This window comes from Catenuloplanes niger (genome assembly GCF_031458255.1).
GTDB lineage: Bacteria > Actinomycetota > Actinomycetes > Mycobacteriales > Micromonosporaceae > Catenuloplanes > Catenuloplanes niger.
The window spans coordinates 2,582,131-2,697,473 of record NZ_JAVDYC010000001.1 but is presented as its reverse complement, the minus strand read 5'-3'; the positions used below and the strand labels follow the sequence as shown (position 1 = coordinate 2,697,473).

Genomic DNA, 115,343 nt, shown 5'->3' with positions numbered 1-115,343 from the left:
GAGCTCCGCGAGCTGCGCGCCGTTCGAGCGGACCTGGGCCGTCGAGACCGTGACGCGGTGCCGGGCGACCTCGTCCGCGTCGAACTCGGCGTAGAAGACCGGGAACAGCGCGCCGCCGGGCGTGAGCGTGGCCAGGAAGTCCCGGCTCGCCGGACCGCCCACGGTGTCCAGCACCACGTCCACGTCGCGCACCACGTCGGCCGCGCGGGTGGCGGTGTAGTCGATGACCTCGTCCGCGCCGAGCGACCGCAGGAACTCCCCGTGCCGGCCGGACGCGACCGCGATCACGCGCGCTCCCTTCCACTTCGCCAGCTGCACCGCGAAGTGGCCGACCCCGCCGGCCGCGCCGTTGACCAGCACGGTCGTGCCCGGGCCGAGCGGGACCGGCCGGTGCGGGTGCGCCTGGAACGGTGACGGGTGGTCGTGGCCGACGTCGATCAGGAACTGCCAGGCGGTCAGCCCGGCCATCGGTACGGCCGCGGCGTGCACGTGGTCGACGCCGGCCGGCTTACGGGCCAGGTCGGACACGGGCGCGGTGATGAACTCGGCGTAGCCGCCACCGGTGAAGCTCGGGAAGCGGACCATGCCGAAGACCTCGTCGCCGGGGGAGAAGCCGCCCGCCCCGCGCTCGACCACGCCGGACACGTCGGTGCCCGGCGTCATCGGCAACGCGAACGTGGACTCGGTCTCGCCCGGCATCGTCGTCATGCCGTCGCGCACGTACCAGTCCGGCGGGTTGATGCCGGCCGCGTGCACGCGAACCAGCACCTCGCCCGGCTTCGGCTCCGGCATCGGCGCGTCCTCGTACCGCAGCACCTCGGGGCCACCGTGTTCGTGCAGCCGGATCGCCTTCATCTGTCTCCTCTTTCCGTTCGCGGTGTACGCCTCCGAGTCAATCCGCGCCGCGATCGGCCGTCCAAGACCTGGTCCGCACACCCCCATACCGGAACCGCATGGCGGCGGTACGGTGGGACCGGTGAACGACCTGGAACTGCGGCTGGTGCGCTACTTCACCGTGGTGGCGGAGCATCTGAACTTCAGCCGGGCCGCCGCGGAGCTGCACCTGGCACAGCCGTCACTGAGCCGGCAGATCCAGCGGCTGGAGCACGACCTCGGCGTCCGCCTGCTGGACCGCACGCCGCACGGCAACCTGCTCACCGAGGCCGGCAAGGCGTTCCTGCCGAAGGCGCACGCGCTGCTGCGGGCCGCCGTCGACGCGACCGTGACCGCGCGCGCCCACGCGCCCACGCCCCGGCTCACCATCGGCTACGTCGAAGATCTGATCATCACGCCCGCGGTACGGGAACTGCGCCGTCGCCACCCCGAGGCCGAGGTCGGCACCCGTCACCTGGACTGCGACGAGATGTCGCTGCTCACCGACGGCCGGGTCGACGTGCTGGTCGCCCGCGCGCCGCTGCCGTTCGACGACGGCGAGATCCGGATCAGCCCGCTCTACGCGGAGGAGCGGGTCCTGCTCGTGCCGGACGACCACGACCTGGCCGGGCGCGCCTCGGTGACCATGGCCGACCTGGCCGGCCACGACCCGTTGCCCTGCCCGCTGACCGAGCCCGCGTACCGCTTGTTGGGCACCGGCCCGCTCCCGGCGGTGAAGGGTTTCCAGGACAAGCTCGAGCTGGTCGCAGCCGGTCAGGCGATCGCGGTGCTGCCGGTGAGCGACCGGCGCACCCTGCTCCGCCCGGGCCTGGCCACCGTGCCGATCCGGGACGCGCCGGCCAGCACGGTCGTCCTGGCCGCCCGCGCCGACGACCCGAACCCGTTGATCAGGGAGGCGCGCGAGTGCCTCAGCGGCCGGTGACGACGCGGCCGGTGTGCGGGCGGACCGGGACTCAGTCCACCTCGGCGGAGCCGTTGACGCGGAGTTTGCGGCGGGCGCGCTCGTAGAACGTGGTGCCGCCGAGGCGGACCACGTTCGCGGCGGCGCGGCGCGCGCGGACGCAGATCTGGTCGCCCGGCCGAAGCCGGCCGGAGATGATGCCGTCCACCTCGAGCGCCAGCTCGCCGCTGCTCGGCAGCAGGTCGAGGACGACCTCCTCGTCCGCGGAGAGGACCAGCGCGCGGTTGAAACTGGAGTGCGCGGACGACGGCACGACCAGGAAACCTTCGACGGTGGGGGAGACGATCGGGCCGCCGGCCGCGAAGCTGTACGCGGTCGAGCCGGTCGACGTGGCCACGATCACCGCGTCCGCCGCGTACCGCACGAACGGCGCGCCCTGCACCGAGATCGCCACGGCGGCCATCCCCTCACCGGGGACCCGGGCCAGCGCGATGTCGTTGAACGCGGTCACCTCCGCGCCGTTCGGCAGCAGCGTGGTGATCGCCATCCGGGACTCGACCGTGAAGTCGTGCCCGTCGATCCGGGACAGCGTCTCCGGCAGCTCCTCCACGTCGATCTCGGCCAGGAAGCCGAGCCGGCCCAGGTTCACGCCGAGCACCGGCGTGCTGCGCCCGGCCGACAGCCGCATGCTGCGCAGCATCGTGCCGTCGCCGCCCAGGCTGACCAACAGGTCAGACCGGTCGAGCAGCTCCACCTCACCGGCCGGGACCGCGCTGCAGTCGATGCGCGCGATCTCGTCCGGCAGGCCGAGCACGGTCACACCGCGCGCGCGTGCCCACTCGACGATCGTGTCTATCGCGATTTTCGAGTCCCGTTGCGGGTGAAGCACCAGCCCGACGGTGTGAACCATGCCCATGGCCACGATGGTATTTACTTCCGGATCGGTACGGCGTCGTAGGCCACCACCTCGTTGCGGGAGCCGGTCGCGGGCACGACGGCCTTCCACGTACCGGACGCGGTGGCCTTGACGTTCGCGCTGTAGGCGCCCTTGGCGTTCGTGGTCACGGTCGCCTTCCGGGTCCAGGCGGAGCTGCCGTCCGCCTTGAACCAGATCTGCACCTTCGTGTTCGCCCCGGCCTTGCCGTCCGTGCTGAACACGCCCTTCGCGGTGAGCTTCGCGCCCTTGCGGACCGGCTCCGGCGTGGCGTTGAGCGTCACGGACGCCGGGCGCTTGACCGTGTACGCGCCGGTCACCACGTTGGTGCGGAAGAACGCCAGGTCGGGGTCCTCCAGGCCGGTGCCGGTGACGTAGGCGCCGTACAGCTCCGTGCGGTACGTGCCGGCCGGGTCCTTGCCGCAGACCAGCAGGTCACCCTCCCAGGTGGTGCCGCCGGTGTTGGTCAGGACCGTGGCGTCGTAGATCGCGCCGTTGCGCCGGATGTCCACGCCGACCGCGGACGCGAGGACGTTCTCCGTCGGCAGCGGGCCGCTCAGCGTGGCGGTGATGTGCGCGCGGTTCGCGCACTTCTCGCCGGACCTCAGCGTGAACGCGGTCTTGCTGAACGTCACCGCCGTCACGCTGACGCTCGCCGGGTTCCAGTCCCAGGACGGCTCCTCCTCCTGGGCGAGGACCACACCGGCGGACGCGGCGGGTGCGGCGGCCGCGGCGGGCGCGACGATGCCGAGCGCGGGGGCGACGGCGACGGTGGCGGCCAGGAGCGGGGTGAGCACCCGGCGGCGGAGGTTCTGCATGCGGTTCGTCCCAAATTCTCGGTGGGTCTGTCGCCGAGAATTAGGCGGGTGGCCGGTTGCCGGACGGGTGCGGACACGGTGCGGCCCGGGTGCGTGAGAAAGCACCCGGGCCGCGTGGATTTCCTAAGCCGCGGTCGCCGCCGCCGTCGCCTCGGCCGGCCGCAGCGCGATCTCCAGCACGTCCGCCACGTCGGCGAGCGCGTGGATGGTCAGCTGCTGACGGATCTCGGCCGGCAGGTCGTCCAGGTCCGGCTCGTTGCGCGCCGGGATGATCACCTCGGTGAGCCCGGCCCGGTGCGCGGCGAGCAGCTTCTGCTTGACACCGCCGATCGGCAGCACCCGGCCGGCCAGCGTGACCTCGCCGGTCATGCCGACCTCGGGACGCACCGGACGGCCGGACGCCAGCGACGCGAGCGCGGTGACCATCGTGATACCCGCGCTCGGCCCGTCCTTCGGCACCGCGCCGGCCGGGACGTGCAGGTGCAGGCGCTTGCCGTCCAGCGGCGCGGCCCGGTCGTGCGACCGCAGGTAGGAGAGCGCAATCTGCGCCGACTCCTTCATCACGTCGCCGAGCTGACCGGTGAGCGTCAGCCCGCCCTCGCCCGGCATCGCGGTGGCCTCGATGAACAGCACGTCGCCACCGGCGCCGGTGACCGCGAGCCCGGTGGCCACGCCCGGCACCGCCGTGCGCTCCGCCGACTCGAAGAAGAACCGCGGCCGGCCGAGGAACTCCCGCACGTCGTCGATGTGCACCGGGCCGCCGCGCACCGCCACCTTGCGCAGCACCTTGGCCAGCGCGCGCTCCAGCTGCCGGACCCCGGCCTCCCGGGTGTACTCGACGGCGATCCTCGACAGGGCCGCGTCGGTGATCGTGACGTCGTCCGCCGTCAGGCCCGCCCGGTCGAGCTGCCGCGGCCACAGGTGGTCGCGGGCGATCGACACCTTCTCGCTCTCCGTGTAGCCGTCCAGCGCGACCAGCTCCATCCGGTCCAGCAGCGGGCCGGGGATGGTCTCCACCACGTTCGCGGTGGCGAGGAACAGCACGTCGGAGAGGTCCAGGTCGACCTCAAGGTAGTGGTCCCGGAACGTGTGGTTCTGCGCCGGGTCCAGCACCTCCAGCAGCGCGGCGGCCGGGTCGCCGGCGTACCCGGCGGAGATCTTGTCGATCTCGTCGAGCAGCACCACCGGGTTCATCGAACCGGCCTCGCGGATCGCGCGGACTATCCGGCCGGGCAGCGCGCCCACGTAGGTGCGCCGGTGCCCGCGGATCTCCGCCTCGTCCCGGATGCCACCGAGCGAGACCCGGACGAACTTCCGGCCGAGCGCCCGCGCGACGGACTCACCCAGCGAGGTCTTGCCGACACCGGGCGGGCCGGCCAGCGCGAGCACCGCGCCGGAGCCGCGGCCGCCGACCACGTGCAGCCCGCGGGCCGCGCGCCGGTTCCGTACCGCCAGGTATTCGAGAATGCGGTCCTTCACGTCGTCCAGACCCGCGTGGTCCGCGTCGAGCACGGCGCGTGCCTCGGTGAGGTCGGTGTTGTCGTCCGTGGTGACGTTCCACGGCATCTCCAGCACGGTGTCCAGCCAGGTGCGGATCCAGCCGGACTCCGGGGACGCGTCGCTGGCCCGCTCCAGGCGGCCGACCTCGCGCATCGCGGCCTCTCGGACCTTGTCCGGCAGGTCGGCCTTCTCGACCCGGTCGCGGTAGTCGCCCGCGCCCTCCGGCTCGTCCTCGCCCAGCTCCTTGCGGATCGCGGCGAGCTGCTGGCGGAGCAGGAAGTCGCGCTGGGTCTTCTCCAGGCCCTCGCGCACCTCGGAGTTGATCTTCTCGCTGACCTCCTCCTCGGCCTGGTGCTCCTTGATCCAGGTGACCAGCAGCTCCAGCCGGGCGGTCAGGTCGGTCTCGTCGAGCAGCCGGCGCTTCTGCTCCACCGACATCCACGGCGAGTACCCGGAGGAGTCGGCGATCTCGTGCAGGTCGGTCATCCGCTCGACCGCGTCGATCACCTGCCACGCGCCGCGCTTCTGCAGCTGCGCGCGGACCAGCGCCTTGTATTCACGGGCCAGCTCCCGGGTCCGCCCGGTCACCGGCGAGTCCTCGATCTCGGTGGACTCCACCCAGAGCGCCGCACCCGGCCCGGACACGCCGGAGCCGATGCGGGCGCGGTGCAGCCCACGGATCACGGCCACCGGCTCGCCACTCGGCAGCCGGCCGACCTGTTCGATCACGGCCACGGTGCCGACCGGGCCGTAGACGCCGTCGATCCTCGGAACGGCCAGCACGCGCTTGTCACCGCTGGTGCGGGCCGCGTCCACCGCGGCCTGGGTGGCGGAGTCGAGCTCCACCGGGGTAACCATGCGGGGGAGCAGTACGTCGTCGGTCAACGGCAGTACGGGAAGTGTGGCCATCGGACACCCCAATCTTGAGCCTGCCCGACTCAACCTCGCCCACCGTGTCCGTCTTCCCGCTAGTGACCCGCGACACGACGTTCGGCGGGCCCCGTGTTGCCGGTCCGGGTCCCTACAGTGGTAGGTCATGAGCACCCCGTCACCGCTGCGCCCGGTCGTCACCGCGGAGGAGCAGCTCTTCGCGCGCGGCCGCTGGGTCGTCCAGCCTGACCGAAGGCTCAGCCAGCTGGTCGCGCGCCGGCCGGAGGGCGTCAGCCCGAACCAGTGGAACACCGCGCTGCGCACCCGCTGCGACTTCGTCGTGCTCGACCCGGACACCCGGCTGCCGGTCTTCGCGGCCCAGTTCGCCGACCCGGCCGGCGTGGACGAGCGGCTCGACCGGATGCTCGCCGCCGTCTGCGGCGCGGTCGGCCTGGAGTGGGTGCGCGTCGTCTCGCCGATCCTCGGCGCCACCACGCAGGCCCGCCGGACCGTCGAGTACCTGCTGGACGCGCGCGCGTTCCGGGACGCCACCGCGTTCGACGACGCGGTGGAGCCGCCCGGCCCCGGGTTCCGCGACATCGTCGGCCGGCTCCCCGACGGCCGCGACGGCTTCGTGAACGATTTGAGCGCGCTGGCTCGCGCGGCCGCGGTGGACGCCTACGTCGGCCGTGACCTGGCCGACCCGATCATCCGGGGACTGCACGTCACCATGCCGGACGGCGTGGCGGAGGGCTGGGCGTGGGTCGAGCTCCCCGAGGGCCGTCACCTGCTCGAACGCGTCCAGATCGGGTCGCACGGCTTCGACTGCGGCGTCGCGCTGGACCGTCTCGCCGAGGACCTGGCCGCGCTCGCGGTCGGTGAACGGCTGAAGCGGCTGGACACCACGCCGCCGGTCTGGCTCAGCCGCGACGACCTGTGCCGCGCCTACGACCGGCTCCAGGCCCGGCACCCGGCGCTCACCTCACCGTTCTTCGTGCCGCTGTAACCCGGCCGGTGGGTTACGGGTGCGTCGTGTGGGCGTTGTCGCACAGTCTGGGCGACGCTCACCCAACGCCCGCTCATAGTTTCGTAGGGTGACCGTCTTCGACCTCTTTCCCCGCGTCTCGCCGCTTCAGCGGTATGAGTTGTCCATCACGCGGCTTCTCTCCAGCTTCGACGGCAACGCCGAGGTGGCGGTGAACGGGCGGGTGCCGGGCGTGCTCAGCGGATCACCACGCCAGATCGATCTGCTGGTCCGCGGCCGGGTGTTCGGCGCGGGCGTGACGGTGGCGGTGGAGTGCCGGCAGAGCCGGCGGGCGGCGGACCTGGGCGTGGTCGAGCGGTTCATCGGCAAGCTGCTGGACGTGGACGCGGACCGCGGCGTGCTCTACTCGCGGTCCGGTTTCACCCGGTGTGCCCGCGCGCGGGCCGCGGCGGCGCGCTGGCCCGCGGTGATGGCGGTGTCGCTGGGCGGCGGGCCACGGATCCCGCGACCGCGGCGGGCGGCGGATCCGCTGCCGCCGTTCGGCGTGGACGAGATCACGGAGGCGGACTTCGCGATGTTCCTCTGGCGCTGCGCCGCCGTCGGGGACTGATGACAACTTTTCTCCGGATTTAACGACAAAGACGCACAATTTGGGCGATGAGCCACACCCATTCGCCCGTACGCTCAAAGTTGTGCACCCAGCGGACGCGGAACTGCCGCCGGACCCGGACGAAGAGCCCGACACGCTCCGTCGCCTGACGCTCTTCGACTCCTCGATCAGCCGGCTGCTCGGTGGCTTCGAACCACCCGTCGAGGTCGGTTACAACCGTCGCGTCGAGGGCCGGCTCAGCCGATCGCTGCGCCGCGTCGACGTCCTGGTGCAGGGTCCCGTGCTGGGCGTGCGGGTGACCGCCGCGATCGAGTGCGTGCAGCGCCGGCGCCGGCCGGTGGACGTCGGCGCGGTCGACCGCTTCGTCGGCAAGCTGCTCGACATCGGCGCGGACCGCGGCGTGCTCTACTCCTGCACCGGCTTCACCGACCGGGCCCGGGCCCGCGCCGCGCACGCCCAGAGCCCACCCGTGATGGCCATCACGCTGGGTGACGGCCGGATGGTGCGCGACGGCCTGCCGCCGCACGACTCCACCGACGTCGACCAGGCCGACTTCGCGCTCTTCCTGCGTCTCGGCGGCACCGCGGACCTGTGGACGCCCTGACCGCACGATCGGGCTATGACGGACAACCGGGGCGACAACGGTACGAATGACGTTCATAGCGTCGACGGATGCCCCCCACCGACACTCAGCTCCAGCGGTACGAGCGGTCGCTGACCCGGCTGCTGGCCGCGTTCGACCACGCCCGGGTGGTCTACAACCGGCGGCACCACGGCCGGCTCAGCGGTGCGCCGCGGCACGTGCAGGTGATGATCCACGGGACGGTGGCCGGCCTGCCGGTCACGGTCGCGGTCGAGTGCCGCCAGCAGCACCGGCCGGTCGGGATCTCGTGCGTGGACCACTTCGTGGCGAAGCTGGCGGACGTGGGCGCGGACCGCGGCGTGCTCTACTCCTGCGCCGGCTTCACCGCCCCGGCCACCGACCGGGCCGCGCGCACGCACGATCCCGCGGTCCTCGCGATCTCGATCGGTGAGCCCGCCGCGCGGCCGGCGCCCCGGATACCCCGGCAGCGGCGCGGCGGCACCAGCGCGGACTACGCCCACTTCCTCCGCTACCCGAGCGCCTAGGCGCGTGCCGACGTGGACGGCCGGGCTGCGGCGCGGCCCGGGTGAGCTCAGACGGCCAGCTCCACCGCGGCCGCGATGCCGGGCGCGATCAGGCGCAGCTCGTCCAGCACCGCGGCCTCCTCGTCCGCCGGGACCTCGTCCAGCGCGGCGGACAGCAGCGGCATCGCGGCCGGGTCCCGGAACGTCTCGTACGCCACGGCCGCGGCCAGCGACCGGTCCCGCGCGCCGCGGTCCGCGCTGCGCGCCACGGCGAGCAGCGGGCACTGCGTCTCGTGCCCGGCGCGGCGCAGCCGGGACGACCACTCGAGCGCCCGCAGCACCGGCATCCGCGGCCCGAGCCAGGCCGCGAGCGCGAGCACGGTCCGGTCGCCGGGGAAACGCTGCCACAGGCCGTCGGCCAGCGGCTCGGCCAGCGAGACCGGCGCCTGACCGACCTCGTGGATCAGGGCGCGCAGCGCGGACGGCGGCACGTGCGCGGCGATCTCCGCGACGTCCGAACCGGCCTGGCGCAGGGTGTCGGCCATCCCGACGACCGGCATCGGGATCCGGCCGGCGCGCAGCTCCGCGCGCAGCCGCTCGGCCGCGTCCGCGGTGCGGCCGAGCCGGATCAGGCTGTGGATCTCGTACGACGTGAGCTGGCTGCGGGCGACCAGCACCGCGCCGTCGTCCTCGGCCAGTTCCGGCACGGCCGCGACCAGCTCGACCACCCGCTCGTCGTCGCCCGCGGCGTACCGGACGAGCACCTCCATGTGGTCCACGGTGACCTGCTTGGACGCGAGCGTGCGCAGCTCGTCCAGCGCGCGGGCCGCCTCGTCCACCCGGGACAGCGCGGTGCAGGCGCGGATCAGCGTGGTCAGCAGCTTGATCCGGACCGGGCGGCGGGTGTCGGTGTCCAGGCCGCGCCGGGCCGCGTCGATCGACTCCGCCAGGTTGCCGGACGAGAACTCGGCGCGGGCCAGGTTCGCCAGCGCGTCCGCGGCCAGCACCCGGTCCTCCACCGCGCGCAGCGCCAGCCGGCGGTTGCGCTCGGCCTTGTCCTTCGTGACGAACGTGGCGAACTGGTAGCCCGCGTGCCGCAGCTCCACCTCGCCGATCTCCGGTCCGGCGGCCGGGCCGCCGGTGATCCGGTCCACGGCCTGCTCGTGCAGCCGGCCGGCCAGCCGCACCGCGTCCCGCTGGAACAGCCGTGGGAAGACCACCACCTGGGTGCCGTTCGCGTACTCGTTGACCTGCCGCACCCGGTACGCGGCCGGGCCGCCGGGCCCGGACAGCCGGCGCCGCAGCGCGTCCGGGTCGCCCACCGCGGTCTCGTCCGCGTCGACCCAGAGCACCCAGCGCCCGGTGCAGTGCGCGATCGCCCGGTTGCGGGCGTCGCCGAAGTGCTCGTCCCAGAAGCCGTCGATCACCCGGGCGCCGTGCGCGCGCGCCACCGCGACCGTGTCGTCCAGCGAGCCGGTGTCGTAGACGACGACCTCGTCCACGAACGGGGTGACCGCGTCGATGCCGGCGCCGATCGTGGCCGACTCGTCCCGCACGATCATGCTGGCGGAGACGAGCAGCGGTGACTCGGTGACGACCCGCAGGCCGCAGCCGGCCGCACCGGTGTGTGCCACCAGCGCGTCGTCGACCAGCACGATCCGGCCCAGGTCGCGCAGTCGTTCCCAGGGCAGGTCCGGGGTCGGACCGCCGGCCGTGAGCAGCGCGGACCGCCGCAGCGCCACGCAGACCGGGCCGAGCCGGTCCACGTCGTAGCGCCGGCCGCGGTGCCGCTCGCGCCACTCCCGGGCCAGGTCGCGCAGTTGGCGTACCCCCGCCGGTGGTGGGATCTCGGCGCGTTGCGGGCCGATCGAGCCGATGCAGCGCGGGCCGGCCGCGACCACGGTCTCGTCGTCCAGCACCTCGCGGACCGCGTCCAGCCAGTGCCGGGGGAGGAGCATGTCGCCGTCGACGAGGAGCAGCAGGTCGCGCCCGGTCGCGGCGACGGCCTCGGCCCGGCCGCCGGGCACCGCGCGCACCCACGGCAGCGCCGCGACGACCCGGTCCAGGTCCGCGCGGCCGGCCGGCACCGCGCACACCACCTCGTCGCGCACGCCGAGCGCGGGCTTCAGCGCCTCCAGCGTGGCCTTCAGCTCCGCGGGGCTGCCGCCGCCGGTGACCACCACGTCGAGGGCTCCAGAGCTCATGTCTGAAATGTCGGCCGGTTCGCGCCGAGGCTGAGACCAATCGGCAACCCGGCTGCACCCCGCGTCCGCTACGCGCGCTCAGCGGCGGATGCCGGCCCGCCGGACGGACTTCGCGTGGTACATGGCCGCGTCGGCCACGCGCAGCAGCGCCTCCGCGGTCGGGTGCCCGTCCGTGGAGAGCGCGCTGCCGATGCTCGCGGAGACCCGGGCCGTCCCCTCGGCCAGCTCGAACGGGCGGGCCAGCGCGGCCCGGGCCCGTTCCGCGACCGCGGCCGCGCTGTTCGGCCCGTCGACGTCGTCCAGCAGCACCAGGAACTCGTCGCCGCCGAACCGCGCGGCCGTGTCCGTCTCGCGCAGCAGCGCCGTGATCCGCCCGGCCGTCTGCACCAGCAGCTGATCGCCGGCCGCGTGCCCGAGCGTGTCGTTCACCGCCTTGAAGCCGTCCAGGTCCAGGAAGAGCACCGCGAACGCGTACGCCGGCTCGCGTCGCGCCCGGTCCACCGCCTGCCGCAGCCGGTCCAGGAACAGGCCGCGGTTGGGCAGCCCGGTGAGGTGGTCGTAGAGCGCCGTCCGGCGCAGCCGTTCCTCCTGCTCGCGCAGTGAGCGCAGCATGAACTCCTGGTCCAGCGCGACCGCGAGCAGCGCGCCGGACTGGTTCATCGGCTCCCGGCCCGGCGGCGTCTTGTCCTGGATGCGCGCGACCGTGGCCAGCAGTCCCCAGTCGTGCGCGCTGCTGCGCACCGAGATCACGAAGACGATCTCACCGGTGTCCGGCCGCGCCGCGTCGAACAGCCCGGCCGGTGGGAAGTCCGCGACGTCGACCCGGCCGCCCGTGGTCCCGCAGTGGAACGCGCCGGAGATCTCCAGCGCGCCCCGGCGTTTCTCGCGGTGCTGCTCCGGGCGGGGATCGCGGCGCGGGCTGCCGTGCCAGAGGCCGAGGCAGCCGGCCGTGACCGGGAGGCGGCGCAGCCAGCCGAGCGCGCGCGGGTCCTGCTCGTCCGTGCGCAGCAGCTCCGTGCCGAGCTGGTACTGCGCGTTCAGCGTGTCCTGCAGGTAGCGGATGTCGCCGAACTGCGCGCGCGCCCGGTCCTGCGCCACCCGCAGCAGGATCCGGCGGGCCCGCTGCTCGGTCACCAGGCCGTGCAGCGCCTCGTCCAGCTCCGCGAGCGTCCAGCCGCGCAGCTCGGCGGCGAGCGCGGCCTCCGGCACGGCCGGGTCGGCGAGCCGGGCGGCGAGCGCGGTGTCGGGCGGCCGCGGCGCGGGCCGGTCACAGCCGCAGCTCTCCCGCGGCACGAAGACCGTCGGCACGAACGTGACGCCGTCGCCGCGGTCCAGCGCCGCGACCGCGGCCGCGCCGATCCGGCGCAGCGGCTGCGCCACGCTGGCCAGCGTGGGCTCGGTGTAGAGCGCGCCCGGGATGTCGTCGAAGCCGATCACCGCCTGCGCCTCCGGCACCCGGTGCCCGGCCGCGGTCAGCGTCTCCAGCACACCGATCGCGTTCCGGTCGGTGCCGCAGACCACGGCCGTGCACGGCAGCCCGGCCGCCAGCATCTCCGCCGCCGCGACCCGCCCGCCACGCTCGTGGTTGTCCGCCGCGGCGAAGAGCAGTTCGGGCAGGTCGTGGTCGGCGAGCGCGGCGAGGTAGCCGGCGTGCCGCTCGCGGATGTCCGGCACGTCCAGCGCGCCGGCGAACGCGATCCGGGTGTGCCCGTGCGCGATCAGGTGCGCGACCGCGTCCCGTACCCCCGAGCGGTTGTCCGGCAGCACCGCGTGCAGCGGCAGGGCCGTGGACCGGTGGCTGATCAGCACCACCGGTTTGCCGGTGGCGTGCAGCCGGGCCAGATGGCCGTCGTCGACCGCGCCGATCACCACGACGAACGCGTCCACGTGTGCCCAGCCGACCGGCGCGTCCCAGTCCGGGACGCCCTCGGAGTCGGCCCGCCGCGCGCCGGGCGCGAGCGTCTGCACGGCCAGCACCCGGCCGCCGCGCGCGGCGGCGGCCTCGGTCACGCCGGCGAGCAGGCCACCGTAGTAGTCGCCGCCGACGAACGGCGACAGCACCCCGATCGTCAGCCCGTTCACGAGATCAGCCTCTCAGAACCCGCGGGTACGGGTCCCGGCGTTCCGAAACGTTATCGCTGTCCTAAATGTGGGTCGAGGGCATGGACATCATCAGTTAAGAGTCTTAATAATTCTCCAACGGCCGCGGTGACCTGCACCGCCGCCGATGGAGGAGGCTGCCGTGAAACGGTCTCGATCTATCGCCCTGACCCTCGTCGCCCTGTGCGCGGCCGCCGCGTCGGCCGTGCTGTTCGCGCTCCCCGCATCGGCCGCGGCGGTCACCGCGACGTTCGCCAAGACCTCGGACTGGGGATCCGGCTGGGAGGGCAAGTACACGATCACCAACGGGACCGGGGCGGCGATCACGTCCTGGTCCGTGGCGTTCGACCTGCCGGCCGGCAGCACCATGGGCAGCTACTGGGACGCGCTGCTCACCTCCTCCGGACAGCGCTTCACGTTCACGAACCGGTCGTGGAACGGCACCGTGGCGCCGGGGGCGTCGGTGTCGTTCGGCTTCCTGGCCAACGGCGCGGGCACGCCGGTGAACTGCACGCTCAACGGCGCCTCCTGCGGCGGGGCGACACCGACCACCGGGCCGACGTCGGCCTCGCCGACCCCGAGCGCCACGTCCAGCCCGCGGCCGACATCCAGCCCGACGCCGTCCGCCTCGCCGTCTCCCTCGCCGTCGAACCCGAATCCCGGCACTCTGCCCAAACACGCGCTGATCGGATATCTGCACTCGAGCTTCCTGAACGGGTCCGGATATCTGCGGATGGCCGACGTACCGGCGGAGTGGGACATCATCAACCTCGCCTTCGGCGAGCCGACCACGGCCACCTCCGGCGACATCCGGTTCAGCCTCTGCCCGGTCGCGGAGTGCCCGAACGTGGAGTCCGAGGCCGAGTTCAAGGCCGCGATCCAGGCCAAGCGCGCCCAGGGCAAGAAGGTGCTGATCTCGATCGGCGGCCAGAACGGCCAGGTGCAGCTGACCACGACCGCGGCCCGTGACGCGTTCGTCACCTCGGTCGCCGCGATCATCGACCGGTACGGCCTGGACGGGCTGGACATCGACTTCGAGGGCCACTCGCTGTCGCTCAACACCGGCGACACCGACTTCCGGAACCCGACCACGCCCGCGATCGTCAACCTGATCTCCGCGGTGCGGGCGCTCAAGGCCCGGTATGGCGCGAACTTCGTGCTCACCATGGCCCCGGAGACGTTCTTCGTGCAGCTCGGCCACCAGTACTACGGCTCCGGCCCGTGGGGCGGCCAGGACCCGCGCTCCGGCGCGTACCTCCCGGTGATCCACGCCCTGCGCAACGACCTCACGGTGCTGCACGTGCAGGACTACAACTCCGGCCCGATCGTCGGCCTGGACGGCGCCTACCACACGATGGGCGGCGCGGACTTCCACATCGCGATGACCGACATGCTGCTGGCCGGCTTCCCGGTCGCGGGCAACCCGGCGAACGTGTTCCCGGCGCTGCGCGAGGACCAGGTCGCGTTCGGCGCGCCGTCGTCGGTCAGCGCCGGCAACGGATACGTGCCGCCGGCCGCGATCCAGGATGCGGTCAACTGCCTGGTCAAGGGCGTCTCGTGCGGGTCCTACACGCCGCGCAGCGGGACGAACCCGAACTTCCGCGGGCTGATGACCTGGTCCATCAACTGGGACCGCTTCTACTCCTGGGAGTTCCGGAACTCGCACGCGCCGTTCCTGCGGTCGCTGCCGTAACGCTCCGCCGGGCCGGGCCCGCACCCGGCCGGATCCAGGCGTCCCGCGTCCCGTTCCCGCGCGGGACGCCTGGATCGTCCGCTCAGCCCAGCGCCTGCTCCACATCGGCCCACAGGTCCTCGACGTGCTCGATGCCGACCGAGACCCGGATCGTCCCCGCGCCGATCCCGACCGCGGCCAGCTGCGCCTCGTCCAGCTGCCGGTGCGAGGTGCTGGCCGGATGCATCACCGTGGTCACCGTCCCGCCGAGCGACGGCGCGAGCCGGGCCAGTCGCAGCCGCTTGCTGAACGCGGTCCCGGCATCCCGCCCACCGGCCAGGTCGAACGCGAACGTCCCGCCGAACCCGCCGGTCAGCAGCCGCCGGGCCACCTCGTGCGTCGGATGCGTGGCCAGCCCCGGATAGTGCACCGCCGACACGGCCGGGTGCGCGGCCAGCCGCTCCGCGACCACGGCCGCGTTCGCACAGTGCCGCTCCACCCGCAGCGCCAGCGTGTGCAGCGACCGCGCCGTCAGCCACGCCGCGAACGGATCCGCCGCCACGCCGAACTCCACGTTGTGGTGCCAGACCCGCTCGTGCAGCGCCGGATCCGCGAACACCAGGATCCCGCCGACCACGTCGTGATGCCCGGCCAGATACTTCGTCACCGAGTGCAGCACCACGTCCGCGCCGTGCGCGATCGGCCGGCACAGCACCGGCGTCGCGAACGTGCTGTCCACCACCGTCACCACCCCCGCCGCCCGTGCGGCCGCGGTCAGCCGTGGCAGATCCGCCACGTACCCGGCCGGGTTGGAGATGGTCTCCAGGTAGAGGACCTTGGTGTCACCCGGCCGCAGCGCGTCGATGAGCGCGCCGGTGTCGTCCGCGTACTCGACGTCGACCCCGAACCGCTCCCGCAGATCCCGCAGTGCGGTGCCGGCCCCGCCGTAGAGCCGCCGCTGCGCCACCACGTGGTCGCCGCTCCGCAGCAGCGCCTGCAGCACCAGGTTGACGGCCCCCATCCCGGACGAGGTCGCGATCCCCGCCACCCCACCTTCCAGATCCGCCACCGCCGTCTCCAGCACCCGCACCGTCGGATTCGTCATCCGCGAGTACAGAAACGGCCCGTCCGGCCGCTGAAACGCCTCCGCCAGCACGTCCGGATCCTCGAACACCCAGGTCGACGCCGCATACAGCGGCGTCACGATCGGCTGGCTGCCGCCCACTTCCGGCAGCCGAGGATGCACAGCACGGGTCTCAGGTCTCATCCCCTGATCCTGCGCCGCCCGACCACCGTCGTCGCAGAGCCAATTCCGAACCGGTGGCCGCCGCCCGTTCACCCCGGCCCGGCTGTCTGACTGACTGACATCGCACCGCACGCGGGCTTCACCGCCGAGGCGTGTCGTTGTGCTTCGCCCGCCTCTTTCGCCGCGGTGTGTCCCCACCTTCGCCACCCTGCGCCCGTCGTTCGACCTGCAGCGCGAAGACGAACGTGGCCATCGATGCCAGCGCCGCGCTCGCGGCCAGCGCTTCGACCACGCTCGGCCACGGCAGTGACCCGGCCTCGGCGGTTGCGTAGATCAGTCCACCGGCCAGCGTGGTGAGGAGGACGGAATTCATGACCACCAGCGTGATCGGCAGCCCTTGCAACCGTCTCTTCTCGCGTACCTCCTCCCGCCGTATCCGGTGCGGATCCTCGGATCTCATGGCTCGTCCGATCGATGGTGCGGTGACCAGGATCCCCAGGGCGAACAGCAGCTTGCCGATGCCGGTGTGTATTTTTCGCACTTCGGCGGAGAGTTCCCGCCGATATCGTTCCTGAAGTCCTTCGGGGAGTGCCTTGACGGCCAGCCGGATGATGGCGAGTGCGGCGCGTTGAGCCCACCCGCCGAATTCGGCCACGAACAGTGACATGATCACTCCGGCGGCGATTCCGAGCAGTACCTCTACGTCCATGGCATCCTCCCTACGTCTTCGAGCTCAGTGCGAGCAGGAGTGAAACCTCCAGTGCGATCACCGATGAGAGGTGCGGCAGTCCGTAGGTCCATATGACTTTGCGCCATCTGCCACTCCGCGGCATTGCCGCCATGAATGAGACCAGCCAGAGGGTCAGAAGGAGGACGAGTCCGGCCGACATGATCGCCAGGAGGCTGTCGGCGACGTCCTCCGCCGGAAGTTGCTTCGACGCCAGATCGGACGCTGCCGTCAGTAGGTTGAACACCGAGGAGAGCAGGAGTTCCGGCCAGAAGACGAAGATCTCCATGCCGATCGGATCATTTCGGATTTTCGCGGTGAAGTATCTGATGAAGCAGCCGAGTGCGGCGGTGGCCACTGGAATAGCGACCATTCTGAAGAGATCGCTCGCCAAAACTTCCGTCAAGTCCGTCATCCTGCTTCATGAATACCCAGTATGACGCCCACGCTAGCAAGATCTAACCGGCGGATTCGTCGATCTTGAATGACTCATTCATCCGGGTGGGGCGTTCGGGCCTCGGTCGACCGGCCGCTCCGATAACGTTCGAGCGGACCGGCCGACTCGGCTCACGCCGCAGGATCATTCGATCCCGCATGCCAATCCTGATCCCGATGGAAGTTCCATAACGTGGGTGAATTGTATTCATGACGATTCTCATCCGATCGGATGAAGGTCATCACGACGGGTCGCTGCCGTGCCCCGTCGGCTCTCCGGCCGGGAGGCCGAGGCGGTGGCGTTGGGTGGGGACGTTGGCGAGGAGGTCGGCCTGGGCGCCGAACGGGTCCTCGGCGAGGCGGCGGCGCCAGTGGTCGGCCTCGGCGGCGAGGTCGGTGAGGCGGGCCGGGCCGAGGCCGGCCGGGCGGGTGCCGTCGTACAGGCGTGGGGTCACCATGCTGGTGATGGCGTCGAGCGTGGTCAGGGCGTCGTCGAAGCGCTCCAGGACGATCTCGGTGAGGGCCTGGGCGTGCAGCCGGTACGGGTCCGACGGGACGGCCCGGCAGTGTTCGACGTAGCCGGCGAGCGTGCCGTGCGCGGCGAAGTGCGGCATGGCCCGGGACCGGATCGCCTCGGCCAGGTGCTGCATGGCCGGCTCGGCGGTCTCGCGGGTGGCCGGCGTGGTGCGTGGGAGGCGCAGGTCGAGCGCGTCGTGGACGCGCCAGCCGGGGTGGCCGGCGGGCAGGTAGAGCGGGTGCAGGACGGCCTGGCCCTGGACGATCGCGCGGGCGATCAGGCCGACCGGTTCGGCGACGAGTTCCTCGTCGAAGACGAGCCACCGGCCGGGCAGGGACGGCAGGGCGTAGCGGACGACGGCCTCGCGCCAGACCGGACCGGGCCGGAGCTTGACCGGCCGGCCGCCGTCCGTCGCGGTCCACGGGATGCGCAGCGCGTCCAGCCACGGGGCGAACGGGCCGCCGGGGTCGTCCAGCAGGCGGGCCGGCCGGAGCGCGCGGCGCCGGGCCCGTCTCAGGCCGTCCGCGGGTACGCCGTAGAGGTCGGCGAGCGCGGCGATCGCCCCGGCGCCGTTGCGCGACTGCCCGCGCCGTTCGAACAGCGCGGGCGGCACGGCGGCCGGCACGTCCCGCAGCATCAGCGGTTCGGCGAAGCCGGAGCCGAAGCCGGGCGGCTGGATCCGCACGTGATGCACCCGCGAGACCGCGGCCGGCCGCCCGTCGAGCACGATCTGCTCCGCCCCGTCGGCGTCGTAGTCGTAGGCGATGAACGCCCGGACCGCGTGCGCCGACTCCGACAGCAGCCGCACGACCAGGTGGGCGAATTCGGGGCCGACGTCCGCGGTCGACAGCTCCAGGCGCCGCCAGTCGTGGTCCAGCGGTACGACGCGGGCGTAGAGCACGCCGGGACCGCCGGGGAGCGCGCCGGGGTGGTCCGTGCGGAGCACGCCGAGCGCGGCGTCCACGTCCGCACCCGGGCTGAGGTCCACCCAGGCCGCCGCCCTGTATGTCGACATCCTTCGCGCAGTCCCGTCCGCTCGACCGGACTGCATGGTAGTTCTCAGTGGTGGCGGCGGCGTCCGCGCATCCACATGACGGTGCCGGCCACCACGCCGACCACCACGAAACCGATCTTGAGGCCGGTCTTGCCGAGCAGCAGCGCACCGCCGCCGCGCAGCAGGACGCCGAGCCAGTGGTCGGCGGAGGTCAGGTCGTCCCAGGAGTGCCCGATGCCGGTGAGCCGCCAGCCGGCCCAGACCATGACGAGCGCGACGGTCAGCGTGACCGCGCCGGCCGCGACGAGCTTCCCGTTCCGCAGGACCGCACGTTCCTCGTTCATCAGCATGGTTCGAATCTATGGGCGGATCGGGTGTGATGAATCGCCCGTGCGGCGGGCGTCGGTCTCTATCGGAAGGTAGAGAGGTACGGTGCGGCCATGGCCGGGAACGTGACAGTGATCGTTTGCGGGGCGCCGCTCACCGTGCGTACGCCCGATCTGCTCAAGGCTCTGCTCGGCGACGGCTGGACGCCGATCCTGATCGGTACGCCCGCGTCGCGCGCGTGGCTGGACCCGGCCGCCGTGCACGACGTGCTGGGCGCGCCGCCGCAGTTCGACTTCCGGGCGCCGGACCAGCCGAAGCAGGGCGGCCCGCCGGACGCGGTGGTGGTCTGCCCGGCCACGTTCAACACGCTGAACAAGGCGGCGAGCGGTGCCGCGGACACGTACGCGCTGGCCCGGCTCTGCGAGGCGCTCGGCGAGGGGGTGCCGGTGGTGGCGGTGCCGACCGTGAACGAGAAGCTCTGGGGCCACCCGGCCTGGCGGCGCAACCTGGCGCTGCTGGAGTCGGCCGGCACCGTGCTGCTGGACGTGCACAACGGCCGGCCGGGCCCGCGACCGGTCGCGCCGGAGCTGGGCGGCGACCCGGGCGCGATCTTCGAGCCGGCCTGGGTGACCGAGGCGCTGCGCCCGTTCAGCCGAGCCTGACGTAGTCCTTCGCCAACTCCAGGAACGTGCGCGTCGCCGCGGTCGGCCGGCGCCGGGTGGCGGTGGCCAGCGACAGCGTCCACCACAGCTCCGCCCCCTCGATCGGCAGGCCTTTGACCCCAGGATCATCCGAGGGTACGGAGAACGCCGGCATGATCGAGACACCGAGCCCGTGCCGCACGTACTCGGGAGCGGTGCCGATCTCCACGACCTCCAGCGCGACGCGCCGTTGCAGGCCCGCGGCCGCGTAGGCACGGTCGACCACGACCCGGTTGCCGAAGCCGGCCGGCGAGTCGATGAACGGCCGCTCGGCCAGCCGCTCCAGCGTCACGCTCGGGCCGGGCCACGCGGCCGGGACGATCGCGAACATCCGTACCCGGGCCAGCGTGTGAATGTCGAGGCCGGTGCGCGCCCGGTCGATGTCGGACAGGAACGCCAGGTCGAACTCGCCGTCCAGCAGCGCCTGGGCCAGCCCGGCCGACCCGGTCGGCGCCGCCCGCATGCGCACGGTCACGCCCGGGTGGTCGGCCGTGAATCGCCCGAGCAGGCCGGGCAGGTCCAGGATGGTGACGGACGTCATGGCGCCGACGTGCACGGTGCCGCGCAGTCCGCCGCGCACGCGTGCCACCGCGTCCCGGGCGCCCTGCGCCGCGTCCAGCACCGCGCGCGCCTCGGGCAGCAGCGCCGCGCCCGCGTCGGTCAGCGCGATCCGCTGCGGCCCGCGCTCGAACAGCTCCGCCCGCAGGTGCTGCTCCAGCGCGCGGATGGTGGCGGAGACGCCGGACTGGACCACGTGCAGGCGCGCGGCCGCCCGGGTGAAGCTCAGCTCCTCCGCGACCGCCACGAAGTACTCGAGGTGACGTAGGTCCATCACGATTGATGATAGTGCCCAGCATGAACCATCGTTGGCGGCGATGGGCCCGGTGCAGAAGGCTGTGCAGCGTCACCTTTCCGATGTGAGGAGCTCATGATGTCCGCTCAGACGCTGCCGGCGCCCGCCACGGCGGCCCGGCGAGGTGTCGGCCACGGCACCGGTTTCTGGGTGGTCGCGGCCGCGTTCGGCGTCGCGATGGCCTTCACGGTCGTACCCACCCCGCTCTGGCCCCTCTACCAGCGCGAGGCCGGCTACTCGACGCTGATGGTCACGGTCGCCTACGCCGCGTACGCGGTCGGCGTCACGATCAGCCTGTTCCTCGCCGGTCACCTCTCCGACCGGCTCGGCCGCCGCCGCGTCCTGCTCCCGGCGCTGCTCGTCGAGATCGCCTCCGGCGTGCTGCTGCTCGCCTCGACCGCGTTCCCGGCCGTGCTGGCCGGCCGCGCGCTCAGCGGCGCCGCGGTCGGCATGATCACCGCGACCGCCACCGCGCACCTGGTCGAGCTGCACGCGGCCGCGCGGCCCGGCGCCGGCCGCGCGCTCGCCGAGCTGGTCGGCACGGCCGCGAACATGGGCGGCTTCGCGGTCGGCTCGCTGACCTCGGGACTGCTGGCCGAGTGGGCCGGCGCGCCGCTGCGTACCCCCTATGTGGTCTATCTGGTGTTGCTGGCCGTCGTCGCGGCCGGCGTCGCGCTGGTACCGGAGACGGTGGCCGCGACCTCGGCGCCCTACCGGCCGCAGCGCGTCGCCGTGCCCGCCGCCGCCCGTGGCCGCTACGCCACCGTGGCGATCGGTGCGTTCGCCGCCTTCGCCGTGCTGGGCCTGTTCGCGTCCGTCGCGCCCGGCTTCGTGGGCGGCACCATGGGACATCCGTCGCGCGCGCTGGCCGGGCTGGTCGCGTTCCTGTCGTTCGGCAGCGGGGTGACCGCGCAGCTGGTGTTCGCCCGGATGCCGGCCCGGCGCCAGGTGTTCGGCGGGCTCGTCGCGCTGAGCCTCGGCCTGATCGCCACCACGGCCGCGGTGTGGCTGCCCAGCCTGCCGCTGTTCCTGATCGGCGGCGTCACCGCCGGCGCCGGCGCGGGCCTGCTGTTCAAGGGCTCCATCGGTACGGTGTTCAGCATCTCCGAGCCGGCCACCCGCGGCGAGGCGCTGGCCGGGCTGTTCCTCGCCGGATACCTCGGCCTGTCCATCCCGATCCTCGGCTTCGGCTTCGCCACCGCGGCGGTGTCGACCGAGGTCGCGCTGGCCGGCTTCGCGACCGTGGTGGTCGCGCTGGCCGCGGTGGTCGGCATCCGGACTGTTCGCTGATCCGGCCCGGTGCGCTGATCCGGTCCGGTGTGCTGAGGCGGCCCGGTCCGCTGATCCGGCCCGGTGCGCGGTTTCGGCCGCGCACCGGGGCGACCGGTCAGCGGACGACCACGGTGCCCATCACCTTGTCCGCCAGGGTCTGGCGCTTCGTCGTCCACAGCGGCAGCAGGTAACCGAGGTAGAGGATCACGTCGTCGAGCACGTGCGCCAGGTCCCGCACGGCGGCCCGCACCGGGCCGATCGGCTGCCCGGTGTCCGCGCTCACCAGACGGATCCCGGTCAGCGCGCGACCCCAGCTCTGCCCGGTGCGCCCGGCGCGCCACCACCGGTTGTAGCCCCACACCGCGAACCCGAGACCGGCCAGACCGTAGTAGAGCGCCCGATTGCCGTCCAGCAGCCCACCGGCCAAAAAGAACGGCGCGGCGACGGCCGAGTCGACGAGATACGCGGCGGCGCGGGTGAACCAGCCGGAGAACGTCATGTCCACTCCCTTGCGACGACCGGCCACGGCGGCCGGAACACGGAAAGCGTCGCAGCGGACCGGCCCGCGCCGCGTCGGTGGAAAGTGCGGACGGCGGGTGCACGGAAGTCGTATCAGTCGGTTCCGCGCCAGCCCGCCGGGTCGACCCCGCCGGGGACCGAGGCCGCCGGGCCGTACGGCTCGCGGGTGAAGACGAACGTACCGACGTCCAGATGGGTGACCGCGCCGGACGCGTCCCGCTCGATCCGCATGCGTTCACCGTCGAAGTAGCCGCCCCGCCCGGTCCAGACGCCGTCCGGCCCGGGCCGCAACCGGGTCGCGCGGGTGCCGCCGCCGCGCAGCGCGGACAGCTCCAGGTGACCGTCCGCCGCCGGGCGCAGCAGGTACGGGTTCGGCCCCCAGTACCACGGGCCGGCCAGCGCGAGCAGCTCCGGATCGACCGACGGCAGCGGGCGCCACGGCTCCGGGATGCGCGGCTCCCGTTCCGCGACGATCCGGATCAGGTCGGCCGTGAGGACACCGACGTCCAGACCGGTGGTGACGTTGCCGAGCACGACCGCGCCGAGCCCCTCCGCCGGGTCGACCGCGACCGTGGACAGGAAACCGGGCAGCGACCCGGTGTGCCCGGTCAGCACCCGGCCGTCCGGTGCGCGCAGGATCTGCACGCCCAGCCCGTACTCGGGCGTCCGGGGTTCGCACATCTCCTCGACCGACTCCCGGCGCAGCACCCGTTCGTCACCGCCGCCGAGCAGGACCACGGCCAGCCGGGCCAGGTCCGCGGCGGTCGACCAGAGCTGCCCGGCCGCGGCCATCCGCCCGAGGTCCTCCGCCGGTTCCGGCAGCAGCACGTCGGCCCAGGGGTGCACGGCCCAGCCGCTCGCGTGCGGCGCGACCGGGTCCGGACCGGTGCGGTCCATGCCGAGCGGCGCCAGGATCTCGGCGCGCAGCACCTCCGCCCAGGACCCGCCGCGCAGCTTCTCGACCAGCGCGCCGAGCAGCGCGTACCCCGGATTGGAGTAGTGGAAGCGCCGCCCCGGCGGGAACACGTACGGCGTCTCCGGCAGCACGTCCGCCAGATCGGGCCGCAGCACCCCCGGCGTCCGCTCCCACCACGGCCCCGGCGGCTCCGCGGCCAGCCCCGCCGTGTGCCCCAGCAGCGCACCGACTGTCGCCCGGCCGGCCGGCGTACCCGGCAGGTGCGCCTCCAGCGGATCGTCCAGGTCGAGCCGGCCCTCGTCCCGCAGGCGCAGCACCAGCATCGCCGTCAACGTCTTGGTGATCGACCCGATCCGGTACTGCGTATCACCGTCCGGCACACCCCCACCCACGTCACCCCGGCCCTCGACCCACACCACCCGCCCGTCCCGCACCACGGCCGCCACCACCGACGGCGTACGCCCCCTGCTCTGCCCCACGGCGAGACGATGACGAAGAGCCCGCCGGGTATCGGCCAGAAGATCAGACATGCCACAAAGATATCGATCAACCGACACGACACACCGAACGTTCCCGCCCACCGCACCGCGGCGACCGCCTTCACGCGGCCGCCGGCCGCCCGAACTCTGGTCGCGTTCCGTCCGCCCCCTCGGACCAGCGGATCGCCTCGCCGGACACGCCGTGCACGAGGGCGCATTCGCGGTAGCGCACGGCTTCCCCGCGCGGGAAGACCCCGACCGCGTGGGCCGCTGGCACAGGCGAAGAGCACCTACCAGCACGCCACCAACGACCGCGACCGCGAGCTCGCCAACGACATGGACAAGCGCATCACCAGTGCAACCAACCCCAAGAAGCCCAACACCAGCAAGAAGAAGCCCAAGCCCCAGAGCTAGCGACACGCCAACGGCACGTTAATGGCACACAAGATCAACCAGGCCGGAACGTAAGCGAGCCACACCGTGGGGGTCCGGGGGCTCGGCCCCCGGGTTGCATGCGGAACGCCCTGGTCAACGCACTCCGTTGACACAGTGACCCGAAGTGGAGCGGACGACGGGAATCGAACCCGCGTAATCAGTTTGGAAGACTGAGGCTCTACCATTGAGCTACGTCCGCGTGCGCCGCGGATGGTTCGCGGTGCTGTCCTAGCGTACCCACTCGGGCTGATCTTCCCAAGCCGGTATCCGGCACGCCACACCGGAAGGTTCCGTACGCGAGGCCCGGCGAGCCGGGATGGGCTTCGGGCGCTTACACTCGAAGCGCCACGGGGTGTGGCGCAGCTTGGTAGCGCACTCGCTTTGGGAGCGAGGGGCCGTGGGTTCAAATCCCGCCACCCCGACGACAGGATGACGCGGGTTTCAAACCCGGGCGCGAGCGTGCCGCGACGACGGCCTAAACTCGCGAGAGCGACGGCGCGTAACGCCGGCGTGTCTGCAGACGAAACAGTGGCAGACCGCAGACAGAGCGCAGACGCCCAGGACAGCGGACACGCCGCACATCACCCAGATCCATCAAGGAGTACGCCTGTGAAGAGCACCGTCGAGACTCTGAGCCCGACTCGGGTGCGGCTCGCCATCGAGGTGCCGTTCGCCGAGCTCGAGCCGAGCCTGAAGAAGGCGTACCGGGAGATCGCGTCTCAGGTGCAGATCCCCGGCTTCCGCCGCGGCAAGATCCCGTCGGCCGTGATCGACCAGCGGGTCGGCCGGGAGACCGTGCTGAACGAGGCCGTCAACGAGGCGATCCCGGCGCAGCTGTTCGCGGCCGTGCAGGAGCACGACGTCAAGCTGCTCGGCCGGCCCGAGGTCAACGTGACGGAGTTCGCCGACAACGAGCCGCTGAAGTTCACGGCCGAGGTCGACGTGCGTCCGGAGCTGACGATCCCGGACCTGTCCGGCATCGAGGTCGAGGTCGACGAGCTGGTGATCGGTGACAGCGAGATCGACGAGCAGGTCAACAACCTGCGCGAGCGGTTCGCCACGCTGAAGACGGTCGAGCGGCCGGCGGCCGAGGGCGACTACGTGCAGCTCGACCTGACCGCGACGGTCGACGGTGTGGAGGTGCCGGGCGGTTCCGCGTCCAACATCTCCCACGAGGTCGGCTCCCAGCAGCTGCTCCCGGGTCTGGACGAGGTCCTGGTGGGCCTGTCCGCCGGTGAGTCCGCGACGTTCACCACGAAGCTGGTCGGCGGCGACTTCGCCGGGCAGGACGCGGAGGTCTCCACCACGGTCCGCACCGTGAAGGAGAAGGAGCTGCCGGAGCTCGACGACGACTTCGCCCAGCTGGCCAGCGAGTTCGACTCGCTGGAGGAGCTGAAGGGCGACGTCCGTGAGCGGGTCACCCGGGTCAAGAAGGTCGAGCAGATCTACGCGGCCCGGGACAAGGTGCTCGCGCAGATCGTCGAGGCGGCCGAGATCCCGGCGCCGGAGGGTGTCGTGAAGGACGCGGTCGAGCAGCGCAAGGCCGCGATGACCGACCAGCTGGAGCGCATCGGCGCGTCGCTGGAGGACTACCTCGCCTCGGAGGAGAAGACCGAGGAGCAGATCGACACCGAGCTGCAGGAGGCCGCGACCGAGGGCGTCAAGATCCAGCTGCTGCTCGACACGATCGCGGAGGCGGAGCAGGTTCAGGTCTCCGACGACGAGTTCGGTCACGAGATCATGCACCGCGCGCAGCGCGCCGGCATGCAGCCCCAGCAGTACTACGACCAGCTCGCCCGCTCGGGTGAGGCGCAGGCCGTCTTCGGCGACGTGCGTCGCGGGAAGGCGCTGCAGATCGTGCTGGAGCGTGTGACGATCAAGGACACCGCGGGCAACCCGGTGACGCTCGAGGCGATCCAGGACGAGCACCACCACGTGCACTAAGGGTTTCACCACCCAGAGCCGCCGCGGGTTCGCGTACCCGCGGCGGCTCTGGTTCTTCTGAGGGCAGAAGGCGTGCGCTTACAGCGAACAGTGCCCCATGCACGGACGAAGTGCCCCAATGACGGGCTAGGGTCGGTCCTACGAAGGACAACAGCGAAGGGCTGCCATGACCGACTTGCATCTCAATGCGTCGCCTCTGGCCAGAGGCGGCGGCGACCTCGCCGGTGGCCTTGACGACTCGGTCTACAACCGGCTGCTGAAGGAGCGGATCATCTTTCTGGGCAGCGAGGTGACCGATTCGGTCGCCAACCGCCTCTGCGCCCAGTTGCTGCTGCTCGCGGCGGAGGACCCGGAGCGTGACATCCACTTCTGGATCAACTCGCCCGGCGGCTCGGTCTACGCCGGCATGGCGATCTACGACACCATGCAGTGGATCGACAACGACGTCTCGACCGTCGCGATGGGCATGGCGGCCTCCATGGGCCAGCTGCTGCTCTGCGCCGGGACGAAGGGCAAGCGTTACGCGCTGCCGCACGCCCGGATCATGATGCACCAGCCGTCCGGTGGCCTGGGCGGCACCGCGGCGGACATCGCGATCCAGGCGGAGCAGATGCTTTACACGAAGCGCATGTTCCAGGAGCGCGTCGCGTTCCACACCGGGCAGACGCAGAGCACGATCGAGGCCGACTCGGACCGGGACCGCTGGTTCACGTCCGCGGCGGCCAAGGAGTACGGCTTCATCGACAAGGTGATCACCGGGGCGACGCAGGTCCCCGAGGGCGCCGGAACGCTGAACTGAGGAAGGCGACAATGACGGACATGACACTTCCCCCGCGGTTCGCTCCGGTGCACAACCGGTACGTTCTTCCCTCCTTCGTCGAGCGCACGTCGTACGGGGTGAAGGAGTCCAACCCGTACAACAAGATGTTCGAGGACCGGATCATCTTCCTCGGCGTCCAGGTGGACGACGCCTCGGCGAACGACGTGATGGCCCAGCTGCTGACGCTGGAGTCGACGGACCCGGACCGCGACATCACGATGTACATCAACTCGCCCGGTGGCTCGTTCACGGCCATGACGGCGATCTACGACACCATGCAGTACGTGCGCCCGGACATCGTCACGGTGTGCCTGGGCCAGGCGGCGTCCGCGGCCGCGATCCTGCTGGCGGCCGGCACGCCCGGCAAGCGGATGGCGCTGCCGCACTCCCGGGTGATAATCCACCAGCCCGCCACCGAGGGCGGTTACGGCCAGGGTTCGGACATCGAGATCCAGGCCCGGGAGATCCTGCGCATGCGCTCCCAGATGGAGGAGATGCTGGTGCGGCACACCGGCCGGGCCGCCGATCTGGTCACCAAGGACATCGACCGCGACAAGATCATGACCGCGGAAGAGGCCAAGGAGTACGGGATCGTCGACACGGTCCTGGCGAACCGGAAGAAGAGCGGCCTGATCGGGGTCGGCGCCTCCAGCTAGACCCAGCGCCCTTGACGGAGGCCAGCCGCAGGTAGGTTACTGTGGCTGGTCTTCACTTTGACCGCTTGGAACATACGCACTTAAATCGGGCATACGGCGCCAAATCTCCGGTAGGGATGACCCGCTAGCCTGGTTGGTCTCTGACACGCCAGTTTTGGGGGTCGGAGAAACGCCCCCGCAGGGGGTAACGTCGAGGCCGCACCGCTAAACATCGCGGTCCGGTGGACGATCGAATACCGTTGAGCGAAGACCGTTTGACCAGGTCGTCCTCAGGCCAGGGTTGGGAGTCTCCAGCCGATGAGCGCAGGGAGAGCGTAGGTGGCACGGATCGGTGACGGCGGCGACCTACTGAAGTGCTCCTTCTGTGGAAAGTCGCAGAAGCAGGTCAAGAAACTCATCGCGGGCCCCGGGGTCTACATCTGCGACGAGTGCATCGATCTCTGTAACGAGATCATCGAGGAGGAGCTGGCCGAGTCCGGCGAGGTGAAGTGGGAAGAGCTTCCCAAGCCGATGGAGATCGTCCAGTTCCTGGATCAGTACGTGGTGGGCCAGGAGAGCGCCAAGCGCGCGCTCGCCGTCGCGGTCTACAACCACTACAAGCGGATCCAGGCGGAGGCGAACGGCGCCCCCGGCTCCGGCAGTGAGCAGATCGAGCTCGCCAAGTCCAACATCATGCTGATCGGCCCGACCGGCTGCGGCAAGACGCACCTGGCGCAGACGCTCGCCCGCATGCTCAACGTCCCGTTCGCGATCGCCGACGCCACGGCGCTGACCGAGGCCGGCTACGTCGGCGAGGACGTGGAGAACATCCTTCTCAAGCTGATCCAGGCCGCTGACTACGACATCAAGCGCGCCGAGACCGGCATCATCTACATCGACGAGGTCGACAAGATCGCCCGCAAGTCGGAGAACCCGTCGATCACCCGTGACGTCTCCGGCGAGGGCGTGCAGCAGGCCCTGCTCAAGATCCTCGAGGGCACCACGGCGAACGTGCCTCCCCAGGGCGGCCGCAAGCACCCGCACCAGGAGTTCATCCAGATCGACACCACGAACGTGCTGTTCATCTGCGGTGGCGCGTTCGCGGGCCTGGACCGGATCGTCGAGTCCCGGATCGGCGCCGGCGGCGTCGGCTTCGGGGCGAACCTGCGCTCGATCCGCGACCGGGACACCGACGACATCATGTCCAAGGTGATGCCGGAGGACATGCTGAAGTTCGGCCTGATCCCCGAGTTCATCGGTCGTCTGCCGGTCTTCACCACGGTGCGCAACCTCGACCGCGAGGCGCTGGTCAGCATCCTCACCGAGCCCCGCAACGCGCTCGTCCGTCAGTACCAGCGGCTCTTCGAGCTGGACGGCGTCGAGCTGGAGTTCGAGCAGGAGGCGCTCAACGCGATCGCGGACCAGGCCATGCTCCGCGGCACCGGCGCCCGTGGCCTGCGCGCCATCATGGAAGAGGTCCTGCAGAACGTGATGTACGAGGTGCCGTCGAACCCGGACGCCGCCCGCGTGCTCATCACCAAGGGCGTCGTCCTGGAGAACGTCAACCCGACCATCGTTCCGCGCGAGTTCACGGGCCGCCGTGCCCGCCGCGAGCGCCCCGAGGAGAAGTCGGCCTGACCGCCTCGCACGACACGCACGCCCCGGCGGTCTCGCCGGGGCGTTTGTCGTCGCTGCTGGACCACGTCGCCCGCGGCGGGCACCTGCCCACCGAACCGTTCCTGGAGGTCGTGCCGGCGCCGTCCGCGCGTGACGTCGCGGTGCTCTCCTTCCCGGCGCGCGTGGTCGTCGCCGCCCCGGTCACGCTCGACTGGGTGAACGCGCACCTCCCGGACTCCGGCGACATCTTCTCCGAACCGATGAACCCGCCGTTCCTGCACGCGCTCGAACGCCGGCTCGGCCGCCGCGTCAACAGCATCGACCAGATGCTGGTCGCGCCCGCGCTGCCCGGCCCGCCCGCGATCGCGCTGACCGAGATCCGGGACCACATCCATCCGCGGGTACGGCACGCGGTCGGCTACCGCGACGACGTCCGCGTGTACGCCGCCCACGGCGGCCTGCTCACGATCGGGCGGGGCCTCGCCGGCCGGTGGGAGCTCTCCATGGAGGTCCTCCCGGAGCACCGCAACGCCGGCCTCGGCCGCGCCCTGGTCACCGCGGCGCGTCACCTGACCCCCGCGGGCGCCCACGTCTGGGCCCAGGTCGCACCCGGGAACGCGGCCAGCACCCGCACGCTGCTCGCCGCCGGTTTCACCCCGGTCGGCGCGGAGGCGATCCTCCAGACACCCCTGGTAGCGGCACCCGGCGCGTCGTAGGCTCGGCCTCATGCGAGTCGCCGTGTGCCAGCTCAACGCCCGTGCGGACCGCGCCGCCAACCTGGCCGTGGCGCGTGACCTGCTCACCCGCGCCGCGGACGCCGGCGCCGACCTCGCGGTCCTCCCGGAGTACACGGACTATCTCGGCCCCGCCGCCGGTGCCCCGAAACCGGAGCCGGTCGACGGTGAGTACGGCACGTTCTTCGCCGATGCCGCCCGCGACCTCGGCATCTGGGTCCACGCGGGTTCGTTCCACGAGACCGGCCCGGACGCGGACCACATCTACAACACCAGCCTCGTCTTCAACCGCGCCGGCGAACTGGCCGCGGCCTACCGCAAGATCCACCTCTACGACGTGGAGATCCCCGGCAAGGTCTCGTTCCACGAGTCCCGCACGGTCGCGGCCGGCACCGAGCCGGTCGTCGTCGACGTCGAGGGCATCGGCCTCGGCCTGTCGATCTGCTACGACCTGCGCTTCCCCGAGCTCTACCGCCGCCTCGCCGACGACGGCCGCGCCAAACTGCTCGTGGTCCCGGCCGCCTTCATGGCCCACACCGGCCGCGACCACTGGGAGATCCTGCTCCGCGCCCGCGCGATCGAGAACCAGTGCTACGTCCTCGCCGCCGGCCAGATCGGCAACCACGAGCCGGCCCGCACCTGCTTCGGCCGCAGCATGATCATCGACCCGTGGGGCACCGTCCTCGCCCAAGCCCCCGACACCACCACGATCGCCGTGGCCGACCTCGACCTCGCCCGCCTCGAGACCATCCGCCTCGAGCTCCCGAGCCTCGCCAACCGCAGGATCTGACCCCGCAAACCCATGTTCCCGCTCCCGGCGTGGCCGCTCCGGGCATGCTCCCGCGGGCAAACCTCGCCGCGGGCTCCGACTCCGCTGGCGCTCCGCTCCACCCCCGGCGCCGGAGCCGGTCCCGGCCCGCTCCCGCAAACCCCGCGATTTCCGCCCGCGCCCGGACCCCGCCCGCGGTCTCGCGGTGGTCTCGAAACCCTCTGCGGTTCCCGGACGATGCAGGCTGCGGCCGTGCCTGCGGGCCCGGGGCGGGAACCGCAGGCCCTGCGGTTCCCGGTCATCCAGGTTCCGGCCGTGTCCGCGGTCCCGAGACGATCCCGCAAACCCCTGCGGTTCCCGGCCTCATCCCACGTTCCGGCCGTGTCTGCGGTCCGGTGACGGTCTCGCGAATCGTGCGGTTCGCGGACCATGCACATTCCGGCGCACCTCCGGCACCGCACCATCAAGTTCGCCCGCGATCCCGCGGTTTGGTGGTTCCTGGGGTCCGCGGGCCCGCATCGTTGAGGCTTCCGGCCACCTAGGGTGTGCGGCTCGTGCCACGCCATCCGCCGCGCGCCGTGCGGCTTACGGCCTGCGCCGCGCGCCGTGCGGCTTACGGCCTGCGCCGCGCGTCGTGCGGCTTACGGCCTGCGCCGCGCGGCCTGCGGCTTGTGGCCGCGCCGCGCGCCGCGCGGCTTGTGGCCTGGGCCATGCGCCACGTGCTTGCTGCCACGTGGCACGCGGCGCGTGGCTCGCCCACGCCGGCTCGCGTCTCGGGCCCGCGGAGCGAGCGATGCGGTGGGTGCTCGCCGGTGGCGATGTCGGTCAGTGGACCAGCGCTGGTTCGGCGTCCGGGTTGTGGACCGGGCGGCCGGACGGCAGCAGCAGTCCGCAGGTGAGCGCGCCGACCGCGAAGAACGCCGCCGTCCACCAGAAGGCGGTGTGGTAGCTGGCGAGCTGCGACTGGATGATCGCGTCCGCGGTCGGCTGGCGGCCGGCCAGGTAGTCGGCTGCGGCGGACGCGGCGAGCGTGTTCAGCAGCGCGGTGCCGATCGAGCCGCCGACCTGCTGGGACGTGTTGACCGTGGCGGAGGCGACGCCGGCGTCGGCGGGGTCGACGCCGGACGTGGCGGTGCTCATCGCCGGGGCGATGATCAGACCGAAGCCGATGCCGAGGGTGATCAGCGGCGGGAGCACGTGGGCCGCGTAGGCGGAGTCCGCTTCGAGCAGCGTCATCCACGCCATGCCGAGGCCGGACAGCACCATGCCGAGGGTGACCAGCGGCCGGGCGCCGAAGCGGCGGACCAGCACGGCGTTTCCGGTGGTCGCGGCCAACATGGTGCCGCCGATCTGCGGCAGGAACGCCAGGCCGGTCTCGACCGGGCTGTATCCGCGTACGGCCTGCAGGTAGTAGGTGAGGAAGAGCGAGACGCCGAAGATGCCCGCGCCGGAGACCGCCACCGCGATGTACGAGCCGGCGCGGCCACGGTCGAGGATCACACGCAACGGCAGCAGCGGGTGCGGTACGCGGGTCTGCAGGACGACGAAGACGACGATGAGGACGACGCCGGCGGCGAGGAAGCCCCAGCACATCGGGTCGGACCAGCCCTCGGTCTCGGCGTTGGCGAACCCGTAGACCAGACCGAACAGGCCGGCCGACACGGTGATCACGCCGGGGACGTCGAGCGCGGGCCGGTGGGCCGGCCGCTGGTGGCTCAGGAACGCGACGCCACCGGCGAATGCGACGGCCGCGAAGATCAGGTTGACGTAGAGGCACCACCGCCAGGACAGGTGCTCGGTGAGGACGCCGCCGAGCAGCAGGCCGATGCCGCCGCCACCACCGGCGAGCGCGCCGAAGATGCCGAACGCCTTGCCGCGCTCGGCCGGGTCGGTGAACGTGGTGGTGAGCAGCGACAGTGCGGCCGGGGCGAGCAGTGCGCCGAAGATGCCCTGCAGTGCGCGGGCGGCCACGAGCGTCTCGAAGTTGGGCGCGGCACCACCGAGCGCGGACGCGATGGCGAACCCGGCGAGGCCGGTCAGGAACGTGGTCCTGCGGCCGAACAGGTCGGCGATCCGGCCGCCGAGCAGCAGCAGACTGCCGAAGGCCAGCGCGTACGCGGTGATGACCCACTGCCGGTCGGCGTCGGAGAAGCCGAGGTCGTGCTGGGCGGTGGGCAGGGCGATGTTCACGATGGTGGCGTCGAGCACCACCATGAGCTGGGCGACGCCGAGCACGGCGAGGATCAGCCAGCGGCGGCCGTGAGCCGTCTCGGTCATGGGATTCCTTCGAAAGGTGAAGTGGAGGTGCGTTCTCCAGTTTAACGACAAGTTGAGGTCAGCTCTCCACTTATTGCTAGACTCGTCACATGTCCGCCAAACCGCTGCGCCGGGACGCCGAGCTCAACCGGCAGCGGATCCTCGAGGCGGCCCGTGAGTTGTTCGCCGTCCAGGGTCTCGACGTGACGCTCGACGACATCGCCCACCACGCGGGGCTTGGCGTCGGCACCGTCTACCGGCGCTTTCCCACCAAGGACGCGCTGGTCGAGGCGCTGTTCGAGTCGAAGATGGACCGGCTGGCGCAGCTCGCCGAGGCCGCCGCGGACGAACCCGACCCGGCCGTCGCGCTGGACCGGTGGTTCCGCACGATCGCCGACCTCCAGGCCGGCGATCGCGGCCTGCGTGAGGTGATGCTCGGCAGCCGATACTCCGGGGACCGGGTCACGCTGGTCCGGGAGCGGCTCACGCCGGCCGTCACGCGGCTGTTCGACCGGGCCAAGGCCGCCGGGGTGCTCCGCGAGGACCTGCACCCCTCGGACGTACCGGTGCTGATGGTCATGATCGGGGCCGTGACCGACTACAGCAGGCCGGTCGGTCCGGACGTGTGGCTGCGCTACCTGACCGTCCTCCGGGACGGTCTCGCGGCCCGTCGCGACGCGCCGACGCCGCTGCCCGGCCGGCACCTGACCGAGGAGGAGGTGGAGACCGCGATGTCCCACTTCCGCGTGCATCGGCCCTGAGCGTCGCCGGGTACGGCGACGCGAGGATCCAGCGTGGCGGGCGAACGCCGGCCGAGTTCTCCTACGGCAGAACGCCCGACGCCCGCCTGGCGCGGCACCTGCGCGGCTGACCGTTGCGGTACCGCGCCGGGGGAGCGCCGGACGCCGTCACTCGCCGGCCCGGGCGCGACCGTGGTCGACGGGCCGGCAGCCGTTTCGCCGCGTGCCGGACACCGCGGCCGGGTGCCGGGCGGGGTCAGCGGGCTTCGAAGAAGATTCCGAGGGCGGTGAGACCGGCGATGGCGGTGCCGGTGACGAGCAGTGCGGTGGTCATGCGGGTCTGGCCCCGGGCGGCGAGACGGCGGACCGAGAGCACGAGCACGATCAGTACGACACCGCCGATGACCAGGTGCCACAGCGGGAAGAGCTGGCCGAGCAGCGCGTCGGCCGCCGGGCTCGTCGCGGGCGTGTCGGTTGCCATGTCGCCAACTGTGGCACGCGGAACCGGGCATCGGGAGTGCGTTGCGGACATCGATGCCGGAGGGGCGGATCGGTCCCATCGACGGATCATGATTTGTGTTCCCGGGCGGTGGCCGCGTAACTTTCTCTTCGCCACGGGGAACCGGACGAACAGGGCGAAAGCCGCTGAGAGGCCGGAACCGGGGCAACCGGGTGGTGCGAACGGATCGGGTGACCCCGATTTGGAGCCGCGAAACCGACCGGGTAGAGTAGGACAGCCAGCGGGAGCCGGGCAAGAACGATCCGAGCGCTTTGAGTGCTCTGAGGTCGGGGGCCGGTCCGCAGGATTCCTCGAACTGCCGGACATCGGAAACGATGTGCGTCAGCATGGGGAGACCCGGGCGTTGCTCCTGAAAGATCCGCTAGCTCCGCACGGAGAACGGACTTGACAGAGCGAAAACGACCGGTAAGATAGACCAAGTGCCCGGCGGAGACAAAGGGTACGGAACGGACGAAATACCCCATCGCTTGGGGCGGGTTGGCCCGGTTCGAGCGTGGTGTGTGGTTGTTCTTTGAGAACTCAACAGGGTGCTTTAAAAGCCAGTGCCAATTGATTTATACCCCGGCCGGGCATTTTGATGTCTGGTTGGATTCCTTTGGCAGTTTGATTACTGTCGGGACAGATTTTCTCTAGATTTCGTTGGAGAGTTTGATCCTGGCTCAGGACGAACGCTGGCGGCGTGCTTAACACATGCAAGTCGAGCGGAAAGGCCCTTCGGGGTACTCGAGCGGCGAACGGGTGAGTAACACGTGAGTAACCTGCCCTAGACTTTGGGATAACCCTCGGAAACGGGGGCTAATACCGGATACTCCTTCGGGTTCGCATGGATTCGTCGGGAAAGTTTTTCGGTCTGGGATGGACTCGCGGCCTATCAGCTTGTTGGTGGGGTAATGGCCTACCAAGGCGACGACGGGTAGCCGGCCTGAGAGGGCGACCGGCCACACTGGGACTGAGACACGGCCCAGACTCCTACGGGAGGCAGCAGTGGGGAATATTGCACAATGGGCGGAAGCCTGATGCAGCGACGCCGCGTGAGGGATGACGGCCTTCGGGTTGTAAACCTCTTTCAGCAGGGACGAAGCGCAAGTGACGGTACCTGCAGAAGAAGCGCCGGCCAACTACGTGCCAGCAGCCGCGGTAAGACGTAGGGCGCGAGCGTTGTCCGGATTTATTGGGCGTAAAGAGCTCGTAGGCGGCTTGTCGCGTCGAATGTGAAATCCCGTGGCTCAACTGCGGGTCTGCATTCGATACGGGCAGGCTAGAGTTCGGTAGGGGAGACTGGAATTCCTGGTGTAGCGGTGAAATGCGCAGATATCAGGAGGAACACCGGTGGCGAAGGCGGGTCTCTGGGCCGATACTGACGCTGAGGAGCGAAAGCGTGGGGAGCGAACAGGATTAGATACCCTGGTAGTCCACGCTGTAAACGTTGGGCGCTAGGTGTGGGGGGCCTCTCCGGTCCTCTGTGCCGCAGCTAACGCATTAAGCGCCCCGCCTGGGGAGTACGGCCGCAAGGCTAAAACTCAAAGGAATTGACGGGGGCCCGCACAAGCGGCGGAGCATGCGGATTAATTCGATGCGACGCGAAGAACCTTACCTGGGTTTGACATCACCGCAAATCCTCCAGAGATGGGGGGTCCTTCGGGGGCGGTGACAGGTGGTGCATGGCTGTCGTCAGCTCGTGTCGTGAGATGTTGGGTTAAGTCCCGCAACGAGCGCAACCCTCGTTCCATGTTGCCAGCACGTAGTGGTGGGGACTCATGGGAGACTGCCGGGGTCAACTCGGAGGAAGGTGGGGATGACGTCAAGTCATCATGCCCCTTATGTCCAGGGCTTCACGCATGCTACAATGGCCGGTACAATGGGCTGCGATACCGTGAGGTGGAGCGAATCCCAAAAAGCCGGTCTCAGTTCGGATCGGGGTCTGCAACTCGACCCCGTGAAGTCGGAGTCGCTAGTAATCGCAGATCAGCAACGCTGCGGTGAATACGTTCCCGGGCCTTGTACACACCGCCCGTCACGTCACGAAAGTCGGCAACACCCGAAGCCGGTGGCCCAACCCTTGTGGAGGGAGCCGTCGAAGGTGGGGCTGGCGATTGGGACGAAGTCGTAACAAGGTAGCCGTACCGGAAGGTGCGGCTGGATCACCTCCTTTCTAAGGAGCACCTTCGCTCGAAAGAGCGTAAGGAGCCCGCGGTTCTCGAATGCAGAACCGGGGCGCTCATAGGCGGAGACGCTGGCCTAGACGAGAGCCGGCAACGGCCGACCTACCTAGTACACCTCAGTAATGGGGAAGGAACGGTGTCAAGGTTCGGTGCGGCTAGCACGAGTTGATAAGCACCCTGTTGAGTCCTGAAGGAACAACCTACGGGTTGTACTTCGGAGAACTGAACGCCAGGCATGACCTTGCATCACATACCGCAGCCGGTGGGCTGGTCTTGGTGTGAAGCGTGGTGGTTGTGGGTTGGTTGTTTGTTGAGAATTGCACAGTGGACGCGAGCATCTTTGTTTTCTGTAGGTCAAGTTGTCAAGGGCGAACGGTGGATGCCTTGGCACCAGGAGCCGATGAAGGACGTGGGAGGCGACGATACGCCTGGGGGAGCTGTCAACCAAGCTGTGATCCCAGGATTTCCGAATGGGGGAACCCGGCACCAGTCATGTGGTGTCACCCGTATCTGAATTCATAGGATACGTGGAGGGAACGCGGGGAAGTGAAACATCTCAGTACCCGCAGGAAGAGAAAACAACACGTGATTCCGCGAGTAGTGGCGAGCGAAAGCGGATCTAGCCTAAACCGATATCGCGTGATACCTGTCAGGGGTTGCGTTATCGGGGTCGTGGGACCATCTTTTCAACGCTGACACGTTGGACGAAAGTTACAAAGTCGATTGTTAACGGAACAGTCTGGAATGTCTGGCCGTAGACGGTGAAAGTCCGGTACGTGAAAATAGTCGACCTTTCGTGATGGCACCCGAGTAGCAGCGGACTCCTGAAATCTGCTGTGAATCTGCCAGGACCACCTGGTAAGGCTGAATACTTCCTGGTGACCGATAGCGGACGAGTACCGTGAGGGAATGGTGAAAAGTACCCCGGGAGGGGAGTGAAATAGTACCTGAAACCGTTCGCCTACAATCCGTCGGAGCCTTTAGGGGTGACGGCGTGCCTTTTGAAGAATGAGCCTGCGAGTTAGTGGCATGTGGCGAGGTTAACCCGGGTGGGGTAGCCGTAGCGAAAGCGAGTCTGAATAGGGCGTCTGAGTCGCATGTTCTAGACCCGAAGCGGGGTGATCTAGCCATGGGCAGGCTGAAGCGCGGGTAAGACCGTGTGGAGGGCCGAACCCACCAACGTTGAAAAGTTGGGGGATGACCTGTGGTTAGGGGTGAAAGGCCAATCAAACTCCGTGATAGCTGGTTCTCCCCGAAATGCATTTAGGTGCAGCGTTGCGTGTTTCTTGCCGGAGGTAGAGCACTGGATGGCCTAGGGGCCCTACAAGGTTACTGAAGTCAGCCAAACTCCGAATGCCGGTAAGTGAGAGCGTGGCAGTGAGACTGCGGGGGATAAGCTTCGTAGTCGAGAGGGAAACAGCCCAGATCGCCAGCTAAGGCCCCTAAGCGTGTGCTAAGTGGAAAAGGATGTGGGATCGCATTGACAACCAGGAGGTTGGCTTAGAAGCAGCCACCCTTTAAAGAGTGCGTAATAGCTCACTGGTCAAGTGGTTCCGCGCCGACAATGTAGCGGGGCTCAAGTACACCGCCGAAGCTGTGGCATTCACGAGTGATCGTGGATGGGTAGGGGAGCGTCGTTCAGCGGGTGAAGCTGCCGGGTGACCGAGTGGTGGACGCTGGACGAGTGAGAATGCAGGCATGAGTAGCGAATGAAGGGTGAGAATCCCTTCCGCCGGATGACCAAGGGTTCCAGGGCCAGGCTAATCCGCCCTGGGTGAGTCGGGACCTAAGGCGAGGCCGAGAGGCGTAGTCGATGGACAACGGGTTGATATTCCCGTACCCGCGAAGGAGCGTCCCTGCCGAACCTCACTGTGCTAACCACGTGAGTTACCGGATGACTTCGGTCTGAAGGTAACGAGCCTGGGATCCTGGTGGGTAGTAGGCAAGCGATGGGGTGACGCAGGAAGGTAGCTGAGCCCGGTGAGTGGTTGTGCCGGGGTAAGCGTGTAGGCCGTGTCATAGGCAAATCCGTGGCACATATAGGCTGAGACGTGATGCCGAGCCGATTCAGGTGAAGTCAGTGATCCTATGCTGCCGAGAAAAGCCTCTAGCGAGTTCCGAGCGGCCCGTACCCTAAACCGACACAGGTGGTCAGGTAGAGAATACCGAGGCGACGGGTGAACTGTGGTTAAGGAACTCGGCAAATTGCCCCCGTAACTTAGGGAGAAGGGGGGCCGGACGCGTGAAGCCACTTGCTGGTGGAGCGTGGTATGGCCGCAGAGAGCAGGGGGAAGCGACTGTTTACTAAAAACACAGGTCCATGCGAAGTCGTAAGACGATGTATATGGACTGACGCCTGCCCGGTGCTGGAACGTTAAGGGGACCGGTTAGCTCTTCGGGGCGAGGCTGAGAACTTAAGCGCCAGTAAACGGCGGTGGTAACTATAACCATCCTAAGGTAGCGAAATTCCTTGTCGGGTAAGTTCCGACCTGCACGAATGGCGTAACGACTTCCCCACTGTCTCAACCACAGGCCCGGCGAAATTGCAGTACGAGTAAAGATGCTCGTTACGCGCGGCAGGACGGAAAGACCCCGGGACCTTTACTATAGCTTGACATTGGTATTTGGGTTGGCTTGTGTAGGATAGGTGGGAGCCGGTGAAGCTCGGACGCCAGTTCGGGTGGAGGCAATCTTGAAATACCACTCTGGTTGATCTGGGTATCTAACTTCGGGCCCTTATCGGGTTCAGGGACAGTGTCTGGTGGGTAGTTTAACTGGGGCGGTTGCCTCCTAAAGGGTAACGGAGGCGCCCAAAGGTTCCCTCAGCCTGGTTGGCAATCAGGTGTTGAGTGTAAGTGCACAAGGGAGCTTGACTGTGAGACTGACGGGTCGAGCAGGGACGAAAGTCGGGACTAGTGATCCGGCACTTGCGTGTGGAAGCGGTGTCGCTCAACGGATAAAAGGTACCCCGGGGATAACAGGCTGATCTTCCCCAAGAGTCCATATCGACGGGATGGTTTGGCACCTCGATGTCGGCTCGTCGCATCCTGGGGCTGTAGCAGGTCCCAAGGGTTGGGCTGTTCGCCCATTAAAGCGGTACGCGAGCTGGGTTTAGAACGTCGTGAGACAGTTCGGTCCCTATCCGCCGCGCGCGTAGGATACTTGAGAAGGGCTGTCCCTAGTACGAGAGGACCGGGACGGACGAACCTCTGGTGTGCCAGTTGTCCTGCCATGGGCATGGCTGGTTGGCTACGTTCGGAAGGGATAACCGCTGAAAGCATCTAAGCGGGAAGCTCGCTTCAAGATGAGGTATCCCACCCACTTCGGTGGGGTAAGGCTCCCAGTAGATGACTGGGTTGATAGGCCGGAGATGTAAGCACGGTAACGTGTTGAGTTGACCGGTACTAATAGGCCGAGGACTTGACTACACAAACTTTGAAAGTATGCTCGCGTCCACTGTGTGATATCTGAACAAACAACCGTGAAGGTACCCGGTTAAGTTCATAGTGTTACGGCGGTTATAGCGAGAGGGAAACGCCCGGTTACATTCCGAACCCGGAAGCTAAGCCTTTCAGCGCCGATGGTACTGCACTCGGGAGGGTGTGGGAGAGTAGGACGCCGCCGGACTTCTTCATGATCAGGGCCACCCCTCGCGGGGTGGCCCTGATGTGTTTCAACCCCGGGAAGGGCACTCCGTCGCAGGTCCGTAGAATCGACGGGTGACCGATACGACGGATGCCCGCACGAACCCGACCACCGAACTCCCCAGCCAGTACGCGCCGGCTGAGGTAGAGCAGCGGCGGTACGAGTCGTGGGTATCCAACGGGTACTTCACGGCGGACGCCACCAGTGACAAGCCGCCGTTCACCATCGTCATCCCGCCGCCGAACGTGACCGGCTCGCTGCACGTCGGCCACGCGCTGGACCACACGATCCAGGACGCGATCATCCGGCGTAAGCGGATGCAGGGCTTCGAGACGCTCTGGTTGCCCGGCATGGATCACGCCGGCATCGCCACGCAGAACGTGGTGGAGCGTCAGCTTGCCGCCAACGGCCAGTCCCGTCACGACCTGGGCCGGGAGGCGTTCGTCGAGCGCGTCTGGCAGTGGAAGGCGGAGTCCGGTGGCGCGATCCTCGGCCAGATGCGCCGGCTCGGCGACTCCGTCGACTGGAGCCGCGAGCGCTTCACCATGGACGAGGGCCTGTCCCGCGCGGTCCAGACCATCTTCAAGAAGCTGTACGACGACGGCCTGATCTACCGCGCGAACCGGATCATCAACTGGTGCCCGCGCTGCCTGACCGCGCTGTCCGACATCGAGGTCGAGCACACCGACGACGACGGCGAGCTGGTCTCGATCCGGTACGGCGACGGTGCGAACGCGATCGTGGTCGCCACCACGCGCGCCGAGACCATGCTGGGCGACACCGCGGTCGCGGTCCACCCGGACGATGAGCGCTACAAGCACCTGATCGGCACCGAGGTGGAGCTGCCGCTCACCGGCCGGCGCATCCCGATCGTGGCGGACGAGCACGTCGACCCGAGCTTCGGCACCGGTGCGGTGAAGGTGACGCCGGCCCACGACCCGAACGACTTCGAGATCGGCCAGCGGCACGGGCTGCCCAGCCTGACCGTGATGGACGAGCGGGCGGTCGTCACCGTACCCGGGCCGTTCGAGGGTCTTGACCGGTTCGAGGCTCGTCCGGCGATCGTGGCGGCACTGCGGGCCGAGGGCCGGATCGTAGCCGAGAAGCGGCCCTACGTGCATGCGGTCGGGCACTGCTCGCGCTGCAAGACCACGGTCGAGCCGCGCCTGTCGCTGCAGTGGTTCGTGAACACCACACCGCTCGCGCAGGCGGCCGGGGACGCGGTGCGTGACGGCCGGGTCCGGATCGAGCCGCCGGAGCTGGCCAAGCGCTACTTCGCCTGGGTCGACAACATGCACGACTGGTGCATCTCGCGTCAGCTGTGGTGGGGCCACCGGATCCCGGTCTGGTACGGCCCGGCCGGCGAGATCGTCTGCGTCGGCCCGGACGAGGAGCCGCCGTCCGGCGAGGGCTGGACCCAGGACGAGGACGTGCTCGACACCTGGTTCTCGTCCGGCCTGTGGCCGTTCTCCACGCTCGGCTGGCCGGACGCCACGCCGGAGCTGACCAAGTTCTACCCGACGTCCGTGCTGGTCACCGGCTACGACATCCTGTTCTTCTGGGTCGCCCGGATGATGATGTTCGGCCTCTACGCGATGGACGGCAAGCAGCCGTTCGACGTGGTGGCGCTGCACGGCATGGTCCGCGACCAGTACGGCAAGAAGATGTCGAAGTCGTTCGGCAACGTCGTCGACCCGCTGGACTGGATCGACCGGTTCGGCGCGGACGCGACTCGCTTCGCGCTGGCCCGTGGCGCCAACCCGGGTTCGGACGTCGCGGTCTCCGAGGAGTGGACGCAGGGCTCCCGGAACTTCAACAACAAGCTGTGGAACGCGACCCGGTTCGCGCTGCTCAACGGCGCGACGGTCGAGGGTGACCTGCCGGCCGAGCTCTCCACGGTGGACCGCTGGATCCTGTCCCGGCTGCACCACGTGATCGGCGAGGTCGACCAGTACTTCGAGGCGTTCGAGTTCGCCAAGGTCTGCGACACGCTGTACCACTTCGCCTGGGACGACGTCTGCGATTGGTACGTCGAACTGGCCAAGCCGGTCATGCAGGCCGGCGGCCCGGCCGCGGACGCGACCCGGCGGGTGCTCGGCGAGGTGCTGGACAAGCTGCTCACGCTGCTGCACCCGATCGTGCCGTTCGTGACCGAGGAGCTGTGGCTGGCGCTGACCGGCGGTGAGACGATCGTGCGGGCCCCGTGGCCGGTCGCGGTCCCGGCGCGCATCGACGACGCGGCCGAGGCCGAGCTGGCCACGCTGCAGAAGGTCGTCACCGAGATCCGGCGGTTCCGCTCCGACCAGGGCGTGAAGCCGACCCAGCGGGTCACGGCACGCCTGGCCGGCCTGGACGCGGCCGGGATCGCGGCGCACGAGTCGCTGATCCGCTCGCTGGCCCGGCTGGACGCGGTGGGTGACGACTTCGCGGCGTCCGCCACGTTGGCCGTCTCCGACCAGGTGACCGTGGAGCTGGACACGCGCGGCACGATCGACGTGAAGGCGGAGCGGGCGCGGCTGGAGAAGGACCGGGCCGCCGCGGCCAAGGAGCAGGCGCAGTGCCAGGCGAAGCTCGGTAACGAGGCCTTCGTCGGCAAGGCACCCGAGGCCGTAGTGGCGAAGATCAAGGACCGTCTGGCCGCGGCCGAGGCAGACTTGGCCCGGATCGCGGCGGCGCTCGAGGCACTGCCTGCGGCCTGAAGCTTCATCCTCCGCCGCGCGCATGCGCGGCGGAGGCCCCGATGTCGTGCACGCGCGGCAGAGACTCTCGGTCGTGCGTGCACGACGGAGTCGCGACGAGACCGGAAGTCGGCATGAGCAGTTATGAAGAGGCGGTGGCCGCGCTCGACGGGCGTGGCTTCACCCGCATGGAGTTCGACCTCGGCAAGATCGAGGATCTGCTCGACGTACTCGGGAGCCCGCAACGGGCGTACCCGTCGATCCACCTGACCGGCACGAACGGCAAGACGTCGACGGCCCGGATGATCGACTCGCTGCTGCGGGCGTACGGGCTGCACACCGGCCGGTACACCAGCCCGCACCTGGAGTCGGTGCGCGAACGGATCAGCCTGGACGGCGAGCCGGTCTCCGAGGAGCGGTTCGCGGCGGTCTACACCGAGGTCGAGCCGCTCGCCGAGCTGATCGACGCGCGCAACGCGGAACCGCTGACCTACTTCGACATGACCACGGCGCTGGCGTTCGCGACGTTCGCGGACGCCCCGGTCGACGTGGCCGTGGTCGAGGTCGGGCTCGGCGGCGCGGAGGACGCCACCAACGTCATCCAGGCCGGCGTCTGCGTGATCACCCCGATCGGGCTGGACCACACCGAGTGGCTCGGCGACACGATCGAGGAGATCGCGCTGGCCAAGGCCGGCATCATCCACCCCGGCGCCACCGTGATCACGTCCGCGCAGGACGAGGAGGCGGCACGCCCCATCCTGGAACGGTGCGCCGAGGTCGGCGCCACCATCGCGCGCGAGGGCGGCGAGTTCCGGGTGATCGAGCGCGCGGTCGCGCTCGGCGGCCAGATGCTCAACCTCCAGGGCCTCGGCGCCCGGTACGACGAGATCTTCCTGCCGCTGCACGGTGAGCACCAGGCGCAGAACGCGGCGGTCGCGCTCGCCGCCGTCGAGGCGTTCCTCGGCGCGGGTCACTCCAAGGAACTGTCGATCGACATCGTCCGGGAGGGTTTCGCGAACGTCGACTCGCCCGGCCGTCTGGAGCGCGTCCGGCACGCGCCGACGATCCTGGTCGACGGCGCGCACAACCCGCACGGGATGGCCGCGACGGTCAAGGCCGTCGAGGACGAGTTCATGTTCCGCAACCTGGTCGGCATCGTCGCGATGCTCGGCGACAAGGACGTGGAAGGCGTTCTGGAGCTGCTCGAACCGGTCCTGTCGGAGATCATCGTCACCCGGAACTCGTCGCCGCGCTGCCTGCCGCCGGAGGAACTGGCCCAGATCGCGGACGAGGTCTTCGGCGAGGACCGCGTGCACGTCCTCCCGAACATGCCGGACGCGATCGAGCGCGCGGTCGAACTGGCCGAGTCCGACACCGAGGGCGGCATGAGCGGCGTCGGCGTGCTGATCACCGGCTCGATGGTGACGGTCGCGGACGCGCGGGCGCTGTTGAAGCGATGAGCACCCCCGACCGTAAGCCCTCCGGGCTGCGTAACCCGGAGGGCGCGGTGCGCGGCCTCGGCGCCGGCACCCTGATCATGGAAGCCGTGATCCTGCTGCTCGCCATCCAGCCGATCCGGTTGCTCGGCGGCGACCTCGGGCCGGTCGCGATCGGCCTGGTCATCACGCTGACCGTGGCCGCGATCGCGCTGGCCGGCCTGATGCGGCGGCCGTGGGCCTGGCACGGCGGCAGCGCACTGCAGATCGCGCTGCTGGCCGGTGGCTTCCTGCACTGGTCACTGACCGCGCTCGGCGTCATCTTCGGTCTGGTCTGGCTCTACGCCCTGCACGTACGCAAGACGATCCTGTCCTGACGCCTTCCGCACGGCGGATGGGACCGGGCGGGGGCGAGGCAGCGCGGGCGGACGGCCGCCGGCCGCGGCGTGAGCGAGACCGAGGCCGGTCAGACACACCGCGACCGTGGCCAGCGTCCGCGCGTTGTCACCGACGAAAGCCAAGCCGGGGTACGCGCCGGCGGCGCGCAGCACCGTGCTCGGCGACAGCACGGCCGCGAACAGCAGCACCGTACCGGCGACGCGTCCGGTTCGTCCGCCACCCGCCGTGATCAGCATGATCGCCGCCAGCGGCAGCCACACCTGGTGGTGCGTCCAGGAGATCGGCGAGGCGGCCACGGTCGCGCAACCGACCAGCACGGCGGCCCGGCCGGGCTCGCCGGACAGGTGGGCGCGGCGCGCATGCCAGAGCGCCACCAGGCAGACCGCGCCGGCCAGCACGATCCACACACCGGTCTGCGGGACACCGGCGCGCAGCAGCACCCCGTTGATCGACTGGTTGCCGGTCGAGGCCAGGTCGCCGATCCGGGACGTGCGCAGCACCGTGCCGGACCAGTACGTCCAGCTGTCCGACGGCAACGCCAGCGCGCCCAGCACCCCACAGCCGACGAACGTGACAGCCGCCCGCACCGCGGCACCGGTCTGCCGCGACCACAGCAGGAAGGCCACGAACAACAGCGGGATCAGCTTGATCGCGGCGGCCGTGCCGATCAGCATGCCCCGGTACCGGGCCGGCGTCAGACCGGCCGCGTCGACCAGCGCCAGCAGCACCAGGAAGGCGCTGACCTGACCGAACCGCAGATTGCTCTGCGCGGACGAGGTGATCAGCACGGCGATCGCGATGCCCGGCGCGAGCAACCCGGCGTACCGGCCGGTCCGCTCGGGCAGCAGGCGGGACATCGCCGCACCGATCGCGGCCACGGCCCCGGTCACGGCCGCCAGCCAGACGATCCGCAGAGCGAGCTCCGGGATCCAGGTCAACGACACGAACAGGACCGCGGCGAACGGCGGGTAGGTGAACGGGCCGCCGTTCTCCGCCACGTACCCGTACAGCGGATAACCGGCCCGGACCGTCTCCGCCGCGCCGTAGTAGATGTGCAGATCCGACAGGCGGTCGTCCGGCGGGCGGCGCAGCACCAGCACGGACGACACGATCGCGATCGCCACGAACACCGCCCAGAGCACGGCCGCCCCCACGTGGGGGCGGCCGAACCGGGTGAAAAGGGTCATCCGGGCGGAGTGGTCCTCCATTGGGACACCGTAATGCCATTGCCGTCCGGGTCGGCGAACGCGGCGGCCCACAGCTCGAGCTTCTCGCCCCGGTTGATCGGCTGCGGCTCGTGCGCGAACGAGACACCCTTCCGCCGCAACGCGTCATAGACCGCCCGCACGTCGCCGACCTCGAGATTCACGTGCACGGTGCGCACCTGAGCCGGCAGCGAGTCGGACACGATACGCAGCACCAGGCGCGTGTCACCGGACGCGAGGAACACGTCGTGCTCGCCCCGGTCGATCTCGTGGAAGCCGAGCACGTCCCGGTAGAACTCGATCGAGCGGTCCAGCTCCGTCACGAGAATCGTGATGCCGACCCCGTGGATCCCGCTCGAGGCACCCGGCCGGGCGCTCGGATACACCGTGATCAGGTCATCCACGGACGCGCCGTCCGGCTCGTCCGAGAACCGCGACCGGGCCCGCACCTCGTCCGGCGCCCGGTGCGCACCCCGGCTCAGCGGCCGGTCCGGCGCGGTCGCCGGATCCACGTCCCGCCACCCGACGGTCCCGATCCCGGAGCCCCGCCCACCGTCCGGACCGGCACCGATCTCCCGCACGGCACCGGCCGCATGCCCCGGACCGGCGTGCGCACCGGTCCCGCCGTCCGCCGCCGGTTCCCCGGCCTCCGGCACACCCCGCGCGGGTACGTCGTGAGCGCCGCCGCCGGACGTGCCGCGAATCGGGCCCGGTGTGTCCGGCGCCGTGCTCGGCACGTCCTGTGCGTTATCCGCCGGCGCCCCGGCGGTGCCGGTGGTTCGGGCTTCGGGTTCGCTGTCGGCTGATCCGGCGCGATTCGGTCCCGCGTGGGTCGGTCCGGAGTGGGCCGGTTCGGCGTGGGCCGGTCCGGAGTGGGCCGGTCCGGAGTGGGCCGGTCCGCCGTGGGTGGCGGGCTGTGCGGTCGCCGAGTCGAGCAGCGCGGCCGGCGGTGTGTCGCCCGCGTTCCACGGTCCCGGCACGACCTGTGCGCCGAGCACCGGCCCCAGCCTGCCGCGCTCGGACATCGGCCCGGCGCCGCCCTCCGACGACGCTGCCGCTGCACGGGAATCCCGCACACGCGCGCCATCGGCCACGGCCCCCGGCCGACTCCACGCGGCATCCGGAACATCGGCCGTGGTCCGGGCCGTGTCCGTCTCGGTGCTGTCCGGCCCGGTGGTGTCCGACCTGGCCGCCTCCCGCCCGGTCATGTCCGCCCTGGTCATGTCCGGCCCAGCCGTGTCTGGCCCAGTTGTGTCCTGTCTGGTCGTATCTGGCCGCGCCGTGCCTGACCGGGCCGTGTCTGGCCGGCGGGCCGTGTCTGACCTGGTCGTTTCCGGCCCGGTCGTTTCTGGACCCGTGGTGTCCGGAGCGGTCGGGCGGGGATCGGTGTCCGCTCCCCGGCGGTCGGTCGTGGACGGCGCCGCGGTGTCCCGCGCCGATGAGGGCGCCTGCGTGACCGGGTCCGGTGCTGCGGGAGCCTGGGTCTCCAGCGGTGGCAGCGAATGCGGCGAGATGAGCGTCATCTCGATCGTCGTGGGGCGCTTCGGCAGCCGCGGTGGCCCGATCTTGTTCCCGGTCGGCCGTTGCAGCCGCGGATTCGGCGGCGCCGTCGGGGTCACGTCCGGCTGCGCCGTCCCGCCGGCGTCCGCACCGGTGCCCGGCCCGCCGCGCTCAGCGTTCTCGTCCGGCCGGGCGGGCCCCCGCCCGGTGTTCGGCCGGGTCGTCCCCAGACCCGCGGTCGGATGCGCGGTCGCCGGCCCGGTCACCGACCGGCTGGCCTCCGCACCACCGGCCGACCAGCCGGTGTCCGGCCCCGCGGCCGGTCGGCTGCTGTCGGCTGACCAGCCGGTGTCCGGCCCCGTGCCCGGTCGGCTGGAGTCCGAGCCGGTGGCCGGTCGGCTGGCGTCCGAGCCGGTGTTCGGTCGGCTGGAGTCCGGATCAGCGGGAGCGGCCGGGTGGCCCGGGTGCGCGGTCGGTGGCGCGGTTGCCGAGGCCGGTTCGGGGTGCGGCTCGGTTCGGTGTCCGGTGTCGGTGGAGCCGGTCCGGTCGTCCGCCGGGCCGGAACCCGCCGACGTCCGGACGTCGTGGCCGACCGTGGCCGGCGCGATGAAGCGCGCGGACGGTCCTTCGCCACCGACGCCGGCCTGCCCGGCAGCGGTGCCCTCCCCGGTCGCGCCAGAGCCGCTGGACGCGTCTCGGGCGGTCGGCGCGTTCTCGCTGCTGGGAGCGTTGTCGCCGGCGTCGGGTGCGGTCAGGTCGAAGGGCGTCGGACTGGCGGAGATCGTGCGGCCCGAGCCGGTCGGCGGGGGAGTGCGCCGGCCGGTTCCCGGTGGGGTCGACCACGCGGACTCGCCCGGCCGCCCGCCGCCGGCCCGGAAGGTGGCGTCGTGGTTGTCTCCCCGGAGGCCGCCGGACGGCTCCTCGCCGGGACTGACGTACGGCCGGGGCGCCAGATCCGGAGCGTCGGCGGGCCGCGGAGTGCTCGCCCACGGGACACGCTCCCGGGTGGGAGCGCCGCTCTCGCGCTGGTCCGTGCGCGCGTCGCGCTGACCTGTGCGGGCGTCGCGTGGGGGCGCGCCCGTGCCGGGCTGGTCCGTGTGCGCGTCGCGTTCGGCCGTGCCCGTGCCGCGCTGATCCGTGCTTGCGGCGCGGCGGTCGGTACCCGCATCGGATCCGTGCTGGTCGGGACGGCCATCGGTCCGCTCGGTGTCGCGGCGTCCGGAGGCGTCTCGGTCGGGCCCGGCGATGTCCCGCTCCGGTGCGCCCGGGACGTCCGTGGCCGCCGACGACTCGGCACGGCCGCCGGGCGACGGCTTCGCGGAACGAGCCGGGTACGAGACGACGCTCGGATCGTCGTGCCCCTGATCAGCCGGTACGCGGGGTCGAGCGGTGAAGCGAACGGTGCCACCCGCTGCGGGAGACGTCGGAACCACCGCCTCGCGCCCGGGCACGACCCGGGCGCCACCATCCACCGGCGCGGCAGCGGTATCGGTCACCGCGGACCCGTCACGCGTCGGGCCGTCGGACTCATCCTCGCCGCGCTCACCCTCGCCGGGTGTCGACCCGCCGGAGGGAAGTCCGCCGGTGGTGCCGACCGTGGCGCCGCGCGGGTCGTTCCGCGGGGAGCCCCGATCCGTTCCGCCGGTGGCAGGCTCGTCATCGCGGCTGATGCCACCGGATGCGGCGGCGGAGGCAGCACGGTCGCGGGAGTCCCCGTCGTCGAGGTCGGTCCGGTCGGCGTCCTCGACGGGCGAAGCCGCGGGAGCGGTGAGCAGAACGGGGTCCGGTACGGGCGCGACGCGCCCACCCGGCACGACGCGACTCGGGGCCGGCGTCTGCGGACCGTCGTCGAGCGGAAGATCGACGTCGTCGTGGAGCGGGATGTCGATGTCGTCGTCCGCGGGTACCGGCGCCGTCGTCCGCGGAGACACGCCGACGCCACCAACCGCGACATCCGGCGAGCCCGCGCGACCCGAGCCCGCGGACGTGTCCTCGCTGCTTACCGGCCCCGTGCCGGTGTCCCGGCCGATGGCCGAATCCATGCTGGTGCCCCGGCCACGTGCCGCACCCGTGCCGGCGTCCCGTCCGGTGGCCGGACCCGTGCCGGTGTCCAGACCACGTGCCGAACCCATGCCAGTGTCCCGGCCGGTGGCCGGATCCGTCTCGGTGGCCCGGCTGCGCGCCCGACCCGCGCCGGTGTCCCGGCCGATGGCCGGATTCGTCCCAGTGGCCGGACCCGTGCCGGTGTCGCGGTCAGTGGCGGAACTCGTGCTGGTGTCGTGGCCGGTGGCTGGACCCGTGCTGGTGTTGTGGCCGGTGGCCGGACCCGTGTCGGTGTCGCGGTCGGTGGCGGAACTCGTGCTGGTGTCGTGGCCGGCGGCCGAATCCGTGCTGGCGTTCCGGCTGGTGGCGGAACCCGTGCCGGTGTCCCGGCCGGTGGTCGGACCTCCGATGGTGTCGCTGCCCGCGAAGCCCTGGTTCGTGGCGGTGGCTTGCCGATCGGCCGCAGGCCGATCGGGAGTGCCGGATGCCCGTTCGCCGAGCCGTTCCGGAGCCTCGACACGGTCCCCGGTCCTCGTGGTGCCGCGGGCCGGATCGGCGGCGGAGTACCGGCCGCCCGCCGTCGTGCGCAGGGCATCCGGCACGTCGTCCGTGCCGGTGGAGGCCGCGCCGGTGAGGCCGCCGGCGGATGCGCCGGAGACTTGATCGGCCGGGGTGTCAGACCGCCGGTCGGACGCCGTCCCGGAGTCCCGGTCGGCGGCTGCCGTGGCCGCGGCCGCGCCTGCTGCCGCTGCCGCCGCGGTCACCGCCGTTGCGGTGCCGCTCGCGGCCGCCGGCTCCGGGCGGGGCCCGGTCGCCGGCTCGTCATCGATCGGAATGTCCAGCTCATCGGGCTGCGTGCGCTCGGGATGCCCCTCGGCCGGGACAGCGGTGGTGCGTGTCGCTGTGGTGTCCCGTTCACCGGGCGACCGGCGGCGCTCACCGGGGGTGGGGCGTGGCCTCGGCGTCGGACGCCGTGCCTCGAACGGCAGGTCGGGATCGTCCTCGGCCGGCGTGGACGTCGGTCTCGGCACGGTGGCCAGCTTGCGCGCGGCCGGGCCGTCGTCATCGCGCGGTGGGCCGGTCAGGCGGTTGAGGAAACCCTTCACGCCCGCGATCAGGCCTTTCACCGGTCCGCTCGGTGCGCTCCGCGCCGACTCGCTGACCGGCTCCGACCCGGCGGCACCGGCCGCCGACGTCTCGCCCGGCGCGAATCCGCGATCGTCACCCGTCGCCGGATCCCGGCCCGTGTCACCCGCTGAATTCCAGCCCGCTTTACCTGCTAAATCCCGGCCGACGTCTCCCGCTGAATCCCGGCCGACGTCTCCCGCCGGATCCCGGCCGACGTCACCCGCCGGATTCCAGCCCGCAGTACGCGCTGAATCGCGGCCCGCGTCTGCCGCCGGATCCCGGCCGACGTCACCCGCCGGCTCCCGGCCCGCGTCACCCGCCGCATCCCGCTCGACGTCACCTGCTGAATTCCAGCCCGCATCGCCGGTTGGTTCCCGGCCTGCGTCATCCGCCGGATCCCGGCCGACGTCACCTGCCGGGTTCCAGCCCGCGTCACCCGCTGCCTCTCGGCCCGCCGCACCCGCCGCCGGGCCCCGGCCGGATGCCGCGCCGCTCGTCTCCGACCGATACGTCCGCCCCGGCTCGCCGACACCGGCCGGATCGCGCCCGGCCGCCCACGCCACGGCCTCGTCGCCGCCGCGCGATGCCGAAGCATCGCCACCACGTGGCCCGGTGTCGCGGCCGGGAGAGCCGGCGCCGGCACCACGCGGCCCCGGGCCGCCGTCGCGCCCACCGGCGTCGTCGCCGGTGCCCGGTCCCCGGTCGCCGCGTTCCGCCACGTCGTCACGATCGACCGGTCGCGCCTGCTCCGCGCCGGGACCGCCGCTTTCCGAGCCTGGGACGGGACCGCTGCGAGCCGCGCGCGTCCGAGGGGCCGCGACCGCCGGTCCCTCCACCGCGACGTCGGCCGGCCCGGTGATCGGATCCGGCCGCCGCGCACTCCCCGGCGCCGTACCGGGCTCGCCCGGCTCACCGGACGACGACGAGAGCCCGCCCGGCCGTGCCCACGGCGACGGCGGATCCAGATCCGCGTCGGACACGAGGCGGTTCCGCGCCGTCGGCGGATCCAGGTCCGCGTCCGGCGCGGAACGGCCCGACGGCGGATCAGGGTCCGCGTCGGATGCGAGGCGGTCCCGGCCCGTCCGCGGATCCGCGTCCGTGTCGGACGTGAAGCGGTCCCGGGCCGACGGCCGCTCGTCCGCGACCTCCTCCGCCTCGTGGTCGCCGCCCGCCGGCTCCCGATCCCGCCGGTTGCGGAACCGGGCCGCCGCCGCTCCCACAGCGGCCCCGGCCGCCGCCGCGGCCGCGGTCCGGAACGCGGACCCCGCGGACCCGTCGGAGCCGGACCTCGCGGCGGAGCCGTCGTGCCCGGAGGACTCGGCCGCCGCGGAGGTGTCGTCCGCCGGGCGTGGTGCGTCGTCGTGGTCCGCGTAGGCCTCGTCGTCCACGAACGGCGACGGTGCCGCTAGGTCCTCATCGGTCCGCCGTCCGCGGCTTCCGGCGGGCGAGGGGCGTGTGTCGTCCTCCGCATCGTCGTCCGTGCTGCGCGGGCGTGCGGCGGGCCGGCCCTCGCCGCGCGGCGTCCGGCCCGGGTGGGACCGCGGCTCGTCGTCGACGTCCCGCACCGGCCGGGGCGAGTAGCTCTCGTGGGCCTCGGACGGCTCGCGCGCCACCCGCGGCGAGTAGCCGTCGCCCCGGTCGGAGGTCTCGCCCGCGACCCGCGGCGAGTAGCCGGCCGACGGCGCCGCCGTCGACGCGGAGCCGCGCGGCGAGTACGCCGAGCCCATCTCCGGGTCGAGGTCGGCCGCGGCCCGGGTGCGCGGCGAGTAGTCGCCGTCCGGCACGTCCAGCCCGGAGATCCGGGCGCGCCCGGCCTCGGTCACGCCCACGGACGGCCGGTCCGCGGTCTCGTCCGGCGGGGACGACCACGCGCCCTCGAGCGGGATGTCGGTCTCCGGGTCGCGATCGTCGTCGTCCCAGTCCGGTTCGGACCAGTCGGCTTCGGACCAGTCCGCTTCGGACCGGGCGCCCGGCGCGGGCGGCGGGTCCGCGAGCGCGGTGCCGGTCGGGTGCCCGGCCGCGGCCGCGTCCGTGCGGTGCGGGCGGGGGCGCCGGGCCCGGTGCGGGAGCTGCGTGACGCCGGGGTCGTCCTTCGCGACGAAGCTGCCCTCCAGCACTATCCCGCCGCCCGGCGTCTCGCGGATGACCACCGGGTTCGGCCGGTCGTCCTGCGGTGTGCGCCCGTGCGGGATGTCGCCGCCGACCGGGGCACCGCCGCCGCCACCGCCCGCGGGCGGCTCCGGCGGGTACGAGTCCGTCGTGTAGGGACTCGCCGCGTACCCCTCGTCGGTGTAGAGCGGTGTCCCGCCCGGGTTGTCCTCCGCGCGCCGGTCCCACGGGGTCTGTTCCGCCTCGCGGAGCAGGTCCTCGACGTCCTCGTCGTGCTGTCCCAGGAACGCGGTCTCGCCCATGCCGGCCGCGGCCTCCGCGTGGGTGAGCACGTCGTCCCACTGGATCCGCGCGTACCGCATGTCGTCCATCGCGACCAGGACCGGGAGCAGCGCGCCCGGGTCGGGCCACTTGTCGACCGGGACCCGTGGGTCGCGGATGCGCACGTCCGCGATCGGCAGGCCGGGTGCGTCGATCCGCACCTGCATCTCGGCCCGGCCGTACTGCTGGCCGGCCGGCGCCTCGGAGATGCTGCGCACCTCGGCGGTGCCCTGGACCAGCGCACGCGGGCCGCGGCGCATCACGTTCGTCACCAGCAGGCTGATGGCGAGCACGAGCAGCGCGATGCCGAGCGCCGCGATCGGCCAGCTCGTCATGCCCGCGCCGAAGAGCATGATGAACACCGCGATGGTGCCGAGGACGGCCGCGCTCACCTTGCGGATCGGCGCGATCGGTCGGGTACCGTTCGCCACAGTGGACCTCCTGGGAGTGTTGAAAACCAGGCTAGGCCGGTTCGCAGGGGGATGGGAAGGGCCAGGTCATCCGCTGGGTGACGGCTGCCCCGCAACCTGCGGCTATTAGTCTGAGTACCCAACGTCACGCCGGTTCCATCGGGAACGCGGTGATCCACCCCAGGAGGCAGTTCGGTGTCCACCACCACCCCGGCCGAGCGCACGCTCGTGCTCCTCAAGCCCGACGCGGTCCGCCGCGGCCTCGTCGGCGAGCTGCTCGGACGGTTCGAGCGCAAGGGCCTGACCATCGACGCGATGGAGCTGCGCACGATCGACGCCGCGGCCGCGGACGCCCACTACGCCGAGCACACCGAGCAGCCGTGGTACCCGCCGCTCCGCGCGTTCGTCACGTCCGGCCCGCTGGTCGCGCTGGTCCTCTCCGGCGACGAGGCGATCACCGTGACCCGCGGGCTGATCGGCGCCACCGACGGCCGCAAGGCCGCGGCCGGCACCATCCGCGGCGACTTCTCCCTCTCCAACCGCGAGAACCTGGTGCACGCCTCCGACTCCCCGGAGTCCGCGAAGCGCGAGATCGACCTCTGGTTCCCGGGGGCCTGACTCCCGCCGCGCGCAAAGCCGCGCGGGCCGCTTCCGGCCCGCGCGGCTTTCTCATGGACCGCTGTTCCCGCTTCCGGCGTGGGCACGCCGGGCGTGCTCCCGCGGGCTCCGGTCGCGTCGTGGGTCACCGAAAACCCCGTACCGGCTTCGTGTGGGATTCGGCCGGTCTTCAACGTTGCGCAAGCTTCGGTCGATAGACCAGCGGGTATGACTATCGACAGGCGTGGACTCTTCCGGGCCGGGCTCGGCGCGGGCGCGGGAATCATCGGTGGCCAGCTGCTGGCCGGCACGGCGGGCGCGTCCCCCGCGTTCCACCCGGGCGGGCGGCCGGTGCTGACGCACGGCGTGCAGAGCGGTGACGCGACCGCGAACTCGGCGATCGTCTGGACCCGGTCGGACCGGGCCGGGCGGATGCTGGTCGAGGTCAGCCGCCGGCCGGACTTCCGCGGTGCGCGGCTGGTGCGCGGGCCGGTGCTGGGCGCGGGCTCGGACTTCACCGGCAAGGTGCGGCTGCGTGACCTGCCGTCCGGCGAGAAGATCTTCTACCGGGTACGGGTGGAGGGCGACCGCCGCGCCTCCGCGCCGCTGACCGGCTCGCTGACCACGGCGCCCACCGGCCGGGACGACCTCCGTTTCGTCTGGACCGGTGACGTGGCCGGTCAGGGCTGGGGGATCAACCCGGTGTTCGGCGGCATGCGGATCTTCGACTCGATGCGCGCCCGGAAGCCCGACTTCTTCCTGCACAGCGGCGACACGGTCTACGCGGACGGCCCGCTCACCGAGTCGGTGACGCTGCCGGACGGCACCGTGTGGACGAACGTGGTCACCGAGGCGAAGTCCAAGGTGGCCGAGACGCTGGCCGAGTACCGGGGCCAGTACGCCTACAACCTGCTCGACGACCCGTACCGGGCGTTCGCGGCGGAGGTGCCGCAGATCAACCAGTGGGACGACCACGAGGTCACGAACAACTGGTACCCGGGCGAGATCCTGGACGACGCCCGGTACACCGAGAAGCGGGTGGACGTGCTGGCCCGGCGCGCCCGGCAGGCATACCTCGAGTACCTGCCGATCCCGGACCTGTCCGGCCCGATCCACCGGAAGCTGTCGTACGGCCCGCTGCTCGACGTGTTCGTCCTGGACATGCGCACGATGAAGGACGTCAACGACGGCAACACGTACGCGGACCCGCACCGCGGCCTGCTCGGCGCCGCCCAGAAGCGCTGGCTGATCGACGGGCTCAAGCGGTCCCGGGCCACCTGGAAGGTGATCGCGAACGACCTGCCGATCGGCCTGGTCGTGCCGGACGGCGGCACCGCGCAGGAGGGCGTGGCGCAGGGCGACCCGGGCGCGCCGCTCGGCCGCGAGCTGGAGATCCACACCGTGCTCCGCGAGGCGCACCGGGCGAACGTCACCGGCATCGTGTTCCTGACCGCGGACGTGCACTACACGGCCGCGCACCACTACGACCCGGCGCGCGCCGCGGTGCAGGACTTCACGCCGTTCTGGGAGTTCGTCTCCGGCCCGGCGCACGCGGGCGCGTTCGGCCCGAACGCGCTGGACGGCACGTTCGGCCCGGAGGCGGTGTTCGTGAACGCGCCACCGGCCGCGAACACGTCGCCGGCCGCCGGCTTCCAGCACTTCGGCGAGGTCAACATCGACGCGCGGACCGGCGCGTTCACGGTCGACCTGCGCGACATCGACGGCCGGTCGCTGTTCCGCAGGACGCTGCCGCGCCCGTGAATCAGCCGGAGAACCGCTCGCGCAGCGGCCGCAGCACCGGCCAGGCGCCCGCGGACGTGTTCCCGATGACCGTGTAGGTGAGGGCGGACGCCGGGTCGTGCACGCTCATGAACGACACCCCGGCGTCCTGCCCGATCAGCATCACCTGGTCCCGCGTCTGGTGGAGGAAGAACCCGAGCCCGGCGCGCAGCCGTTCGCCGGGCACGTCCTCGCGTGGCCGGACCATCTCGGTCACCCACCGCGGCGGGACGATCCGCCCGGCGAACAGCGCCCGCCAGAACGCGCTCATGTCGGCCACCGTGGTGTACGCGCCGCCGTCGCCGACGCCGCGCACCGGCAGGTGGAACACGTTGCTGCGCCACCGCCCGTCGCCGGCCGGCACGTAGCCGACCGCGGTCCGGTCCGGCAGCTCGTCGGAGCGCAGGAACTCGGTGTCGCGCATGCCGGCCGGCGCGCAGACCCGGCTCCGGACCAGCTCGTGGTAGCCGACGCCGCTCGCCCGCTCCGCGAGCAGCGCCAGCACGACGTAGCCGGAGTTGCAGTAGCTGAACCGCTCGCCGGGCGGGAACTTCGCGGCGTGCCCGTCCAGCACCGTCAGGTACTGCTCCGGCGTGGCCAGCTGCTGCATCGGCACCGGCAGCAGGTAGTCGTCGAGGTCCAGGTCGGGGTCGTCCTCGTCGAGGTAGTCGCCGATCCCGGACCGGTGGGCCAGCAGCTGCTCCACGGTCACCCGGTCGTCGATCAGCGGCAGGTCGTCGCGCAGCAGCGAGCGCGCGGTGGTGCCGAGCGAGAGCACACCGTCCTCGATCAGGCTCACCACGGCCAGCGCGGTCAGCGCCTTCGCGCCGCTGGCGATCGCGAACCGGGTGTCCACCGTGTTCGGGATCGCGTATGCGCGGTGGGCCGGACCGTACGCCTTGGCGAACTCGGCCCGGCCACCCCGGTCCACCGACACCACGCCGGAGAACCCGTGCTCGTCGGCGACCGCGTCGACCGCCTCGGCCAGGGATGTCATCGACGCAGCCTACGTCTCACAGCGTGTCCAGTGAGGCCCGCCGCCGGGACTCCGCCTCGAAGACGCGCAGCAGCACCGCGGTCAGCACCGCGTACGCCAGCGCGATCCCGGCCTCGGTCAGCAGGTCCGGCGCGATCGCGGCGAGCCCGGCACCGGCGGCCGCGTCCCGGGCGGCCGCGGCGGCGTGCGTGATCGGCAGCACCGAGCCGATCGCGCGCAGCCCGGCGGGCAGCTGGTCGAGCGGCACGTTCACGCCGGTGAGCAGCACCATCAGCGCGGACGTCACGTTCGAGATCACCCAGATGTCGCGGAACCGGAGCCCGAGCGCGCCCAGCGTGAGCCCGAAGAACGCGGACGCCACCGCGCCCGCGGCCAGGCACAGCGCCAGCAGCGGGATCGCGGACGCCGGGATGTGCAGCCCGAGCACCGTGGCGCCGACCGCCAGGATCACCGCGGCGACGAGCAGGCCGTTCAGCGCGTACGGCGTGGCCCGGCCCAGGAAGATCAGCGTGCGGCTGCGCGGCGAGAGCAGCACGTGCCCGAGCGTGCCGAACCGGCGCTCGTTGCCGATCGCCATCGTGCCGCCGAACACGCAGGTCCACGCGGCGGCCAGCACCGCGTTGCCGACGATGTAGAACCGGTCGTCGCCGACGGACAGCTCGCGGCCGACGTAGGCGAAGAAGATCAGCTGGAACAGCGGCCCGACCAGCAGCGACCCGACGAACACGATCGGCGTGGTCCAGTTGAACAGCGCCCGGTACGCGATCACGCTGCCCATCCCGAGCAGCCGGAACGTGGCCCTCACGCGAGTGCCAGGGTGGCGGCCGCGCGGGCTCGCCGCTCGACGTGGACCAGGGAGATCGCGCCGAGCACGAGGCAGAGCGCGCTGATCGCGACGCACCAGCCGAGCGACGGCCAGACCGGGCCGCCGGCCGTGGCCTCACGCATCGCCCGCGCGCCCCAGGTGGTCGGCAGCGCGGCCGCGACCGGGCCGGTCCACGCCGGCAGCGAGGAGATCGGCAGCAGCATCCCGGAGAGCAGCCAGACGGGGTACTCCAGCGCGTTCTGCAGCGCGTTCGCGTGCCGCATGAGCACGAACGCGGACGCCAGCAGGATCCCGAACGCGCCCAGCGACAGCACGGTCACCGGAGCCGTGACCAGGAACGCCCACGGGCGCGCGAAGTCCAGCCGGATGCCGTAGAGCACGCGCCCCCAGACGAGCGTGGCCAGCAGCGCGTAGCTGCCGATCGCGCCCTGCGCCAGCGTGATCGGCAAGAAGATCATCACGGGCCGGCGCGGCGCCAGCATCAGCATCTCCAGCGTGCCCTGCCAGCGCTGGGACGAGATCGCGCCGCCCGCGCCGAACAGCACGGACGACCAGACGCCCATCATCCCGGCGCCGACCGCGGCCTGCAGCAGCTTCTGCGGTTCGGCGGACGCGCGGAACAGGTAGACCGCGAGCGTCGCCTGCACCACCGGGACCACCACGAACACCGCGATGTCGAACGGCGACCGGGACACGTGCTTGATGTGGAACAGCATCCCCATGGCGATCATCCGTAGCGATCTCACACGATCACCGGCTCCTTCTTCGCGGTCGCCGAGATGATCGCGACGTACGCGTCCTCCAGCGTGGGTTCGCGGGACGTCACCCGGCCCAGCCGCACACCGTCCAGCCGGCGCAGCACGTCCTGCTGCACGTCGACGTCCGCATCCGACTGCACGGTCAGCACCTGCACCTGGCCGCGCTCCTCGACGGCCGCCTCGCGTACCCCCGGAAGGTTTTGAAGATCTTCAAGGGCCGCCGCGGGTACGCCGTAGGCCTCGATCTCCAGCACGCGCCGCCCGTCCGCCCGGTGGCGCAGCTCCGCGGGCGTGCCCAGCGCCTGGATCTCCCCGTCCGCGATCACCGCGATCCGGTCGCAGAGCTCGTCAGCCTCCGCCATGTAGTGCGTGGTCAGCAGCACGGTGGTGCCGGTCGCGGCCAGGTTCGCCACGGTCGCGCGCAGCTCGCGCGCGGCGACCGGGTCCACGCCGATCGACGGCTCGTCCAGGAAGATCACCTCCGGGGCGTGCAGCAGCCCGCGCGCGATGTGCAGCCGCTGCCGCATGCCGCGGGAGTAGCCCTCGACCCGCTCGTGCTCCCGGCCGTTCAGCCGGACCTGCTCCAGCAGCTCCGCGATCCGGCGCTTCTGCTCGCGCGCGGGCACGCCGTAGAGCTCCGCGAAGTAGCGCAGGTTGTCCAGCGCGGAGAGGCGCTCGTAGAGGCCCCGGTCGCCACCGAACACGTACCCGATGCGTCTGCGCACCTCGCGGGTCTGCCGTTCGACGTCGAAGCCGCAGATCCGCGCCCGGCCGGCGGACGGGATGAGCAGCGTGTTCAGCATCTTGATGGTGGTGGTCTTGCCGGCACCGTTCGGCCCGAGCAGCCCGAACAGCTCGCCCCGGCCCACCGTCAGGTCCACGCCGCGCACCGCGTGCACCTCGGTGGTCCTCGGTCTCAGCCACCCCGTGCGGCTGCGGTACGTACGGCGCAGCCCCTCGGCCTCGATCGCGTTCTCCATGCCGTCGAACCTAGGCCCGGCGCGGTCCGGCGAGAAACGAATTCGGGTTCGGCCGAATCTCCGGTAACTCGGATGAGGACGCGGTAGGAGGGTGGGTACTCTTGACGGCAGCAAGGCGTCGATCCGGCCATCACCGGGGAGCCTCCGGAAGAACGACCCTCGGGTCTAGTAGAACCGGACGGGACGGCCCGTCACAGCCGGCGAATGAGCGGGTGACCTCCACGGAGGTCGCCAAGCGGGGTGGTACCGCGGGCCGTCAGGCTCGTCCTCGCAGACCTGTGCAGGCTGCGAGTAGGAAGCGACCACCGATGGCGTACCCCAAGAACGCTGCGACACCCGGCGTGCCGGCCAGCCCGGACCTGCCGGCGGTCGAGCGCGGCGTCCTGGACTACTGGGCGTCCGACAAGACCTTCGAGGCATCCGTCGAGGCCCGCCCGGCCGGCCCGGACGGTAAGAACGAGTACGTCTTCTACGACGGCCCGCCCTTCGCCAACGGCCTCCCGCACTACGGCCACCTCTTCACCGGCTACGTCAAGGACCTGGTGCCGCGCTACCAGACGATGCGCGGCCGGCGCGTCGAGCGGCGGTTCGGCTGGGACACGCACGGCCTGCCCGCCGAGGTCGAGGCGGAGAAGCAGCTCGGCATCTCCACCAAGGCGGAGATCCTGGACCTGGGCGTGCAGACGTTCAACGACGCCTGCAGGACGTCGGTGCTGAAGTACACCAACGAGTGGGAGCGGTACGTCACGCGCCAGGCCCGCTGGGTCGACTTCGAGAACGACTACAAGACCCTCGACCCGGACTACATGGAGTCCGTGATGTGGGCCTTCAAGACCCTGCACGACAAGGGCCTGGTCTACGAGGGCTTCCGGGTGCTGGCCTACTGCTGGCGCTGCGAGACGCCGCTGTCGAACACCGAGACCCGGATGGACGACACCTACCGGGACCGGCAGGACCCGTCCGTCACGGTCTGGTTCCAGCTCGACTCCGGCGAGAAGATCGGCGTCTGGACCACCACGCCGTGGACGCTGCCGTCGAACCTGGCGCTCGCGGTCGGCCCGGACATCACCTACGCCGTGCTGTCGCGCGACGGTGAGAAGTACCTGCTCGGCGAGTCGCGGGTCGCGGCGTACGCCAAGGAACTGGAGGGCTTCGCGCAGATCGGCACCGTACGGGGCAGCGAGCTGGTCGGCAAGCGGTACACGCCGCTCTTCGACTACCTGGTCGAGCAGGCCGGGCCGAACGCGTTCCAGGTGCTCGGGGCCGAGTTCGTCACCACCGAGGACGGCACCGGCGTGGTGCACATGGCGCCCGCGTTCGGTGAGGACGACCAGAACGCCTGCAACGCGGCCGGCATCCCGACCATCGTGACCGTGGACGACCACACCCGGTTCACCGCGCTGGTCCCGGACTTCCAGGGCGAGCAGGTCTTCGACGTCAACAAGCCGATCATCCGGCTGCTCAAGGACCGCGGCGTGGTGCTCCGGCAGGACACCTACACGCACTCGTACCCGCACTGCTGGCGCTGCGAGACCCCGCTCGTCTACAAGGCGGTCTCGTCCTGGTTCGTGGCGGTCTCCACGTTCCGGGACCGGATGGTCGAGCTGAACCAGCAGATCAACTGGACGCCGTCGCACATCAAGGAAGGCTCGTTCGGCAAGTGGCTGGCGAACGCGCGCGACTGGTCGATCAGCCGGAACCGGTTCTGGGGCTCGCCGATCCCGGTCTGGAAGTCCGACGACCCGAACCATCCGCGGGTGGACGTCTACGGCTCGTACGCGGACATGGAGCGGGACTTCGGCGTCAAGATCGAGGACCTGCACCGCCCGTTCGTGGACGAGCTGACCCGGCCCAACCCGGACGACCCGACCGGGCAGTCCACCATGCGCCGGGTGCCGGAGGTGCTGGACTGCTGGTTCGAGTCCGGCTCGATGCCGTTCGCGCAGGTGCACTACCCGTTCGAGAACACGGAGTGGTTCGAGGACCACTACCCGGGCGACTTCATCGTGGAGTACATCGGCCAGACCCGCGGCTGGTTCTACACCATGCACGTGCTGGCCACCGCGCTGTTCGACCGGCCGGCGTTCCGCAACTGCCTCAGCCACGGCATCCTGCTCGGCGAGGACGGCCGCAAGATGTCCAAGAGCCTGCGGAACTACCCGGACGTGTACAAGGTGTTCGACTCGCACGGGTCGGACGCGATGCGCTGGATGCTGATGTCCTCGCCGGTGCTGCGCGGCGGCGACATGGCGGTCACCGAGGTCGGCATCCGCGACGCGGTCCGTCAGGTGCTGCTGCCGCTGTGGAACGTCTGGTACTTCTTCTCGCTCTACGCGAACGCGGAGGGCTACGAGGCGACCCGGCGGACCGACAGCACCAACGTGCTCGACCGCTACGTCCTGGCCAAGACCGGTGAGCTGGTCACGGCCGTGCAGCGCCAGATGGACGACTACGACATCTCCGGCGCCTGCGCGTCCGTGCGCGGCTACCTGGACGCGCTGACCAACTGGTACGTGCGCCGGTCCCGCGACCGGTTCTGGGCGGGCGACGCCGACGCGTTCGACACGCTCTACACCGTGCTGGAGACGCTCGCCCGGGTGGTGGCGCCGCTCGCGCCGCTGACCAGCGAGGAGATCTGGCGCGGCCTGACCGGCGAGCGCTCGGTGCACCTCACCGACTGGCCGTCCGCGGCCGAGTTCCCGGCCGACCACGCGCTGGTCGCGGCGATGGACTCGGTCCGGGACGTCTGCTCCGGCGCGCTGTCCCTGCGCAAGGCCCGCGCGCTGCGCGTCCGGCTGCCGCTGTCCCGGCTGACCGTGGCCACGCCGGACGCCGGCTCGCTGGCGGCGTTCAAGGACCTGATCGCGGACGAGGTCAACGTGAAGGAGGTCGTCTTCACCGAGCAGGTCGCCGACTACTGCCGCCAGGTGCTCACGGTCGTGCCGCGCGCGCTCGGCCCGCGGGTCGGCGGTCAGGTGCAGCAGGTGATCAAGGCGGTCAAGACCGGGAACTGGGAGCTCGTCGACGGCGCCCCGGTCGCGGCCGGCGTCACGCTGCAGGACGGCGAGTTCGAGCTGAAGCTGGTCGCGGTGGACGTGGAGAACTCGGCGACGCTGCCGAACGGCGGCGTGGTCGTGCTCGACACGGCCGTCACACCGGAACTCGCCGCGGAGGGCCTGGCCCGCGACGTGGTGCGGGTGGTGCAGCAGGCCCGCCGCGACGCGGACCTGAACGTCTCCGACCGGATCACGGTGACGCTGGCCGCCTCCGACGAGGTGGTCGCCGCGGTCACCGCGTACCGCGAGTTCGTGGCCGGCGAGGTGCTCGCGGACGACGTCCGCTTCGACCCGGCCGTCGAGGGCTTCGCCGGCGAGGTCGGCGAGGGCGAGACGGTCACCGTCCGGGTTGTCCGCTGATTGATGCAATAGCACCCCGGGCCGCTGTTACCAGTGGCACGGGGTGCTTTCTTTTGGGCGCCGGTCGGCTACCGTGTGATCGCCCCGCTCGGGGGATGATTCGCAGGAGGGTCGAAGGTTGCCACCGCTCTATTCGTTCGGAAAGGTCACGGTCGGCCCGCTGCTGAACCTGATCTGGCAACCGACGGTCGAGGGCCTCGAACACATCCCGAGCAGCGGCGGCGTGGTCTTCGCCAGCAACCACCTCTCCGTCGCCGACGAGCTGCTCTCCGGCGTCGTCGTCCCGCGGCACCTGTCGTTCTGGGCGAAGTCCGAGTACTTCGAGGGTCGCGGCCCCCGCGGTCTCTTCGTCAAGCACCTGCTGCAGGCGCTCGGCGCGATCCCGGTCGAGCGGGCCGGCGGCCGGGCCGCGCTCGCCGCGTTCGACGCGGCCGTCCCGGTGCTCCGGGCCGGCGGCCAGGTGATCGTCTACCCGGAGGGCACCCGCTCCCCGGACGGCCGGCTCTACAAGGGCCGCACCGGCGCGATCCGGCTCGCCACCATGGCCGGCGTGCCGCTCATCCCGATGGGCGTGCTCGGCACCGACCGCATGCAGCCGATCGGCCAGCGCCTGCCGAGCTTCCGGCGCAGCAACGCGATCATCCGCTTCGGCAAGCCGATGGACTTCACCGGCCGCCCCACGGACACGCTCGGCCTGCGCACGATGATCGACGAGGTCATGGTCGAGATCCAGAAGCTCACCGGCCAGGAGTACGTCCCCCGCTACGCACCGCCGAAAGAGCCGAAGACCTCGTAGAAGCGGATTTTCCCGCTTCCGGCGTGGCCGGTTCCCGGTGCTCCCGCGGGCACCGGTCGGCCGTTGGCCGGCCTCCCTGCCGGTACCGGCGCGGCCGGGCGAACAACCCAGCCGTTCCGCCGCCCCGCGTGCTTCCCGCGTCGCGCGTCTTCGTGCGTCGCGCGTCTTCCCGCGTCGCGTCTTCGTGCGTCGCGCGTCTTCGTGCGTCGCGCGTCTTCGTGCGTCGCCTGGCTTCGTGCGCTGCGCGGCTAGCCGCGGTCCGGCGGGCCGCCGGGGCCTGTCGCCGAGCGCGCGACGGCTACGGGGCCTCGGAGCCGCGGGCCTGCTCCTGGGCGATGACCGCGGGGATGTCGTCGATGCGGTCGAGCTGCTGGAGCGCGCGCATCATCCGGACGTTGCCGGACAGGCGTTCGCGCGTGCGGTGCAGGAACGCCCAGTAACCCGCGGTGAACGGGCAGGCGTTCTCGCCCAGCCGGGTGCGCGGATCGTAGCGGCAGCCGCCGCAGTAGTCGCTCATCCGGTTGATGTAGTTGCCGCCCGCCGCGTACGGCTTCGTGGTGATTTTTCCGAGGTCGGCGTACTGGCTCATGCCGACCACGTTCGCGACCATCACCCATTCGAAGCCGTCCACGAAGTTCCGGTGGAACCAGTCGACCATCGCGGACGGTCGCCACCCGCGTTGCAGCGCGTAGTTGCCCAGCACCATCAGCCGCGGGATGTGGTGCGCGTAGCCACGATCGCGTACGCCGGACAGCACGTCCGACAGGCAGGCGGCCTCCACCGCGTCCGCGTCCAGGTTCGCGAACCAGTCCGGCAGCCGGCCGCGCGCGCCGAACTCGTTGACCGAGCGGTACCCGGCCTCGAAGTACCAGTAGAGGTGCCAGACGTAGTCCCGCCAGCCGATCAGCTGCCGGATGAAGCCCTCCGCGCCGGCCAGCGGCACGTCGCCGGCCCGGTGCGCCGCCTCCGCCCGGCGCACCGCCTCCATCGGGTCGAGCAGGCCCAGGTTGAAGCTGCTGGAGAGCAGGCTGTGCGCCATGAACGGGTCGCCGGAGAGCATCGCGTCCTCGTGCGGGCCGAAGTGCGGCAGCCGGTACGTGACGAAGTGCCGCAGCCGGGCCAGCGCCTCCGCCCGGGTGGCCGGGAACAGCCGCGGCCCGTCCCGGCCGGTGAACGCGACGCCCTCGGCCGCCCATCTGTCCAGGTCGGCGCGGACCTCCGCGTCGATCTCGTCCTCGACGATCTCCGGCGGCGGCGGTACGCCCAGCCGGTCCACCCCGCGCGGCGGCGGGTTCCGGTTGTCCGCGTCCAGGTTCCACTTGCCGCCGGTGGGACTCCCGTCCGGCTCCATCAGCACGCCGTGCCGGTGCCGGGCGTACCGGTAGAACTCCTCCATCCGGAGCGTCCCGCGCCGCGCGTCCGCCCAGCCGACGAAGTCGTCGTGCCCGGTCACGTACCCCCGGGGCGGCAGCACGGTGACGCCGTCCAGCCCGTGGACGAACCGGCGGGCACGCAGCGTGGTGGGTGCGCAGACGTCGACCGGCTCACCGGCCAGCCGCAGCGCCTCGCGATATGTCCGGGTCCGCAGATAGAGCGCGCGATCGCCGAGCTCCGCGGCCCGGTGCCGCATCGCGGAGAGCGTCAGGTGCGCCTTCTGCCGGTGAAACGCGCGACGCTCGAAGACCGCCCGGGACTCGACGATAAGCGCGGTTTGGTGCTGATCGTCGAGAAAGTGCGGCCCCAGTTGGTCTCCGAACAGCCAGCGCCGCATGCGACGAATTCTTTCCCCGCCGCACGCCCCGCCCGCCGGTGACGCACCGTTTATGTTTGTGGTTCAGCTCACACGCAACTTGCACGGTGACGCGAGTCGATCTCGCTCCGCCCGGCCGCCCGCGTGCACGGTCAGGCCTGCTGGAACGAGATCTGGTCGCGGGTGATCACGGCACCGCGGATCCGGTCGAGCAGCGCGGCACTGTCCGCGACCGAGCGGCGGGTGAAAACCGCGGTGCCGAGGCTGCCGTGGTCGGCCCAGCCGCACACCACCACGGTCGCGCCGTCCGCCTCGCCGGTGCCGCAGCGCTGGAAGCCACCGCTGTCCCCGGCCTCGAACGACTCGACCCCGGAGAGCGCGTAGACGTCGGTCAGCCGGGTCATCTCCGCCTCCAGGTCGGACTCCGGCGACCAGCGGAACCCGGTCACGCCGAACACGGTCACCCGCTTGCCCGCGGCGTCGCCGTAGACGCCCGCGAACGTGCTCTCCGCCAGCAGGTGCTCGCCGCGCATCTCGCCCTCCAGCGTCCGGGACGTCTCGTCCGCCTCCGGCCCGGTGCTCAGCGACAGATCCGCTATCGCGTCCGGCAGCGAGGCCGACGCCGGGTACTGCTGCCACAGCGGCACGCCGAAGTAGGCGGGCAGCCCGCAGCAGCACGCCACAGTCAGCAGCAGCATGGTGAGCAGCACCATCGGCCACTTCCGCCGGCGTCGGCGGCGCATCTGCTTCGGCGGCGGGTAACCCTGCGGTGGATATCCCGGCGGCGGGTAACCGGGCGGCAGCTGCGGTCGCGTGGCCGCCCGGCGGTCCTTCTTGCGCTTCTTCTCCTTCGGCGGGGCGGCGGGCGGACCGGGCGGCGGGCCGGGCCGGCTCTGCGCCGGCCGCGTCTGCGCCGGCGCCGGCGGTGGCGGTGGCGGCTGCTGGGGCCGCGAGTAGGACGGCGGCGCGTACTGCGGCGGTGGCGGCGGAGGCGTCTGCGACCGCCGGGCCTGCTGCGACCGAGGGGCCTGCGACTGGGGAGCCCGGTGAGGCTGCTGCGGCGGTGCCTGCGGAGACGGTGCCTGGTGCGGCGGTGTCTGCGGCCGGGACGGCGGCGGGGGAGGAGGCGGCGCGGCGGACCGGCGGGACGGCGGCTCGATCGTGGTGCGCGGCAGGTCCGGCCGGTCGATCCGGGTCGGGTGCGGCGGCTCCGGGTGGTCGTAGTGGTGGTCCGGCGCGTGGTGGTCCCACCCCTCCGTGCCCTCCCACGGGTCGACCGGCGCGGGCAGGTCCAGCGTCGGGTCGACCGGCTTCTCCGGCTGCGCGGCGGGCCGCGGCTCGTCCTGGTCGCGCCCGAACCCGAACCGGCGGCGCTTCTTCGGCCCGGGCGGCGGCACCGCGGCCGCACCCCGCCACGGCGCCGGCCGCGGCACCTCGGTCGGCGCGTCGTCCCCCTCCGGCGACTCCCCGTCACCGTCCGCGGTCGCGGAAACGCCATCCGCGCCCGTCGCGGCGCCATCGGTCAGCTCGGCCGCGCCGTCGGCCGACCTCGCCGACCCACCGCCCGGACCGGCTGTGCCACCGGCCGGACCGGCGGGGCCGCCGGACTCCCGCGCTGCCGACGCCGGGGCGGTGCCGTCATCGGAGCCCTCGCCGGCTTCCCCGGCCGGCATCCGCGCGGTGCCGCCGTCGGAGTCCGCACCCGGCTCCCGGGCCGGCATCGCCGTGGTGCGGCCGTCGGAGCCCGCGCCGGACGCCTGGGCCGGCATGGCCGTGGTGCGGCCGTCGGAGCCCGCGCCGGACGCCTGGGCCGGCATGGCCGCGGTGCCGCCGTCGGGGCTCGCGCCGGAGTCCCGGGCCGGTATCCGTGCGGTGCCGTCCGCCGGGAGCGAGGCGGTCGGAGTGGGAGTGCCGCGGTCCGTCGCGCGGGCGCCGGCCGTACCCTCGGAAGGGTGTGATCCGGTGGACGGGGAGCCGGCGGCGGCCGGCGGATCCGGCTCCGGGTGGCGGTCCGGCCGATCTTCCGCCATCGCTGCAGTCTCCTCGCCGTTTCGGGGTGCGGGCCGTGCACGCGGGCCCTACAAGCGAGGTTATCCCCGCCCGGCCAGTCCGGTCCGTGACGGTTTGGCCGGGCGGTCCGGGTCGCGGGGTGGTCGGGACGGCCGCGTACCCTGGTTGGTTGATCCCGGGAGGTTTCATGAGCACCGCGGCACCAAAGAGCGCGATTTCGGTGTGGCCCCAGCTCGAGCAGCTGCTGCCGCTCGTCAGCAAGCCGATCCAGTACGTCGGCGGCGAGCTCGGCGCGGTCGTCAAGGACTGGGACGCCGCCGCCGTGCGCTGGGCGCTGATGTACCCGGACGCATACGAGGTCGGCGTGCCGAACCAGGGCGTCCAGATCCTCTACGAGGTGCTCAACGAGCAGGCGGACGTGCTGGCCGAGCGCACCTACGCGGTGTGGCCGGACCTCGAGGCGCTGATGCGCGAGCGAGGCGTCTCACAGTTCACCGTGGACTCGCACCGGCCGGTAGGGGCTTTCGACCTGTTCGGCCTCTCGTTCTCCACCGAGCTGGGCTACACGAACCTGCTGACCGCGCTGGACCTGGCCGGCATCCCGCTGGACGCGGCGGACCGGACCGAGGACCACCCGATCGTCGTGGCCGGCGGGCACGCCGCGTTCAACCCGGAGCCGATCGCGGACTTCATCGACGCGGCCGTGCTCGGCGACGGCGAGGAGGCGGTCCTCGAGATCACCGCGATCGTCCGCGCGTGGAAGGCCGAGGGCTCGCCCGGCGGCCGGGACGAGATCCTGCTGCGCCTGGCGAAGACCGAGAGCGTCTACGTGCCGCGCTTCTACGACGTCGACTACCTCGAGGACGGCCGGATCCACCGGGTCGTGCCGAACCGGGCGGGCGTGCCGGCCCGGATCCACAAGCGCACGACCATGGACCTGGACCAGTGGCCGTACCCGAAGAAGCCGATCGTGCCGCTGGCCGAGTCGGTGCACGAGCGGTACGCGGTGGAGATCTTCCGGGGCTGCACGCGCGGCTGCCGGTTCTGCCAGGCCGGCATGATCACCCGGCCGGTGCGCGAGCGCTCGATCGAGACCGTGGGCCAGATGGTGCGCGAGGGGCTGGAGTTCTCCGGTTACTCCGAGGTCGGCCTGCTGTCGCTGTCCAGCGCGGACCACACCGAGATCGGCGACATGTGCTCCGGCCTGGCCGAGCAGTACGCGGGGACGAACGTGTCGCTGTCGCTGCCGTCGACCCGGGTGGACGCGTTCAACATCGAGCTGGCGCAGGAGCTGTCCAAGAACGGGCGGCGCACCGGCCTGACGTTCGCGCCGGAGGGCGGCTCGGAGCGGATCCGTCGCGTGATCAACAAGATGGTCAGCGAGGAAGACCTGATCCGTACCGTGGTCACGGCGTACTCGAACGGCTGGCGGCAGGTCAAGCTGTACTTCATGTGCGGCCTGCCGACCGAGCAGGACGAGGACGTGCTGCAGATCGCCCGGCTCGCGCACGAGGTGATCAAGGCGGGCCGCGCCGCGACCGGGTCCAAGGACATCCGCTGTACCGTGAGCATCGGCGGGTTCGTGCCGAAGCCGCACACGCCGTTCCAGTGGGCGAAGATGGACCGGCCCGAGGTGATCGACAACCGGCTCCGGCTGCTCAAGCAGGCGATCAACAGTGACCGGTCGCTGGGCCGGGCGATCGGCTACCGCTACCACGACGGCGAGCCGTCGCTGATCGAGGGCCTGCTGTCGCGCGGCGACCGGCGGGTCGGCGCGGTGATCCGGCGGGTCTGGGAGAAGGGCGGCCGGTTCGACGGCTGGAACGAGCACTTCTCCTTCCAGCGCTGGGTGGAGTCGGCCGGGGAGACGCTGCCGGCGTTCGGCGTCGACCTGGACTGGTTCACGGTCCGGGAGCGCTTCGAGGACGAGGTGCTGCCCTGGGACCACCTGGACTCCGGCCTGGACAAGGAGTGGCTGTGGCAGGACTGGCAGGACTCGCTGAGCGAGTTCGAGCAGGACGACTGCCGCTGGACGCCGTGCTTCGACTGCGGCGTGTGCCCCTCGATGGACACCGAGATCCAGATCGGCCCGACCGGTAAGAAGCTGCTGCCGCTGACCCCGCTGAACGGGTCCGGGCCGCGCGTCCACGCACACTGACGGGTTGTTATTGGTTTAGAACGGACATTCCGGGAAAAGCGGGTACTAGTGTCGGTCTGGTGACCGCGACGACGACCACTTTGACCGGAATTCCGTTCAACCGGCCCTACCTGTGCGGGCTGGAACGGGAGTACGTCGGCGAGGCGATCGGGCTCGGCGCGCTCTCCGGTGACGGACCGTTCACCGCGCGCGCCACCGGCCTGCTGACCCGCCTCGTCGACGCGCCGGAGGCACTGCTCGCCACCTCCTGCACGCACGCGCTGGAGATGGCCGCGATCCTGCTCGACCTCCGGCCCGGCGACGAAGTGATCATGCCGTCGTTCACGTTCGTCTCCACCGCGAACGCGTTCGCGCTGCGCGGCGCCGTCCCGGTCTTCGTCGACTGCCGGCCGGACACGCTCAACCTCGACGAGCGGCTCGTCGACGACGCGGTCACGTCCCGTACCCGCGCGATCGTGGTCGTCCACTACGGCGGCGTGGCCTGCGAGATGACCTCGATCCTGGAGACCGCCGCCCGGCACGGACTGCCGGTGATCGAGGACAACGCGCACGGGCTCGGCGGAAGCTACCTCGGGCGGCCGCTCGGCTCGTTCGGCGCGCTGGCCACGCAGAGCTTCCACGCCACCAAGAACGTGCAGTGCGGCGAGGGCGGCGCGCTGATCTTCAACGACCTGAGCTGGTTCTCCCGCGCCGAGATCATCCGGGAGAAGGGCACGAACCGCAGCCAGTTCTTCCGCGGCATGGTCGACAAGTACCGCTGGGTCGACGTCGGCTCGTCCTACCTGCCCGCGGACCTGCTCGCCGCGTTCCTCACCGCCCAGCTGGAGGCGTTCGACGACATCCAGCGCCGCCGCCACGCGGTCTGGTCCGCCTACGACACCCGGCTGGCCACGTGGGCCGCGTCCGCCGGCGTCCAGCGGCCGGTCGTCCCGGTCGGCTGCGAACACCCCGCCCACCTGTACCAGCTGCTGATGCACGACCTCGCCGACCGCCAGGAGTTCATCCGCCACCTCGGCCACCGCGGCATCCAGGCCACCTTCCACTACCAGCCGCTGCACGCGGCCCCGGCCGGCCGTCGCTACGGCCGCACCACCCCCGCCGGCTGCCCGGTCACCGACGACATCGCCGACCGCCTGGTCCGCCTCCCGCTCTTCGCCGGCATGACCGCCACCGAACTCGACCAGGTCATCGACGCGGTCACCACGTACCGCCCGGCCCGCTAGACAATCCCACGCTTCCCCGCTTCCCAGCGGCATCGAAGATCAAGACCGGGAAAGCATTCTTCCCACTTCCGGCGTGGTCGCTCCGGGCGTGCTCCCGCGGGCACCGGTCGTCGCTGGCGCTCCTCCCTGCACGTCCCGCATCCCGAGCCCCACACCACCCCACACCGCCGAACGGCCCCAGCACCCCTCCACATCCGCAAAAGCCGCCTCCGCCCACCCGGCAGTACCTAACACCGAAGCACTACCCAGCTGCGCCTGCTGGCCTGCGCCTGCTGGCCTGCGCCTGCTGGCCTGCGCCTGTGTATTCAGCGCCAGCCGGGTCCAGCCGGCCCGGCCGCCGGCCACGGACAACCGCATCCCGGCAACGCGGCGCGCCGAGTTTGCCCGGAGAGCGGCTTGCGCCGGCTGGCTTGCGCCGGCTGGCTTGCGCCGGCTGGCTTGCGCCGGCTGGCTTGCGCCGGCTGGGCGGTGCGCTGAGCGGTGTGCTCTGGGCATAGTCCGCCGGGCGGAGCCGGCAGTGCGGCGCGCCGCACTGAGCTTGCCCGGAAGGCGGCTTGCGTCCGCTGATTGGTGTGCGCTGGACCCAGTCCGTCGGGCGGAGCCTGCCAGCGCGGTGCGCCGAGCTGAGCTCGCCCGGAGGGCGGCCTAGGCCCGCTGGCCCGCGAGTCCCCGCGGTCGGTGCCCGCTGGTCGGTGCCCGCTGGTCGGTGCCCGCTGGGCGGTGCCCGCAGCGAAGCGCGCACTCGTCTTCGCTCGCAGGGTGATGCCGCTGGCTTGTGCCCGCTGAGCGCAGTCCGTCGGGCGGAGCGCGGCCAGTCGCGCTGCGGCCAGTCGTGCTGCGGCCAGTCGTGCTACGGCCAGGCGCGGCCCGGTCACTCGCGCTGGTTCGAACGCATCTTTTGTCACGGATTGTCGGATGGGGTGCGGCAGTTGGGTGCGCCGAGCGGAGCTTGCCTGGAGTTCGGGCCTGCCTCGTGGTGGCCTCGTCGCCTTGTGGGTCGCGCGCGCCCGAAAAGGCATGAATTTCACATCACCTTGAGATCTTCCTCCCCTCTGTGCGTATTGCAGCGCGGAGTCGCCGGAGGGTTGAGCGATCATTGACCGATACGAAAGTGAGGTCATCTTGGCGATTTCGCCTCACTTTCGTATCGGTCAATGATCGTTTCGTTGAGCGTGCATGGCCTCGCGGCGCATGGGTGGCGTCGGCTGGGTGTGAAAAGCGAAATATCGGGCGTGGATCCGCCTCTGCTCCACAGGCCATCAGCCCGAAGTGCAAGATCGGGCACTGATCGCCGCCTCCTGTTCCGCAGGTGATCGGAGTCGAAGTGCAATATCGAGCACGGGCGCCTTCCGTTCCGCGCCGGCTAGGGCGTAGAGGGAATATCGAGCGCGCCTTCTGTTCCGCGGGTGGCCAGGCGCAGGAGCGCCCATTGCTCCGCAAGTGATCAGGACCGAAGTGCGATATCCGGGCACCTGCTGTTCTGCGGGGGTAACCAGGCGCAAAGGGAATATCGGGCGCGGAGCGCCTTCGGCTTCCTGGGAGGCCGGGTCCGACGTGCGATGTCGGCCGCCTCCGTGGGTGGTCGAGCGGGTGTTTCTTCGGCGGTGGTCAGGAGCGCAGTTCGAGCCAGAGGACGGGGGTGGGGGTGCCGTCGATGTCGGTGGTGTAGTGCCGGGACGGGACCTCGACGAAGCCGTTGCGGCGGTGGAGCGCGAGCACCGGTTTGTTGGTGGCGAGGGTGCGGGCGCCGAGGACGGTGAGGCGCAGGTCGTCGAGGGCGTAGCGGATGGCGGCCTGTTCGAGGCCGATCCAGGCCCCGAACAGCGCGTTGCGGGGGCGCAGGCCGTCGATGTCGAGGAAGAAGCCCCATTCGGCGGTGCCCGCGACCGGGTCGTGGTCCTGGAACGTGACCGCCCCGGCCGGTGCCCCCTCGTGCTCGAAGATCAGCACGCGCCGCGTCGGGTCCGCGGCGACGCGGGACCACCAGGCACGATGGCCCTCCGGGGTGATCACGTCGCGGAACAGGAACTGGGCGCGGACCTCGGGGTGGTTACGCCAGCGGCGTACCGGCTCGAGGTCGTGCGGTTCAGCGGGACGAAGCATGGACCGGGCCCTCCACCTGTTCACGGATCACGTAACCGGGCCGGCCGCTGCCGGTGGTGTGGATGCGGCCGATGTACTCGCCGAGGACGCCGACCGCGATCATCACGGCCGACGAGGAGAACGCGACCATCGACGCGATCGTGGTGAAGCCGGCGATCCGCGTCTCGCCGCTCGCGTACGCCCAGATCAGCCGCGCGACCAGGGCGAAGCCGCCCAGCCCGACCAGGAAACCGGCGTACGTCACCAGGCGCAGCGGCGCGGTGGAGTAGCCGAACGTCATGTCCGCGGCGTGCCGGAGCAGCCGGCCGAGCGTGTATCCGGACCGGCCGGCCGTGCGGGGCGCGAGCCGGACCCGGACGCCGGTCACCCGGGTGGTGCCCCAGGACAGGCCCACGTCGATCGCGGTACCGGGGCCGTGCACGCCGTCCAGGCCCCGCACCAGGAACGCGCGGAACGCCCGGAACGCGCCGACCAGACGCGCGTTGCGTACCCCCATGGCGCCGGCCAGCCCGGCCTTGACCAGGCGGGACGCGGTGTTGCGCAGCAGGCCGTGCTCCTCGGCCTCGGGCAGCGCGTAGACCAGGTCGACGTCGTCGGTGAGCGCGGCCAGCAGGGCCGGGATCTCCGCCGGCGGGTGCTGCAGGTCGTCGTCCATGGTCACGATCACCTCGTGCCGGGCCGCGCGCAGGCCGGCCAGCAGCGCGGCGTGCTGTCCGACGTTGCGGGCCAGCCGGATCGCGCGCACCTCCGGGCGTGCCACGGCCAGCGCGGCCGCGGTCGCCCACGTCTCGATGCCGCCGTCGTCGTCGACCACGAGCACCACCTCGTGACCGTCCAGCACGTCGCCGAGCTGCGACACCAGGGCCGGGAGCGTGTCCGCCGAGCGGTAGCAGGGCACGACGACCGAGATCCGCATCCGCACCTTCCCACCTGGCCACCGACTTCCCCGGTGGATCGTTGAACACGCGTGACTTGCACCGCGCACGCGACCGGCCGGCGGAGGCGATCGCTCCGCCCTTTGCTCAACGACCGACGCGCTCACTACGTTCTCGCCGGGGGATTGGGCGCGGGCGTCTACTACGGGCTCTTCTCCGGCGGCTGGCTGATCTTCCAGAGCGGTTATCTGCTGCTGGCCGTGCTCGCGAACGCGGCGACCGCGGTGCTCACCTACCCGATCTACCGGCGGATCTTCGGCGGGACCGGCTCCTGGGTGGCCGGCCTGGTCCGGTTCTACCTGGTCTCGCTGGGCAGCCTGGCCTGCACGCTGGCCGGGTTGCCGCTGCTGGTCGAGTCGGCCGGCCTGCCGGTGCTGCCGGCCCAGGCACTGATCATCGTGATCGCACCGGTGATCACGTATCAGCTGCATCGTGGCTGGTCGTTCCGGTGACCGCCACGCTCACCCGCGCGGAGCCGGCCGGGCCGGTCACGCCGCCGACGGTGCCCGGCCGGTTCGCCCGTGGCGCCGGTTTCGTGGCCCGTTTCCTGCCCGCCGGGCTCACGGCCGTCATCACGATCATGGTCCTGCACTGGTACGGCGTGAGCGCCCGGGACATCGCCGCGTTCGCCGGGTACCTGCTGCTGGCCGTGCTGCTCCCCGGCACGCTGGTCTGGCGGGCGCTGCGCCGCGGTCCCGGCGCGCTCCCGTCGGACGTGGCAGGCGGCGCCGCGATCGGCTACTCCCTGGAGATCATCGGGTACGTGGCCGCGCGCTGGGCCGGTCAGCCGCGGCTCGCCCCCGCGCTGCCGCTCGCGATCCTGGCCGCGTTCCTGCTGGTCAAGCCGCTGCGCCGGTTCTGGCGCGGGTCGGGTGCGCCGGTGCCGCGCCGCTGGGCCTGGGGTGTCGCGGTCGTCTGCCTGCTCGTGCTCGGCTGGACCGCCGCGAAGTTCTTCCGGTCGCACGGGCTGGACTGGCCGTCGTCCGGCTCGCCGTACGTGGACATGCCGTTCCACCTCGCGCTCGCCGGTGAGCTGAAGAACCACGCGCCGCCGCAGATCCCGTACGTGATCGGCGAACCGCTGCACTACCACTGGTTCGTCTACGCGGACCTGGCCGCGACCAGCTGGGGGACCGGCATCGAGCTCCAGGTGCTGCTGCTGCGGCTGAGCCTGCTGCCGATGGCGCTGATCTTCGTGATCGGCACCGCGGTGCTCGCCACCAAGCTGGCCGCCGAGTTCCGCACCGCGGTGCCGTGGTGGACCGGCCCGCTCGCGGCGCTGCTGCCGCTGGTCGGTGCGCCGTTCAACCCGTACCGGGGGGTGCTCGCGTCGGTGCCGCAGGGCTCGATCCTGGACGCGCTCTGGCTCAGCCCGACCCAGACGTTCGGCGCGATGCTGGCGATCGCGGCCGTGCTGCTGCTGATCGAGCTGCTGCGGGACACCGGCGGCGCCGGCCGGTGGGTGATGCTGATCCTGCTGCTCGTGGTGATCACCGGTGCGAAGGCGACCTACCAGCCGCTGTTGCTGGCCGGCCTGGTGCTGGCCGTGACGGTGCGCTGGATCGGTGAGTTCCGGCCGCCCTGGGCCGCGCTCGCGGCGACCGGCCTGACCGCGGTCACGCTGCTCTTCGCGCAGCTCGTCCTCTTCTCCGACTCGGCCGGCGGGCTCAGCGTCAAGCCGCTGTCCACCGCGCTGAACTCCACGCTCGGGCAGGTCGCCGGCACCGCCACGTTCCCGCCCGGCGCCGAGGGCGGGCCGCCGGCGCCGATCCGGTACTCCGCGATGGACGGCGTGCCGTTCGGTGGTCAGAACGTGGACCCGGCCGCGCTCGCGCCGGTCGGGGTCACGGCCGCGACCGGTGGCGTCGTGGTCGAGGGCGCGGCCGCGACCACGCCCGGCGTGGTGGGTGAGGGGCTGGCGCAGCTCGGCCTGGAGCGCGTCGCGGAGTTGGGCTGGTGGCCCGCGTTCGCGCTGGCCACACTGGTGCTGCTGCTCTGGATGAGCATGGTCGGCGGCGCCTGGGCGATGCTGCTGCGCCCGCGCCGGCTGGTCGACCCGGGCGTGCTCATCTGCCTGGGCATCGTCGCGGCCGGGTTCGGCGCCGCGCTGACGTTCGAGCATCCGGGGGCCAGCCAGCTCTACTTCGTGAACTCGGCGCGGCCGTACCTCGGTGCGCTCGCGGTGGCCGGGCTGGCCGTGGCGACCGCGCAACGCCGTACCGTCGGGGGCTGGTTCCTGGGCCTGTTCTCGCTGGCGGCCGGGGCGTGCGCGGTCTGGGCCGGGCACGACCTGATCGGCGAGCCGCGGAACAACCAGGGTTTCGGGTCGGTGCTGGCGCCGCTGGCCGTGCTGGCCGGTGCCGGGCTCGCGGTCTGGCTGCTGGTCTGGGGCGTCGCCCGGTTGCGCCGCCGGGTGCGTCCGGCGCGGCGGGCCTGGTTCGCGGTGTGGCTGGCGATGCTCGGCATGGTCGCGCCGGGCGCGGTGGCCGGATACGCCTCCCCGATCATGGCGGCGGTCCGGGACGGCTGGCGGGACGTCCCGATGGACGCGGAGCCGGCCGAGGTGCGGCCCGCGATCCCGGAGGGCGCGGTGGAGGCCGGCCGCTGGCTGCGCGACCACTCCGCGCCCGGTGACCTGGTCGCGACGAACGCGCACTGCCGCACGCTGCGCCAGTGGGTGTGCGACAACCGCAACTTCTGGGTGTCGGCCTACACGGAACGCCGGGTCCTGGTCGCCGGCTGGGGATACACCGTGACCGCGCACTCCGAGGCGGCCCGCACCGGCACGGTCGTCAACCGGGTCGAGTTCTGGGACCGGACGCTGCTGAACCTGAACGACGCCGCGTTCCAGATGCCGTCCGCGGTGAGCGTCGGCCGGCTCGCGGCCGACCACGACGTGCGCTGGCTGCTCGTCGACCGGCGCACCAGCACGCCACCGCCGGAACTCGCTCGCTTCGCGATCCACCGCTTCACGGCCGGTGCCTGCGACGTCTACGAGCTGCCCCCGTCCGCCGCCAACTACCGCGTCACCTCGGCCGACTGACCGGCCGTCACCGGCGCTCCCGCCCGGCCCGGGAGCGCCGGGGGTGTCGCCCGTGCGACGCGCGGCGTGCAGGGAGGAGCGCCGGCGACGACCGGTGCCCGCGGGAGCATGCGGGAAGCGGCCACGCCGGAAGCGGGAAAATCGTCTTCGGTCAGGGTTTGTGCGCGCGGAGGACGAGCGAGACGCCGGGGAGACGGCCGACCGGGAGGCCGCGTTCGAGCCGGACGATGCCGCCGAGCAGCGCGTTGAGCACCGGATGGACGGCCGTCACGTCGTGTCGCAGCGCCGCCTCGGACGACGGCCGGACGCTCGCGGTGCGGCGGAGCGCGACGGCCGGGCGGAGCAGCACGTTCCAGCTCCGGAGCGCGTCGACGCGCAGACCCGCGCCGGTGATCAGCGCGGTCAGGCCGGCCCGGTGGTAGCGCCGGACGTGCCCGCTGAGTTCATCGAAGACCGACCACAAACGCATATCGGCCGGTACGGCGATGAGCGCGGTCCCGCCGGGGCGCAGCACGCGATGGATCTCGGCGGCCGCGCGGTCGTCCTCCTCGATGTGTTCCAGCACGTCGAACGCGACGAGCAGGTCCCGGCTCGCCGAATCGACCGGCAGGTCGCGCGCGTCCGCCTGGATCGCGTCGAGACCGCGGGCGCGCGCGATCTCGACGCCCTCCGGCAGGAACTCGGTGGCCAGCACCTGATAGCCGAAGTCGCGCATGACCAGGCAGTTCCCGCCGCCGGCCGCGCCGATCTCGATGGCTCGGCGGCCGGGGCCGGCCGGCAGCCGCCGCAGTTCCCGGGCCAGCAGCGCGCGGCGTTCGCGGTACCACCAGTGGCGGTCCTCGACCGCGGTGGTGTCCCGGATGTCGGCGCCGCGCATCAGGCCCGCAGCCGGACGGTGCTGTGGTCGCCGACGATCAGCTGGTGGGCCGCGGGCGTGCGCGGCGCGGGCAGCACCCGGGCGTCCCGGCCGATGATCGATTCACCGATCCGGGAGACGCCGCGGATCGACGCGTTGTCGAAGACGATCGAGTACTCGATCTCCGCGTCCTCCAGCATGCAGTTGTCCGCGATCGAGGTGAACGGGCCCACGTACGAGCGGACGATCTTGGTGCCGGTGCCGATCACGATGGGCCCGCGCAGCACCGAGTCCTCGACCACCGCGCCGGCCTCCAGCACCACACGCCCGATGATCTCGGTCCGGCCGTCGACCGTGCCGTCCAGCCGCGGCTCCGCCGACTCCAGCACCATCCGGTTGCACTCCAGGATGTCCCGTGCCCGCCCGGTGTCCTTCCAGTAGCCGCTGACCAGGTGCGAGTGCACCCGGTGGCCGTGCGCGATCAGCCACTGCACCGCGTCGGTGATCTCCAGCTCGCCGCGCGCGGACGGGCCGATCTCGCGCACCGCCCGGTGGATCGCGGGGCTGAACAGGTAGACGCCGACGATCGCCAGGTCGCTCTCCGGCTCGGCCGGCTTCTCGGTCAGCCCGACGATCTCACCGCTGCGGCCGAGCGTGGCCACGCCGTACGAGCGCGGGTCGTCCACGGCCGCGAGCAGGATCTGCGCCTCGTAGTCGCCGGCCCGGAACGACGAGACCAGCTCCTGGACGCCGCCCAGCAGGAAGTTGTCGCCGAGGTACATGACGAAGTCGTCGTCGCCGAGGAAGTCCCGCGCGATCAGCACGCAGTGGGCCAGCCCGCGCGGCGCGTCCTGGGGGATATAGGTGATCCGCAGCCCGAACCGGGATCCGTCGCCCAGCGCGGCCCGAACCTCCGCGCCCGTCTCCCCGGTGATCACCCCGACCTCGGTGATGCCCGCCTCGCGCATCGCCTCCAGCCCGTAGAAGATCACCGGCTTGTTCGCGACCGGGAACAACTGCTTCGCGGAGGTGTGTGTGAGCGGCCGCAGCCGGGTACCCCGCCCACCGGCCAGCATCAGAGCCTTCATGTCCGGTGTAACGGCCTGCGTAGGCGGATGGCGACGGCGAGTCGCATCGGCGGGACGGGTACGGGAAGATGGGCGGGACCCACCAGAGGACAAAGGAGCACCACGATTCCTCCGAAGCCACAGCCAGAGGGGGGCCAGGCGCCCGTTGTGCAGCGGATTCGTCTCCGCTATGCCAAGCGCGGCCCGCTCCGGTTCACCTCGCACCGGGACTTCGCGCGCGCGTTCGAGCGGGCTCTGCGCCGCGCGGGCATCCCCATCGCGTTCTCCCAGGGGTTCACCCCCCACCCCAAGATTTCGTACGCGTCCGCGGCGCCGACCGGTGTGGCCAGCGAAGCGGAGTACCTGGAGATCGGCCTGCAGACCCGTACCGACCCGGAGACGGTCCGCGCCGCGCTGGACGCCGCGCTCTCACCCGGCCTGGACGTGCTGGAGGCGGTCGAGGCCGGCCCCGGCAGCCTCGCCGACCGGATCGACGCCTCGCACTGGCGGATCGAGCTGCCCGGGATCACCCCGGAGGTGCTCGACCGGGCGGTCACGGCGTTCCGCGACGCGCCGGACGTGAGTGTCGAACGCCTCACCAAACAGGGGAGGCGCCAGCTCGACGCACGTACGCCGGTCACCCGCATCGAGGTCAAATCGGAGGGGGACGCACCTTCCGGGGTCGAGGCTGCACCGTGTGCGATACTGGACCTTGTCGTGCGGCAGGTCACCCCGTCCGTGCGACCCGATGACGTCCTGTCCGGCCTCCGCGTGGTGGCCGACCTGGAGCCGCCGGTGCCGCCGAGGGCGACACGGCTGGCGCAGGGCACGCTGACCGCGCAGGGGGAGATCGTCGACCCGCTGGCAGCGGACCGCGACGGGGCAACCATCGGTGGGAGCTGACCGGGCTTTCCGGCCAGCACTCGTCGGCAGACTTCGGTATTTCGCGCTTCTCGGTCTTCCCAGCCATCACTGACGGCGGCGGGACGGCCGCGCGGCGCGTCACCGGAACACCTTTGCGGCGACCCTGCGTGGCAGCGCTCACCCGCGCCCGGGGCCGCCAGAACTGGAGAACGCCCATGCTCGAGCACGAGCCAGAGGGCGGTGAGCGGACCGGTTCCACGCCGGCCGAGGACACCGTCGACAGCACTACCTCCGATGCTTCGGCATCTGCGGACAATTCGGGCATCCAGGAGCCGGAGCGACCGGTTCCGGTGGACACCCCCGCCCCGGCCGGCACCGCCGCCGAGGTGCTCGGCGAAACCACGCCGATCCAGGCCGTCGCGGACGTCGACGCCGCGACCGGCCCGGCGGCCGGTGACGGCGTGGCGCTCGGTGACGTGCCGGCCGACGACGAGATCGCACCCGCGGTCGAGGAGTCCGTGCCGGTCGAGTCGCTCGCGGCCGGGCCGGACGAGGAGTTCGACGAGGCCGGAGCGGTGGGCGAGGGCGTGCCGGTCGACGCCGGCCCGGCGCCGATCGAGGCGGCTCCCGTCGCCGGCGGCGAGCCCGCCGTGCACCCGGAGCCCGCGGCGGCGGACGCGGCGGTGGCGAGTGCCGCGGCCGACGTGCCGGCGGCGTCACCGTCGGTGGCCTCGTCGTCCGTGGCCTCGTCGTCCGTGGCCGATTCGGGCGCGGGCGAGTCTGCCGGTGCGGCCGCTGAGCCCGGTGCCACTGCCGAGCCCGGTGCTGCCGTGGAGCTCGACGCCACCGGGGAGCTCGGTGTGAACGCGGTGGGCGGGTCCGGCGTGAGCGCGGACGCGGATGCCGCCGCTCAGACCGATGCCGCCGCTCAGGATGACGTCACTGCTCGCGATGACGTCGCCGTGAGCGCCGCGGATGACTCGGTGGCCGGGGACGCTGCCGGTGCCGGTGCCGCCGTGTCCGAGCCGGGTGTGATCGCGCCCGAGACCGTCGCGGTCGTTGCCGCCGGTGTCGGTGCCGTCGCCGCCGGTGCCGCCGGAGCGCGTGGTGCTGACGCGGCCGAGACCGCATCCCCGACGAATGCCGCCGACGCCACGCACGCGGCTGACACCGCGGACCCGGCCGGCGCGGCGAACCCGGCCGACACCGCGGCGGCGGCGGAGGCCCCGGCCGTGCCGGTCAAGGCGGCCCGCACGCGCACCCGGACCCGCAAGGCCGCCGCGCCCGTCGCTGAGGGCGAGACCGGCGAGGACGCGCCCGCCGCACCCGCGCGCCGCACCCGGACCCGCAAGGCCGCTGCCCCGGCGCTCGCCGCCGAGCCGGCCGCGGAGTCGCCGGCCGACGCCGGGACGCCCGCGGACGCGGTCGGTGCGGAGTCGCACCCCGAGACGCAGGCCGGCGTGAACCCGGAGATCAGCCCGGTGCCGATCGCGCTGGAGGCGGACGAGGCCCCGGCCGCGCCGGTCAAGGCGACCCGCACGCGCACCCGGACCCGCAAGGCCGCGGCCCCGGCCGCCGAGAGCGCGCCGCAGGAGCAGCTGCCGATCGTGGTGGTCCCGCTGGACGACGAGATCGAGGACGAGTCCGGCGCCGCCACCCCGGTCGCCGCGCCTGTGGAGCCGGCCGAGGAGGAGCCGCGCACCCGGCGCCGCCGCGCCGCGATGCCGCCGCCGGTGCTGTTCATGGCGCCCGAGCCGGAGCCGGTCGTGCCGGTCACCCGCCGGGCCGAGCCGCCGGCCGCCGCGCTGGTCGCGCCGGCCGAGGCCGTGACCGTGCCGGAGCCGGCCATGGCGGACGACGAGCCGGAGCCGATCGAGACCGGCCGTCGCCGGCGCCGCCGCCGTGGCGCGGTCGCCGACGTGGTGGAGCCGGACGAGGACGAGATCGCCGACGTCCGCGGCCGGGGCATCGACGGTGCCCTGGAGGAGCCGGACGAGACCGCGGACGACGTCGAGGACGAGCTGGACGCGGAGTCGGACGACGACGAGGCCGCCGGTCGCCGGCGCCGCCGCCGTGGCCGCCGTGGCCGTGGTCGTGGCCGGGGCACCTCGGACGACGAGGTCGGCGACGAGGACCAGCCGGAGGGCGAGGCCGACGCGCCCGTCGCCGAGTCCGAGGACGACGAGGAGGAGGACGGCGGCGAGCCGATGACCCGCCGTCGCCGCCGGCGCCGTCGCAAGGGCTCCGGTGACACGGACGAGGCCGAGGAGGCCGGCGTCCACACGGTCGTGCGCATCCGCGAGCCGCGCGCCGTCGCCGACGAGGTGCAGGGCGTCTCCGGCTCGACCCGGCTCGAGGCGAAGCGCCAGCGTCGCCGCGACGGCCGTGAGCAGCGCCGGACCCGGCCGCCGATCCTGTCGGAGTCGGAGTTCCTGGCCCGCCGCGAGGCCGTCGACCGGACGATGGTGGTCCGGCAGACCAGCGACCGTACGCAGATCGCGGTGCTGGAGGACGGCATCCTGGTCGAGCACTACGTCAGCCGCGGCTCCTCCGGGACCATGGCCGGCAACGTGTACCTCGGCAAGGTGCAGAACGTGCTGCCCAGCATGGAGGCGGCGTTCGTCGACATCGGGCGCGGCCGCAACGCCGTGCTCTACGCCGGCGAGGTCAACTGGGACGCGACCGGCCTGGAGGGGCGCGCCCGCTCGATCGAGCAGGCGCTGCGCTCCGGCGACTCGGTGCTGGTGCAGGTGACCAAGGACCCGATCGGGCACAAGGGCGCGCGGCTGACCAGCCACATCGCGCTCTCCGGCCGGCACCTGGTCTACGTGCCGCACGGCAATGCGTCCGGGATCAGCCGCAAGCTGCCGGACAACGAGCGCAAGCGGCTCCGTGACGTGCTGAAGAAGCTGGTGCCGGACGGTGCGGGCGTGATCGTGCGGACCGCGGCCGAGGGCGCCAGCGAGGACGAGCTGGCCCGCGACGTCAAGCGGCTGCAGGCGCAGTGGGAGGACATCCAGGCGCGGGCCGCCGAGGGTGGCGCGCCGGTCGCGCTCTACGAGGAGCCCGACCTGCTGGTCCGGGTGGTCCGCGACCTGTTCAACGAGGACTTCCGCGAGGTCCTGGTGCAGGGCGAGGACGCCTACGACATGGTGGAGGACTACCTCACCCACGTCTCGCCGGACCTGGTCGACCGGCTGCACCGCTACACCGGCGTCGGCGACATCTTCAGCGAGAAGCGGATCGACGAGCAGATCCTCAAGGGCCTGGACCGCAAGGTCTTCCTCCCGTCCGGCGGTCACCTGGTGATCGACCGGACCGAGGCGATGACCGTGGTCGACGTCAACACCGGCAAGTACACCGGCGCGGGCGGCAACCTCGAGGAGACCGTCACCCGGAACAACCTGGAGGCGGCCGAGGAGATCGTGCGCCAGCTGCGGCTGCGCGACCTCGGTGGCATCGTGGTCATCGACTTCATCGACATGGTGCTGGAGAGCAACCGCGAGCTGGTGCTGCGCCGGCTGACCGAGTGCCTGGGCCGGGACCGGACCAAGCACCAGGTCACCGAGATCACCTCGCTCGGCCTGGTGCAGATGACGCGCAAGCGGATCGGTGCGGGCCTGCTGGAGGCGTTCAGCGAGACCTGTGACCACTGCAAGGGCCGCGGCCTGGTCATCCACACCGAGCCGGTCAGCGACAGGAAGAACGGCAACAACGGTCACGGCCACGGCGCGGGCGACCGGGTGAAGGCGGTGGCCTCGGCCGCCGCGCCGCCCCGGCAGGAGTCCGCGCGGTCCGAACGGTCGGAGCGGTCCGAGCGGTCCGAGCGGTCGGAGAGCCGGTCGGAGGGCCGTTCCGAGGGCCGTCGCCGGGGCCGGAAGGCGGCCGAGCTGGTGGTGGCCGAGTCCGCGACCGCGCAGGCCGTGCTGGCCGAGCCGGAGACCCGGCCGGAGCTCGAGATCGCGCCGGAGCCGGAGCCGATCGCGCCGGAGTCGATCGTGCCGGAGCCGGTGGCGCCCTCCGCGGAGCCGGTCGCGCCCTCGCCGGAGCCGGTCTCGCCGGCCCCCGTCGTGTCCGGCGGGATCACCGGGATCCTTCAGCAGGCGGCCCCCGCGCCGTCGCTGTCGGCGTACGAGGCCGCCAGCTACGACGACACCATGGGCTACGACCTCTCGCGGTACGAGAGCTCCGGCTACGACGAGGACGACGAGGCCGACGACGGCGAGTCGGCCCGGCTCGCCGGTGCGGAGGATCCGGACGCGCTCGGCGACGACGATGACGCCGAGGGCGGCCCCGGCGGCCGTCGGCGGCCCCGGCGGGGCACCCGCCGGCGTACCCGTCCCTGAGCTGCCCTTTGCGTGATCGAGGCGTCCCCCGTGCCGTTCCGGCGGCCCGGGGGACGCCTCCGTTCGTGCGGGTGTGACCCGAGCGGGGAGCGTGGGTTCGAGTTAGGGTCGACGGCGGTCGACGGCCCCAACCCAGGAGCACCCCATGACCCGCCCCCGGTCCATCTCCCGTTCCGCCGCCGCGGCGTTCGCGCTGGCCGCCGCGTTGCTGTGCACCACCGCGTGCTCGTCCGACGAGGAGGAGCCGGCGGGCGCCCCGCCGTCCGCGGCCGCGTCCGTGCCCGGTGCCGCGTCCGGTCCCGCCACCACCGCCACCGGCCCGGCCGCCTCGGCGCCCGCGACCGGTGCGGCCTCCGGCACCGTGCCGATCCCGCAGGGCACCGGCCCGGCCGGCGGCAACGCGCAGCAGGTCTGCGACACGGTGACGAAGGACAGCTCGACCGCCGTGATGGAGTACGTCGGGCAGCTCTCCAAGCTCGCCCAGGCCGGCCCGGAGACCGCGGAGGGCCGCGCGGCGCAGACCGCGGCGGAGAAGGCGCTGGACGGCTGGGAGACGTCGCTGCGCACGCAGGCGGGCGCGGCCACGGACGCCCGGCTGAAGGCGGTGCTGACCAACATGGCGGCTCAGGTGAGCACGATGACCGCGGACCTGAACGCGATCGGCGGCGGCCAGGTGGAGCAGCTGCAGGCCATGCTCGACGAGCTCTGCGGCGGCTGACGCACCCGAGTTGGGAGGTCAGGGGGTCATGGCGTACTCTTGCCTTTGGCGCACCTTCGTGCGCCGCGTTCGCGTGCGCCATCTGGAGTTCAACTCGCGGTCTGGAGTTCGACTCGTGGACAGGCTCGGCGCGAGCACCGAACCATCCGCCAGCGGTTGCGTTGTGACTTTGCGCGCCGCTTGTCAACGACAGGGAGTCCGCGTCTCATGTACGCGATCGTCAAGACCGGCGGCAAGCAGTACAAGGTCGCCGAGGGCGACGTGATCGAGGTCGAGAAGCTCGTGGGTGAGCCCGGCGACGCGGTGAAGCTCGCGGCGCTGCTCCTCGTTGACGGCGATGACCTGGTGACCGACGCGGCGCAGCTTGCCAAGGTTTCGGTGTCCGGCGAGATCGCCGAGCACACCAAGGGCCCGAAGATCCGGATCCACAAGTTCAAGAACAAGACCGGCTACCACAAGCGTCAGGGGCACCGTCAGCCGCTGACGAAGATCAAGGTGACCGGCATCGACAGCGGCAAGAAGTAGGGGCGGCTAGCTCATGGCTCACAAAAAGGGTGCTTCCAGCTCGCGCAACGGTCGCGATTCCGCAGCTCAGCGGCTGGGTGTCAAGCGCTTCGGTGGTCAGGTCGTGAAGGCCGGCGAGATCCTGGTCCGCCAGCGCGGCACCAAGTTCCACCCGGGTGACCTGGTTGGCCGTGGCGGCGACGACACGCTGTTCGCGCTGGCCCACGGGTCGGTCCAGTTCGGCAACTCGCGTGGCCGCAAGACGGTCAGCATCGTGCCGGTCGAGGCCTGATCCTCGGTCTTTCGAAGCGGGCTGGGGCTGTGTGCCCCGGCCCGCTTTGTGTTTTTGCTAGCACAAGATATGCGTACGAACCGGAATGAACCGGCGTCGTGCACTCTTGAGTTACCCGGGCGCGCCTCTCGGCGTACCCCCGGATGGGTTTGATCTTTTAAGGGGCTGGAAGTGGCAACGTTTGTCGACCGCGTGGTGCTGCACCTGCAGGCGGGGAACGGCGGCCACGGCTGCGTGTCGGTCCTCCGGGAGAAGTTCAAGCCGCTCGGCGGCCCGGACGGCGGCGACGGCGGGCACGGCGGCAGCGTGAAGCTGGTCGTCGACCCGCAGGTGCACACGCTGCTGGACTTCCACTTCCGGCCGCACATCAAGGCGCAGAACGGCGCGGGTGGGGCCGGCGGCAACCGGGACGGCGCCAAGGGTCGCGACCTGGTGCTGAAGGTCCCGGACGGCACGGTCGTGCTGACGCCCGAGGGCGAGGTGCTGGCCGACCTGATCGGCGCGGACGCGAGCTTCGACGCGGCGCGCGGCGGTCGGGGCGGGCGCGGCAACGCGTCGCTGGCCAACTCGCGGCGCAAGGTGCCGGGCTTCGCCGAGCTGGGCGAGCCGGGCGACGTGCTCGACGTGGTGCTGGAGCTGAAGAGCGTCGCGGACGTGGGCCTGGTGGGATTCCCCTCGGCCGGTAAGTCCTCGCTGATCTCGGTGGTCTCCGCGGCCAAGCCGAAGATCGCGGACTACCCGTTCACCACGCTGGTGCCGAACCTGGGCGTGGTGCAGGCGGGCGAGAAGACGTTCACCATGGCGGACGTGCCGGGCCTGATCCCGGGCGCGGCCACCGGCAAGGGCCTCGGCCTGGAGTTCCTCCGGCACATCGAGCGCTGCGCCGTGCTCGCGCACGTGATCGACTGCGCCGCGCTGGAGACCGAGCGCGACCCGCTCAGCGACATCGAGACGCTGGAGGCGGAGCTCGCGGCGTACGGCGGCCTGGAGGACCGGCCGCGCGTGGTGGTGCTCAACAAGATTGACATTCCGGACGCGCGGGACCTCGCGGAGATCGTCCGGCCGGATCTGGAGGCGCGCGGCTACACCGTGTTCGAGGTGAGCACCGCCACTCGCGAGGGCCTGCGGGAGCTGACCTTCGCGCTGTCGAAGCTCGTCGACGAGAACCGGCTCGCGGTCGCGCCGGCCGAGCCGTCCCGGATCGTGATCCGGCCGGTCGCGGTGGACGACAGCGGCTTCACGGTCACCCGCGAGCACGAGGCCGACCCGGAGAACGACGAGCCGGCGCACTGGGTGCTGCGCGGCCCCCGGCCGGAGCGCTGGGTGCGGCAGACGAACTTCGACAACGACGAGGCGGTCGGCTACCTCGCGGACCGGCTCGACCGGCTCGGAGTGGAGGACGCGCTGGCCAAGGCCGGTGCCGAGCCGGGCGACGTGGTGCGCATCAGCACCTGGGAGTTCGAGTGGCATCCGGACGCCGGGGAGTACCTGGCCGGCCCGCGCGGCACCGACATCCGCCTGGAGGAGAAGAACCACCGGCCCACCGCGGCGGACCGGCTGGCGGCGCGGAAGGCGCGGCGGCAGCACACGGTCATCCCGGAGGAGTCCGCGTGGATCGCGACGCTCCAGTCCGAGAAGGCCGTCGAGGACCAGTGGTCGTGATCACCACGGCTCCGGGCCATTTCTCCGAAACCTCGTAGAAAACGGGCGTGACTAACCTCGGTTCATGTTGATTGAGCCCCGGACCGCCACCGACCCCGAGCTCCACGCACTCATCCTTGAGCAGCAGCGTGAGCTCGCCTCGGTGGCGGTCGCGGTCCGTCCGGTGCGGACGGGCGCGTCGTACCTGGTGGGGATCGTCAACGGGCACGCGGTCGCGTGCGGCGCGGTGGTCACGCTCGACCCGGACACGGCCGAGATCAAGCGGATGTACGTCCGGCCGGGGTTCCGCGGCCAGGGCTTCTCCCGGGCGATCCTGGCGGAGCTGGAGGAGCTGGCCGCCCGCGCCGGTTACCGCGTGGTGCGCCTGGAGACCGGCGGTTACCTGCCGGTGGCGATGTCGCTCTACCGGAGTGCCGGCTACGAACCGATCGGGTCGTACGGGGACTATCTGGGCGCCCCGCACAGCGTCTGCTTCGAGAAGCGCCTGCCCGTTCTAGCCTGATATTTCGGACACGGTGGTCTGATTCGCGCGCTATCGGGGGATGGCGACGGCCGCCCCGCGGTGAAACGATGGTCGACTATGGACGAGGCGCGCCTGGACACGCCGGCGGCGATCGACGAGCACCTGACACGCGTGCTCACCCGCGCCGACCGGGCGCGGTACGGCGTGCGTTTCGTGCTCTGCGACCGGGACAACCGGGTGCGGGTGCACCGCCCGGTCGACGAGCCCCCGCCGTTCGCGGACGGTGACGGCCCGCGCGGCACCGTCGCCGCCTTCGCCGCCTCGCTCACCCGCGAGCCGCCCGGCGGCGGCGTGCTGGTGGTGCTGACCCGCCCCGGGTCCGGCGCCGTGAGCGCCTCCGACCGCGCCTGGTTCCACGCGACGTACGAGGTGTGCCGCGCCGCCCGGGTCCGCGTGCTCGGCGTCTACCTGGTGACCCCGGCCGACCTGCGTGAGATCCTGCTCGACGACGCGCTGTAGCGCGCGTCCGGCGGACCGCGCCCCGCTCCGCCACGTCCCGGTCCGCTCCGCCGCACCGCGCTCCGCCGCACCGCGCTCCGCCGCACCGCGCTCCGCCGCACCGCGCTCCGCCGCACCGCGCTCCGCCGCACCGCGCTCCGCCGCACCGTGGTCTGCCTGCACCGTGATCTGTCGCACCGTGCTCCGCCGCGCTCCGGTGGGCTTCCCCGTTACCTTTTTGATCAACCCCTTCGGGGTTGTTTGGTCGCTCGGCTCGGTATGGCTCTTTCCCCCTGTCGTACGCATGATCCGGGGGGTGTTGCCGCCGGGTCGGGTGGCGTCGACGGACCGCTGAATAGGGACCCGGCCGCCCCGCTTGCTGGGGTTGGTCTCTTCGTAACGTGGGTGCCGGCAGTTCGACGCCCGACCGCGACTGGACCCCGGTTGACCTGCGGTGATGGAAGGCATGCGGTGCACAACGAGTACGACGTGTTCCTCGGGCTCGACGTCGGCAAGAGCGACCACCACGCGGTCGCCCTCGGCCGGGACGGAAAGCGGCTGCACGATGCGCCGCTGCCGAACACCGAGAAACGTCTGAAGACCCTGTTCACCAAACTCGCCCGGCACGGCCGGGTCCTGGTCGTCGTCGATCAGCCCGCCTCGATCGGCGCCCTGCCCGTCGCGGTCGCCCGCGCCACCGGCTGCCAGGTCGCCTACCTGCCCGGACTCGCGATGCGCCGCCTCGCCGACCTCCACCCCGGCACGGCCAAGACCGACGCCAGAGACGCCTACGTCATCGCCGACGCCGCCCGCACCCTGCCCCACACCCTGCGCCGCGTCGACACCGGCGACGAGACCCTCGCCGAGCTGGAGGTCCTGATCGGCTACGACGACGACCTGGCCGGCGAGGCCACCCGGATCAGCAACCGCATCCGCGGCCTGCTCACCCAGATCCACCCGCCACTGGAACGCATCCTCGGCCCCAAAGTCACCCACCCAGCGGTGCTGGAACTGCTGTCCCGTTGCGGCGGCCCCGCTGGGCTGCGCACGACCGGCCGGCGCGACCTCACCTCGATCGTCGCCCCGAAGGCGCCACGGATGGGAGCCCGGCTCATCGAGCAGGTCCTGGCCGCGCTGGACGAGCAGACCGTCACCGTCCCCGGCACCACCGCCGCCGAGACCGTCCTGCCCCGACTCGCCGACAGCCTCCGGCAGGCCATGCAGCAGCGTGACCAGGTCGCGGACGAGGTCGAACGGATGCTTGATGCCCACCCTCTCGCCGAGGTCCTGACCTCGATGCCCGGCATCGGCGTCAGGACCGACGCCCGGATACTCCTCGAAGTCGGCGACGCCACCGCGTTCAAGACCGCAGGGCACCTCGCCGCCTACGCCGGGCTCGCGCCCGTGACGCGGCGTTCCGGCAGCTCGATCCGCGGCGAACACCCGCCGAAATCCGGGAACAAGCAGCTCAAACGCGCGTTCTTCCTCGCCGCGTTCGCGTCGCTGTCCCACCCACCATCCAGGGCCTACTACGACCGCAAACGCGCTGAGGGCAAGAAACACAACGCCGCCATCATCTGCCTCGCCCGCCGCCGCGCCGACGTCCTCCACGCCATGCTCCGCACCAAAACCCCGTACCAGCCCAAAACAACCAAGGAATCTGCCCCTGAGGCTTGACGAAAACCATAGGGACACCCCCCGGGTGCCGCCGCGCCGGAGCCGGTGCCGTCGTGTGCCGCCCGGCGGGCGGGCGGCCGTGGCGCGCCGCGCCCGGCCGGGGCCGGTAAGGGGGGCCAGGGCCGGTGCGGGTGTGCTGGCCCCGGTCGGTGGCTCCTCCGGAAGGGGCGGGGGTGGGTGGAGGGTGATGCGTGCCGGGGGCGGGAGACGCGCCCGGCCCGGCCGGTCACCACGGGGTGCGGCCGGGAGCCGATCGCGACGAGGCGGGCAGCACACCCGCCGGAGGGAGGCACACGGTGAACGTCACGGAGACGCATCCGAGTCCTGGCATCGAGGCCGCGCTGCACGCGTGCCGCGACGCCGGGCTGGTGACGATCCGGGCCGGGCAGGGGCCGCTCTGGGGGTGGGTCGAGTGCGCGACCGGCGCCCGGCGGATCTCGGTCCCGGTCCGGGCGGAGGATCCGGCCCGGCAGGGCACCCGGCTCATGATCTTCCTGGACAACCACGTCGCGCACCGGCCACGCACCCGCCCGGGGCGGCGCGGACGGGGTGGCCGATGATCCCGGTCTTCCAGTTCCGGATGGTGGTGGACACGCCGCCCACCGTCGCGCAGGCCGTCGCGCTGGTCGGCCTCCCGGACACGCCCGGCGTCGAGGTCGCACCGGAGGAGCAGGTGGGCGTGGTGTGGTTCGACCGGGCGGCGCCACGGCTCGCCACCGCGATCGTCTCGGCCACGCACGACCTGGAGCGGGTCGGGCTGCGGCCGATCCGGGTGGAGACGCGCGACCCGGTGACGATCCCGGAGGCGGCGGCCCGGCTGGCCCGGCCGGAGGAGTGGTTCCGCGCCTGGCTGACCGGTACGTTCGGTGAGCCGGGCGCGCCGATGCCGGTGTCGATGCGGCCGGCCGGGCGGGAGCGGTTCTTCAGCTGGGACGACATCGAGGTCTGGACGCGTGAGCGGCTCGATCCGGCCCTGCCGGACGGTCCGCCGGTGCTGACCGCGGCCGCGCTGGTGCTGCGCCTGCGCCGGGTCGGCCGCGGCGTGGACGGGTTGCCGGAACTGCTCGACCTGGTCGGCGTCCGGTCGTGAGCCCGCTCACGTGACCGTCCACGATCGAGCGTGGATTCGGTCAATCCGGTACGCGCCATGTTCATCCGGGCAACGATCCGGCTAATCTCACTCGGTCGTGACGGAACACGTGGATGGGGAGCGTATGCCGGCGAGGCACGGTGGGCGGCGGTCGGTGCCGGTCGAGCGGGACCGGGGCCCGGTGCCGTGGGTGCCGGTGCTGGCCGTGTCCGGGGTGGCGATCGGCCTGCTGGCCGCCGCGCTGACGCTGGTGCCGTTCGACGCCGCACAGCAGGCCGCGGCGCCCGGTGTCGACACCGCGCAGACCTCCGACCCGGGGCCGGAGACGCCGGAGCTGTCCCGGGTGCCGGGCCACGGTGCCCCCACGCCGAGCGGCGTGGGGGAGAGGTCACTGATCGCGGGCGCGGAGGCGTCGGGCCGGCAGCGGACCGACGCGATCGGCACCTTCCGGGTGCTGCACTCCTACGGCGACTCGTTCATCGGCGAGGTGCTGATAACCAACCCCACCACGGGTGTACGGCACTGGTCGCTGCAGATCGCGTTCGAGGACAACGTGGGCGAGCTGCGCACGTTCTGGGTGGAGTCGGCACCGCAGGCCACGATGAGCCGGGACGGGTCGCTCTACACGTTCATCAGCACCGTGCCGTTGAGCGCGGGCGCGTCCGTCTCGCTCCGGCTGCACCTCGAGCGCACGGGTACGGACGCGCCACCCCGGCTCTGCCAGGTCAACGGCGGGGTCTGCGGCGTCGCCTGACCGACGTCACTCCAGGTCGAACTCGCCGTCCTTGGCACCCTCGACGAAGGCGTCCCACTCGGCCTGGGTGAACACCAGGACGGGCCCGTCCGGGTCGGCGCCGTTGCGCATGCCGATCAGGTCGTCGACGAAGGCGACCTCGACGGAGCTACCGTCGCCGCCCTCGCCGGGCCCGGCCGACTGCCACACCGCGCGGGAGAGGTCGAAGTCGCCCTTGGGATGCGGCGTGGTCATGAGGACTCCCTGGTGGATGCGGTCGAGAAACGGGGGGAGCGACGGCGCGGGCGAACCAGTGCGCCACGTCACATCGCGGGATACAGGTTACCCGGGGTTGCCGCCGGGGCCGGAACGGGGAGGATGGTCCGATGCGCAGCCTGACTCGTGCGGAGGCCGTGGAACGCGCCGCACTGCTGACCGTCGACGGCTATGAGATCCACCTCGACCTCACGGGTGGTCCGGAGCTGTTCCGATCGAGCACCACGATCCGTTTCCGCGCGTCCGCGCCCGGACCGACGTTCGCGGAGGTCAAGCCGCACCGGCTGATCTCCGCCCGGCTCAACGGCACCGACCTGGACGTGTCCACGCTGGACGGCAACCGGCTGCCGCTGAGCGCGCTGCTCACCGGCGACGCGGAGAACGTGCTGGTGGTCGACGCGGAGATGGCGTACACCAACACCGGTGACGGACTGCACCGGTTCGTGGACCCGGCGGACGGCGAGGTGTACCTCTACGGCGCGTCCTTCCTGGACGAGTCGGAGAAGGTCTTCGCCTCGTTCGACCAGCCCGACCTGAAGGCGCCGTTCACGCTGAGCGTGCGCGCGCCCGAGGGGTGGCTCGTCGCGGCGAACGGTGCGGAGGCCGCTCGCGAGGACGGGCTCTGGTCGTTCGCCCGCACGCAGCCGCTGGCCACCTACTTCTTCACGCTGATCGCCGGGCCGTACCACCTGGTCAGCGGCGAGCACGACGGCATCCCGCTGGGGCTCTACTGCCGTCGCTCGCTCGCCGGCGACCTGGACAAGGACGCGGCCGCGATCCTGGACGTCACCGCGCGCTGCCTGGACCGGTTCCACGAGCTGTTCGAGGTGCGGTACCCGTTCGGCAAGTACGACCAGGCGTTCGTGCCGGAGTTCAACGCCGGTGCGATGGAGAACCCGGGCCTGGTCACGTTCCGCGACGACTACGTGTTCCGGTCCGCGGTGACCGACAGCGAGCACGAGCTGCGGGCCACCGTGATCGCGCACGAGATGGCGCACATGTGGTTCGGTGACCTGGTCACCATGCGCTGGTGGGACGACCTCTGGCTGAACGAGTCGTTCGCCGAGCACATGGGCTACCGGGTGATCGCGGAGGTGACCGACCGGAAGACCTGGACCACGTTCGGCATGCGGCGCAAGGCCTGGGGTTACGCGGCCGACCAGCGCCCGTCCACGCACCCGGTCGCGCCGGCCGAGCTGGAGGACTCCGCGCTCGCGCTGCTCAACTTCGACGGCATCTCGTACGCGAAGGGCGCGTCCGTGCTGCGCCAGCTGGTCGCGTTCCTCGGCGACGAGGCGTTCCTGACCGGCCTGCGGGACTACTTCCGGGCGCACGCGTTCGGCAACGCCACGCTCGCCGACCTGCTGGACGCGCTGAGCCGGTCGAGCGGCCGGGACCTGACCGGCTGGGCCGACCTGTGGCTGCGCACGGCCCAGGTCAACACGCTCACCCCGGAGATCACGCCCGGGCCGGACGGTACGTGGGCCGAGGTCGCGGTCCGGCAGACCGCGCCGGAGAGCCACCCGACGCTGCGGCCGCACCGGATCCGGATCGGGCTCTACGACCGGGCCGGCGCCGAGGTGGTCTGCCGGGACCGGTTCGAGGTCGACCTGACGCCGGAGGCGGACGGCGGGCGGACCGTGCTGGACCGGCTCGCCGGCCAGCGCACGGCCGACCTGCTGCTGCTCAACGACGGTGACCTCACCTACGCGAAGGTGCGGCTGGACGACGCGTCCGTGGCCGCGGTGCCGCTGGTGCTGCCCGGCATCGAGGACTCGCTGACCCGCGCGGTGATCTGGGGCTCGATGATCGACGCCGTGCAGGACGCGGACCGCCCGGTCGCGGACCTGGTCTCGCTGGTGCTCGCGGCGCTGCCGGTCGAGCGCGAGGTGATCATCGTGGAGGACGTGCTGCTGCTCACCGGCCGGCTGGTCGACCGGTACCTGGACGGCGCGGCCCGGGAGGACGCGCTGCTGCTGATCGCGACCGCGGCCGACCGGCTGCTGGCCGCCGCGCCGGCCGGTCAGTCGCTGCAGCTGGCCGCGGCCCGCTCGTTGATCGCCACCACGCGGGACACGGCGCGGCTGCGCGGCTGGCTGGCCGGCGAGGGCGTGCCGGAGGGGCTGGCGGTCGACGCGGACCTGCGCTGGCGGCTGCTGGCCGCTCTGGTGGTGCTCGGCGAGGCTGGGCCCGCCGAGATCGAGGCGGAGTCCGCGCGGGACCGCAGCGCGGCCGGCGAGCTGTGGGCCGGCACGTGCCGGGCCGCGCTGCCCGACCCGGAGGCGAAGGAGCGGGCCTGGCAGCGGCTCTACACGGACGAGACGCTGTCCAACCGCTCGCTGGTCGCGTACGCGCAGGGTTTCTGGCAGCCGGAGCAGAGCGAGCTGACCGCGCCGTTCGTCGCGCGGTACTTCGCGGAGATCCCGGCGGCGGCGCGGGCCCGGTCCGGATGGTCGGCGGAGCGACTGGCCGCGCTGACCTTCCCGGTGTACGCGGTGTCGGCGGAGACCCGGGCGGCCGCGGCGCACCTGCTCGCGCGCGACGACCTGCATCCGGCGGTACGCCGCGCGGTCACCGACGCGGACGACGACATGCGCCGGGCGCTCCGGGCCCGAGGCCGGTAGCGCGGGAGTGCGGGCATCCGGGGGTGCGGTCGCCGGCCGTACCCTCGGGTGCGTTTGATTTTGATCTTGTTTTGGACGATGGATTGCCGGTCGGGGCTCGGGCGAGGGAAGATCACTGGCGTGGGTGAGCGTGGGCAGCGGATCGGCATCATGGGCGGCACGTTCGATCCGATTCACAACGGTCACCTGGTCGCGGCCAGTGAGGTCGCGGACCGGTTCGGGCTGGACGAGGTGGTCTTCGTCCCGACCGGGCAGCCCTGGCAGAAGGGGCGGCAGGCGGTCACGCCGGCCGAGGACCGGTACCTGATGACCGTGATCGCGACCGCGTCCAACCCGCGCTTCACGGTGAGCCGCGTCGACATCGACCGGCCGGGGCCGACCTACACCGTCGACACGCTGCGTGACCTGCGCGGGCTCTACGGGCCGGGCGCGGAGCTCTTCTTCATCACCGGCGCGGACGCGGTCGAGAAGATGCTCTCCTGGAAGGACGCGGAGCGCATGTTCGAACTGGCCCGGTTCGTCGGCGTCACCCGTCCGGGTTTCGAGCTGTCCAGCGCGCACCTGCCGGAGGACGCGGTCAGCCTGGTCGAGATCCCGGCGATGGCGATCTCCTCGACCGCCTGCCGCGCCCGCGTGGTGGCCGGGAAGCCGGTCTGGTACCTGGTGCCGGACGGTGTGGTGCAGTACATCGCCAAACGAGGGCTGTACGCTGGGTAGTTTGTCCCCCTGTGTCCGATCTGGGGATGAAGTGAGGAGACGATCGGTCCCCGGTTGTGAGACCCTGGAACGGTTGTTGCTGTACCCACGGAAGGAGCCCGGGTGACGGTACCCGAGCGAGCCCTCGAGCTGGCCCTTGCTGCCGCTCAAGCCGCCGCAGACAAGAAGGCCGAGGACGTCGTCGTGATCGACGTCGGCGACCAGCTCCCCATCACGGATGCCTTCGTGATCGCCTCCGCGCCCAACGAGCGCCAGGTGCTCGCGATCGTGGACGCCATCGAGGAGGAGCTGCTCAAGCTCCCGGAGAAGGCGAAGCCGATCCGTAAGGAGGGTGAGCGATCCGGTCGTTGGGTCCTGCTGGACTACAACGACATCATCGTGCACGTCCAGCACTCCGAGGAGCGCGAGTTCTACGCGCTCGACCGGCTGTGGAAGGACTGCCCGATCGTGCCGTTCGTCGACCGTGACCTGGTCGAGGCCGAGGCCGGCGCGGGTTCGGCGGCGTGACCCGGCTGATCATCTGGCGGCACGGCAACACCGACTGGAACGCGGAGGGTCGCGTCCAGGGCCAGACCGACGTGCCGCTGAACGATCTCGGCCGGTCCCAGGCGGCCACGGCCGCGCCGCTGCTGGCGGGCCTGGAGCCGGCCGCGATCTACTCCAGTGACCTGCGGCGTGCCCGGCACACCGCGGACGCACTGGCCGCGCTGACCGGGCTGCCGGTGGCGGAGGACGCGCGCCTTCGTGAGCGGCACTACGGCCTGTTCCAGGGCCTGACCAACCCGGAGATCGCGGAGCGGTTCCCGGCGGAGTTCGCGCGCTGGAACGGCGGGAACCCGGACGTCGGGGCCGAGGTGGAACGCAACGACGAGGTCGGCAAGCGGGTCGGCGAGGCGCTGCGCGAGATCGCCGACCGGCATCCCGGCAAGGTCGTCGTGGTCGCCACCCACGGCGGTGCCGCCCGGCAGGGCTTCGGCGACGTGCTGGCCTGGCCGGCGGACGTGATGGCGGCCATCCGGCCGCTGCAGAACTGTCACTGGACCGAACTGGCCGACACCCCGCACCGGGGCTGGCAGCTGCGTGCGCACAACGTGGGCCCGTGGCCGGAGAAGGCGATCCCGGCTCCGGTCTGAGCGGAACCCGGCGCCGGCCGGTAGCGTCCTAGCCATCATGACCATGCGCCGGTTCTTCCTCGTGTCCGTCGTCGTCGCCGGTCTTGCGGTGACCGCCTGCGCGTCGCCCGCGTCCGAGCCCGAGGTCCCGGCCGCACCGGCCGCGCCCTCGTCCGCAGCGGTCGCGCCGCCCGCCACCGTGTCGCCGCCGGTCACGGTCACGCCGTCGCCGGACCCGCTGCTGCCGTCGGATCCCGGCATCCCGCTGCCCGACATGTCCGGTAAGCCGGACAAGCCGCTGGAGATCACGGTGACCGGGCAGGTCACGGCCGGTGTCGAGCCGGGCTGCCGGCTCATCTCCGACGGCCGCACGTCCTACCTGCTGCTCGGCGGCGACGTGAACGTGGCCAAGGTCGGTGCGCGGGTGACGGTCACCGGCACACTCGGCGAGAACGTCATGAGCACCTGCCAGCAGGGCACGCCGCTGCAGGTGAAATCCGTGCGAGCGGGCTGATCCCGCCCGGATGCGTTACCGTGCCCGGCATGTCAGTCGCGGTCGTCACGGACTCCACGGCGTACCTGCCGGACACGGGCGGGCTCACGGTCGTCCCGCTGCACGTCGTGGTCGGCGACCGTGAGCTGCCCGAGGTGCCGGGGCTGAGTTCCGCCGAGCTGTCCCGCATGCTGCGGGACCGGCGGGTGCCGGTCACCACGTCGAGGCCGGCGCCGGAGCGCTTCGCCGAGGCGTACCGGCGGCTGCTCGACGGCGGCGCCACCGGCGTCGTCTCCGTGCACCTCTCCGCCCGGCTCTCCGGCACGGTCGAGGCCGCCCAGCTGGCCGCGGCGCCGTTCGGCGACGCGGTCCGCGTGATCGACTCCCGGTCCGCCGGGATGGCCACCGGGTTTGCCGCGCTCGCGGCCGCCGCCTGCACCGACCTGGACGAGGCGGCCAAGGCCGCGCAGACCGCGGTCGAGCGCACCACATCGCTGTTCTACGTGGACACGCTGGACTTCCTGCGGCGGGGCGGCCGGATCGGCGCCGCGTCCGCGCTGGTCGGGACCGCGCTGTCGGTCAAGCCGATCCTGCGCGTCACGGACGGCGCGATCGTCGTGCGGGACAAGGTGCGCACGGCCGGCCGCGCGCTCGCCCGGCTCGCGGACCTGACCGTGGAGGCGGCCGGCGACGGCGACGTGGACCTCGCGGTGCACCATCTGGCCGCGCCGGACCGCGCCGCCGAGCTGCTCGCCCGCGTCGCCGAGCGGCTCGGGCCGAAGCTGCGGGAACGGCACCTCACGGAGATCGGCGCGGTGGTCGGCGCACACCTGGGGCCGGGCGCGATCTGCGCGGTGATTCACCGGCGGTGATTTGCGGGATTTCGCGGCATCTGCAACCGCGGGACGTGAGCATGGTTCCCATGACGGGCGACGAACACTACCGCGTGGCGGAGAAGCTGCTGGGCCGCGCGGGCTACGAGGCCGACCGGACCGCGTGGGTGACCCAGGCGAAGCCCGGCGACGAGGGCAACCCGGCGCACCTCCAGGCGAACGCGAACCACATCGCGGCCGCGCACGTGCACGCGATGCTCGCGCTCGCCGCCTCGAACAACCCCTCGTACGGCGAGGTGCTGATCCCGGACGTACCGCCGAACCCGAACTAGCGACGGTGCCGGTCGGCGGCGCCCTCCACGTCGATACCGGCGCTAGGGCTGTATCTCGCAGCCCTTCAGCTCCGCGCGGACGGTCTCGTCCGGGAACTCCGGTGCCAGGTGACGCGGCGGTGCGATGCCGTCCACCGGCGTGAACAGCTCGCGCAACGCCAGCTCGGCCCACGGTACGAAGAACGTGCCGCCCTCACCGTCCGAGATCGCCACCAGGTCCGCGACCGGCATCAGCGCGGGCGACTCGCCGGACCACAGCGCGTAGGTGAACGTCGAGCCGTCCGGGCGCTGCGCCATCCGCAGCGGCAGCGGCGTGCCGGGCAGTGTCGCGGCCGCCTGGTGCTGCCGGTCGTACTCCCGCAGCGCCAGCAGCCGTTCCGCGCGCCGGACCGCGTGGTGCAGCGGGTGGCCGGGCGGTGCCTCGTAGGGCACGGTGCGGCCCAGGTGATCGCTCACGTACGCCATCGGTGAGGTCGACCGCGCCGAGTCCAGGAACTCCGCCTCCACCAGCGGGAACGTGGCCAGCAGCGTGTCCGGGTCGTCCGTGGTCACCACCACGGTCGTCCGGTCCGGCAGGAACGCGACCGGCCGCTTCCCGTCCAGCCGCGCGCCGAGGCCGGCCAGCCAGCCGTCGACCAGCGGGAACGACGCGCAGTAGGAGTCGCCCTCGTCCACGAAGTGCAGGATCGTGGGCGTGCTCTCACCCGGTGCCGGCGGCGGGACCGGCTCGGCCCGCAGGTTGGACCGGGCGGCGCGGTAGGCCTCGTCCTCCGTGACGCCCCAGGTGCGCAGGTGCTCCGCGGTCACGTAGGCCATCGACGTGGGCAGGTCCAGCACCAGCATCTCGGCCAGGAACGGCAGCGCGGGCCGGGCGACCGGCGCGTTCCGGGTCACCGTCATCGGTGCGGCGCCGCGCAGCACCGGGCGCAGCATCCACCGGGCGCGGGGCCAGTCGTCCGGCGTCGCGGGCATGCGGGCCAGCGTGTCGACGAACGCGTTGATCCTGGCCCGTCGCTCCCGCCGGGAGGCCGTACCGATCTCGGACCAGAGGTTCTCCAGGTAGAGGACGGCGCCGTCGTACTGCACGGCGAAGTCGCCCGCGTCGAAGCGGGCGTCCCGGATGCCGTGCCGGCGGAGTCTCTTGACCACCCGCTTGGCCAGGTCCTCCCTGCCCAGCGGCGTGTTGCCGGTGGCGCGGCGCCAGAAGAACACCTGGGTTCACCTCGGTCTCGTCATGTCCTCGGCGTCACGTCTTGTGATCACCGGCCGGGCCGGGATGGTAGCAGCAAGAGTCCACCGTCCGGGGGCCCTCCACAGGCGGACTTCTTCTCCACGGGATCGACGTTCATCACAATCAAGGGCCGGCTCCGGCCGTACGGTGCCCGCGTGGACGACGACGAACAGGCAGCGCGGCACGGTGATCCGTTCGGGCCGGGCGGACGCCTCGGCCGGTGGGACCCGGGCGCCCGCGGCGTGCGGGTCATCGCGGTCGTGGTGCTGGTCGTGGCGCTGGGCGCGGCCGTGATCGCCTGGCGTGCGCGCCCGCGGGCGGAGGTGATCACCGCACCCACGTTCGCGGTCTCCGCGGCCGGGACCGGGGGTCCGGCGTCCCCGGCGGCCGAGGTCGTGGTGGCGGTCGCGGGCAAGGTGCGGTCACCGGGCATGGTGCGGCTGCCGGCCGGCGCACGGGTGGCGGACGCGCTCGCGGCCGCCGGTGGCGCGTTGCCCGGCGTCGATACCGCGCTGCTCAACCCGGCCCGCAAGGTGACGGACGGTGAGCTGATCGTGGTCGGCGTGAGCCCACCGCCGGCCGCACCGGGCGCACCGCCGGCCCCGGGCGCACCCGGCGGCGTGGTCAACCTGAACACGGCGACACTGGCGGACCTGGACGGCCTGCCGGGCGTGGGCCCGGTGCTGGCACAGCGGATCCTCGACCACCGGGACCGGATCGGCGGGTTCCGCGCGGTGAGCGACCTGCGCGAGGTCGAGGGCATCGGAGACAGCCGCTACGAGCAGCTGAAGGATCTGGTCACGCTATGACCGCCCAGGATTCCGCGCTCGACCTGCGGCTGGGCGGCGTGGCGGCCGGGACGTGGCTGGCCGGCCTGGCCGCGCTGCACCTGAGCGCGCGTCCCGCACTGCTGGTCGGTGGGCTCGCCGCACTGCTCGCGGCGCTGACGTGCGCCCACTCCCCGGCCCGCTGGTTCGGCACCCGCCGGCCGGTCCGGGCCGGCCGGTCTGCCGGTGCCGGCCGGTTAGGCGGTGCCGGCCGGTTAGGCGGTGCCGGCCGGTTAGGCGGTGCCGGCCGGTTAGGCGGTGCCGGCGGGTTCGGCGGCTTACGGTGGATCGTCGCGGGGGTGCTGCTCGGGGTGGCGTGCGGGGCGATCGTGACCGCGGCGCGGATCGCGGTGCGGGACGCGGAGCCGCTCGCCGGGCTGACCCGGGAGCGGGCGGCGGTCACGGCGCGGCTGACGGTCCGCGACGACCCCCGGCCCCTCTCGGCGGCGACCGGCCGGGCACCGACCTGGCTGGTCCCGGCCCGGCTCACCTGGATCGCGCCGGAGGACGCGGCGTCCGGCCACCGCGTCGACGTGCGCGTGCTGATGCTCGGCACCGGTGACCGCTGGCGTGGGCTGCTGCCCGGTCAGCGCGTCGAGGCCGCCGGCCGCCTGATGCCCGCCCGCGGCGGCGACCTCACCGCGGCCGTGCTGGCCGTGGACGCCGACCCGGAGCCGCGCGGCACGGCGTCCTGGGCGCAGCGCGCGGCCGGCACGCTCCGCGCCGGGCTCCAGCGCGCCTGCGCGGCCCTGCCGGACGAGCCCGGCGGGCTGCTGCCGGGCCTGGTTGTCGGCGACACCAGCCGGCTCGACCCGGCCGTGGAGGAGGACTTCCGGACGACCGGCATGACCCACCTGTGCGCGGTCAGCGGCGCGAACATCGCGATCGTCATCGGATGCGTGCTGTTCCTGCTCCGCCGGTGCCGGGCCGGGCCGGGGCTCTCCGTCGCGCTGGCCGCGGCCGCACTGGTCGGTTTCGTGATCCTGGCCCGGCCGTCGCCGAGCGTGGTCCGGGCCGGCGTGATGGGCGCGATCGCGCTGATCGCGCTGGCCACGTCCCGGCCACGCAGCGCGGTGCCGGCGCTCGCCACCACGGTCGTCGTGCTGGTCGTCGCGGACCCCGAGCTGGCCGGCGACGCGGGGTTCGCGCTGTCCGTGCTGGCCACCGGCGGGCTGCTGGTCTTCGCCGGCCGGTGGCGGGACGGACTGCGCCGTGCGGGCGTGCCGGCCGGACTGGCCGAGGCGCTGGCGGTGCCGGCCGCCGCACAGGTCGCGTGCGGGCCGGTGATCGCCGGGCTGTCCGGCTCGGTCAGCCTGGTCGCGGTCCCGGCCAACCTGCTCGCCGCGCCCGCGGTCGCACCGGCCACCGTGCTCGGCGTGATCACCGCGGTCGTCTCGCCGCTCTGGCCGGACGCGGCGGAGCTGACCGCGTGGGCCGGCGGCTGGCCGGCACGCTGGCTGGTGCTGGTCGCGCGGATCGGCGCGCGGGTGCCGTCCGGCACCGTGCCCTGGCCCGCCGGCGCCGGCGGTGGCCTGCTGCTGGCCGCGCTCACCGTCGCGTTGCTGCTCGCGTTCCGCCGCCCACCGGTGCGCCGGGTGGTCGCCGTCATCACCGCGGCCGTGGTGCTCGGCGCGCTGCCGGTGCGGCTGGTCGCGTCCGGCTGGCCGCCCGCCGGCTGGGTGGTCGCCGGGTGCGCGGTCGGGCAGGGCGACGCGACCGTGCTCCCGCTGGGCGACGGGCAGGCCGTGGTCGTCGACGCCGGACCGGAACCCGCGCCGGTCGACCGCTGCCTGCGCGACCTCGGCATCCATCGCGTGCCGGTGCTCGCGGTCAGCCACTTCCACCAGGACCACGTCGGTGGCGTCACCGGCGTGTTCCGCGGGCGGCGCGTCGACGCGGTCGTCACCACGGCCTGGCCGGAGCCGGCGGCCGGCTACGAGCTGGTGCACGCGGAGGCGGCCCGGCACGGCACGCCGGTGCTCGCCGCGGCCGCCGGCTGGCGCTGGACCGCCCGTGACCTGACGGTCGAGGTGATCGGGCCGCCGGAGGAACTGCGCGGCACCCGGTCCGACCCGAACAACAACTCGCTGGTCCTGCACGCGACCGTGGCCGGCGTGCGGATCCTCCTGATGGGCGACGCGGAGAACGAGGAGCAGGACGCGCTGCTCCGGGCCGTGGCGGCGCTGCGGACGGACGTTCTCAAACTTGCGCACCACGGCTCCTCGTTCCAGAGCCTGGAGTTCCTCGCCGCCGTCGATCCGGCCGTGGTGCTCGTGTCGGTCGGCGCGGACAACGACTACGGGCATCCCAACCTGCCGCTGCTGGCCCGTCTCGGCCGTGACGGCGCGCGCGTGCTGCGTACCGACGAGCAGGGTGACCTCGCCGCGGTCCGCACCTCCGACGGGCTCGCGGTCGTGGCCAGGGGAGCGCCGTGAGCGGGGCGGACCCCGTTCGTGTGACCGAGGGCGTCACCCGTGGCCCGCGTGCGACGATGTCCGGCGTGACTGCCGCGAACCCCCCTGCGTTGACGCTCGTCCTGGGTGACGAGGAGCTCCTGTCGGCCCGCGCGATCGCCGCTGCCGTCCAGGCCGCGCGCGCGGTGGACCCCGGGGCCGACGTGCGGGAGTACGAGGGCGGCGCGCTGGTGCCGGGCGAGGTCGCGGAGATGCTCAGCCCCTCGCTGTTCGGCGGCCGGCGGGTGCTCGTGCTCCGCTCCGGGCAGGACGCGCGCAAGGACATGATCACCACGCTGCTGGCGTACGCGAAGGACCCCGACCCCGAGGTCAGCCTGATCGTCGGCCACCTCGGCGGCGCCAAGGGCAAGGCGCTCGCGGACGGGCTCAAGTCGGCCGGGGCCACGGTCGTCGCCGTACCCAAGATGAAGGGCGCCCGGGAGCGGGTCGCGTTCGTCCGCGACGAGATCCGCCGGCTCGGCGGCTCGTGCAGCGAGGACGCGGCCGCCGGCCTGCTCGACGCGGTCGGCAACGACCTGCGTGAGCTGGCCGCCGCCTGCTCGCAGCTGATGGCCGACACCGACGGCCGGATCACCGCGGAGACGGTCGCCCGCTACTACAAGGGCCGCGCCGAGGTCAGCGGCTTCACCGTGGCGGACGCCGCGATCGTCGGCGACGTGCCCGGCGCGCTGGAGGCGCTGCGCTGGGCGCTGCACGTCGGCGTGGACCCGGTGCCGATAGCGGACGCGCTGGCGGACGGCGTGCGTACCGTCGCACGCGTCGCCGGCGCGGGCCGGGGCAATGCTTATCAGCTGGCCAGCACCCTCGGCATGCCCGCCTGGAAGATCGAACGAGCCCAGAAGCAGTCCCGTGGCTGGAGCCCCGAGGGCCTGGTCGACGCCATGCGCGCGGCCGCCGACTGCAACGCGGCCGTGAAGGGTGGTGCCGAGGACCGCGGCTACGCGCTGGAACGCGCCGTGGTCGCGGTGGCAACCGCACGGCGTGGTGGCGGCGGCCGATGACGGCTCGCCCGCTCTACGCCCGGATCCTCCGCCTCCGGCACCTCACCCCCGGCGGCCTGCTCTGCTTCGTCTACTTCGAGGGCGCGCTCGGCCTCGGCGTCCTGCTCGCGCTGGCCGAACTGGTCACCTGGTGGGGCGTACTGGTCCTGCCGGCCTCGGTCGCCGTCATGGTCAAGCTGAACGACCTGGTCGCCGCCGTCGGCTCCCGCTCCACCCGCCACCCGTCCCGCACCTCCGCCGGCGCCGCGGTCCGCCGCAGCCTCGCCGAACGCCGCCGCACCGCCGCCGCGACAACTTCGCCCCAGCACCCGTCCACCGCCGGGCTCCCCGCCGCCGAAACGTGGTCCGCCGCCGGTCTCCTCGCCGCCGAAACGACGTCCACCGCCGGGCTCCCGGCCGGCGACACGTCGGCTGCCGGCCGGTCTTCGGCCGGCCGGCTCCCGGCGGAGACATCCGGCCCGGCCTTCGCCGGTGCGATCGCCGGCGACCGTCCCGCGGCCGGCGCCGAATCGGTGTCGCGTCCGGCGGCGACTGCCGGTGTGGCCGGCGATCACGATGCCGGCGAGGTCTACGGCCTCGCCCTCGCCCGCGGTGCAGCCGATGTCCGGGGCGCCGCAGGCGCTCACGATCTGACTGGTGTCCAGGCCCTCGTTGCTGCCCAGGCTCTCACCGGTGATGGTCTTCCTGGTGTTTCGGGCCTGGCTGGTGTCCCTGGGATGACCGGTGCCCGTGGGATGGCCGGCGTGCGGGGCGATGCCGCACCGAGCGCACGGACGCCGGACGGCGTGCGCGCCCGCGGTGGCGCCGTACCGCGATTCGCCGGTCAGCGGGCCGACGCTCGGCCGGCCGCCGAACAAGCGGCGCCGACGTCCCGAGCCGCCCGGCAGGGGACGGTCTACGGGGCCCGACACAATCAGGACGAGATCACCGGCGCGACCGCTCACCCCGGACCCGCCGCCACCGGCGGACCGGAAGACGGCCGGGGGTGGACGGCGGACCCGGCAGCCGGTGCGTGCGGACCTGTCCGGCGCCGGCCGGTGGATTATGCGGCCGGTGGACCGAGGGTGGGCAGTTCTGGAGCCGACGATCTGTGGAGCGCGGTGTCCGTGGCCGGCGGCCCGGAGGCCGGTGGTCCTGGAGCCGACGATCTGTGGGGCGCGGGTTCCGTGGCCGGCGGGGCGGAGGCTGGCGGTCCTGGGGCCGATGGTTCGTGGGGCGGGGGTTCCGCGGCCGGCGGCCGTGACGTCGGCCGGTCGTGGGCGGCGGATTCCGTGGACGGCGGGGTGGCGCGATTCGCCGATCCGCCGGCCGCGGGTGGGGACGCCGGTTCGGGGCGGCCGCCTCGCACCGGGTGGCAGGCCAATCCGATCCGGCAGAGCAGCCGGCGGGGTGAGTCGGCCGGGCAGGACGAGTGGGGCGGGGCCGGCGAGGTGGATCGGTATCGCGGCGATCCCCGGCGGGGCCGGATCCGGCCGGGTGACGCGGATCAGCGGGCGGAGCTGGACTGGCTGGGAGCGGGCCGCCCGGGCAACTCGGGCCGGCACGGAGAGCCGGACCGGCAGGGACATCAGGTGCGACAGAACGAGCCGGACTGGCAGCACGAATCGCATCGGCACCACGAATCGCATCGGCAGAACGGCTCGCACCGGCAGGGTGACGCGGCCCGGCGCGGCGACGGCGACGAGCCGGCGAACCTGGGCCGGCGCGCCGGGGTGCCGAGCGGCCGGCGGTCGAACGAGTCCTACCGGCTGCCGGCCGGCGGTCCGGTCCAGTCCGGTGGCGGCGGGCCGAGAGCCGGCGGTTCGCCGGCGGCCCGCGGCTCCGCCGACGGCGGCACGCATCGCTTTCCCGATCGGTTCTCACCACGCCCCGGCGAGCCCGGCGATCGTCAGGCGCCGGCAGCCGACCGGCAGCCCCCGCCGGCGGCGGGACACGGTCGGCGATCGGCCGGCGCGAACGGCCTGACCGACGGCGACCTGAGGACCGGCCAGCGTTCCGATCGCGGACGTCACGCGGACACGCCGCACCAGCGGGCACGGCGCTCGGCCGATCGTCGCTACGAGTGAGCGGTGACGGCGACCGCCGTGCGGCTCGGCTCGCCGGCGACACCTCGCCGGTGCCAGCTTCCGGCGGATAACGGGCTCCGCTTCGCTTGCGGTGAGTTCCCCGGGTGATGGCCGTCGCCGGTGCTGACTTCCGCCGAGCGGCTGTCACCGGCAGTGGCCTTTTCTTGTGGCGGATTTCCCATCAGGTCCGCCAGCGGTGGCTGCCCTGGGCGGTGCGCCCCGCTGAGTGGTGGCTTTCGCTAGGTGGCGGTTCCGCTGAGTGGCGCGTTCCGCCGGGTGTCGGGTTTTGGTCGGACGGCGAGTTTCGCAGGGTATTGGGTTTGGCCGGCGGCGAGTTCCGCCGGGCGGTGGGTTCGGCTGGGAAAACGAGTTCCGCCGGGCGGTGGGTTCTCGCTGGGTGGCCGGTTTCGCCGGGCGGTGGGTTCTCGCTGGGTGCGCCTTCGTCCCGCGGTGGAATTCGCTGGGTGCGGCTTCCCCGTCGTGTCATTTCGCCGGCGGGTGGTGAGTTCCGCGACGAGGAGATGCTGAGGCCAGCCAGAGATGACGCCGGGACGAGGGTGATCCGAGGCCGGGCGCCCGCTCGGCGGGCAAATCTGCTCGGCGTGGGCGCGGGGTGCGCGGCAATGCGGCAGACGCGGCGGGTGCGGCAGGCACGGCGGTGCGGCGGGTGCGGCGGTGCGGCGGGTGCGGCAGACACGGCGGTGCGGCGGTGCGGCAGACACGGCAGGTGCGGCAGGTGCGGCGGTGCGGCAGGTGCGGCGGTGCGGCAGACGCGGGGGTGCGGCAGGCGCGGATCGGCCGGGGTTTGTGAGCGCCGGGGGCAGCCGGGGGCTGTGGTGGTTCTAAGGGTTGTCGCCGCGGGTGGCCGGGTGGGCTGTGCGGCGATGTAGGGGCTGGTGGGCGCCCATCAGGAGGTAGCGGGGTGGGATGCCGCCGAAGAGGAACGGGGTGGTGAGCTCGGTGAAGCCGAGCGTGGCGTAGAGGTGGCGGGCCGCGGTGCTCTCGACGCGGACGCTGAGCAGGACGCGGGCGGCGGGGCTGGCGTCGCAGACCTCGGTTATCAGGGTGCGGCCGAGGCCGTGGCCCTGGTGGTCCGGGTGGACGTGCAGTTCGGTGAGTTCGAGGGTGTCGGCGGACAGCCAGGAGGCGGCACCGACCGCGGCGAGGCGGGTATGGACCTGGCGTTCCCACCAGCTGCGGTCGCCGGCCGGGAAGCCGTAGCAGAAGCCGACCAGGCGGGAGCCGTCGAACGCGCCGCGGGCGATCAGGCCGGGATGGCGCGCGTGTTCGGCGAAGATGTCACGGCGCTGGAGTTCCTCGGCGGGCGTGAGGCCGAACGCGGCCGACATGATGTCGGCGGCGAGGTCCGCGGCGGAGGCGAGATCCAGCGGCTTCGTGATCATGAGGGGGAGAGAAACGCAGTTACGGGCACCGCGCGACCTCGTGCGGAGGCCGGCGCGGTACCCGTACGCGACGTGCGGTGAATCAGGCGGCGCTGGAGAGCGAGTGCAGGCGCTTCGCGATGGCCGACTTGCGGTTCGCGGCCTGGTTCTTGTGGATCACGCCCTTGCTCACCGCCTGGTCGAGCTGCTTGCTGGCGTCCCGCAGGAGCGTGGTCGCGGCGGCGGAGTCGCCGGACTCAGCAGCGGTGTGGAACTTGCGGATAGCCGTCTTCAGCGACGACTTGACCGACTTGTTCCGCAGCCGGCGCTTCTCGTTCTGCCGGTTGCGCTTGATCTGGGACTTGATGTTCGCCACGCGACAGCCACGTCCTTACGAAATTGCGATTACTGACGATGAAAAGGTGTTTCAAGCTGGTGCGAGCGCAGGCAACACGGTGCCGCTGCACGCGAAAGACCAGAGTACCAGCCCTGCTGTCGGTCGACCAAAACGGCCGCCGATCAGGGGCTCAGCCACCCTCGTCGGGTGGCCAGCCAGTGCAGCGCCATCTCGCCGCTCCACCGCTGGTGCCCACGAATATACGGTGAGGCGCTGCTCGGCCCGGACTCGGCCCTGGTCAACCAGTAGCCGGCGAGCGCGGCCAGCACCGCGTCCAGTGCCTCGGCGGGCACGTCGCGGCCGGTCGGGTGGCCGGTGAAGAGCAGGTTCGCGTCCAGCCCGCTGGCGTGCGCGGTGACCAGCAGCGTCGCGGTGTCGAAGAACGGCGCGCCGCGGCAGCACCAGGTCCAGTCGCAGATCCAGGCCCGCCCGGCGCCGTCGATCATGACGTTGTCCAGCCGCAGGTCGCCGTGGATCACGCCGTCGCCGCCGCAGTGGTCCGGCGCCAGTCGTTCCAGCGCGGCGAGCTCGTCGAGCCGGCCGGCCGCGAAGGCCGGCACCGCGGGCGCGGGTTCCCGGCCGGCGGCGATCTCGGTCCACCAGGACAGCTCGGTGCGCAGCAGATGCGGCAGTGGTGGCAGGTCCATCGCGATCAGTTCGGCCGGCGGCACGGCCAGCGCGGCCGCGGCCGTGGCCCAGGCGTCCAGCGCGGCGCCCAGTTCGGCCGGCGACCAGGGCAGCCGGGGGACGGCGCCGTCCACCGCGTCCAGGCAGGTCGCGTAGTAGCCGGCGGCGGCCAGTGACCAGCGCGGCCGCGCGGCCGGGACCGCCTCGGGCAGCGCGCCGGTGATCGCCACCTCCCGGTACTGCCAGTCCGCGAGGTGCCGCTCGTGCGCCAGCGAGGCCGCCTTCACGAAGAACCGCTGACCGGACGCGGTGTCCAGCACCCCGGCGAAGCCCCGGGTGAAGCCGCCACCGGCGGTGGTCGCCCAGGTCACCGGGGAGCCCAGCCGGGCGCCGATCGCGGTGCGCAGTCCCTCTGGCAGATCCGCCCAGGACGGTCGCAGCGCGGTCGCGCCGTACGGCACCTCAGGCAGCGAGATCACACCCATCGTCCCATCCTGCCCGGCGGCGGCGGAGAACGGCGCACCGGCACTACGGCAGCGCGCGGAGCGCGTGATGGCACCGGGCCCGCGAAGCGATCGAGGCGGGGAAGGTCCCGGGCGTACCCTCGGATGCTCATGGTTTTGAACTGCCGCGTCGCGGCATGGGACCATGGAGTGCGATCCAGCGGCTCTGAGCGATTCGGCGATTCGGCGGCTCGGAGCGAGAGTGAACCAAGCGGCCTCGACGACAAGAACGGACGAACGTGCCACCCATGCGTGACCCCGGCGCGACCGATCCCGGCGCCATCCGGAACTTCTGCATCATCGCCCACATCGACCACGGCAAGTCGACGCTGGCCGACCGGATGCTGCAGCTCACCGAGGTGGTGGACGCGCGGCAGATGCGGGCGCAGTACCTCGACCGGATGGACATCGAGCGCGAGCGCGGCATCACGATCAAGTCCCAGGCGGTCCGCATGCCGTGGACCGTGCGCGAGGGCGAGCGCACGGGCGAGTCCGCGGTGCTCAACATGATCGACACGCCGGGCCACGTGGACTTCACCTACGAGGTGTCGCGCAGCCTGGCCGCCTGCGAGGGCGCGATCCTGCTGGTCGACGCCGCGCAGGGCATCGAGGCGCAGACGCTGGCGAACCTGTACCTGGCGATGGAGAACGACCTCCAGATCATCCCGGTGCTGAACAAGATCGACCTACCGGCCGCGCAGCCGGAGAAATACGCGGAGGAGCTCGCCCACCTGATCGGCTGCGAGCCGGAGGACTGCCTCAAGGTCTCCGGCAAGACCGGCGCCGGCGTGGCGCACCTGCTCGACGAGGTCGTCCGGCAGCTGCCGGCGCCGAAGGGCGACGCGGACGCGCCGGCCAGGGCGATGATCTTCGACTCGGTGTACGACATCTACCGTGGCGTGGTCACCTACATCCGTGTCATCGACGGCAAGATCGAGGCGCGCGACCGGATCAAGATGATGTCCACCGGTGCGGTGCACGAGCTGCTGGAGATCGGTGTCATCTCGCCGGAGATGCTGAAGGGCCCCGCGCTCGGCGTCGGCGAGGTCGGCTACCTGATCACGGGCGTGAAGGATGTGCGGCAGTCCCGGGTCGGCGACACCGTCACGATCAACGCCCGTCCGGCGCGGGAGGCACTCGGCGGCTACAAGGACCCGCGGCCGATGGTCTACTCGGGTCTCTACCCGATCGACGGCTCGGACTACCCGGCGCTGCGCGAGGCGCTGGACAAGCTGAAGCTCAACGACGCGGCGCTGGTCTACGAGCCGGAGTCGTCCGCGGCGCTCGGCTTCGGCTTCCGCTGCGGCTTCCTCGGCCTGCTGCACCTGGAGATCATCCAGGAGCGGCTGGAGCGCGAGTTCGGCCTCGACCTGATCTCCACCGCGCCGAACGTGGTCTACCGGGTGCAGATCGAGGGCGGCGACGAGGTCACGGTCACGAACCCGAGCGAGTTCCCGGCCGGCAAGATCGCCTCCATCTGGGAGCCGACCGTGCGCGCCACGATCCTCGCGCCGAACGACTACGTGGGCGCGGTGATGGAGCTCTGCCAGGGGCGCCGGGGCCAGCTCAAGGGCATGGACTACCTGTCGAGCGAGCGCGTCGAGCTGCGCTACACGCTGCCGCTCGCCGAGATCATCTACGACTTCTTCGACCAGCTGAAGAGCCGCACCAAGGGGTACGCGTCGCTGGACTACGAGCCGTCCGGCGAGCAGGAGTCCGACCTGGTGAAGGTGGACATCCTGCTGCACGGCGACCCGGTGGACGCGTTCAGCGCGATCGTGCACAAGGACAAGGCGTACAACTACGGCGTCACGATCGCGTCCAAGCTGCAGAAACTCATCCCGCGCCAGCAGTTCGAGGTGCCGATCCAGGCCGCGATCGGCTCCCGGATCATCGCCCGCGAGACGATCCGCGCGATCCGCAAGGACGTGCTGGCGAAGTGCTACGGCGGTGACATCTCCCGGAAGCGGAAGCTGCTGGAGAAGCAGAAGGAAGGCAAGAAGCGGATGAAGATGGTGGGGCGCGTCGAGGTGCCCCAGGAGGCCTTCATCGCGGCGCTGAACACCTCCGACAGCGGCGACGCGGGCGGCAAGGCCCCGAAGAAGTGACGGTCGTGCACTGTTCGCGGTGCGGTGCGGCGCTGCCGTCCGCACCGCCGTCCGTCTGCGCCGCCTGCGGGTACCACGTCTACGTGAACGCGCGGCCGACCTCCGGGCTGATCATCCACCGCGACGGCGAGTTCCTGGCGCTGCTGCGCGCCCGTGAGCCACGGGCCGGGCTGTGGGAGCTGCCCGGCGGCTTCTGCGACGGCGCGGAGCACCCGGCCGACGCCGCGGTCCGGGAGGCGCGCGAGGAACTCGGCGTGGACGTCGAGCTCGGCGAGCTGGTCGGCATGTACCCGGGGACCTACGACTACCAGGACGAGACGCTGCTCGTGCTGGACTGCATCTATCTGGCGTCGCTGGCGCCCGGCGCGTCGATCACGCTGGACCCGGCGGAGTCGGCGGAGATGGCCTGGTTCCCGATCGCGGCCCCGCCGGCCATGGCGTTCACGACGATGGACCACGCGCTGACCGACGTTCAAAAATTGTTGGTGCCTTAGCCGGTTTGGCTTCTCGGCACTCCGGGAATTCATCGATCACACAAGACAACGTGGCATCGAGAGATAGCACCCCCGGATCCAGAAGGAGTCACAATGACCATCACCGGCATCATCACCGCTCTCATCGTCGGCCTGATCATCGGCGCGCTCGGCCGCCTGGTCGTGCCCGGCCGCCAGAACATCCCGCTGTGGCTCACGCTGGTCATCGGCGTCGCGGCCGCGCTGCTCGGCACGGTTGTCGCCCGGGCCCTGGGCTTCGCGGACACGTCCGGCTGGGACTGGCGCGAGCTGGCCACCCAGATCGTTCTGGCCGCCGTCGGTGTGGCCCTGGTCTCCGGTTTCGCCGGTCGTCGCAGCGTCAGCCGCTACTGACCTCTCCGGGGTCCCAAAAGCCCGGCCGCTTGGCGGCCGGGCTTTTTACGTTCTTATCCCACGCCGTGTAGGTGATGTTTCAGTCGAATACCTTGGCGACGACTCGATTGGTGCCCGCAGCCGGGACGCCGGCGATCGGCGACCAGGTGCCGTCCTCCGCCTCCCACTCCAGGCCGCCGAAGAGCACGCGTTCGACGCCGTGATCGGTGGCGTGCGACACGAGCCAGTGCGCGTACCGCCAGCCGTCCCGGTCGTCCTGGACGTCGACGGTGAGGCCGTCCGGCTCCGCGGTGGCGGACCGGACCGTGCCCCAGTCCGCGTTGATGCCGTCGGCCAGGCCGGACGCGGCCGCGGCGCCGCGGACCTCCGGCTCGCCGCTGACCGTGCAGGAGACCGCGCCGGTGGCCTTGCCGAGCAGCGCCTTCGCGAGCACCTCGGACTCCTCGGCCCACTTCTCGTACGCCTCGGGGAACGCGCTGCGCTGCACCCGCTGGGCCGCGTCCGTGACGCGCATGTCCTCCCAGCCGCGGACCTTCTTGAGCGCGCCGTAGAACTTCGCGGACGCGTACCGCGGGTCGCGGATCTCCTCCGGCGTGCCCCAGCCCTGACTGGGCCGCTGCTGGAACAGGCCGACCGAGTCGCGGTCGCCGCCGGTGAGGTTCTCCAGCTTCGACTCCTGGAACGCGGTGGCGAGCGCCACGACCACCGCGTACTCCGGCATCTTCTGCCGGATGCCGACCGCGGCGATGGTGGCCGCGTTCGCCATCTGGTGAGCGTTCAGGCTCACGTGGCCGTCCGCGGTGACGGCGCACGCGCGGGCGAGGACGAGCGGAACCGTGGGGAGGGTGTCGCCCCAGTCGTGCCGGGCGGCCAGCGCGCCGAGCGCCGCGACCAGAGCCAGTGCCGTACAGCCGGCCGCAACTCCCCGTACCCGCAATCGTCACCCCCACGTCGAGTACGCCAAGCTTACTGGGACGTCGGCGGGCTCCAGTCGGGTGCGCGCTTTTCCCGGAATGCCCGAATGCCCTCCTGGCCCTCGGCGGACCGGAAGTACTGATCCGAGGCGTCGGCCATCCTGGCCAGCTCGTCGCGCACGGTCACGTCCTGCAGCAGGCCCCGCACGCCGGCGAGCGCGGCCGGCGCGCCCTTGAGCAGCGAGTCGCAGAAGGCCCGCACCGTCTCGTCCGGATCCGCGGACACCTGCGTGACCAGGCCTATCTCGGCGGCCCGGGCCGCGTCGAACACGTCACCGGTCAGGAACAGCTCGGCGGCGGCCCGCGCGGTGATCCGGCGGCGGACCGGCACGGAGATCACCGCCGGGATCACGCCCAGCCGGACCTCGCTGAACGCGAACGTGGCCTGCTCCGCGCAGACCGCGATGTCCGCGGCCGCGATCAGGCCGATGCCGCCCGCGCGGGCCGGGCCGCCGACCCGGGCCACGAGCGGCTTCGGCGACTCCCACAGCGCGGCCAGCAGGTCCGCCAGCGGCACCACCGGAAGCGTGCCGTCCCCGTCGAACGCGGCTTGGGTCTCCTTCAGGTCGGCGCCGGCGCAGAACACCGGGCCGGTGTGGGACAGCACGATCACCCGGACGGCCGGGTCGGCGACGGCCGCGGCCAGCGCCTCGGACAGCTCGTGGATCAGCGACGTGGACAGGGCGTTGCGGTTGTGCGGGCTGTCCAGCGTGAGGGTCGCCACCCCGCCACCGGACTCCACCCGCAGGAGCGCGGACGTCATGCGGGCACACTAGTGGACGGGGGTGCTCGGGCACGTCCCGACGAACCGGATCCAGGAGATCGAAAGTGCCAGGCGAACTTCCCGACGGCGAGGCCGTACCGACCGACGGCGCGTTGCCCGCGGCCGCGCTCGAGGCCTCCGGCCGGCGCGGCTTCGGCGTCTACGTGCACGTGCCGTTCTGTGCGAGCCGGTGCGGGTACTGCGACTTCAACACGTACACCGCGACCGAGCTGGGCGGCGGCGCGAGCCGGGCCGAGTACGCGGAGACCGTGCTGGCCGAGCTGCGCCTCGCGTCGCGCGTCATGACGAAAAAACCGGAAAAAGTGGACACCGTGTTCGTGGGGGGCGGCACGCCGACGCTGCTGCCGGCGGACGACCTCGTGCGCATCCTGGAGGCGATCGACGACACCTGGGGGCTCGCGCCGGACGCCGAGGTGACCACGGAGGCGAATCCCGAGTCGGTGGATCCGGCCTACCTGCGCACGCTGCGGCGCGGCGGGTTCACCCGCGTCTCGCTCGGCATGCAGTCCACCGCGCCGGGCGTGCTGCGGATCCTGGAGCGCCAGCACTCCGCCGGTCGCGCACCGGCCGCCGCGACCGAGGCCCGCGAGGCCGGGTTCGAGCACGTCAACCTGGACCTGATCTACGGTACGCCGGGGGAGACCGCGGACGACTTCGCCCGCTCGCTGGACGCGGTGATCGGGGCCGGCGTCGACCACGTGAGCGCGTACGCGCTGATCGTCGAGGACGGCACCCGGCTCGCCGCCCGCATGCGCCGCGGCGAGCTGCCGTACCCGGACGACGACGTGGCCGCGGACCGCTACCTGGCCGCGGACCGGGCGCTGACGGCCGCGGGCCTGCACTGGTACGAGGTGAGCAACTGGGCCGCCACGCCCCAGGCGCGCTGCCGGCACAACCTGCTCTACTGGACCGGCGGCGACTGGTGGGGGCTCGGACCGGGCGCGCACAGCCACGTCGGCGGCGTGCGCTGGTGGAACGTCAAACACCCCGCGGCGTACGCGAAGCGCCTGGCCGCCGGCGAGACGCCCGCGCTCGCCCGGGAGCTGCTCACCGAGGCCGACCGGCACATGGAGGACGTGATGCTGCGCGTCCGCCTGGCCGACGGGCTGCCGCTCGCCACGCTGGACGAGAACGGCCGTGCCGGGGCCACGGACGCGCTGGGCCGCGGTCTGCTGGAACCGGACGCCTACGCCGCCGGCCGGATCGTGCTCACGCTCGACGGCCGGCTGCTCGCCGACGGCGTGGTCCGCGACCTGCTGACCTGAGCCGGCCGGCAGGTCGCGGCGCTGTCTACTTCACGACACGCCAGGTCATCGGGTACGTGTACCACTCGCCGTCGTTGACCTTGATAGTCGCCATGATGCCGAAGACCAGCACGACGACCCAGACGATGCCGGGCAGGAAGAACAGGAAGCCGAACGAGCACACCGTGAGCACCACCGAGGCGAGCGCCGCGAGACCCCAGGTGATCTGGAAGTTCAGCGCCTCGACCGCGTGCGCGCGGACGATCGGCGACTCGTTGCCCTTGACCAGCAGCACGATCAGCGGGGCGAGGAAGCCGAACAGGACGCCGCCGATGTGGGACAGGATCACCCACGTCTTGTCGTCGTTGGCGTAGTTCGCCTTGCCGCCGGGGTAGCCGGGGGTGCCGAACTGCGGACCCTGGCCGGGCGGGGCACCGTAGCCGCCGCCGGGCGGGGGACCGTAGCCGCCACCGGGTGGTGGGGCGCCGTAGCCACTACCGGGCTGCGAGCCGTAGCCGCCGGGCGGCGGGTAGGCGCCCGCGCCGCTGGTGGGCGGCGGGTACCCGCCGGCACCGCTGGTGGGTGGCGGGTAGGCGCCCGCGCCGCTGGTGGGTGGCGGGTAGGCGCCCGCGCCGCTGGTGGGCGGCGGGTAGGCGCCCGCGCCGCTGGTGGGTGGCGGGTAGGCGCCCGCGCCGCTGCTCGGCGGCGGGTAGGAGCCGTCCGGCGTCGGCGGCGTGCTGTATGACGGCAGGGGCGCGGTCGGGTCGTGGTGACCCGGGTTGCCCTCACCAGGCGGACGAGGCGGTTCGGTCATGCCCGCCACGGTAGAGGGACCGGCCAAACCAGGCCAGCCCTCTCCTCCGGCGCGCCTACCCGATTACCGAGATATCAGAAATATCGCATATGTGGGGCAAAGTGATCATCGCTTCTCGTGGACGTGCGTCGTAGACTGGCACTCGCTACAGTCGAGTGCCAGCGGTGCAACACCGGTAACAGGAGTACAGCAGCATCGGCGGTACCGCAGCAGCGGGCGAGAGGATCTCTGACCGGCGGGAAGGTAGGTTGGCGATGCCATTGGACGATCGCAAGCTCGCCGTTCTGCGCGCGATAGTCGAGGACTACGTCGCGACGCAGGAGCCGGTCGGCAGCAAATCCCTGGTCGAGCGGCACAACCTCGGCGTCTCGCCGGCCACCGTGCGCAACGACATGGCAGTGCTCGAGGAGGAGGGCTACATCCGGCAGCC

The 115,343-nt window shown here is 72.0% G+C and carries 89 protein-coding genes, 2 tRNA genes, 3 rRNA genes and 1 pseudogene (2 of these 95 only partly in view); 58 read left to right on the top strand and 37 right to left on the bottom strand.

The window, feature by feature from the left end; all coding sequences use genetic code 11:
* Positions 1–855, bottom strand: the 5' portion of a protein-coding gene (locus tag J2S44_RS11645) for an NADP-dependent oxidoreductase (protein ID WP_310411936.1). It extends 132 nt beyond the left edge of the window; the window shows 855 of its 987 coding nt (coding positions 1–855); the start codon lies at positions 853–855; the stop codon falls past the left edge of the window.
* A gap of 121 nt (positions 856–976) precedes the next feature.
* Between J2S44_RS11645 and J2S44_RS11640 the strand changes: the two genes are divergently transcribed.
* The gene (locus J2S44_RS11640; RefSeq protein ID WP_310411933.1) at positions 977–1,816 is read left to right on the top strand and encodes a LysR family transcriptional regulator; all 840 of its coding nucleotides are present in this window, start codon (positions 977–979) and stop codon (positions 1,814–1,816) included.
* Positions 1,817–1,847: 31 nt separating this feature from the next.
* Here J2S44_RS11640 and J2S44_RS11635 read toward each other — a convergent pair whose 3' ends face one another.
* From J2S44_RS11635 to lon, 3 genes are all read right to left on the bottom strand, one after another.
* Entirely contained in the window at positions 1,848–2,711 is an 864-nt protein-coding gene (locus J2S44_RS11635) for an NAD(+)/NADH kinase (RefSeq protein ID WP_310411930.1), read from the bottom strand.
* Between the two features lie 14 nt (positions 2,712–2,725).
* Complete coding sequence (locus tag J2S44_RS11630; RefSeq protein ID WP_310411928.1) at positions 2,726–3,547, bottom strand: hypothetical protein; 822 nt, start codon at positions 3,545–3,547, stop codon at positions 2,726–2,728.
* A gap of 123 nt (positions 3,548–3,670) precedes the next feature.
* Complete coding sequence (lon, locus tag J2S44_RS11625; RefSeq protein ID WP_310411925.1) at positions 3,671–5,956, bottom strand: endopeptidase La; 2,286 nt, start codon at positions 5,954–5,956, stop codon at positions 3,671–3,673.
* A 127-nt stretch (positions 5,957–6,083) separates the two neighbouring features.
* Between lon and J2S44_RS11620 the strand changes: the two genes are divergently transcribed.
* The 4 genes from J2S44_RS11620 (at position 6,084) to J2S44_RS11605 (ending at position 8,640) form a co-directional block, all read left to right on the top strand.
* Positions 6,084–6,923: a PDDEXK family nuclease gene (locus J2S44_RS11620; protein ID WP_310411922.1), complete on the top strand. Its 840-nt coding sequence runs from the start codon at positions 6,084–6,086 to the stop codon at positions 6,921–6,923.
* 88 nt (positions 6,924–7,011) lie between these two features.
* Positions 7,012–7,512: a restriction endonuclease gene (locus tag J2S44_RS11615; RefSeq protein ID WP_310411919.1), complete on the top strand. Its 501-nt coding sequence runs from the start codon at positions 7,012–7,014 to the stop codon at positions 7,510–7,512.
* An 82-nt stretch (positions 7,513–7,594) separates the two neighbouring features.
* Complete coding sequence (locus J2S44_RS11610; protein ID WP_310411916.1) at positions 7,595–8,116, top strand: restriction endonuclease; 522 nt, start codon at positions 7,595–7,597, stop codon at positions 8,114–8,116.
* Between the two features lie 68 nt (positions 8,117–8,184).
* On the top strand, positions 8,185–8,640 hold the full coding sequence (locus J2S44_RS11605) for a restriction endonuclease (protein ID WP_310411913.1): 456 nt from the start codon (positions 8,185–8,187) through the stop codon (positions 8,638–8,640).
* 47 nt (positions 8,641–8,687) lie between these two features.
* Here the strand turns inward: J2S44_RS11605 and J2S44_RS11600 are convergent, their stop codons facing one another.
* Together J2S44_RS11600 and J2S44_RS11595 are read right to left on the bottom strand one after the other, a co-directional pair.
* Complete coding sequence (locus J2S44_RS11600) at positions 8,688–10,823, bottom strand: glycosyltransferase (protein ID WP_310411910.1); 2,136 nt, start codon at positions 10,821–10,823, stop codon at positions 8,688–8,690.
* A 78-nt stretch (positions 10,824–10,901) separates the two neighbouring features.
* A complete protein-coding gene (locus tag J2S44_RS11595; protein ID WP_310411907.1) occupies positions 10,902–12,905 on the bottom strand; it encodes a diguanylate cyclase domain-containing protein in 2,004 nt (667 codons plus the stop codon).
* A 178-nt stretch (positions 12,906–13,083) separates the two neighbouring features.
* On the opposite strand from J2S44_RS11595, the gene J2S44_RS11590 reads away from it, so the two are divergent.
* Positions 13,084–14,616: a chitinase gene (locus J2S44_RS11590; protein ID WP_310429602.1), complete on the top strand. Its 1,533-nt coding sequence runs from the start codon at positions 13,084–13,086 to the stop codon at positions 14,614–14,616.
* A gap of 82 nt (positions 14,617–14,698) precedes the next feature.
* Here the strand turns inward: J2S44_RS11590 and J2S44_RS11585 are convergent, their stop codons facing one another.
* From J2S44_RS11585 to J2S44_RS11565, 5 genes are all read right to left on the bottom strand, one after another.
* Positions 14,699–15,862: a trans-sulfuration enzyme family protein gene (locus J2S44_RS11585; protein ID WP_310411904.1), complete on the bottom strand. Its 1,164-nt coding sequence runs from the start codon at positions 15,860–15,862 to the stop codon at positions 14,699–14,701.
* Positions 15,863–15,980: 118 nt separating this feature from the next.
* Positions 15,981–16,550, bottom strand: coding sequence for a hypothetical protein (locus tag J2S44_RS11580; protein ID WP_310411902.1), 570 nt, complete (start codon positions 16,548–16,550; stop codon positions 15,981–15,983).
* Between the two features lie 10 nt (positions 16,551–16,560).
* Positions 16,561–16,983 carry a hypothetical protein gene (locus J2S44_RS11575; RefSeq protein WP_310411899.1) on the bottom strand — a complete coding sequence of 141 codons (423 nt, stop codon included), beginning with the start codon at positions 16,981–16,983 and terminating at the stop codon, positions 16,561–16,563.
* Between the two features lie 262 nt (positions 16,984–17,245).
* Positions 17,246–18,535, bottom strand: coding sequence for a hypothetical protein (locus J2S44_RS11570; RefSeq protein ID WP_310411897.1), 1,290 nt, complete (start codon positions 18,533–18,535; stop codon positions 17,246–17,248).
* Between the two features lie 44 nt (positions 18,536–18,579).
* Positions 18,580–18,864 (bottom strand): hypothetical protein, encoded by a 285-nt coding sequence (locus J2S44_RS11565; protein ID WP_310411895.1) that lies wholly within the window; start codon positions 18,862–18,864, stop codon positions 18,580–18,582.
* 102 nt (positions 18,865–18,966) lie between these two features.
* On the opposite strand from J2S44_RS11565, the gene J2S44_RS11560 reads away from it, so the two are divergent.
* Positions 18,967–19,503 carry a flavoprotein gene (locus J2S44_RS11560; RefSeq protein ID WP_310411892.1) on the top strand — a complete coding sequence of 179 codons (537 nt, stop codon included), beginning with the start codon at positions 18,967–18,969 and terminating at the stop codon, positions 19,501–19,503.
* Here J2S44_RS11560 and J2S44_RS11555 read toward each other — a convergent pair.
* On the bottom strand, positions 19,490–20,374 hold the full coding sequence (locus tag J2S44_RS11555; RefSeq protein WP_310411890.1) for a LysR family transcriptional regulator: 885 nt from the start codon (positions 20,372–20,374) through the stop codon (positions 19,490–19,492). The genes J2S44_RS11560 and J2S44_RS11555 overlap by 14 nt on opposite strands.
* Before the next feature lie 99 nt (positions 20,375–20,473).
* Between J2S44_RS11555 and J2S44_RS11550 the strand changes: the two genes are divergently transcribed.
* A complete protein-coding gene (locus tag J2S44_RS11550; protein WP_310411887.1) occupies positions 20,474–21,685 on the top strand; it encodes an MFS transporter in 1,212 nt (403 codons plus the stop codon).
* A 97-nt stretch (positions 21,686–21,782) separates the two neighbouring features.
* Here the strand turns inward: J2S44_RS11550 and J2S44_RS11545 are convergent, their stop codons facing one another.
* From J2S44_RS11545 to J2S44_RS11535, 3 genes are all read right to left on the bottom strand, one after another.
* Positions 21,783–22,166 (bottom strand): RDD family protein, encoded by a 384-nt coding sequence (locus J2S44_RS11545; protein WP_310411884.1) that lies wholly within the window; start codon positions 22,164–22,166, stop codon positions 21,783–21,785.
* Positions 22,167–22,279: 113 nt separating this feature from the next.
* Positions 22,280–23,581: a serine hydrolase domain-containing protein gene (locus tag J2S44_RS11540; protein WP_310411880.1), complete on the bottom strand. Its 1,302-nt coding sequence runs from the start codon at positions 23,579–23,581 to the stop codon at positions 22,280–22,282.
* Between the two features lie 560 nt (positions 23,582–24,141).
* Positions 24,142–24,215: transfer RNA gene (locus J2S44_RS11535), tRNA-Gly, on the bottom strand.
* A gap of 149 nt (positions 24,216–24,364) precedes the next feature.
* On the opposite strand from J2S44_RS11535, the gene J2S44_RS11530 reads away from it, so the two are divergent.
* The 7 genes from J2S44_RS11530 to J2S44_RS11500 all read left to right on the top strand — a co-directional run bounded on the left by J2S44_RS11530 (position 24,365) and on the right by J2S44_RS11500 (position 30,556).
* Positions 24,365–24,438 (top strand) — tRNA-Pro (locus J2S44_RS11530).
* 187 nt (positions 24,439–24,625) lie between these two features.
* Positions 24,626–25,960: a trigger factor gene (tig, locus tag J2S44_RS11525; protein WP_310411877.1), complete on the top strand. Its 1,335-nt coding sequence runs from the start codon at positions 24,626–24,628 to the stop codon at positions 25,958–25,960.
* Between the two features lie 166 nt (positions 25,961–26,126).
* The gene (locus J2S44_RS11520; protein WP_310411874.1) at positions 26,127–26,759 is read left to right on the top strand and encodes an ATP-dependent Clp protease proteolytic subunit; all 633 of its coding nucleotides are present in this window, start codon (positions 26,127–26,129) and stop codon (positions 26,757–26,759) included.
* 11 nt (positions 26,760–26,770) lie between these two features.
* Entirely contained in the window at positions 26,771–27,436 is a 666-nt protein-coding gene (locus tag J2S44_RS11515) for an ATP-dependent Clp protease proteolytic subunit (RefSeq protein WP_310411871.1), read from the top strand.
* A gap of 318 nt (positions 27,437–27,754) precedes the next feature.
* The gene (clpX, locus tag J2S44_RS11510; RefSeq protein WP_310411868.1) at positions 27,755–29,053 is read left to right on the top strand and encodes an ATP-dependent Clp protease ATP-binding subunit ClpX; all 1,299 of its coding nucleotides are present in this window, start codon (positions 27,755–27,757) and stop codon (positions 29,051–29,053) included.
* A 44-nt stretch (positions 29,054–29,097) separates the two neighbouring features.
* Entirely contained in the window at positions 29,098–29,748 is a 651-nt protein-coding gene (locus J2S44_RS11505; RefSeq protein WP_310411865.1) for a GNAT family N-acetyltransferase, read from the top strand.
* A gap of 10 nt (positions 29,749–29,758) precedes the next feature.
* Complete coding sequence (locus J2S44_RS11500; RefSeq protein WP_310411862.1) at positions 29,759–30,556, top strand: carbon-nitrogen hydrolase family protein; 798 nt, start codon at positions 29,759–29,761, stop codon at positions 30,554–30,556.
* Between the two features lie 804 nt (positions 30,557–31,360).
* On the opposite strand, the gene J2S44_RS11495 is transcribed toward J2S44_RS11500, so the two are convergent.
* Entirely contained in the window at positions 31,361–32,812 is a 1,452-nt protein-coding gene (locus tag J2S44_RS11495) for an MFS transporter (RefSeq protein WP_310411859.1), read from the bottom strand.
* A gap of 89 nt (positions 32,813–32,901) precedes the next feature.
* Between J2S44_RS11495 and J2S44_RS11490 the strand changes: the two genes are divergently transcribed.
* Complete coding sequence (locus J2S44_RS11490) at positions 32,902–33,552, top strand: TetR/AcrR family transcriptional regulator (RefSeq protein WP_310411856.1); 651 nt, start codon at positions 32,902–32,904, stop codon at positions 33,550–33,552.
* Between the two features lie 235 nt (positions 33,553–33,787).
* Here J2S44_RS11490 and J2S44_RS11485 read toward each other — a convergent pair whose 3' ends face one another.
* Positions 33,788–34,012 carry a hypothetical protein gene (locus J2S44_RS11485; RefSeq protein ID WP_310411853.1) on the bottom strand — a complete coding sequence of 75 codons (225 nt, stop codon included), beginning with the start codon at positions 34,010–34,012 and terminating at the stop codon, positions 33,788–33,790.
* Positions 34,013–34,687: 675 nt separating this feature from the next.
* Between J2S44_RS11485 and J2S44_RS11480 the strand changes: the two genes are divergently transcribed.
* From J2S44_RS11480 to J2S44_RS11455, 6 genes are all read left to right on the top strand, one after another.
* A 16S ribosomal RNA gene (locus tag J2S44_RS11480) occupies positions 34,688–36,203 on the top strand.
* Between the two features lie 362 nt (positions 36,204–36,565).
* Positions 36,566–39,641, top strand: a 23S ribosomal RNA gene (locus tag J2S44_RS11475).
* Between the two features lie 82 nt (positions 39,642–39,723).
* Positions 39,724–39,840: ribosomal RNA gene (rrf, locus tag J2S44_RS11470) — 5S ribosomal RNA — on the top strand.
* Together the 16S, 23S and 5S rRNA genes form the textbook arrangement of a ribosomal RNA operon.
* A 92-nt stretch (positions 39,841–39,932) precedes the next feature.
* On the top strand, positions 39,933–42,557 hold the full coding sequence (locus J2S44_RS11465) for a valine--tRNA ligase (RefSeq protein ID WP_310411850.1): 2,625 nt from the start codon (positions 39,933–39,935) through the stop codon (positions 42,555–42,557).
* A gap of 113 nt (positions 42,558–42,670) precedes the next feature.
* A complete protein-coding gene (locus J2S44_RS11460; RefSeq protein WP_310411847.1) occupies positions 42,671–43,996 on the top strand; it encodes a bifunctional folylpolyglutamate synthase/dihydrofolate synthase in 1,326 nt (441 codons plus the stop codon).
* A complete protein-coding gene (locus J2S44_RS11455) occupies positions 43,993–44,349 on the top strand; it encodes a DUF4233 domain-containing protein (RefSeq protein ID WP_310411844.1) in 357 nt (118 codons plus the stop codon). The genes J2S44_RS11460 and J2S44_RS11455 overlap by 4 nt, the downstream gene beginning before the upstream one ends.
* Here the strand turns inward: J2S44_RS11455 and J2S44_RS11450 are convergent.
* Both J2S44_RS11450 and J2S44_RS11445 read right to left on the bottom strand, forming a co-directional pair.
* The gene (locus J2S44_RS11450) at positions 44,272–45,579 is read right to left on the bottom strand and encodes a glycosyltransferase 87 family protein (RefSeq protein WP_310411841.1); all 1,308 of its coding nucleotides are present in this window, start codon (positions 45,577–45,579) and stop codon (positions 44,272–44,274) included. The two genes, J2S44_RS11455 and J2S44_RS11450, sit on opposite strands and share 78 nt — an antisense overlap.
* Positions 45,555–53,108: a VOC family protein gene (locus tag J2S44_RS11445; protein WP_310411838.1), complete on the bottom strand. Its 7,554-nt coding sequence runs from the start codon at positions 53,106–53,108 to the stop codon at positions 45,555–45,557. Before J2S44_RS11445 ends, J2S44_RS11450 begins: the two co-directional genes overlap by 25 nt.
* Positions 53,109–53,282: 174 nt before the next feature.
* Between J2S44_RS11445 and ndk the strand changes: the two genes are divergently transcribed.
* Positions 53,283–53,705: a nucleoside-diphosphate kinase gene (ndk, locus tag J2S44_RS11440; protein ID WP_310411835.1), complete on the top strand. Its 423-nt coding sequence runs from the start codon at positions 53,283–53,285 to the stop codon at positions 53,703–53,705.
* Between the two features lie 207 nt (positions 53,706–53,912).
* Positions 53,913–55,445, top strand: coding sequence for an alkaline phosphatase D family protein (locus J2S44_RS11435; RefSeq protein ID WP_310411832.1), 1,533 nt, complete (start codon positions 53,913–53,915; stop codon positions 55,443–55,445).
* 1 nt (position 55,446) lies between these two features.
* On the opposite strand, the gene J2S44_RS11430 is transcribed toward J2S44_RS11435, so the two are convergent.
* The 4 genes from J2S44_RS11430 to J2S44_RS11415 are packed head-to-tail and all read right to left on the bottom strand — an operon-like array spanning position 55,447 to position 59,024.
* Positions 55,447–56,460, bottom strand: a complete 1,014-nt coding sequence (locus J2S44_RS11430; protein WP_310411829.1) for a serine hydrolase domain-containing protein — start codon at positions 56,458–56,460, stop codon at positions 55,447–55,449.
* Between the two features lie 16 nt (positions 56,461–56,476).
* On the bottom strand, positions 56,477–57,265 hold the full coding sequence (locus J2S44_RS11425) for an ABC transporter permease (RefSeq protein ID WP_310411826.1): 789 nt from the start codon (positions 57,263–57,265) through the stop codon (positions 56,477–56,479).
* The gene (locus J2S44_RS11420) at positions 57,262–58,032 is read right to left on the bottom strand and encodes an ABC transporter permease (protein ID WP_310411823.1); all 771 of its coding nucleotides are present in this window, start codon (positions 58,030–58,032) and stop codon (positions 57,262–57,264) included. The genes J2S44_RS11425 and J2S44_RS11420 overlap by 4 nt, the downstream gene beginning before the upstream one ends.
* On the bottom strand, positions 58,029–59,024 hold the full coding sequence (locus J2S44_RS11415) for an ABC transporter ATP-binding protein (protein ID WP_310411820.1): 996 nt from the start codon (positions 59,022–59,024) through the stop codon (positions 58,029–58,031). Before J2S44_RS11415 ends, J2S44_RS11420 begins: the two co-directional genes overlap by 4 nt.
* Before the next feature lie 308 nt (positions 59,025–59,332).
* Between J2S44_RS11415 and ileS the strand changes: the two genes are divergently transcribed.
* Positions 59,333–62,440 (top strand): isoleucine--tRNA ligase, encoded by a 3,108-nt coding sequence (gene ileS / locus J2S44_RS11410; protein ID WP_310411811.1) that lies wholly within the window; start codon positions 59,333–59,335, stop codon positions 62,438–62,440.
* Positions 62,441–62,558: 118 nt separating this feature from the next.
* Positions 62,559–63,236: a lysophospholipid acyltransferase family protein gene (locus J2S44_RS11405; protein ID WP_310411808.1), complete on the top strand. Its 678-nt coding sequence runs from the start codon at positions 62,559–62,561 to the stop codon at positions 63,234–63,236.
* Positions 63,237–63,534: 298 nt separating this feature from the next.
* Here the strand turns inward: J2S44_RS11405 and J2S44_RS11400 are convergent, their stop codons facing one another.
* A complete protein-coding gene (locus J2S44_RS11400) occupies positions 63,535–65,007 on the bottom strand; it encodes a cryptochrome/photolyase family protein (protein WP_310411805.1) in 1,473 nt (490 codons plus the stop codon).
* Positions 65,008–65,138: 131 nt separating this feature from the next.
* Positions 65,139–67,016: a hypothetical protein gene (locus J2S44_RS11395; protein WP_310411802.1), complete on the bottom strand. Its 1,878-nt coding sequence runs from the start codon at positions 67,014–67,016 to the stop codon at positions 65,139–65,141.
* 167 nt (positions 67,017–67,183) lie between these two features.
* On the opposite strand from J2S44_RS11395, the gene J2S44_RS11390 reads away from it, so the two are divergent.
* Positions 67,184–69,154, top strand: a complete 1,971-nt coding sequence (locus tag J2S44_RS11390) for a TIGR03960 family B12-binding radical SAM protein (protein WP_310411798.1) — start codon at positions 67,184–67,186, stop codon at positions 69,152–69,154.
* Positions 69,155–69,213: 59 nt separating this feature from the next.
* Positions 69,214–70,377 (top strand): dTDP-4-amino-4,6-dideoxygalactose transaminase, encoded by a 1,164-nt coding sequence (rffA, locus tag J2S44_RS11385; protein WP_310411795.1) that lies wholly within the window; start codon positions 69,214–69,216, stop codon positions 70,375–70,377.
* 1,608 nt (positions 70,378–71,985) lie between these two features.
* Here rffA and J2S44_RS11380 read toward each other — a convergent pair.
* Positions 71,986–72,480, bottom strand: coding sequence for a GNAT family N-acetyltransferase (locus J2S44_RS11380; protein ID WP_310411792.1), 495 nt, complete (start codon positions 72,478–72,480; stop codon positions 71,986–71,988).
* Positions 72,464–73,396, bottom strand: a complete 933-nt coding sequence (locus J2S44_RS11375) for a glycosyltransferase (protein ID WP_310411789.1) — start codon at positions 73,394–73,396, stop codon at positions 72,464–72,466. Before J2S44_RS11375 ends, J2S44_RS11380 begins: the two co-directional genes overlap by 17 nt.
* Positions 73,397–73,447: 51 nt before the next feature.
* Between J2S44_RS11375 and J2S44_RS11370 the strand changes: the two genes are divergently transcribed.
* Both J2S44_RS11370 and J2S44_RS11365 read left to right on the top strand, forming a co-directional pair.
* Complete coding sequence (locus J2S44_RS11370) at positions 73,448–73,867, top strand: GtrA family protein (protein ID WP_310411786.1); 420 nt, start codon at positions 73,448–73,450, stop codon at positions 73,865–73,867.
* A complete protein-coding gene (locus J2S44_RS11365; RefSeq protein WP_310411783.1) occupies positions 73,864–76,458 on the top strand; it encodes a hypothetical protein in 2,595 nt (864 codons plus the stop codon). Before J2S44_RS11370 ends, J2S44_RS11365 begins: the two co-directional genes overlap by 4 nt.
* A gap of 151 nt (positions 76,459–76,609) precedes the next feature.
* On the opposite strand, the gene J2S44_RS11360 is transcribed toward J2S44_RS11365, so the two are convergent.
* Both J2S44_RS11360 and J2S44_RS11355 read right to left on the bottom strand, forming a co-directional pair.
* Positions 76,610–77,335, bottom strand: coding sequence for a class I SAM-dependent methyltransferase (locus J2S44_RS11360; protein ID WP_310411780.1), 726 nt, complete (start codon positions 77,333–77,335; stop codon positions 76,610–76,612).
* Positions 77,335–78,402 (bottom strand): glucose-1-phosphate thymidylyltransferase, encoded by a 1,068-nt coding sequence (locus J2S44_RS11355; RefSeq protein ID WP_310411778.1) that lies wholly within the window; start codon positions 78,400–78,402, stop codon positions 77,335–77,337. Before J2S44_RS11355 ends, J2S44_RS11360 begins: the two co-directional genes overlap by 1 nt.
* 147 nt (positions 78,403–78,549) lie before the next feature.
* Between J2S44_RS11355 and J2S44_RS11350 the strand changes: the two genes are divergently transcribed.
* The 12 genes from J2S44_RS11350 to J2S44_RS11295 all read left to right on the top strand — a co-directional run bounded on the left by J2S44_RS11350 (position 78,550) and on the right by J2S44_RS11295 (position 91,249).
* Positions 78,550–79,284, top strand: a complete 735-nt coding sequence (locus J2S44_RS11350; RefSeq protein ID WP_310411775.1) for a TIGR03936 family radical SAM-associated protein — start codon at positions 78,550–78,552, stop codon at positions 79,282–79,284.
* 1,193 nt (positions 79,285–80,477) lie between these two features.
* Positions 80,478–83,591: an Rne/Rng family ribonuclease gene (locus J2S44_RS11345; RefSeq protein WP_445343970.1), complete on the top strand. Its 3,114-nt coding sequence runs from the start codon at positions 80,478–80,480 to the stop codon at positions 83,589–83,591.
* Between the two features lie 145 nt (positions 83,592–83,736).
* On the top strand, positions 83,737–84,309 hold the full coding sequence (locus tag J2S44_RS11340; protein WP_310411770.1) for a hypothetical protein: 573 nt from the start codon (positions 83,737–83,739) through the stop codon (positions 84,307–84,309).
* 207 nt (positions 84,310–84,516) lie between these two features.
* Positions 84,517–84,834: a 50S ribosomal protein L21 gene (gene rplU, locus J2S44_RS11335; protein ID WP_310411767.1), complete on the top strand. Its 318-nt coding sequence runs from the start codon at positions 84,517–84,519 to the stop codon at positions 84,832–84,834.
* 13 nt (positions 84,835–84,847) lie between these two features.
* Positions 84,848–85,105 carry a 50S ribosomal protein L27 gene (gene rpmA / locus J2S44_RS11330; protein ID WP_310411765.1) on the top strand — a complete coding sequence of 86 codons (258 nt, stop codon included), beginning with the start codon at positions 84,848–84,850 and terminating at the stop codon, positions 85,103–85,105.
* 171 nt (positions 85,106–85,276) lie between these two features.
* Positions 85,277–86,767, top strand: a complete 1,491-nt coding sequence (obgE, locus tag J2S44_RS11325) for a GTPase ObgE (protein WP_310411763.1) — start codon at positions 85,277–85,279, stop codon at positions 86,765–86,767.
* 64 nt (positions 86,768–86,831) lie between these two features.
* A complete protein-coding gene (locus J2S44_RS11320; RefSeq protein WP_310411760.1) occupies positions 86,832–87,269 on the top strand; it encodes a GNAT family N-acetyltransferase in 438 nt (145 codons plus the stop codon).
* Positions 87,270–87,347: 78 nt separating this feature from the next.
* Positions 87,348–87,749: a hypothetical protein gene (locus J2S44_RS11315; protein WP_310411757.1), complete on the top strand. Its 402-nt coding sequence runs from the start codon at positions 87,348–87,350 to the stop codon at positions 87,747–87,749.
* A gap of 450 nt (positions 87,750–88,199) precedes the next feature.
* Complete coding sequence (locus J2S44_RS11310; protein WP_310411753.1) at positions 88,200–89,405, top strand: IS110 family RNA-guided transposase; 1,206 nt, start codon at positions 88,200–88,202, stop codon at positions 89,403–89,405.
* Positions 89,406–89,701: 296 nt separating this feature from the next.
* Positions 89,702–89,965, top strand: a complete 264-nt coding sequence (locus J2S44_RS11305; RefSeq protein WP_310411750.1) for a hypothetical protein — start codon at positions 89,702–89,704, stop codon at positions 89,963–89,965.
* Entirely contained in the window at positions 89,962–90,495 is a 534-nt protein-coding gene (locus tag J2S44_RS11300; protein WP_310411747.1) for a hypothetical protein, read from the top strand. The genes J2S44_RS11305 and J2S44_RS11300 overlap by 4 nt, the downstream gene beginning before the upstream one ends.
* A 154-nt stretch (positions 90,496–90,649) precedes the next feature.
* On the top strand, positions 90,650–91,249 hold the full coding sequence (locus tag J2S44_RS11295) for a cellulose binding domain-containing protein (RefSeq protein WP_310411743.1): 600 nt from the start codon (positions 90,650–90,652) through the stop codon (positions 91,247–91,249).
* 6 nt (positions 91,250–91,255) lie between these two features.
* On the opposite strand, the gene J2S44_RS11290 is transcribed toward J2S44_RS11295, so the two are convergent.
* Positions 91,256–91,483 carry a DUF397 domain-containing protein gene (locus tag J2S44_RS11290; protein ID WP_033340074.1) on the bottom strand — a complete coding sequence of 76 codons (228 nt, stop codon included), beginning with the start codon at positions 91,481–91,483 and terminating at the stop codon, positions 91,256–91,258.
* A 131-nt stretch (positions 91,484–91,614) separates the two neighbouring features.
* Here J2S44_RS11290 and pepN point away from each other — a divergent pair, with 131 nt between their 5' ends.
* From pepN to J2S44_RS11255, 7 genes are all read left to right on the top strand, one after another.
* Positions 91,615–94,128 carry an aminopeptidase N gene (gene pepN / locus J2S44_RS11285; protein ID WP_310411741.1) on the top strand — a complete coding sequence of 838 codons (2,514 nt, stop codon included), beginning with the start codon at positions 91,615–91,617 and terminating at the stop codon, positions 94,126–94,128.
* A 120-nt stretch (positions 94,129–94,248) separates the two neighbouring features.
* Positions 94,249–94,845 carry a nicotinate-nucleotide adenylyltransferase gene (gene nadD / locus J2S44_RS11280; RefSeq protein ID WP_310411738.1) on the top strand — a complete coding sequence of 199 codons (597 nt, stop codon included), beginning with the start codon at positions 94,249–94,251 and terminating at the stop codon, positions 94,843–94,845.
* Positions 94,846–94,947: 102 nt separating this feature from the next.
* Positions 94,948–95,352 carry a ribosome silencing factor gene (gene rsfS / locus J2S44_RS11275; protein ID WP_307239516.1) on the top strand — a complete coding sequence of 135 codons (405 nt, stop codon included), beginning with the start codon at positions 94,948–94,950 and terminating at the stop codon, positions 95,350–95,352.
* Entirely contained in the window at positions 95,349–95,978 is a 630-nt protein-coding gene (locus J2S44_RS11270; protein WP_310411735.1) for a histidine phosphatase family protein, read from the top strand. Before rsfS ends, J2S44_RS11270 begins: the two co-directional genes overlap by 4 nt.
* Positions 95,979–96,015: 37 nt before the next feature.
* A complete protein-coding gene (locus J2S44_RS11265; RefSeq protein ID WP_310411732.1) occupies positions 96,016–96,471 on the top strand; it encodes a hypothetical protein in 456 nt (151 codons plus the stop codon).
* A gap of 29 nt (positions 96,472–96,500) precedes the next feature.
* Positions 96,501–97,322 (top strand): DegV family protein, encoded by an 822-nt coding sequence (locus tag J2S44_RS11260; RefSeq protein ID WP_310411729.1) that lies wholly within the window; start codon positions 96,501–96,503, stop codon positions 97,320–97,322.
* 50 nt (positions 97,323–97,372) lie between these two features.
* Positions 97,373–97,615, top strand: a complete 243-nt coding sequence (locus J2S44_RS11255; protein ID WP_310411726.1) for a hypothetical protein — start codon at positions 97,373–97,375, stop codon at positions 97,613–97,615.
* Between the two features lie 42 nt (positions 97,616–97,657).
* On the opposite strand, the gene J2S44_RS11250 is transcribed toward J2S44_RS11255, so the two are convergent.
* Positions 97,658–98,827 (bottom strand): DUF1444 domain-containing protein, encoded by a 1,170-nt coding sequence (locus tag J2S44_RS11250; RefSeq protein ID WP_310411723.1) that lies wholly within the window; start codon positions 98,825–98,827, stop codon positions 97,658–97,660.
* On the opposite strand from J2S44_RS11250, the gene J2S44_RS11245 reads away from it, so the two are divergent.
* The 4 genes and pseudogenes from J2S44_RS11245 to J2S44_RS11230 all read left to right on the top strand — a co-directional run.
* Entirely contained in the window at positions 98,828–99,655 is an 828-nt protein-coding gene (locus J2S44_RS11245; protein WP_374727971.1) for a ComEA family DNA-binding protein, read from the top strand.
* Positions 99,652–102,108, top strand: coding sequence for a ComEC/Rec2 family competence protein (locus J2S44_RS11240; protein ID WP_310411717.1), 2,457 nt, complete (start codon positions 99,652–99,654; stop codon positions 102,106–102,108). The genes J2S44_RS11245 and J2S44_RS11240 overlap by 4 nt, the downstream gene beginning before the upstream one ends.
* 56 nt (positions 102,109–102,164) lie before the next feature.
* The gene (gene holA / locus J2S44_RS11235; protein WP_310411714.1) at positions 102,165–103,148 is read left to right on the top strand and encodes a DNA polymerase III subunit delta; all 984 of its coding nucleotides are present in this window, start codon (positions 102,165–102,167) and stop codon (positions 103,146–103,148) included.
* A pseudogene (locus J2S44_RS11230) lies at positions 103,145–103,345 on the top strand (hypothetical protein); the annotation flags it as partial. The gene holA and the pseudogene J2S44_RS11230, both read left to right, overlap by 4 nt.
* A 2,711-nt stretch (positions 103,346–106,056) precedes the next feature.
* Here J2S44_RS11230 and J2S44_RS11225 read toward each other — a convergent pair.
* From J2S44_RS11225 to J2S44_RS11215, 3 genes are all read right to left on the bottom strand, one after another.
* On the bottom strand, positions 106,057–106,617 hold the full coding sequence (locus tag J2S44_RS11225) for a GNAT family N-acetyltransferase (RefSeq protein WP_310411712.1): 561 nt from the start codon (positions 106,615–106,617) through the stop codon (positions 106,057–106,059).
* 82 nt (positions 106,618–106,699) lie between these two features.
* Entirely contained in the window at positions 106,700–106,972 is a 273-nt protein-coding gene (rpsT, locus tag J2S44_RS11220) for a 30S ribosomal protein S20 (protein ID WP_310411709.1), read from the bottom strand.
* A 143-nt stretch (positions 106,973–107,115) separates the two neighbouring features.
* On the bottom strand, positions 107,116–108,105 hold the full coding sequence (locus J2S44_RS11215) for a phosphotransferase (RefSeq protein WP_310411707.1): 990 nt from the start codon (positions 108,103–108,105) through the stop codon (positions 107,116–107,118).
* A gap of 266 nt (positions 108,106–108,371) precedes the next feature.
* Here J2S44_RS11215 and lepA point away from each other — a divergent pair, with 266 nt between their 5' ends.
* The 3 genes from lepA (at position 108,372) to J2S44_RS11200 (ending at position 111,097) form a co-directional block, all read left to right on the top strand.
* Positions 108,372–110,231 (top strand): translation elongation factor 4, encoded by a 1,860-nt coding sequence (lepA, locus tag J2S44_RS11210; protein WP_310411704.1) that lies wholly within the window; start codon positions 108,372–108,374, stop codon positions 110,229–110,231.
* 5 nt (positions 110,232–110,236) lie between these two features.
* Positions 110,237–110,725, top strand: coding sequence for an NUDIX hydrolase (locus J2S44_RS11205; RefSeq protein ID WP_310411701.1), 489 nt, complete (start codon positions 110,237–110,239; stop codon positions 110,723–110,725).
* A 93-nt stretch (positions 110,726–110,818) separates the two neighbouring features.
* Positions 110,819–111,097 carry a GlsB/YeaQ/YmgE family stress response membrane protein gene (locus J2S44_RS11200; protein WP_310411699.1) on the top strand — a complete coding sequence of 93 codons (279 nt, stop codon included), beginning with the start codon at positions 110,819–110,821 and terminating at the stop codon, positions 111,095–111,097.
* Positions 111,098–111,176: 79 nt separating this feature from the next.
* On the opposite strand, the gene J2S44_RS11195 is transcribed toward J2S44_RS11200, so the two are convergent.
* Together J2S44_RS11195 and J2S44_RS11190 are read right to left on the bottom strand one after the other, a co-directional pair.
* On the bottom strand, positions 111,177–112,034 hold the full coding sequence (locus J2S44_RS11195; RefSeq protein WP_374727832.1) for a hypothetical protein: 858 nt from the start codon (positions 112,032–112,034) through the stop codon (positions 111,177–111,179).
* Between the two features lie 29 nt (positions 112,035–112,063).
* Positions 112,064–112,834: an enoyl-CoA hydratase-related protein gene (locus J2S44_RS11190; RefSeq protein ID WP_310411696.1), complete on the bottom strand. Its 771-nt coding sequence runs from the start codon at positions 112,832–112,834 to the stop codon at positions 112,064–112,066.
* A 65-nt stretch (positions 112,835–112,899) separates the two neighbouring features.
* Between J2S44_RS11190 and hemW the strand changes: the two genes are divergently transcribed.
* Complete coding sequence (gene hemW, locus J2S44_RS11185; RefSeq protein WP_310411692.1) at positions 112,900–114,120, top strand: radical SAM family heme chaperone HemW; 1,221 nt, start codon at positions 112,900–112,902, stop codon at positions 114,118–114,120.
* A gap of 25 nt (positions 114,121–114,145) precedes the next feature.
* Here the strand turns inward: hemW and J2S44_RS11180 are convergent, their stop codons facing one another.
* Complete coding sequence (locus J2S44_RS11180; RefSeq protein WP_310411689.1) at positions 114,146–114,913, bottom strand: magnetosome magnetite crystal formation protein family; 768 nt, start codon at positions 114,911–114,913, stop codon at positions 114,146–114,148.
* Positions 114,914–115,167: 254 nt separating this feature from the next.
* Here J2S44_RS11180 and hrcA point away from each other — a divergent pair, with 254 nt between their 5' ends.
* On the top strand, positions 115,168–115,343 hold the 5' portion of the coding sequence (gene hrcA, locus J2S44_RS11175; RefSeq protein ID WP_310411686.1) for a heat-inducible transcriptional repressor HrcA. 847 nt of this gene lie beyond the right edge of the window; 176 of the gene's 1,023 nt are visible here — the first part of the coding sequence; its start codon is at positions 115,168–115,170; its stop codon lies beyond the right edge, outside the window.

Bases quoted from the DNA above. Each gene is read 5' to 3' on its own strand.
- J2S44_RS11320 (WP_310411760.1), top strand. From the start codon at position 86,832: ATGTTGATTGAGCCCCGGACCGCCACCGACCCCGAGCTCCACGCACTC.
- ileS (WP_310411811.1), top strand. From the start codon at position 59,333: ATGGCGTACCCCAAGAACGCTGCGACACCCGGCGTGCCGGCCAGCCCG.
- J2S44_RS11565 (WP_310411895.1), bottom strand. From the start codon at position 18,864: ATGCTGATGAACGAGGAACGTGCGGTCCTGCGGAACGGGAAGCTCGTC.
- J2S44_RS11455 (WP_310411844.1), top strand. From the start codon at position 43,993: ATGAGCACCCCCGACCGTAAGCCCTCCGGGCTGCGTAACCCGGAGGGC.
- J2S44_RS11260 (WP_310411729.1), top strand. From the start codon at position 96,501: ATGTCAGTCGCGGTCGTCACGGACTCCACGGCGTACCTGCCGGACACG.
- J2S44_RS11255 (WP_310411726.1), top strand. From the start codon at position 97,373: ATGACGGGCGACGAACACTACCGCGTGGCGGAGAAGCTGCTGGGCCGC.
- lon (WP_310411925.1), bottom strand. From the start codon at position 5,956: ATGGCCACACTTCCCGTACTGCCGTTGACCGACGACGTACTGCTCCCC.
- J2S44_RS11570 (WP_310411897.1), bottom strand. From the start codon at position 18,535: ATGTCGACATACAGGGCGGCGGCCTGGGTGGACCTCAGCCCGGGTGCG.
- J2S44_RS11380 (WP_310411792.1), bottom strand. From the start codon at position 72,480: ATGCTTCGTCCCGCTGAACCGCACGACCTCGAGCCGGTACGCCGCTGG.
- J2S44_RS11415 (WP_310411820.1), bottom strand. From the start codon at position 59,024: ATGGAGAACGCGATCGAGGCCGAGGGGCTGCGCCGTACGTACCGCAGC.
- J2S44_RS11180 (WP_310411689.1), bottom strand. From the start codon at position 114,913: ATGACCGAACCGCCTCGTCCGCCTGGTGAGGGCAACCCGGGTCACCAC.
- J2S44_RS11390 (WP_310411798.1), top strand. From the start codon at position 67,184: ATGAGCACCGCGGCACCAAAGAGCGCGATTTCGGTGTGGCCCCAGCTC.
- J2S44_RS11630 (WP_310411928.1), bottom strand. From the start codon at position 3,547: ATGCAGAACCTCCGCCGCCGGGTGCTCACCCCGCTCCTGGCCGCCACC.
- J2S44_RS11605 (WP_310411913.1), top strand. From the start codon at position 8,185: ATGCCCCCCACCGACACTCAGCTCCAGCGGTACGAGCGGTCGCTGACC.
- J2S44_RS11215 (WP_310411707.1), bottom strand. From the start codon at position 108,105: ATGGGTGTGATCTCGCTGCCTGAGGTGCCGTACGGCGCGACCGCGCTG.
- J2S44_RS11490 (WP_310411856.1), top strand. From the start codon at position 32,902: ATGTCCGCCAAACCGCTGCGCCGGGACGCCGAGCTCAACCGGCAGCGG.
- J2S44_RS11315 (WP_310411757.1), top strand. From the start codon at position 87,348: ATGGACGAGGCGCGCCTGGACACGCCGGCGGCGATCGACGAGCACCTG.
- J2S44_RS11200 (WP_310411699.1), top strand. From the start codon at position 110,819: ATGACCATCACCGGCATCATCACCGCTCTCATCGTCGGCCTGATCATC.
- J2S44_RS11355 (WP_310411778.1), bottom strand. From the start codon at position 78,402: ATGAAGGCTCTGATGCTGGCCGGTGGGCGGGGTACCCGGCTGCGGCCG.
- J2S44_RS11500 (WP_310411862.1), top strand. From the start codon at position 29,759: ATGCGAGTCGCCGTGTGCCAGCTCAACGCCCGTGCGGACCGCGCCGCC.
- J2S44_RS11620 (WP_310411922.1), top strand. From the start codon at position 6,084: ATGAGCACCCCGTCACCGCTGCGCCCGGTCGTCACCGCGGAGGAGCAG.
- lepA (WP_310411704.1), top strand. From the start codon at position 108,372: ATGCGTGACCCCGGCGCGACCGATCCCGGCGCCATCCGGAACTTCTGC.
- J2S44_RS11495 (WP_310411859.1), bottom strand. From the start codon at position 32,812: ATGACCGAGACGGCTCACGGCCGCCGCTGGCTGATCCTCGCCGTGCTC.
- J2S44_RS11190 (WP_310411696.1), bottom strand. From the start codon at position 112,834: ATGACGTCCGCGCTCCTGCGGGTGGAGTCCGGTGGCGGGGTGGCGACC.
- J2S44_RS11575 (WP_310411899.1), bottom strand. From the start codon at position 16,983: ATGACGGACTTGACGGAAGTTTTGGCGAGCGATCTCTTCAGAATGGTC.
- J2S44_RS11375 (WP_310411789.1), bottom strand. From the start codon at position 73,396: ATGCGGATCTCGGTCGTCGTGCCCTGCTACCGCTCGGCGGACACGCTC.
- J2S44_RS11580 (WP_310411902.1), bottom strand. From the start codon at position 16,550: ATGGACGTAGAGGTACTGCTCGGAATCGCCGCCGGAGTGATCATGTCA.
- J2S44_RS11240 (WP_310411717.1), top strand. From the start codon at position 99,652: ATGACCGCCCAGGATTCCGCGCTCGACCTGCGGCTGGGCGGCGTGGCG.
- J2S44_RS11400 (WP_310411805.1), bottom strand. From the start codon at position 65,007: ATGCGGCGCTGGCTGTTCGGAGACCAACTGGGGCCGCACTTTCTCGAC.
- J2S44_RS11430 (WP_310411829.1), bottom strand. From the start codon at position 56,460: ATGACATCCCTGGCCGAGGCGGTCGACGCGGTCGCCGACGAGCACGGG.
- J2S44_RS11290 (WP_033340074.1), bottom strand. From the start codon at position 91,483: ATGACCACGCCGCATCCCAAGGGCGACTTCGACCTCTCCCGCGCGGTG.
- J2S44_RS11360 (WP_310411780.1), bottom strand. From the start codon at position 77,335: ATGCGCGGCGCCGACATCCGGGACACCACCGCGGTCGAGGACCGCCAC.
- J2S44_RS11600 (WP_310411910.1), bottom strand. From the start codon at position 10,823: ATGAGCTCTGGAGCCCTCGACGTGGTGGTCACCGGCGGCGGCAGCCCC.
- J2S44_RS11555 (WP_310411890.1), bottom strand. From the start codon at position 20,374: ATGGACCTACGTCACCTCGAGTACTTCGTGGCGGTCGCGGAGGAGCTG.
- J2S44_RS11300 (WP_310411747.1), top strand. From the start codon at position 89,962: ATGATCCCGGTCTTCCAGTTCCGGATGGTGGTGGACACGCCGCCCACC.
- J2S44_RS11340 (WP_310411770.1), top strand. From the start codon at position 83,737: ATGACCCGCCCCCGGTCCATCTCCCGTTCCGCCGCCGCGGCGTTCGCG.
- J2S44_RS11585 (WP_310411904.1), bottom strand. From the start codon at position 15,862: ATGAGACCTGAGACCCGTGCTGTGCATCCTCGGCTGCCGGAAGTGGGC.
- holA (WP_310411714.1), top strand. From the start codon at position 102,165: ATGTCCGGCGTGACTGCCGCGAACCCCCCTGCGTTGACGCTCGTCCTG.
- J2S44_RS11550 (WP_310411887.1), top strand. From the start codon at position 20,474: ATGTCCGCTCAGACGCTGCCGGCGCCCGCCACGGCGGCCCGGCGAGGT.
- J2S44_RS11515 (WP_310411871.1), top strand. From the start codon at position 26,771: ATGACGGACATGACACTTCCCCCGCGGTTCGCTCCGGTGCACAACCGG.
- J2S44_RS11520 (WP_310411874.1), top strand. From the start codon at position 26,127: ATGACCGACTTGCATCTCAATGCGTCGCCTCTGGCCAGAGGCGGCGGC.
- J2S44_RS11460 (WP_310411847.1), top strand. From the start codon at position 42,671: ATGAGCAGTTATGAAGAGGCGGTGGCCGCGCTCGACGGGCGTGGCTTC.
- J2S44_RS11450 (WP_310411841.1), bottom strand. From the start codon at position 45,579: ATGGAGGACCACTCCGCCCGGATGACCCTTTTCACCCGGTTCGGCCGC.
- J2S44_RS11635 (WP_310411930.1), bottom strand. From the start codon at position 2,711: ATGGGCATGGTTCACACCGTCGGGCTGGTGCTTCACCCGCAACGGGAC.
- J2S44_RS11225 (WP_310411712.1), bottom strand. From the start codon at position 106,617: ATGATCACGAAGCCGCTGGATCTCGCCTCCGCCGCGGACCTCGCCGCC.
- J2S44_RS11265 (WP_310411732.1), top strand. From the start codon at position 96,016: ATGACCATGCGCCGGTTCTTCCTCGTGTCCGTCGTCGTCGCCGGTCTT.
- J2S44_RS11435 (WP_310411832.1), top strand. From the start codon at position 53,913: ATGACTATCGACAGGCGTGGACTCTTCCGGGCCGGGCTCGGCGCGGGC.
- J2S44_RS11395 (WP_310411802.1), bottom strand. From the start codon at position 67,016: ATGGCGGAAGATCGGCCGGACCGCCACCCGGAGCCGGATCCGCCGGCC.
- rpmA (WP_310411765.1), top strand. From the start codon at position 84,848: ATGGCTCACAAAAAGGGTGCTTCCAGCTCGCGCAACGGTCGCGATTCC.
- J2S44_RS11485 (WP_310411853.1), bottom strand. From the start codon at position 34,012: ATGGCAACCGACACGCCCGCGACGAGCCCGGCGGCCGACGCGCTGCTC.
- rplU (WP_310411767.1), top strand. From the start codon at position 84,517: ATGTACGCGATCGTCAAGACCGGCGGCAAGCAGTACAAGGTCGCCGAG.
- pepN (WP_310411741.1), top strand. From the start codon at position 91,615: ATGCGCAGCCTGACTCGTGCGGAGGCCGTGGAACGCGCCGCACTGCTG.
- J2S44_RS11545 (WP_310411884.1), bottom strand. From the start codon at position 22,166: ATGACGTTCTCCGGCTGGTTCACCCGCGCCGCCGCGTATCTCGTCGAC.